A 111,660-nucleotide genomic window follows, 5' to 3' on the forward strand; every position below is an offset into this window, starting at 1 on the left:
TTTTTAATGATCCGGCGACCCCCGAGTTCTACCCACCGCTTGCACCCCTCTTCCCCTCCCCGACGCTCTCCCTATCTCCGCCCGTGAGACACGGCGAAAGGGCCGCGCCCCGATGGGGCGCGGCCCTCCTCTTACGCGGCACAGGAGTTACCGCGGGAAGCGGCCGTAGTAGTCGCCTATCCGCGTCCGGTACTCGGGCTCCTTGAACGTGCCTTCGTCGAACTCAGGCGCGTCCTTGATCTCGGCCTTGGTGCGCGCCACGTACACGTTGCGCTCCTGAGGGTCGATGCTCGTGACGACCTGGGCCGGGAGCATGACCTTCTTACCGAAGATCCAAGGACCGGTGTCGACGATGATGTAGCTCTCGCCAACCTCGTACGTCGCCTCGTCGACGGTCCCGATCTTTCCGTCGGTCGCCTGGACGTGGTAGCCGATGAGGTCCAGGGCCTGGCCGCGGTCGTAGACGTCAGGTCGATAGTTCCAGAGCTCCATGGGGGCTCTCTCCCTCTCTTCTTCCGTCCTTTTCGGGCACGCTCCTGCTACCCGTACGGAGCCGGGTAAACCTCCGGTAAAACACTCGCTCTCCGGACGGCCTCGGCTACGATCCCGGTCACAAGCCGTAAGGAGGCCGGATGGACCCCGGAAACGAGTACGAATGGGCTCCTCCCGGGGTCGATCCGACGCGGCCGAGCGTGGCCCGCGTGCACGACGCCCTGCTCGGCGGCATGGAGAACTTCGCCTCCGACCGCGCGGTGGCGCGCAAGCTCAAGGACGCGGTGCCCGAGGTGGTGGACCTCGTCTGGTGCAACCGCGCCTTCATCGGCAGGGTGGTCGACTTCCTGCTCCGCGAGGCCGGCATCAGGCAGATCATCGATCTGGGCGCCGGGCTGCCCACGGTGGAGAACACCCATGAGGTGGCCCAGTTCGCCGACCCCAGGTCCAGGGTGGTCTACGTCGACGTCGATCCCATGGTCGAGCCCCATGCCCGCGCCCTGCTGAACGGCAACCCGTACACCGACGCCATCACCGCCGATGTCCGCGACGTGGACGCCGTGCTCGGCCACCCGACGCTGCGCCGCCTGATCGACCTGTCGCAGCCCACGGCGATCCTCATCGTCGGCGTGCTCCACCTCCTCCCGGACCAGGACGACCCGCACGGGCTGGTCAGGCGGTACATGTCCGCGCTGCCGAAGGGCAGCTACCTCGCCGCCTCCAACATGCTGGCCTCGGCCAACCCCAAGGCCCAGGCCCTGGAGACCATGCTCCACGCCACCATGGGCACCGGCTATTTCCGCGACCGTGACTCCATCACCTCGCTCTTCGACGGGCTGGTGCTGGTGGAGCCCGGGGTGGTGCACTTTCCCGAATGGCATCCCGACGAGCGCCTCCCCGGCCCGCTCGCGACCTGGGAGGAGCTCCTGCTGGGCGGCGTGGCCCGCAAGCCCTGACCCCGCTATGGTGGTCGGCGTGCCACGACGGTTGATCTGCTCCCCGCCCCCCGCCCTGTAGCGGGCGGCAGGCATTTCCTGAACTTCCGGGTCTGAGCGATCCGGGGGTGGTTGCTGCCCGCAGACCGGGCCCATTCCAACCACTCCATCCGGAGAACTCCTCTCATGACCTATGTCTCCGCCCGGCGGGGCGCCTTTTACGTGTCCGTGGCCGCGACCGCCTGGGGCACGGGCGGCGCCGCCGGTTCGCTGCTCTTCGAGACCGGCGGCCTCGGCCCCGCCGGCGTCTCCCTGTGGCGCTACCTCCTCGGCGCCGTCTTCCTCCTCGTCCTCACCCGCGAACCCGTCGTCGTCAACGGGCGGCTGGTGCTGCTCGGCGGCGGGATGGCCGTCTACCAGGCGGCCTACTTCGCCGCGATCGCCCACGCGGGCGTGGCCGTCGCGACCGTGGTGACGATGGGTGCCACGCCCGTCTTCACCGCGCTGGGCAGCCGCTTCCTCCTCCGCGAGCCGCTCGGCCGCGTCGCCCTCACCGCCCTCGTCGCCGCCGTGGCCGGGCTCGTGCTCCTCACCGGCGAGACCGCGCTGAGCTCCCGTCCCTCATCGCTCGCCGGCATCGGGTTCGCCCTGGCCTCGGCCGCCGGATACGCCGGGGTCACGCTCTACTCCAGGCGGCACAAGGATGAGGACCCGCAGCGCGTGGCGATCGGGGGGTTCGTCGTCGGTGCGGCGTGCCTGGCGCCGTTCGCGCTGGTGGAAGGGGTGGTGCCGCACGTGAGCGCGACGTCGGTGTCGCTGCTGCTCTACCTGGGCGCGGTGCCGACCGCCCTGGCCTACGGCCTGTTCTTCAGCGCGCTCACCGTGCTCCGCGCGACCACGGTGTCGATCATCTCGCTCGGCGAGGCCGTGGGCGCGGCCCTGCTCGGCGTGGTGCTGTTCGGCGAGCGGCTCACGCCTCTGGCCTGGTCGGGATGCGCGCTGCTGCTGGCGGCCGTCGCCGTTCTCGCCGTACGCGCCGAATCCGGGTGACTCGGACATGTGCGATGTGATGGTGCAGCGCGCCGAATGAGTTAAGGTCCGGTACGGCGACGCTAGCCGTATCGTCGCTCCGCCCTCCCGGCGACAGAGGGAACGGTGTCGGCGAAGCGTGCGTTGGAGGAACTGTGGCCTCACTCAAGGGAATACTCAGGAACCTCCTGGACCGTCCGGGCGGGGTTCCCCTGACCCCTTATCTCAAGGTCGTCAAGGCGGCGGACGAGCGTGCCGAGCGGCTGCGCGGGCTCGACGAGCTGCCCGAGCCCGCCATGGACGACCTGGCCGAGTTCTGCGCCATCGCGCGCGAGGCCGCCGACAGGACGCTGGGGCTGCGGCCGTACGACGTGCAGTTGCTCGGCACGCTGGCCCTCCTCGACGGGAAGGTCGCCGAGATGGCCACCGGCGAGGGCAAGACCCTCTCCGGGGCCATGGCGGCGGCCGGCTACGCGTTGCAGGGCAAGCGCGTCCACGTGATCTCGGTGAACGACTATCTGGCCAGGCGTGACGCCGAGTGGATGGGGCCGTTCTACGAGGCGCTCGGCGTCAGCGTGGGCTGGATCGGCCAGAACTCCTCGCCGGACGAGCGGCGCGAGGCGTACGCCAAGGACGTCACGTACGGGCCGGTCAGCGAGATCGGGTTCGACGTGCTGCGCGACCGGCTCCGCACCGACGCGAGCGAGATCATCGTGCCCGCGCCCGAGGTCGCGCTGATCGACGAGGCCGACTCCGTGCTGGTGGACGAGGCCCGCGTGCCGCTCGTGATGGCCGGGTCGACCGATCCGGGCAACGCGGTGCCGGAGATGGCGGCGCTGGTCAGGCAGCTCGTACGCGGCTACCACTACGAGATCGACGAGCAGTCACGCAACGTCTACCTCACCCCTAAGGGCGCCGACAGCGTCGAGAACCTCCTCGGCGTCGAGCTCTACGACGAGCACGAGCCGGGCACGCTCATCGAGCTCAACCTGGCCCTGCACGCCCACGCGCTGCTCGCCCGCGACGTCGACTACATCGTGCGCGACGGCAAGGTCCAGCTGATCAACCCCTCGCGTGGCCGGGTGGCGCTGCTCCAGCGCTGGCCCGACGGCCTGCAGGCGGCCGTGGAGGCCAAGGAGGCGCTGCCGCCGAGCGAGAAGGGCGAGATCCTCGACTCGATCACCGTCCAGGGCCTGATCCGCCGCTATCCGCAGATCTGCGGCATGACCGGCACGGCCGTGGCCGTCAGCGAGCAGCTCGGCGAGTTCTACGGCCTCAAGGTCGCGGTCATCCCGCCCAACCGCCCGTGCGTGCGCGAGGACGAGCCGGACCGCATCTACCCGACCGGCCCCGACAAGGACGCCGCGCTGGTGGAGGAGATCCAGGAGGTCCACGCCACCGGCCGCCCCATTCTCATCGGGACGCTCGACGTCGCCGAGTCCGAGAACCTCGCCAAGCTGCTCCAGCGCCGCGGCATGGAGCCGGTCGTGCTCAACGCCAAGAACGACGCGGAAGAGGCCGCGATCATCGCCAAGGCGGGGGAGCGCGGCGCCATCACGGTCTCCACCCAGATGGCCGGCCGCGGCACCGACATCCGCCTCGGCGAGGGCGTCGCCGAGCTCGGCGGCCTCTACGTCATCGGCTCGGGCCGCCACGCCAGCAGCCGCCTCGACGACCAGCTCCGCGGCCGCGCCGGCCGGCAGGGCGACCCGGGCGGCTCGGTCTTCTTCGTCAGCATGCAGGACGACCTGATCACCCAGTTCGTGCCCGACGAGCGGCCGCCTGCCGCCGACGCGGACGGCATCGTCCGCCACCGGCGCGGCGCGTACCTCGTCGGCCACGCCCAGCGCGTCGCCGAGGGCGTCAACCTGGAGATCCACCGCAACACCTGGCGCTACACCCGCCTCCTGGAGCACCAGCGGGAGCTCATCCTGGAGTGGCGCGACAAGGTCCTGCACGGCGACGCCGCCGCCAAGGCGCTGTCCACGGCCGACCCCGAGCGCTGGGAGTCCCTGCCGGAGGAGACCAGGGACGAGACGGCCCGCCAGATCGTCCTGCACGCCATCGACCGCTGCTGGACCGAGCACCTGGCGTTCCTGACAGACCTCCGCGAGGGCATCCACCTGCGCGCGCTGGGCCGGATGAGCCCGGTCGACGAGTTCCACCGGGAGGCGGTGGCGGAGTACAAGTCGCTGCTGGCCGAGGTGGAGCGGCGCTCGCTGGAGTCCTTCGAGGCGCCCGAGCCTGATCTGAAGCGGCCGACGGCGACGTGGACGTACCTGGTGCAGGACAACCCGTTCGGCACGGAGTGGGACCGGATCCTCAAGCGGGTCAAGACGGCCACCCGGCACGGATAGTCCCCGTCCGTACCTGACAGAAGATGGCAGGTACGGCTGGCAGGCTGTACTCATGACGACGAAGGCGAAACTCCTGGCGTTCACCATTGACTGCGCGGAGCCGAAGAAACTGGCGGAGTTCTACCACGAGATCACCGGGTGGGAGATCCAGTACGCGGAGGACGAGTACGCGGCCATCGGGGACGGGACGAGGAGCATCTATTTCGGGCGGGTCCCCGACCGCAAGCCGGTGCAGTGGCCCAGCCCGGACAAGCAGTTCCACCTGGACTTCAGGGTGCCGGACGTGGAGAAGGCGGTGGAGGAGTACATCGCGCTGGGGGCCGTCAAGCCGGAGTTCCAGCCGGGGGTCACGGAGGAGGGCGTCGGCTGGATCGTCCTGCAGGACCCGGACGGCCACCTGTTCTGCGTGTGTCCCGAGAAGTCCTGACACCTTCCGGCCGGGCGGTGCGGCGTGCGGCGGCCCCGGTGGTCGCCGCCCCGGCAGCCCTGTGGAACAAGTAGCCATATGTACGTCCCGGTCAGGAGTACCTTTCGGGGGGATGATCCACCGAAAGTATGATTCGCCCGCTTCGCTGGGCCCATAAGCTAGAGCAATGCTCTTGGCAGGATCCATGCCCCTGCGTGGGCGACGATGACCTGGGTCGGCCTGATAGTCGCCCTGGTGGGAGCGCTCGGATACGCGCTCGGCGCGGCACTGCAACAGTACGAGGCCGTCGCCGCGGGCGCGTCCTTGAAACTGGTCAGGCGGCCGCGCTGGTGGATCGGCGGCGTGATCGGCTTCGCGGGCGCCTGCCTGCACGCCGTGGCGCTCAGCTTCGCCCCCCTGGTGGCCGTCCAGCCGATCAGCGTCGCCACCCTGGTGTTCGCCGTGCCGCTGGCGGCGTTCCTGTACGGGCGCAGGCCGTACCGAGCGGAGATCATCGGGTCGATCGCGGTGGCCGTGGGCCTGCTCTGGCTCATGCTCCTCGTTCCGCAGCACAACGTGACGCCCAGGCTGAGCGATGGCGCCGCACTCGGGTTCCTGGCCGTGATCGGGCTGATCGTCCTGGTCACCCAGCTGATCGCGACCCGCGTCCACGGCCCGAGCCGGGCGTTGCTGCTGTCGGTCGGCGCGGGCGTGGTGACGGCCAGCGTCTCCACGTTCGTGCGGGTGGTCGGCGGCGGCATGCAGGGGGACTGGGGGCGGCTGCTGCACTGGTTCACGGTCGCCGTGCCCGTGCTGCTGGTCTGCGCGGTGGTGCTGCTGCAGCGCTCGTACGCGGTGGGATACTTCGGCATCGCGTACGCCGGCGTACAGGTCATCGACCCCATCACCTCGGTCCTCGCCGGCGCCATCCTCCTCGGCGAACCCCTGCCGGCCAGCCCCTCCACCGCGATCCCGGCGATCCTGGCCGGCGCGCTCACCATCGGCGGCACGATCACCCTCGGCCGCCTCGCCCCGGACCACTCCCGTCTGGCCACGGTGGCGGCCAAGCCGACGCCGCACCCGGTCTCGGCGTCCTCCGACGCCCGCTGATCCGCTCCCTCCGGACACCTACAAGTGCCTGATCCCGGGCATCCATAAGCGCCCGATCTGGGGCACCTACAAGTGCCTGATCCCGGACACCCACAAGTCCCCGATCCGGACACCTATGGATGCCCGGCAGCTCCTGACCCGGCCGGTGGGCGCCAACCCAGCACATCGTCCATGGACCGCAACATCAGGTCCGGGCCCAGCCTGGCCGCCATCGACAGCGCGGTGTCCCGCAACCACACCGCCATCGGGTTGCGGAGGCGGGTCAGCCTGCACATGGACATCGACCGCCGCACCACCTTCGTGGTGCGTTCCAGCCGGGCGGCGGTGTAGGCGGCGAGGTCGCCGTCGGCGTAGTGGGCGAGCGTGATCGCGTCTTCGATCGCCTGGCAGGCGCCCTGGCCCAGGTTGGGGGTCATCGCGTGGGCGGCGTCGCCGACGAGCGCCACCCTGCCCCTGTGGTACGCGGGTAGCGGGATGCTGAGGTGGTGGATGTCGTTCCGGATGATCTTCGCGGGATCGGCTGCCCGCAGCAGGGTGGGGATAGGCTCGTGCCAGTCCCTGAACCTCCGGACCAGCTCTTCCAGCTCGTCACCCAGCACCGTACCAGCGGGCATGACATCGGTGGCGTACACGTACACCATGTCGTCGGCCAGCAGGCTGATCCCGAACACGAGCCCCTTGCCCCAACTCTCCGAGCTGTGGATCTCCAGATCGCCCCGCGGTATGAGACCGCGCCAGGCCGTCACCCCGGAGTACGCCGGGCCCGGGTGCTCCGGAAAGAGCGCCTGCCGGGTCTTCGAACGGATGCCGTCGGCGGCCACGATCAGATCGGCATCCAGATCGCCGTCGTCGGTACGCACCACGCCGCCCGCGGCGTCCACCCCGGCGACCGTGGTGCCCAGCCGCACCTGGTCCCCTCCCAGCGCGTCCATGAGCACGTCCATCAACGCCGCCCGTAACATGATCACTACCGAGTCCCCGTAGCGCGCTTCGGCGTCCTGCGTCGTGGTGTGCGTGAGCCAGCGCCCGTCGTGCCGTCTCAGCCCCGCCTGCCCGTGCAGCCTCGAAAGCTTCCTTATGGGATCGCCCAGGTCGATCACGTCGAGCGCCTTGAGCGCGTTGGCGGCGATGGCCAGCCCGGAGCCCACCGGGTCGATCCTGGCGGCCCGCTCCAGCACCGTCACGTCCCATCCTCTGCGGCGCAGGGCTATCCCGCTGGTCAGCCCGCCGATGCCGGCGCCGATCACCACAGCTCTGGGCATCTCCGTGGCCCTCCCTCTCTCTCACACTACGTCTGTAGTTTCACCATACTACATCTGTAGTGCGGCGAAACTACTGCTGTAGTATCGGCTCCCGTGAAGCGCTCAGAGACCGTCGCGGACACGGCCATCACCCTGCTCGCCGAGCGGGGCATGCGCGGCCTCACTCACCGAGCCGTCGACGAGGCCGCCGGCCTGCCGCCCGGCTCCACGTCCAACCTGGCCAGGACCCGCGCGGCCCTGCTGGAGCTGACGCTGGCGCGGCTCACGGAGCTGGAGCTGCGGGCTTTGGCCCCGGCGTACGGGGGGGACGGGTTCGAGCTGGCGGACCTGCCCGGCCGTCTGGCGGAGGCGCTGCACATCCAGCTCACGGATCGGCGTCGATCGCTGGCCCGCTACGAACTCGCCTTGGAGGCGACACGCCGTCCCGAGCTCCGAAAGATCTACGACGAGGCCGGCCGCCGCTTCCGCGACCCCGCAGTTCCCCTCCTGGCCGCCCTGGGCTCACGGGACCCGGTACGACATGCGCGCCAGTTGGTGGCCTTCGGGGAAGGGCTCATGTTCGACGCCATCGTGGGCGCCGGCCCCACACCCACCTTGGACGAGCTCGTCGAGGCCATGCGCGACCTGCTGAGCGGAATGCTCCGCTGACTGCCACGCCCCCGAGATCCGTCGCCTCAGCAGAGGCTGCGGACCAAGTCTCCGTCGCGGATGCCACGCCCGCTTCAAACCGTCCATCCGACAGCGGCAGCGGACCGGGTGCCTGGACCGGTCAGCAGGTTTCGCGGTGGGGTAGCTCCGGCAGGTGCCGCGCCCACTCCTGCGGGGAGAGGCCGCCGTATCGGGAGCAGATGTACGCGGCGTGATCCTCCGGCGCGGGCGCGCGTTCCAGCTCGATGGTCAGTACGCTCCCCCGACCGGCCAGGACCCGGACCCGGCGCCCGTCCCCGGTGAAGGTGGCCTGGGCCGTGCGGTCCACGCCGGTTGCCGGCACCGCCCGATCGGCCAGCAGCATGCCGTCATGGAGCCGCCAGACCCGTACCCGGTCACTGTCCGTGCTGAGGAGCAGGCGCCCGTCCGGGCTGAACCGGAGGTGGCCGGGCGAGGGACGCAGCCGGCTGTAACGCGTCGGCGCCCCGTCGAGGCCGTAGATCTGGATCCCGGTCTCCTCGGCGATCGCGACCTGCTCGCCGTCCGGCGCGAAGGCCGTGTACTCCCACGGCATCCTGTCCAGCCAGGGCGCGGGCGAGGCGCGGTCAGCGTGCCTGATCTGCGATCGTCGCCCCGCGAACACCAGCGCCAGCCGGTCCCCAGGTCCCACCACCGCGTACTCGCCCACGAAAGCGGCCCGCCGGGACCCGAGCTCCCACGCCCAGCGCTCGCCCGACTGCCTGGCCGCCGCGAACAGCAGGCCGCCGCCCGGGCTGAACCACGCCGACTGCTCTCCGGGCGCGCCGAGGCCCCGGCCGAAGGGCGGGCCGACGCTCCGACCGGAGGTCGTGTCCCAGAGGTACGACCGGTCGACCCCGACGAGCGCCAGCGTGTGCCCGTCGGGCGACCAGGCCATGGCGCGTACGCTCTGGACCGGCCCCGCCGTCTGGGCGAGCTGCCTGTGAGAGGGGATGTCGTACACCCGCAGTGTCCCCTCGTCGAGCGCCGCCAGGCGGGAGCCGTCGTCGCTGATGGCGTGGAGCGAGCGCGGGCCCGCATGCGGGTCGGCGAACACGTCCACCGCCGCGTCCGCCGCCGCCAGCGCCCGGCGGGCCTCCGGGATCGGGGCCAGGCGCCACGCGGCGAGGCTCAGCTTGCGGGCCGTCACCGGGTCCGCCAGCCGCAGCGCCTCCGCCCGCGACGCCGCCACCCTGGCCATCGTCTGGTCCAGCCGCCCGTCGGCGGCCCCGCGCTGCCACAGGGCGAGCAGCGCGACCACCGACAGCGCCGCCGCCATGGCCGTCCACCGCTGACGTGCCCGCCTGCGTACCCGGGCGAGCCCCGCGTCGAGGAACGTCTGCTCGCCCGCGCTCAGCGTCACCCGCCGCCGCCCGCCGGCCGCCCACGCCAGCGCCCTGTCCAGCGGCTCTCCCTGGAAGAGCGCCGCGTCCCGCCGTCCGCCCGCCTCCCACTGGCGGGCGGCCCTGGCCAGCTCCCTGTGCACGGCCAGGCCGTCCCGCTCGCTGTCCAGCCACTCGTGCAGGCGCGGCCAGGCCCGCAGCAGCGCCGCGTACGTGATCGCCGGCGAACGCCCTCCGCCCTGCTCCCGGCGGTTCTTGATCAGCCCCGCCTCCTCGTACGCCTCCAGCACATGGTCGATCGCGGCCACCTCGTCGGCGGCGCGGCCGGTGACCAGGTCGGCCCTGGAGGTGGTGACGATGGTGTCGGCGCCCTCGGCGTCGAGGCCCACCAGCCGCAGGAAGACGTCCGGCACCAGATCCTGCTCGGCCGGGCTGAGCTGCGCGTAGACGGCCTCGGCGCGGGCGCCCAGCGGTGGGTCCGAGACGGGCTCGGGAGGGAGGAGGCGCCCCTGCTGGGACTGCGGGGCGTCGAGGAGGGAGAGGAGGAGTTGGCGGGCGTTCGGACGGTGTGCGGGATCTCGGTGCAGCGCGGCGGCGACCAGCCCGCGTAACGGGCGGTCCAGCCGTTCGCCGTTGCCTGATCGGCCGTCGGAGCCGTAGGCGGCGAAGAGCAGCAGCCGCCCCCAGGCGTGCACATCAGCGGCCGACCCCCAGCCATCCGCGGCCGACCCCCAGCCGTCCGCGGACGGTGCCCTGTCGTCGGTGGCCGGCCCCCAACCCAGTCCCACCAGGCGAGGGCCCTCGGCCCCCAGGATGACCTTGTCCGGGGTGAGGGCTCCGTGCACCGCGCCCGCTTCGTGCACCGCCGCCAGCGCCGTCGCCGTGGCGGCGGCCAGCCGGTAGAGGTCGTCGCCCGCGTACGGCCCGTGCCGCTCCACGACCTGCCGCAGCGTAGGACCGGGGATGTACTCGCTGACCAGATAAGGGGGCTCCCCGTCCAGGCGGGACTCCGTCAGCCTGGCGACCGACAGCGACCGCACGCGCCCGGCCGTCGCGGCCGAGGCGGCGAGCCGGGCCCGGGCCGCGGCGGTCGGGAGGCAGGGCACTCCCAGCGCATGACGCGTGCCCGACTCGTCGTAGGCCTCGCGGACGATGACGTGTCCGCCGCCGTCGAGCCGGGCGCCGAGCCAGTAACCGCCCAGTCGGTCAGTCATTCCCGCCTAAAACGCCAACGGTCTTAGGAGCCCGCGCGCGTCAATCGGGCTCGGTGCTCTGGCCACTCCTCTTCGAGGATGCCGAAACAGACCGTGTCGCGCCAGGTGCCGTCCGGCCTTCTGCGGTGGCGTCGCAGCGTCCCCTCGTGCAGGCCGCCGATCCGCTTGATGGCGTTCTGCGACCTGAGGTTGAGGTTGTCGGTCTTGAGCAGGACGCGGTTGTAGCCGAGCTCGAAGGCGTGGTCGATGAGCAGGAGCTTGCAGCTGGTGTTCACGGCCGTACGCCACACCGCCCGCCCGTACCACGTCCAGCCGATCTCGATGCTCTCGTCGAAGCCCGGCACGTCGCCGTACGTGGTCCAGCCCACGGCCCGCCCGCTCTCCTTGACCACCACGGCGAAGGGGACGTGCTTGTCGTCCGACAGCAGCCCACGGGCGATCTTCGCCAGCTCCTCCTCGGAGCGCGGCGCGGACACGGACAGCCAACGCCAGACCTCCTCGTCGCCGCCACCGGCGGCGAACAGGTCGGGGAGGTGGTCAAGGGTGAGCGGCTCGAGCCGGACGACGTCGTTCTCGAGCACCACAGGCGCAGGCAGCTTCGCGGTCATGGCGGCAACTCTACGGAGCGCGTGAAGTCGCGATTATGGCCACATGACGGTTTTTGCGGGAGACCACCTGTCGACACTCATACCGGCCGGTCGGTAGGCTCACGGGCATGGACTTCGCCTTTGACAGCGTCACCGAGGACCTGCGCGAACGACTCCTGAGCTTCATGGACGAATGCGTCTACCCCGCCGAGCCCGCTTTCGAGGAGCAGGCGGCGACCAGTGGCTGGGGCATGCCGCCGCTGATGGCCGACCTGAAGGACGAGGCCAGGAAGCGCGGTCTGTGGAACCTGTTCCTCCCAGGCGAGCACGGCGCCGGGCTGACGAACCTCCAGTACGCGCCGCTGGCGGAGATCATGGGCCGGAGCCCCACCATCGCCCCCACGGCCACGAACTGCGCCGCGCCCGACACCGGGAACATGGAGGTCCTGTCCATGTTCGGCAGCGAGTGGCAGCGCAAGGAGTGGCTGCAGCCGCTGCTCGACGGGGAGATCCGCTCCGCGTTCGCGATGACCGAGCCCGACGTGGCCTCCTCCGACGCCACGAACATCGCCACCTCCATCGTCCGGGACGGCGGCGAGTACGTCATCAACGGCCGCAAGTGGTTCATCTCCGGCGCGATGAACCCCGACTGCAAGATCTTCATCGTCATGGGCCAGACGAACCCCGACGCGCCCAAGCACCGCCGGCAGAGCATGGTCCTGGTGCCGCGCGACACGCCCGGTCTGCACATCAAGCGCGGCATGCAGGTCTTCGGCTACACCGACGCCGACCACGGCGGCCACGCGGAGGTCGTGTTCGAGGACGTACGCGTACCCGCCGAGAACCTGATCGGCGAGGAGGGCGGCGGCTTCGCCATCGCGCAGGCCAGGCTCGGCCCCGGCCGCATCCACCACTGCATGCGCCTGATCGGCATGGCCGAGCGGGCGGTCGAGCTCATGTGCAAGCGGGCGCTGGCCAGGACCGCGTTCGGCAAGCCCGTCGCCCAGCAGGGCGTGGTCCAGGACTGGATCGCGGAGTCGCGCGTCAGGATCGAGCAGCTGCGCCTGCTCGTGCTCAAGACCGCCTGGCTCATGGACACGGTGGGCAACCAGGGCGCGCACACCGAGATCCAGGCCATCAAGATCTCCACCCCGAAGACGGTGGAGTGGATCCTCGACAAGGCCATCCAGGTACACGGCGCGGGCGGCGTCTCGCAGGACTTCCCGCTCGCGGGGCTCTGGGCGGGCGCCCGCTCGCTGCGCCTGGCGGACGGCCCCGACGAGGTGCACAAGCGTTCTCTGGCCCACCGGGAGCTCAAGAAGTGGATGTGAACATCAAGGAGCGGGTCGCGGCGTTCCTCGCCGAGCACGACCCGGACGGAGATCGGCTGGAGTTCCTGCGGGCGAGATTCGACGCGGGACTGGCCTGGGTGTGGTTCCCCGAAGGGCTCGGCGGGCTGGGCGCGCCGCGGGACCTGCAGCTGGTCGTGGAGCGCGAGCTGGCCGGCACGCCGCAGATCAACCCCGGCGTGCAGGCCATCGGGCTGGGGATGGCGGCCCCGACGATCCTGGCGTTCGGGACGGAGGAGCAGAAGCGCCGCTTCCTCCGGCCGCTCTGGACGGGGGAGGAGCTCTGGTGCCAGCTCTTCAGCGAGCCCGGCGCCGGATCCGACCTGGCCACGCTCGCCACCCGGGCCGTCAGGGACGGGGACGAGTGGGTCGTCGATGGTCAGAAGGTGTGGACGTCCGGCGCCCATCACGCCAGGTGGGCCATCCTGGTCGCGCGTACGGACCCGGACGTGCCGAAGCACCGCGGCCTGACGTACTTCGTCTGCGACATGCACGCGCCGGGCGTCGAGGTGCGGCCGCTGCGGCAGATCACCGGTGAGGCCGAGTTCAACGAGGTCTTCCTGACCGGCGTGCGGCTCCCCGACGACCTGCGGCTCGGCGAGGTAGGGGAGGGCTGGCGGGTCGCGCAGACCACGCTGATGAACGAGCGCGTCGCCATCGGCGGCGCTCCCGTGGGGCGCGGCGGCGGCATGGTCGGGGTCGTGGTCGACGCCTGGCGCGCGCGGCCGGAGCTGCGCACCCACGACCTGCACCAGCGGCTGCTGTCGCTCTGGGTCGAGTCGGAGGTGACCCGGCTCTCCGGGGTACGGCTGCGCGAGCAGCTCGCCGCGGGCCAGCCGGGCCCCGAGGGGTCCGGGATGAAGCTGTCGTTCGCCAAGCTCAACCAGGCGCTGTCGGGCTTCGAGGTGGAGTTCGCGCGCGACCTGGGCTACGACGACTGGACGTTCCGCCGCTCGGAGGACGTCGACTTCTACGGCCGCGGCTCCGGCTACCGCTACCTGCGGGCCAAGGGCAACTCGATCGAGGGCGGCACCTCCGAGATCCTGCGCAACATCATCTCCGAGCGGGTGCTGGGCCTGCCCTCGGAGCCTCGTGTCGACAAGGACGTGCCCTGGAAGGACCTGCCGCGATGAGCCTGCTGTACTCCGAGGTCGAGGAGGAGCTGAGGGCCGCCGTGCGAGGGCTGCTCGCCGACCGGTGCCCGCCCGCCGCCGTGCTCAAGCGGATCGAGTCCGACCCCTACGACCTGGACCTGTGGAAGACGCTGGCGGGCGAGATCGGGGTGGCCGGGCTGCTCATCCCCGAGCAGTACGGCGGCGCCGGGGCGTCGGCCAGCGAGGCGGCCGTCGTGCTGGAGGAGCTCGGCAGGACAGTGGCGCCGGTGCCGTTCTTCACCAGCTCCGTCCTGGCCACGCGAGCGCTGCTCCCGACCGGCGACGCCCTGCTGGGGGAGCTGGCCGAGGGCAGGAGGACCGCCGCGCTGGCCGTGCCGTTCGCGGCGAGCCCGTACCGGCCGGGCGCGTCGGCGCGGGTCGCGGACGGGCGGCTGACCGGGACCGTCACCGGCGTGGCGGGGGCGGACGTGGCCGACGTGCTGCTGGCGCCCGTCGGCGGCAGGCTCTACGCCGTGGAAGAGGGGGCGGGCGTCGAGGTCGTGCCGTCGCTCGACCTGACCAGGCCGGTCGCCACCGTCACCTTCGACGCGGCACCGGCCAGGGACGTGGGGGAGTGCGACCTGGCCGGGGTGCTGCGGTTCGGGGCCGGGCTGCTGGCGTCGGAGCAGCTGGGGGTGGCCGAGTGGTGCCTCGACACGACGCTCGCGTACGTCAAGGAGCGCCACCAGTTCGCCCGGCCCGTCGGCTCCTTCCAGGCGATCAAGCACCGGCTGGCCGACCTCTGGCTGGACGTGGTCCGGGCCAGGGCCGCCGCCAGGAGCGCCGCGACCGACGGCTCGGCGGTCTCCGTGGCCGTGGCCCAGTCGTGGAACGCGGGCGTGGCCGTGCACGCCGCCGAAGAGGCGATGCAACTGCACGGAGGGATCGGGATGACGTGGGAGCACCCCGTCCATCTCTATCTCAAGCGCGCGAAAGCCTCCGAGATCGCGCTGGGCACGCCCGGCGACCACCGGGAGGCGCTGGCCTCACTTGTCGACGTGCCCGGCCCCGAGTGAGGTGAGCAGCAGGTCGGCGAAGTGCCTGCCCACTTGGGCGCCGGTCAGCGGGCCCGCCGCGTGGAACCACGTGCCCAGGTGGTGCACCGAGCCGAAGAAGTAGTCGACGACCAGCTCGGCCGGGACCCGGTCGCTGAAGACGCCCTCGCGCTGCCCCTCGGCCACGAGCTCGCGGAAGCGCTCGTGGTAGCGGCGGCGCTCGGCGCGTACGGTCTTCTGGGTCTCGGGGGCGAGCAGGTGCATCGACCTGAAGAAGATCTTGGAGTCGTCGAGGTTCGCGGCCGTGGTCTCCACGACGTCGGCCGCGGCCCGGTGCAGGCGCTGCCGCACGTCGCCCGGTCCGTCGGCGATGCGCGTCAGCCGCTCCATCTGCATGCGGAGGAGCCGGGCGTAGATCTCGTGCAGCAGGTCGTCCTTGGAGTTGAAGTAGTGGTACATGGCGCCCTTGGTGACGCCGGCCGCCACGACGATCTCCTGGACGGAGGCGCCCTCGAAGCCGCGCTCGGCGAACAGGCGGGTCGCCTCCGCGAGCAACCGCTGCCTGACCGGTTCCTCTTTCACATTGTCCCCCTTGGTCCCGCCCTAGCATACCGACTGGTCGGTTGAGGTCATTTGCTGGTCTTGCGGGTACCAATTACGTCACCTTAGGCTCGCCTTGGTTAAGAGACGGGTATCTCTTGACCAGCGAGGGATCTTCGGCGTGGCAGATCCTGAAAAACACCTACTCATTCGGGGAGTTTGCCGTGCCCGGTGGCTCTATCTACGTGCAGCCCGACGAGAAGTACACAGGGTCATCCCCGCAGTGGTGGTACGAGAAGTTCTGGCGGGAAGACGCCCCCAACCGGCGCAGGTCCCGGTACGTCAAGGCCGCAGTGGGATTCGTGGCCGGCGTCGCGCTCGCGCTCAGGTTCGACCTTGCCGCAGCGTCCCCGTTCGCCGGTCTGATCATGGCCGGCATCGTGGCGGGGGCTGACTGGTTCCTCGACTGGCGCTCCTTCCACGCGACGGCGGTCTGGCGCGGCGCGCGGCGCGGCGAGGCGATCACCGGGAAGATGCTGCGCAGGTCGCTGAGCCGGCTCGGCTACAGCGTGCTCGACGGCCGTGCCATCCGCGGCCAGGCCTCCATCGACCACCTGGTGATCGGCCCTGGCGGCTTGTGGATCATCGACAACGAGTCCTGGAGCCCCGACACCGAGATCGCCTGTTACGGCGGAAGGCTGTTCTTCGGCGAGAAGTACGGCAGCAAGACCGCCAAGCCGCTGGTGGAGACCGCCGAGGCGTTCGCCGAGCTGCTCACCCGCGAGACGCGCATCCCGGTGACGATCACGCCCATGCTCGCCGTCCACTGCGGGCTGCTGCCCAAGGGCGGCATCGTGGTCGCCGAAGGGCTCACGCTGCTCAAGCCGCGGCTCGCGGCGAAGGTGATCAAGTCGGCCGAGGGCGTCGTGCTCAGCGACGAGCAGATCGAGGTGCTGGCCCGCACCGCCGCCAGGGAGCTCCAGCGCACCTGACGCGCTCCCCGGGCTCAGGCCAGCGTCTCGATGAAGGCGGTGAGCTGGGCGACGTTGCGGCACTCGTGCATCGGGACGACCGTGCCGTACTCGCCCGCGATCGAGTCGCCCGTGTCCCACTGCGCCTTGGGCTCGGGGTTGAGCCAGTACGCGTGACGTGCCCTGGCCACCAGCGAGCCGAGCACGTCCAGCGCGGGCGGCTGGTAGTTGGAGCGGGCGTCGCCCAGGATCAGCAGCGAGGTCCTGGGGCCGACGGCTTCGCCGTACTTGTCGGCGAAGCGTTCCAGCGAGTGCCCGTAGTTGGTGCGGCCGAAGCGCACCATGTCGGCCTCGTTCGCCAGCCTCGTCATGGCCTCGACCACGTCGGCGCCCGGGACGAAGAACCTGGTGATCTCGTCCACCGTGTCCACGAACCCGAACGCGCGCACCTTGCTGAACTGCTCTCTGAGCGCGTACGTGAGCAGCAGCGTGAAGTGCGCGAACGACGAGACCGAGTCGCTGGTGTCGCAGAGGATGACCAGCTCGGGCCTGTGCGGGCGCGGCGGCCGGAAGTGCGTGGTCAGCGGCACGCCGCCGCTCTGCAGCGAGGCCCGCATGGTCCGGCGGAAGTCGAGCCGCCCCCGACGGCCCTTCCGCTGCTTGATCGTCAGGCGCGTGGCCAGGCGCCGGGCCAGCGGGTGCACCTCCCGGCGCAGCCGCGCCAGGTCCGCCTTGGTGATGCGGAGGAAGTCGATCTGGTCGAGCGGGGGGCGTACGGCGGAGCGGGCGATGCGCTCGATGCCGGAGTCCTCGGCGATGCGGCGGCGCACGTCGGTGGCCACGGCGTCCTCGAAGCGCCTGGTGCTGTCGTAGACCCGCCTGCGCACGTTCTTCTCGGCCAGGCCGCCGCGCTCCTGGCCCTGGAGCACGTTCTGGAGGATGCGGGCCATCAGGGTCTCGGGGGAGAGGGCGCGCATGACGCTGTAGGAGAACCAGTTCTGCCGCCCCGGGCTCGTCGTCGGCTGGCGGCCGAAGCGCCCCACCATGGCCTGGGCGAACTCGCGCAGCTCCTGGTCGGTGCCGCCGGCCAACAGCCGGGCGAGGTGGTCGCGGAGCTCCTCGACGGGGGCCGTCTCCAGATTCAGTGGCCGGTCGGCGCGCGGGACGTGCATGCCGGAGGTCGAGGCCGGGAACCACAGGTCGAACAGCACGTCGAACCCCGGCCGGTACGCGGGCTTCTTGACCAGCGTCGCCGCGTACGCGGCGCGCAGCGACTCCCGGTCGCTCAGCCGGATCACCCGCAGGGCCTGCGCGGCGTCCAGGCCCTCGGCCACCGACACCGGTATCCCGGCCTCGCGCAGCGCCTGCACGAACCCGACATGCCTATCGAGCAGCGACATCCGGCAGCCCCAGCTCCTTGACCGCCCGCGTCTGGTCGGAGGCGTGCTTGAGCACCACGCCCAGCGTGCCCGCGACGGTCGCCTCGTCCAGCTCCTCCCGCCCGAGCGCCAGCAGCGTGTTGGCCCAGTCCACGGTCTCGGCCACCGACGGCGCCTTCTTCAGCTCGAGCGCCCGGAGCGTCGCGACCGTCCTGGCCAGCCGCTCCGCCAGGTCGGCCCGGATGCCGGGCACCTGGCTGAGCACGATGTCGCGCTCGCGTTCGGGGGTGGGATATTCGAGGTGCAGGTAGAGGCAGCGCCGCTTGAGCGCCTCCGACAGCTCGCGGGTGGCGTTGGAGGTGAGCACCACGTACGGCCGCCGCGTCGCGACGATGGTCCCCAGCTCCGGGATCGTCACCTGGAAGTCGGAGAGCAGCTCGAGCAGCAGCCCCTCGACCTCGACGTCGGCCTTGTCGGTCTCGTCGATGAGCAGCACGGTGGGCCCGTCGGCCCTGATCGCCTTCAGCAGCGGCCGCTCCAGCAGGAACTCCTCGGAGAAGATGTCGTCGTCGGCACTCGTGGCCTGGATCCTGAGCAGCTGCTTCTTGTAGTTCCACTCGTACAGCGCCCTGGCCTCGTCGAGGCCCTCGTAGCACTGCAGCCTGATCAGCTCGGCCCCGGTCGCCAGGGCCACCGCCTTGGCCAGCTGCGTCTTGCCCACGCCCGCCGGGCCCTCGACCAGCAGCGGCTTGCCCAGTGCCGCGGCCAGGAACACCGAGGTGGAGATGGCGTCGTCGGAGAGGTAGTCCACGGCGGCGAGCCGCTCCGTCACATCGGCGGGCGAGTCGAACATCGATGCTCCTGTCTGATGGCCGAACTTTATTCTAGCCGGACGGGTCGGCCCGATGCCGATTCGACCAGGATGGGGATCACCGGTATATTCCTCTCTGCAAGCGCCGCTAGCTCAGTTGGTTAGAGCAGCTGACTCTTAATCAGCGGGTCCGGGGTTCGAGTCCCTGGCGGCGCACCGCAAGAAACCCCAGCTCGCTTCAGCGAGCTGGGGTTTCTTTATCTGTGGCCCCTCGCCTGACGGCGCAGCGGGCCGGTCATTCCTTCAGGCCCGCGCTGAGGTCGGCGTTCATCACGTACTTCTGGAAGATCAGGTAGATCACGACAAGCGGGATCATGGACAGGACCGACGCCCCGAGCAGGACCGACCAGTTGACGTTCTCCGCACCCACGATGCTCGCGACGCCGATCTGCAGGGTGAACTCCTTCGGGTCGTTGAGGATCACGAGGGGCCAGATGTAGTCGTTCCACCGCCACTGGAACGACATGATGGCGAGGGTCATGATGATCGGCCGGGAGAGCGGGAGCATGATCCGGATGAAGGACGACAGTTCCCCGCTGCCGTCGATGCGGGCCGCCTCCAGCAGGTCGCGCGGCACGCTCAGGAAGAACTGGCGGAACATGAACGTGCCCGTCGCCGTGATCACCGAGGGGGCCACGACCCCGGCGAGACTGTTGTACAGGCCCAGGTCGCGGACGATGAGGAACAGGGGGGAGAGAATGACCTCGCCCGGGAGCATCGTGGTGGCCAGGATGCAGATGGTGAACGCCCGCAGCCACCAGTTGGTGTACTTCGCCAGGGCGTACCCGCAGGTCGCGCTGGTCACGATGGTGATGAGGGTCGCGGACACGGCCACGATGAGGGTGTTGCCGAAGTAGCGGCTGAAGTCGAAGCTCGTCCAGGCCTCGGTGAAGCCGGAGATGGTCGGGTGCTTCGGGAAGATGGTCAGCGGATAGGAGAACAGCTCTCCCGCCGGCTTGAAGGAGCTGAGCAGGAACCACAGGACGGGGATGCCGTACAGGGCGACCATGAACCACAGGGCCGCCGTCGCCCAGACCTTCTTCGGCAGCAGGTTGTCCATCTCAGGAGTCCTTTCGGCGGTTGATGACCAACTGCACGACAGCGATGACCATCAGAAGCAGCATGAGCACGAAGGACGCCGCGCTCGCGTAACCGACCTGGGCGCGGCGGAAGCCGGTCGTGAAGATGTACTGGATGAGCAGGTTGTTCTCGGTGCCAGGACCTCCGCCGTTGACCGCCTGGAAGAGCGCGTACTCCTTCATCGCGCCGAGGGTGCTGAGCAGGATCACGATGAAGGACGTGGGCGCGATCGAGGGCAGGGTGATGTGGCGGAACTTGGCCCACGAGCCCGCGCCGTCCAGGGAAGCGGCCTCGTAGTACGCGGCCGGCACGTTCTTGATGGCCGGGACGAACATCAGCATGTTGATCGCGGTGTTACCCCAGGCTGAGGCGATGATCACGATGGCCAGGGACAGATTCCCGTTGGACTGCCACGGCACCGCCTCGCCGCCGAGCGCCATGATGACGTAGTTGACGAGTCCGAAGTTCTCACCGAAGATCCAGCGCCAGATGACACCGGCGATGATCGGGGAGATGAGCCAGGGCACGAAGAAGACCACCCGCGCGATCGGCTTGCCACGGCTGTGCGGGCTGACGAGCAGCACGGCCGCGCTCAGCGCGGCGACGAACGTCAGCGGAACGACGGCGGCCGTGAAGATCAGGCTACGGATCAGCGCCGCGTAGAAGGCGTCGTCGTTCAGCAGCCGCTGGTAGTTGTCCAGGCCCACGAACGGCGCCGAGCCGACGCCCGTGTAGCTGGTGAAGGAGTAGCCCACGCCGATGACGGCCGGCCAGACGAAGAAGAGCAGGAACAGGGCGAGGTTGGACGAGATGAGCAGCAGGGGCACCAGGGTGTAGCGGTGGCCCCGCCGGCTCCGTCGGCGGGGCCACCGCCGCGGCCCGCTCCGGTCCGGCGTGTCCTCGGCGCGCCCCGCCGCTCGTGGGATGCTGTCCACCACTGCGCTCTCTCCTCCTCTTCCTTCCGCGTTCATCGACGCTCGGCCCGCCGGCGCAGGGGAAGCGCGGGCGGGCCGTACGATCAGCCGAGCTGCTGGTTGAGTCCCGACACGATGTTGTCGACGGTCTTCTTGATGTCCTGCTGACCGTTGATCAGCTTGGCCATCTCGTCCTTGGTCGGGTCCTCCTGGATCGACTTACCGGCGAGCAGGAGCTTCGTCCCGTTCTGGTGTCCCGACGAGGAGATCGGGTCCGCCAGTTCCATCTCCTTGATGTAGAGCTGGAACGCGTCGAGGGCGGCCTTCTTCTTGAACGGGTAGTTCAGTGTGAGGTCGGACTCCACCGGCAGGTAGCCGTTGACCTGCGCGAGCTTCGTGTAGTTCGCCGGCTGGAAGATGAAGTCCACCCACTTCTTGGCGGCCTCGGCCTTGTCGCCGTTGTTGAAGGCGACCACCTTGCCGCCGAGGTTGATGTCGGTGGCGTGGATGGGTCCTGGCGTCGGCGCGCTGGCCCAGTCGAAGCTCGTGATGCTCTCCGCGAAGTCGGCCACCTGCCAGACGCCGGAGAAGTACGCGACGACCTGGCCGCTCTTGAACAGGGCGTTCGGGTCGGCGCCCGAGGTCCAGACCGACTTCGGCATGACCTTGTCGTCGTTCAGCGAGGCGAACTTCGACAGCGCCTGCACCGTGGCGTCGTCGGGAGTGGCGAACTTGTTGTCCGGGCCGAGCTGGAAGCCCTTGCCGCCGTGGGCGTAGATGAAGGGCCTGATGCGCGCGGGGGACTGGTCGTAGACCAGGTCGTACTTGGCGCCCGTGGCGGTGCGGACCTTCGTCGCGGCGGCGAGGAACTCGTCCCAGGTCCAGGTCTGGTTCGGGTCCGCGGGAATCTTGACCTTGGCCTTGTCGAACAAGGTCTTGTTGACGAACAGTCCGGCAGCCGTCAGGTCGGAGGGGATGCAGAGGACCTTGCCGTCCTTGACGGTGAGCAAGTCTTTGTTGATCTTGTTGGCCGGGGCGTTCGCCGTCGCACCGAGGTCCTGGAGCTGGTTGAGCCAGATGGTGTCGAGCGAGGGCACGCTGGCCGTGTCGGGCAGGGAGTTTGCCTGCGCGGCCTGGCGCAGCTTGTCCTGGTAGCCGTCATAGGGGACGTTGACGATCTCGACCGTGACGCCCTCCTTGGCCTGGAACTCCTTGGCCAGGTCGTGGTAGCCCTGCGCCTGGGCCGCGCTCGCCGAGAGCCAGAAGGTGATGTTCTTGGCGCCGGAGTCCCCGCCCGAGCCCCCGTCGGAGCTCGATCCGCACCCGGTGAGGGCGATCGCCACGGCGACGGCCACTGGCAGCCAGCGCCAGCGAGTGAGTCGTGTCCGGGCTGTCGCAGAAGTCGTCATGGCGTCTCCTCGAACGTCGTCTGCCTGTGGCGTCGGACGGTAACGGGAAAGCGTTTGCCGGGTCAATAGTCAGGACAAACTCTCTTAAGATCTCCTGACATACGAACATCAGGATAAAGTACCTGATGCGCCGTGAGCTGCAGTTTTATCCTGAGTGGTGGGTGGCGGCGAGACGCAACCGCAACCTTCCTGGAACCCGTCCGGCGACGTACAGCCGCTCTCCCGACACGGCGTCGGTGCCCCCGAGGAACCGGTACTCCTCGCCGGGCTCGTAGCCGGGAACGGAATGGGAAGCGGCCATCGACATGGCGGGCACCGTGACGGTGATCGAGTCGTCGCCGACGCGGTAGACCGCGGGCTCGCCCGGGTCGAGCTGCCAGGCGTGCTCGTCCAGGGGCATGGCGCCCGTCATCCGCCCGCCGGGCCGGAAGGCCAGCTCCAGCGCCCAGTCCACGGCCGCGCCCGCCAGGTCGACCGTCAGCTCGGTCCCGGTGTCCGTGATGGCCACGTGGACGGCGGTGGTCAGCGTGACCTCGTCCCGTGCGCGCCGGGCGAAGTCCATCGCCGCGCTGAACCGGCCATCGTCGACCAGCCGGTAGTGGCCGCGCGCGTCGCGGTTCTGATCCGTCATCGGCTGGTAGTAGGAGGCCGACACGGATTCCGCGAGCGTCGCGGTCGTGCTCCCCTGCTCGCGTTCGACCAGCAATCGGTCGGCGCGAAACGGCCCCAGGCCGAAGAAGACCCGCGAAAGACGCACGTCCCCCAGGACGGCCGCCCCGGCGAACAGGCGCAGAAACGTCGGGGAGTTGGCCAGCCCGGAACGGATGCGTCTGTGGCGCGGATAGTCGGAACCGCCGAAGACCACGGTCGTCGTCGCGGGCCGATGGTCGACGAGCAGTCCCGCGGCGCCGAAGACGCGCTGCCGCGGTCTCCTGGGCGGGACGGGTTCCGGCAGCTCCCGCGCGATGCCGGGGTCGAGGAGCAGCTCCGTGGCCGCGCGCGCCGGTGAGACAACCCCTTGGGACAGCGCGAGCCCGGCCGCCCAGGCGAGGTCGCCCCGGCCGCGCAGCAGCGCGATCCGGCGCAGCGGGAGCAGGTAGGGCGCCAGGGGCAGCGGCTGCCGCTGGTCCTGGCGGCGCGACAGCACTGTCTCGACCGACCCGTCCGGCAGCAGCAGATCGAGCGTGGCGTCCAGGTTCCGTTCGACGGCGTCAACGAGGTCGGGGCGGTCGAACACGTCGGCGATGGCGAGCAGCGACGGGTTCGACACGTACGCGGCGTAGTTGGCGCTACGTTCGGAGTAGAGCCCGTCGTCGTCGATGTCGACTCCCTCGGCCAGCCACTGGCCGACCCGTTCCGCCAGGGCCGGGTGGGGCGCGAGCCGGTGCAGCCTGGCCAGGGCGGCCGAGATCTCCCAGCGGTGGTTGGGCGTGTGCACCCCGCCCCGGGACAAGGCCGGGGCGGCCGTCGCCAGCAGGTCGTCGAGCAGGTCCGCCAGCCCGTGCTCGGCAGCGCCGTGAGGGCCGCGCCGCAGCAGCCACAGGGCGTCGGCGAGATCGTTGACGCTGAACGCGGAGTCCGGCGGGGAGTCGACGTTGTCCCCGCCGGTGAACAGCCCGCCGGGGCCCTGTAGCTCGCGCAGCCGGGCGGCGAGCCGGGCCGCGTGATCGAGCAGCCGGCCGTCCCGCCCGTACGCGACGAGGGCCAGGATTCGCTCGGCCAGCTCGCGGTGCTGCAGGTGACCCCAGCTGTCGCCCTCGTTGAGGATCGCCTTGACCTGCCCGGTCAGGGCAGCCTGGACCGCCGCGGTGAACGCGGCGTCAACATGGTTGTCGTGCATCTCTTCACCGATCGCCCATGAGCAGGTTCATCTGGAAGCTGTAGCGGGCCGCGGCGTAGATGTGCGTGCCGTACTCCACCGCCGTGCCGCTGTCGTCGTAGGCGATGCGCTCCATGGTCAGGACGGCGGCGCCCCGGCTCTCCCCGAGCAGCCGCGCCTCCGCCGCCGTGGCGTTGCGGGCGCCGACTGTCTGGGTCGCCGCGTGCAGCCGGATGCCGGCCGTCCGGATCAGCTCGTAGAGACCGTGCCTCTCCAGCGCGTCGGTTCTGACCTCAAGCAGCAACGCGGGCAGGTAGTTGCGCATCCTGGCCAGCGGCTGGTCGCGGGCCATCCGAACCCGCTCTATCGCGATCACCGGCGCCCCCTCGGCCAGCCCGAGGGCTTCCGCGACGGCTGCGGAGGCCGGCTCGACGGTGTTGGACAGCACCGTCGTGGTCGGCTCCTGGCCGCTGCTCTTGAGGTCGTCGTACAGGCTGCTGAGCTCCAGCGGTCGCCGGACCTGGGACTGGACGACCCGGGTGCCCACGCCCCGCCGCCGCACGATCAGGCCCTTGTCGACGAGTAACTCCATGGCCTTGCGCATGGTGGGGCGCGACACCGCGAGCTGGTCGGCCAGCTCGATCTCGTTGTCGAGCTGGGTGCCCGGTGGCAGCATGCCGCCCGCGATGGCCGCCTCGAACTGCTGCGCCACCTGGAAGTAGAGCGGGACAGGGCTGGTCTTGTCGAGATTGACAAGGGCGGCGAGCGACTCCAGCCGGGGGACCTGGGAGATCATGATTGCCATTATGACAGGACTTGTCCTGACTTTCTTACAAATATTGTCCTGACAAAGGTAGCACCTCGACGGGGAGCGTCCGGGTGTAGTGGACCCGGCCGAAGGCGCAGACCTTCACGGCCGCCCACCAGTGCGCTCCGGGCCGGGCGTCGCCCGGCGCCCGTACGGTGAAGCGCAGTGGGACGCGGCCTCGGGCGGGAACGGCGAAGCCCTGCGTCCACGGGCCGGAGATCACCTCCCCGGCCCCGGCGCCCCATGTGCCGAACGGGCTGAGCAGTTGCGCCTCTCCGCGTATCTCGGTGCGCGCGTCATTGACAAGTTCGACGGTGAGCGTCGCCCACCCACCGGGCATGATCTCCAGCCCGGCCTGGTCCAACGTCACGGTGAGCGGCTCGCGGTGTTCCCGGTCGCCGACGTCCACGGTGACCACGTCCTCCAGGGTCTGGCCCAGTTCGTCGCGGATACGGGCGGCGACGAAGTAGGTCCCGGCCTCGGCGGCGGCGGGTGGCCGCAGGACCGTCTCGAACTCGGCGTGCTCCCCGGCCTCCAGGTCGTACTTCAGGGCACCGGCAGGAGCCGCCGCCCAGCCATCCGGCACGTCGAGCTCCACCAGGCCGACGGCGGACCGGGCCGAGCAGGCGACGGTGACCCGCACGGTCTCCTCGTCGCCCGGAACCACCCGCAGCGCCACCGGATGCACGTGGACCGCGACAGGCAGGTACCCGGCCGGGGCCGGACCCTTGTTGTGCAGCCAGTACCGGGTGAAGACCGGCTGGGCGGGCTCGACATGGGCGGCCGCGTGACCCGTTCCCAGGGCCGCCCGCGCGCCCAGCGTGACGATCTCGGCCGGCCGCAGCGGGATCACCGCGTCGCCCAGCCGCTCACCCGCCCCCGCAGGCGTCGCCCCGGCAAGCTCCGCTCCGGCAAGCTCCGCTCCGGCAAGCTCCGCTCCGGCAAGCTCCGCTCCGGCAAGCTCCGCTCCGGCAAGCTCCGCTCCGGCAAGCTCCGCCACCTCAGGCGTCGCCGCCTCGAGCAGCGTGGCGACTTCGACGTCGGTCAGGCCGCCATGCAGGCGCACGCGCGCCACCGTGGGCGACCCGGCCGACTCGTAGAGCCGCACGGTGACACCGGCGGCAAGGTCGATGTCGCCGGACAGCCCCGACGCCATCGGGTTTCCGCGCGGCTTCAACGCGGTCAACACGACGCTGGACGGCTCGACCCCGCCGAGGCTCGTCCGGGCGGGCAGCGGGCCCGGCGACGCGGACACCTGGCGCGCGAGCACCGCGTGGTTGACCTCCTGCCCGGCCTGGACGAATCCGGCGGCGCGCCAGTCACCGGCCCCGGCCACCAGGCTGTACTCAAAAGTGTGCGTCCAGTGCTGAAGGGAGAAGCTGCTGCCGTCGGGGACCGTCCTGGCCGGGCCGTCGATCCAGACGCCGCTCGGCCACGCACCGCAGGAGCGCATCAGCGAGACGTAGCAGGTGCCGTCGGACTCGGCCACGAAACCGGGCGTGCCGCGGTTGACCACGGCGACCGAGTAGTCGTCGACCGGCTCCGTGGTGCCGGGCAGCCCGGCGGGGACGGGCACGTCGATCACCGAGTCGGCGAGGTCGTCGATGACATCGTCGATGGCGGACCCGGCCACGATGAGCACGGGCAGATCGCGTACGCCGCGCAGATCGGCGCTCGGAACCCAGGCCTCGCGCCGGGTGCGGCGGGCGGGCACGAACACGCGTCCGTGCCGCGCCAGTGCCTCCCGGCAGCCCTCCGGCGCCGCGCTGAGGACCTGCTCGGCGAAGGCGTTCGCGTTCGCGTCGCCGATCACGATACGTACGTCGGGCAGGTTGGAGTCGCCGTCGAGCGCGCCGTAGCGCGGGCCGTCCGGCCGGGTGAGCGTGGCGGTGACGCCGCAGGCGACCAACCGGTCGAGCAGGCCGCGTACGCGGTCCCCGTCCCCGTCCCCGGATGCCACCACCTCGGCGACCCCGATCGCGTGGTGCTCGCGGCGGCCGTCCGCGAGCGACAGGGCGATCCGCGCCGTGGCCGACAGGCCCGCCCAGGTGTGCGCGGGGTTGTCCAGCGTATACAGGTGCTCTCCCGCGTCGGAGTTCGGGAAGCCGAACGACCGGCCGATCGCGGCGAACCCGACCTCGCTGACCGGCAGCGCGCCGGGCAGGTCGAGGTCGAACCGCGCCCTCAGCAGGTGGTCGCGGCCGATCGAGCCGTCCACGTGGGTGCGGAAGTCGATCCGGCCGATCCCGTCCCACAGGGTCGTCTCCTGGGTGACCCGCAGGTCGGCGAGGCGGGTGACGGCCACGATGCGGCGACCGACCGGAGACCTCCGTACGTGTACGGTCGTAGCCTGTTCCCGGGTGCCGACGCCAGGTCCCTTAGGCAGCAGGTGCCACGGGCCCTCGTGCCAGACCGGATGCGTCTCGTACTCGTCCTGCAGGTAGAGCTCGCCACCGAGGCCGCCGGGCCGCAGCAGTTCCCGGCCGGTACGCCGGTCGAGGATGCGGCTGAGCGCGCCGCCTCGGGCGGCGTCGGCTTCGATCGTGAACGTCTCGTTCTCGATCGTGGCGCCTTCGGGCTCCTCCGCCCACCCGGCGGGCAGCTCGGGGGCGGGGCCCAGGTGGTAGACGCGGAAGCCCAGCGACGGCACGTCACGGGCGACGAACGTCAGGTTCAGCTCCGCCACGCTGCCGTCCGGATGGCGCAGCACCCCCTCGGCCACCGCCGGGACGGGCTCGCCCCGGTCGTCGCGCAGCTCCGCGCCGGTCGTTCCCGGTTCGGGGAACGCGATCCGCACGGTCGTGACGCCGTCGCGGTCCCAGGACAGCGTGTTGACGGCGAGGATCGCCCGGCCCGCGCCCCCGGTGTCGGCATGGGCGGCGAGGCACTCGATGGCGCCGTCCCGGGCCGCCGCGCCCAGTTCGTACGCCTCGCGCCAGCCCGCGAGAAGGTCCAGGTACACCTGGTCGGACTCAGTGCCGGTGATCGCGTCGTGGTGGGCGCCGTACGCCAGCAGCCGCCATGCCTTGTCCAGCGCCTCGCTGGGGTAGCGCTCGCCGAGCAGCGCGGCCAGGGTGGCGAGTCGCTCGGCGTCGAGCACGGCGACTTCGGCGGCCCGTTGCGCCTGCTTGGTGTCGATGTACGAGACGTCCTTGCCGGTGTAGACGGGGTTCATGTCCCGTGTCTGCGGGGTGATCCCGCGCCGCGGGGCCGCGGCGCGGACCGCGGCGAAGAACTCGCGGGGCAGGCCGACCCTGAACCGGGGCCAGACATAGCGGGCGGCCCATGCGCGGTGCACCTCGGTGCACCAGCGCGACGGCAGGTTGTGGTCGTGCCCGACGGGCAGCAGGACATGGGGTGTGGCCGCGACCTTCTTCAGCTCACCGAACTGGTTGTACGCCTCAGCCATCGCCTCTTCGAGCGTCGCCTTGCGCTCCACGTCCCAGCCGGCGACGTAGTGATTGGACATGTAGCTGGTGAGCAGTCCGCGCCCGGACGGCGAGACCCACTCGAACTCGCTGGGGAACTGCATGCGGGTGATGTCGCCGGTGTGCCGCTTGGCGCCGACCATGTGGAACGGTCCGCGCGCCCACGAGGCGGAGTCCAGCCCCGCGTCGGCCATCAGCCCGGGGAATGCCGGGTCGTGGCCGAAGACGTCGAGCATCCAGGCGGTACGCGGGTCGCCGCCGAGCACGTCCCGTTGATAGCCGATGCCGTAGACCGCGTTGCGGATGGTCGACTCGGGGTGCGTCAGGTTGGTGTTGGGCTCGTTGTAGGTTCCGCCGACGAGTTCGACCCGCCCCTCGGCCAGGAAGCGCCGCAGCTGCTCCCGGTCCTCTGGAAAGACGTCCCAGAACGGTTTGAGGTAGTCGATCTCGGCCAGGACGAACTTGTAGTCGTCGTCGTGCCTGGCCGCGTCCAGGTGGGCGCGTACCAGGTCGAAGGCGGTACGGACGAACGGCGGCCGCAGCTTGCCGACCCACGGCAGGTCGGGTAGTTGGTGCCATACCTCGGTGAAGCCGGCCTGGGTGTTCCACCAGACGGGGTCGTAGTGGAAGTGCGAGACCATCCACATCGTCCAGCCGGTGGCCGCCGCCTCGACGCTCCCGTCAAGGGTACGACGCTCACCCGCGCCCTCCGCGACGGCGGTGACGCGGTGGACGGAGCCCTCCGGCGCCGGCGCGGCGATGACCACCCCCACCTCGGCCTCCCCGTCACGGGTGACCGTCACGGGCTCGGGCGTGGTGACAGCAGGACCCTCCACCCGCACCAGTACCGGTCCCGGCACCCCGGTCAGGGTCACCCGGACGACCTGGCGTGGCGCGGACACGGAACCTACGAACAGATCAGTGCCCCGCAACGACGCGATTCGCATGTTCACTCCAGACCTCTGACCCGGGCGGCGTCAACTGGCGTCCGTGTCAGTGGATCCCGGGCATGGGAAAGCGCTTTCGCGGATCCTATAGAGACCTGGTTGTGCTCTGCCACCCGATATGCCCAGATTCCTGCTGGGATCAAGAACGGCCGCTCGGCCGGAAAATCGTTCGCTCCTCCTGTGCGCGCTGCGGCAGCATGGTCACGGCCGGTGTCTGCGTTCGGGGAGGGGCGGATGGCTGTGCTCGGATCAGGTGAAGGCTCCGCAGACCGTCCGTCCGCACGAAAGTCGGCCGTCCTGCTGGCGCTGCGCTACTACTGCGGCGAGCTGAAGCGCCAGTGGCGGGTCGCGGTGCCCGCGGTGACGCTTCCGGCGGCGGGCAACATCTGCCTGTTCTACCTGGCGCCCCTGGCGGTGGCCGGGCTGGTGGGGCATCTGTCCGGCGGCGGTGACGGCACCGTGGCCGCGCTCCTGCCGTACGTGCTCGGCTTCGGCTCGATGCTGCTGGCGGGCGAGACACTGTGGCGGGTGGGGCTGCACTTCCTGAACCGTACGGACGCCCGGGGCATCGAGCGGCTCGGCGTGGTCGGCATGGACGAGCTGCTGATCAGGGACGCCGCGTTCTTCCACGACAACTTCGCCGGCTCGCTGACCAAACGGGTGCTGAGCTTCTCCTCGAGGTTCGAGGACTTCGTCGACACGCTCACCTTCTCGATCATGGCCAAGCTGGTGCCGCTGGTCTTCGCCTCGGTGGTGCTGTGGCGCTATCACCCGCTGCTGGTCCTCGTTCTCGTGGGGCTCATCATCGTCACCGGCGTTCTCGTCGCCCCGCTCATCCGCCGTCGCCAGGTGCTGGTCGACCAGCGTGAGGCCGCCAGGGTGCTGGTGTCGGGCCACGTCGCCGACGTGCTGGCCAACATGGACACGGTGCGAGCGTTCGCCGCCGAGGCCCGCGAGGCCACCGAATACCGGGCCAGGGTCGCCGAGCAGCGCAGGCTCACGCTCCGCTCCTGGGACTACGGCAACCTCCGGGTGGACACGGTCGTCGCCCCGATCGCGGTGCTCACCAGTGCCGGGGGCCTGCTCCTCGCCGTGGCGCTCCGGGGCGGGCTGGGTGTGGAGGCCATCGTGGTGACCTTCTCGTACTACTCCAACGCGATCAGCATCATGTTCGAGTTCAACCAGATCTACCGGCGCGTGGAGAGCGTGCTCACCGAGGCCGCCCAGTTCACCGAACTGCTCCTCGTGCCGCCGACCGTGGTGGACCCGCCCGATCCGCAGCCGCTGCGCCCGGCCGACGCGAGTGTCCGCTTCGAGTGGCTGAGGTTCGCGCATACCGAGGGCCCGCCCCTGTTCGACGGGCTGGACCTGGACATCCCCAGCGGCACCAAGATCGGGCTGGTGGGCCGGTCGGGCGGCGGTAAGACCACCCTCACCCGGCTGCTGCTGCGTCTCATGGACATCGACGGCGGCCGCATCCTGATAGGCGGGCAGGACATCGCCCGGCTGCGCCAGTCCGACCTGCGCAGCCTGATCGCGTACGTCCCCCAGGAACCGGCCATGTTCCACCGGTCGGTGCGCGACAACATCGCCTTCGCCCGGCCGGGCGCCACCGAGGCCGAGATCATGGAGGCCGCGCGGGCCGCGCATGTCATGGAGTTCGCCGAGTCCCTGCCGGACGGATTCGACACCCTGGTCGGCGAGCGCGGCGTCAAGCTCTCCGGCGGCCAGCGGCAGCGCGTCGCCCTCGCGCGCGCCATCCTGCGTGACGCCCCGATCCTGCTGCTGGACGAGGCGACCAGCGCGCTCGACTCCGAGAGCGAGATCCTCGTCCAGGAAGCCCTGTGGCACCTGATGCGGGACCGTACGGCGCTCGTGGTCGCGCACCGCCTGAGCACGGTCGTGCGGATGGACCGGCTGGTCGTGCTCGACCAGGGCCGCATCGTCGAACAGGGCACCCACGGCGAGCTGCTGGAGGCCCAGGGGCCCTACGCCCGGCTCTGGCACCACCAGTCCGGCGGCTTCCTGATCGAGGATGACGCGCCGGACGCGCTGCACCGCTGACGGGGACGGGCGGGGACGCGACGGCATCCCCGCCCGATCGGTCTCAGGCGTCGGCGCTCTGGGCGTCCAGCTCCGCCTGCCGCTGCACCTGCTGGATCTGCTCGTCGGTGACGACGAGGCTGCCGAACTCCTTGACCGCCTGGTAGTACGTCCAGGCGAGGCCGTTGCAGGTGGACTTGGAGACTCCCGAATACTTGGAGCACACCTGCTTCATGTCGTAGTAGAAGGCGTCATCGATGCGTGACTTGTTGGCCGGGAACTGGCTCACGTCCTTGTAGTTGCGGTAGCCGAAGTCGTGCCTCCTGCAGGGCATCCGGAAGTCGAATCCGAGCGGCTGGTCGGGGCTGCTCGAGCAGAGGTCGGTCGACCAGTCGAAGGCGTAGTCCGCCCATGCCGCCTGGTTCTGCCAGGCGGCCCGCCAGTCGGCGGCGCTGGCGCTGGTGGGCTGGGTGAATCGGGAGAGGGCGGCGAGCTTCTGCTCCAGGGTCACCGCGTGCGCCGGTAACGCGAAGCCGAGCACGGTGATCAGGGAGAGGACGACAGCGGTGAGGGACCGTCTGGCCATGGGGACCTGCTTCTGATGCCGGGGGGGAGGGACGTCATCACGATGACGCGAAACGGCCGGAAACGCAGAAGCAGATCTTGCTCAATTCCGGACGAAGGTTAACCCAGAATTGATCTTTACAGCGAGCCGATTTTCTGTCAGTGACTCAAGTCAGTGAGTGGCTCTCCGGGACAGCAGGAGACGGGCCGACCAGCCGAGCGCCCACAGCAGGAGCAGGGCCACGAGAGGGCCGCCCAGGATGACCGTCAGCCCGGCGCCGATGTTGGCGCCGAGCGTCCCCGCGGTCACCACCCGCCAGCCCGCTCCCGTGACGGCGCCCGCGACCAGGGCCGGCAGGAGCGCCGCCCACCAGCGGCGGTCGAACCGGCGCTGCCGCGACGCCCTCAGGAGCAGGGCCAGCGTGCCGACCGCCACCACCGCCGCCGCGAGACCGGCGGCGCGCTCGGCCCACGGATCGACGGCCGGCGGGCGGATCGCCCGGTCGAGCTCGGTGCCCGGCGGGGCGGCCACGCTCAGATTGCCGACCAGCCACCAGACGGCCACGGGGACGGCCAGGACGCAGCCCGCAGCCGCCACCAGGAGTGTCTTCTTCGTCACGCCGGTCCGATGCCCTCCGAGGTAAAGTGCGTGTCCCGGTCCTTTACCCAATCACCAGGCGTTTGACCGGGCCGGTCCTCAGCGGTCGTGCAGACGGCGGAAGTCGTCCAGGCTCTGGCGGTAGAAGGCGAGATCGCTCTCCAGCTTGCGCCTGGTGATCCGGTCGGGCTGGGACTCCCGGAGTGACCTGCCCATCTCCGTCCAGAACGCGTCGAGGGGCAGCTCGGCGGCGCCCTCGGGGAAGAATTTCAGCGCCTCCGCCACGGCGTCGGCGGCGAAGCGCCAGTCGGCCGCGACCCTGTCGAACCCCGCGGCGTCCGAGGGATCCGCGGCGAAGAACAGGCCGCCCTCCAGTGCCCTGCTCGCGTAGGTGGCGGCGACGAGCACCCACTGGCCGGGGTCGATCAGCTCGGAGAGGCCGGTGCCGAAGATCAGCTTCTCGTATCTCGCCGCGGCCTCGGCCTCCTGGGGGACGAGCACCTCCGCGTCGCCGAGACGCACCACCCAGCCGTCCTCGTCCTGCTCGACCGCCGCCCGGCGGGACGCGCCCGGCTCGCCGCCGTGCACCAGGTCGAAGTGGACGTACGCCTCCACGAGTGAACGGGCGAGTCCGCGCTCAGGCATGCTGGGCCGCCAGCTCCTGGTAGGTGTCCCTGACGACGAGCAGCCGGTCGAGCTGGAACCTGCCGGGCTCGGCCGCCCGCATCCGCTGCCCGCGCTCGGACCAGAACCCGTCGTCGGGCACCGCGTCCGCGCCGGGCGGCACGAACTTGACGACCTCCTCGACCGCCGCGGTCGCGATCCGCAGCGTGCGCCGCGCCTCGGCCTGGTCGTCCACCGGTACGTTGCCCGCCGTCAGGTCGGCCACCCACAGCCACTCGCCCGCGTCGAGCAGCTCCGAGGGCTCCGCCCCGCCGAACGTCGGATAGCCGGTGGGCGCCACCGGGCGCTCGGGCAGGCCGAACAGGTATTCCCGCCGGGTCCCGCACTCCCCGCACGCGCCGGAGTAGCGGTTGACCAGCTCCTCCTCGACGCTGACCAGCCCGCTCTGCCAGGTCGTGTCCACCGACCCGCAGGCGCACGGGTGCAGATCGAGGTAGAGATGCGCCTCGTCCCTCGTCCGTGCCACCGCGAATGCCATAGCCGTCCTCTCCTCGGGAGTCCCATCATGCCGGAACGAGCGATCCCGCTCACACCGCCGCCGTGGCCGGCACCTGGAGCGGGGGCCGCCCGCCGCGCCGGCCGCACACGCACGGTCCGTCGGCGGGGCAGGTGCACGCCTTCTCCTCCGGCGGCTGCCAGCCGGTCGTGTCGGCGAGCGCGCGCAGGTGGTCCAGGTACGCGGGCCAGTCCTGGGGCCGCCGGCCGTTCGCGAGCGTGGCGAGCTCGGCGGCCAGCGGTTCCGGGAGGAGCCGCCACACCTCGGGCCGGGCGCCGGCCAGCAGGTCGAAGAGCACGCCCAGCCGCGCCGGCCGCTGGCGCGCGGTGGCCGCCCGAGCCTGGCGCACGCTCTCGTACAGCTCGGCCAGGGCCGCGTGGTCACCGGACGTCGCGCCCAGCATTCGGGCGACCGCTCCCGCGGCCGTCGCGGCGGCGGCCCGCTCGTTCGCGCCGATCGTACGCCGGCCGTCCACCTGGAAGGTCAGCATGCCGGGCTCGGGGGCGGCATCCTGCTCCCGCCGCACCTCGACGGGGATGGGTGCGCGTCCGGGCAGCACGATGTCCATCAGGCCCGGCCCGTACGTGTAGACCCGGGCGCCCATGAGCGCCGCGCCGCGTTCGACGGCCTTGGCCGCGGCCGTCTCCGGCAGCGTCGCGGGGCCCCGGATCGCCGCCACGTCAGCGGGAGAGAGCTCGCCTGCCCGCCCCAGCGCCAGCAGGCTGGACGCCGCCCCCGGCCGGCCGGGAGCCAGCCCCGCCCGTTCGGCCTCGGCCCGCAGCGCGGCCCGCTCGGCGATCGCGCCGGCCGGTCCCGCTTCGGCGACGATCCGGGCCAGCCCGCGCAGCCTGGCGAGCGTCACGGCGTCGGGCACCCCGAGCACCTGTCCCGGCACCCTGGGGGCTGGTCCGAGCGTCCGGCCCTGTGGGCGGCCCGCCAGCGCGGCCGCGTGCGCAGCGATCTGCTCCGCCACGGCGACCTCGGCGTGCCGCCCGGCTTCCTGCGGCACCCGGAGCACCAGCCGGTCCTGCGTGCGCGAGTCCACGGTCACCGCCGTGGCGTCCGGCGCCGCGTCGGCCAGCGCCACGGTGAACGTCCGGCCTCTCGCGGTCACGGTGAACTCGCGCGCGCCGCTCGCCTGAGCCACCTCGGCGACGCCGGCAATCTCCGCCATCCGGTCGAGCCCGGCCGGCGAGGTGTCCAGCCCCACGGGAGGTCCGCCGTTGAGCAGGCTCGCGATCCTGCCCTGCGGCCGGGCGGGAGCCGGCGCGCGCGGACCGGTGCCCCACGGCGGCGGGGGCGGGGTGTGGCCGCGGCGTTCGAGGTCGGCGCCGATGACGTCGATGGCGTCGGCCAGCACCTGGCGCGTGGCCTGGTCGGTGGCCGCGCGCCACTTGCCTGACAGGTGGGCGTGCTCGTCCAGGCGGGGGAGCAGGCAGTAGTCGGTGCCTTCGGCCTGGTGCTCCGACAGAGACGTCCTGATCACGCCATGCGGCGCGCCCGCCGCCGCGGCGACGGTCGCCTGCGTGATGTGCGAGAGTTCGTGCACCAGGGCCGACGACACGACGGCCGGATGCACGCGCGGCCAGACGCGCAGGAGATGCGGGTCGTCCGGCGTGCCCGCGCGCAGCTCGGTGGAGGCTGAGAGCCCTTCGCCCGGCTCCTCGATCAGCACGCGGACGTGCTGGTCGGGCGCGGTGGCGACCTGGACGGTCAGCCCGTCGCCCTGGCCCCAGGTGACGCGCGAGGCGGTTGCGCCCAGGTCGCCGGCCGTGACGTTCTGGCGGCGTACCTCGTCCAGGGTCAGGTCGGGGAGCCCGTCGGGCCGGGCCGACCGTGCGAAAGGCGTGCCCTCGATCGCGGGCGACGGCATGGTAGCGGGCGTGGTGCCCTGGGCGACGCTGCCGCCCACCGGCTGGACCGGAGTCACCTTCTCGGCGGGCCAGGCCGACTTGCGGATGTCGACCGGGTAGATGCCGCGTCCCATCAGCTCGGCCTTGACCTGATGGGAGAACGTGCCGGGCTGCTCGGAGTTCATGAAGACGTCACGCAGGTCGAGACGGGCCAGGTCGGCGGCCTCCAGCAGGATGGGGGAGAGGGTCGAGAACGCCTCGGCGAACCCGCCGTCGGGGACTTCGCTGCGCACCGAGCCGTCGGGGGCGGCCAGGTAGACGTGGAGGCCGTCAGCCTCCTGCACGGCCACCCGCGCCACCGCGCGGCGTTCGCGGGCGGCCACGCGGGCGTCCTGCAAGATCTGGATCAGCCCTGTGCGGCCCTGGCTCGGAACGAACCTGAACGTCGGCCAGCCGTGGTCAACGGGCGGCGCCAGCCGCTCGTTCGCCTCCACCCGGGCGAGCAGCTCCTCGATCTCCTCCCCGAAGAGCATCACATCCACCTTGCCGCTGGTGGCGCCCGGCAGGTGGACCGGCTTGCCGACGACGTGCTCGTCGCCGTTCCGCAGCCGGGCCACGTGCTCGAAGGTGAGATCGTAGTCAACTCTGAGCCGGACGACGTAGGCCTTGCCCTTCTCGAACTTGCTGCGCTCGCGGCGCGCTCCGTGGTGGTCGCTCACGCTCTCGGACGCCTGCGCGCCGACGCTCCCGCCGCTGCTGAGGCCGGATTCGCCGTCGCTCACGCTGCCGCTCTCGCTGATGGGCAGCACGTGGCTGCGGGACATCGACGCGTTCTGGGCGTCGGCCGCCCGGTCGACCTCTCCCTTCTCAGCGTCGAACGGCCCGGCGACGACGGTGAAGTCCGACAGGCGGGCCTGAATCCTGACCTGGGCGCCCTGGTCCTTGAACTTCTGCCTGGCCAGCCGCACGACGACATCGCCGCCGGGCCCCGTCATCCGTTCGAACGCGGTCAGCAGCGCCCCCGGGGACAGCCGCTTGGCCAGCTCGGACAGGCGTTCCTCGACCGTCTTGGGGCCCAGCATCTTCGCCAGCTGCGCGGTGACGTTCTCGAACAGGCTGGGTTTGCGCGAGTCCTCCCACAGCGCCAGCGTGAAGAAGCCGGGGTGCAACTCGAACTGCCGGGGGTCGGTGACGTTGACGAGCGGCCCCGGGTCCTCGGCGACGGGCCGGGTCATGCCGCTCGGGATGCGCCGAACGAGCCTGGCCCGGTAATGGACCGGGGGGGCGCTGCGGGGCCTGTGCCGGAGCACGTCGACCGCCTCGCGGGCCGTGACCGGCGCCTTCCCGCCGCGCACCGGCTTGCGCTTGACCTCGATGACCAGCTTCATGTTCTGCTCGACCATGTCGAGGCCGTTGAACATGGCCGCCCGCTGCAGCCGCGTGCGCTGCCGGTTGACGGAGCCGGAGTATGAGCGGCCCCGGTGTGTGGACACACCTGCCCCGTGGCCGTCGCCCTGGTCTGAGGCGCCATAGTCCAGGCCCGCCGAGTACGAGCCGTTGTACGACTCGGAGTGCGTCAGATCGGTGTAGCGGTAATGCTGGTTGATGACCCCGGCCTGCGCCATGCGCCAGAGGAGCTCGCCCTTGAGGGAGTCCGCGGGGTCCTCGTACACCAGCCGCGCCGTGACCGTGATCTCTTCGGCCTGTGCGACCTGGGGGCCCGCCTGCAGGTGATAGCTCTTCTCGTAGCCGCGCTCCGACCACATCTCGGTGATGTGGATCAGCGCGGCTTCGCTGGAGAAGTCGACGTCCAGCTCGTCGGTCAGGGTCGGGCTGCCGTCCACGGCCTCGGGGGCGGCGGCGCGCACGGCGGTCAGCACCGCGTCCAGCATGTCGACCGGGTTGCCCTGGTCGTCGGTTATATCGAGGGACTTCGCGGAGCCCAGGCCCATCGCCTTGTCGTACGACGGCGCCAGCACGACTTCCCTGGCATCCTTGATCATCTCCGACGCCCTGCCCAGGGCCTCGTCGAGCTGCTGCTCCTCGCTGCCCTGCCGGGCCATGGTCGCCGCCGGGCCGAGGCCGGCCACCTCCTGGATCTTGGCGAGCAGAGCCTGCGGGGTGTGGCGGTCGGCGTAACTCACGTCGGCGCCGGCCGCCCGCGCCTTGGCCACGTCCTTGATGTACTGCTGGACCACGGGCACGGCGAGGGTCCGGTCGAGAGGCAGGCTGCCGTTGAGCAACCGCTCGATGGCATCGCCCACCAGGGCGGTCGGCAGCGGGAGCTCGCCTTGGGAGTAGAGCAGCAGCGCCTCCTCCTCGGGGAGCACGAACAGCCCGGTGCCCCGTGCCGTGGCCTCGCCGTCCTTGCCGGCGGGAACCCGAGTTCCCACCGCGTGTCCCGCGTCCTCCGAGCCGCGGAGGGTGAGGTCTACGGAGGCCCGCAGGATGTACTGGCGGCCGAAGTTGATCGTGAGCTCTTCCGTGCCCCAGATGTCGAGGATCGACGTGGACTCGGAGGTGCCTCCCGAGCGGGACGGCAGTGAGACCTTGCCGCTGTCGCTCGACGTGCCGCCGTCGTCGAGGTCGGAGACGTTCGTCGATGCTCCGACGGACAGGCCGGACGACCCGCCCCAGGACACGCCGGCGCTGCCGAGCCCGAACAGGATCTCGCCGCTCACCTGGTCTACGGCGCCGACCACCTCCACGTCGCCGACCTCGCCCTGCACGGTCATCGACGACCGGGAGGGCGTTCCACGGGCGCGGATCCCGAGGCCGGTGGTGAGCAACCTCCTCAGCATCCTGGGGTGCGAGACGAGGTTGCGCAGCCCCAGAGCCGCCATGATCGTCTGGTACGCCACGGAATCCTGGCGCATGCCCCTCGGGAGCACATTCTTCGCCGCGGGCTCCAGGGTGCCGTGCGTGTCGAAGTGCAGGAGCTTCACCCTGGACAGCACCTTCTGCGACATCTTGCCGACAGGTGTGGGCGGCGAGTCGTTCACCGAAGGAAGCATGTCCGCCGCGAACAGCAGCCTGGCCCGGCCCGGCTCGGTCGCCAGGGTGGTCGTCTCGCCGTCGTGCACCAGCTCGGCGGTCAGATCGTGGCCCAAGGAGAAGATCGCGACCGGGCCGGTGCTCTCCTGCAGGGTCACCACGTTGACCGTGCCGCCGACGCTCGAGCCCGCCGTACGGGTGCGACTGCCGCCGGCGTTGACGCCCACCTCGTGCGAGAGGCCGTCGTGCCCCTGGTCGGGGCCGTCGCTCTCGCTGACGGAGGCGCCCGCCCCGTACGTCCTGGAGCGGCTGACGGCGCGGGCCGAGGTGTCGGAGCCGATGTCGAGGTTGACCACCGTCTCCGAGTCCGAGTACCCGATGTAGCGCGCGTCGCCGAAGTCCTGCTTCAGCGACAGGCGCAGCATGTGGTGCTCGGGCTTGCCGTTCAGGCCGTGCATCACCAGGTCGACGAGGATGCCGTCCTGTGCCAGCACGTCGTACGCGGACCTGATCCGGTGCTCGGAGAGCTGCTCGGCGACCTCCTGCATGTTGAGGATCTGGGCGGCGCGCTCCATCCGGTTGGACGAGTACTGCGGCACGCCTTCCACGATCTTCGGGACGATGCCGCGCTCGGCGAGCTCGTCCAGGACCTTCTTCCTGAACGCGTCCAGCCCGTCGATGTCCTGGACGAGGGCGGGGCCGGCGCCGCGCAGCTGTCCCGGCCCGTCGCCGAGCCACACGGGCAGCTCGGCCTTGCGCCCTGGGGGCGGCTCGGGACGGGGATCGCCGCGCAGAACCTGGTTGCCCTCCGCGTCGGTGACCGGCCGGCCGTCCTTGTACACCAGCGCCGCGCGGTCGACGGGCAGGCCGAAGCGGTACGCGGCCGACTCCCGCATGCTGACCACCGCCGTGCTGCGCACCGGCGGCCGGAGCTTGACGGGCGGCTTGCCGATGATCTCCACGGTGAACGTGGTCTCCAGCACGAGCCGGTAGCTCTGCTTGGGACTCGTCTTCCTGTGCACGCTCGGGTGGATGGCCTGCTTGTTGGCCGTGGCCGAGTACGACCGCGACGCCGACCTGGAGCCGCTGGCCCGCGGTCCGATGGTGGGATGGTAGTCGCCGAGCCCGCCGATCCCCTGCAGCGCGGGATCGTTGAAGCCGGCCGAGGCGTTGCCCTCCAGCGATCCGCCCGACGACGCCCCGCCCGGCGTCGCGGCGAAGTCGACGAGCACCTCCTCCTCGAACTCCTCCGCGGTGGACCCGCCCAGCGGCTCGCTCTCCACCAGCACGACCCTGGTCTTGGCGTGCACCTTCGCGTGCGGCTGGCCGTTTCTGGTGAAGACGCGCTCCAACCCGTTGGTCGCGTCGCGCAGCCGGTGGGGCAGCTCGTCGGTCACGAACGTGCGCAGCTGGTCGTGGGGGACGGTGCCGACCTGGGCGTAGTCCCCGCCGAGCGCCGCCGCGACCGTGTCGAGAGCGCCCTCCAGGCCGGTCATGCTGGTGAGGACGTGGTTGGGGAGCTTCGGGTCCCGCTTGTCGTCGTCGATCCAGGTCAGCTTCCGCGGCGGCTGGTCGGTGAAGGAGTGCGAGACCCACAGCTGCTGGGCGGAGGCGTCGCCGGGTTCGCCGGAGTCCACCACGGTGGTGTCCCGCCAGCCCTCCGACTGCCGCGTGCGGACCTCGACGGTCCAGGTCGCGGCGGCGTCGAACAGCAGCGACTCGCTCCTGTTGTCGGAGACCGAGCCCCCTTGCGCGTACATCCCCGCGCCGCCCGTCGCCGACCAGTTGCGCCCGGCCGTGGCCCCGAGGCCGACCTTGAGCAGCTCGGTCATGTTCCTGGGCCACTCACCTTCCGGCATCAGCTGCGCCAGGACGGATGTGTCGAAGCCGAGGGGGATGCCGACGCTGCCCGACTCGGTGGCGGAGACGGTCCGGCCGGCCTGGAAGAACAGGCCCACCATCATCTCCGACGCCTTGATGCCCGGGTCGAGCACCTCGACCAGGTCGGTGAGGGTGAGCCTGATCCGCACCTCCGCCGCCCTGCTGCCGCGGCCCACGCTCAGCACGACGCCGTCCTCGGAGACGAGCTTGTGCCAGTCGGCCCGCAGGGCGCGTTCCAGCTCGTTCGGGGTGAACCGGTGGCCGATCTTGTTCCGTTCCAGGATGCGGTTGACGGCGGTGGTGAGGGCGTTCAGATGGGCGAGCCGGCCCGTCGGCATGGCCGCGGACAGGCTGTCCCCCGGCGGCAGCGTGGCTTCCAGCGCGTCCAGGTAGCTTTGGTGGTGCCGCCTGGCATCGATCTCCTGCGACCGGGCGATCGAGGCCATGCCGACCTCTCCCGGCCGGGCGGGCCTGGCCGCCAGGCTCATCGCCGCCAGCATGCGCTCGTAGGCCTGCCTCGCCTCCCGTGCCTCCACCAGCACGGCGCCGTACGACTGGGCGATCCTGGTGTGCCGGGCCGCGGTGGCGCGGTGCGCGCGGTTCTCCTGCCGCGCCTTGCGTGCCCGCTCGAAACGGCCCTGATCGTGCTGGTTCTTCGCCTTGCGCGCCTCCTTCGTGGCCTTGCGTGCCTGCTTGCGTGCCTCCTGGGCGCTGTTCTTCTTCGCCTGGATCTGCTTCTCGAGCGCCGCCTCCTCCTGGATCAGCGCGTCGATGACGGCCCGGACGTCCTCGGCGGTCGGACGGGCGCCAGGTAAGGGCGGAGCGTGACGTGGCCGGGTGGCCTGCGTGGGGGCCCAGGGCGGCAGCGGCGGGGTGTGGCCGCGCTTGCTCAGCTCGCGCATCACACCGTCGATGTCGATGGCGAAGCGCCGCTTCTCGTGGAGGGTCTGGGCCTCATGCCACTGCTCGGTCAGGAGCGACAGCTCGTTGCGCTGGGCGTCCACGCACGCGTCGCGCGTTGCCTCGCGGCCGGCCTTGCGCCGCAGGAATCCCTGGCGCCTGCCCTCGCCGGCCGCCTGCAGCTCCTGGAGGGTGTCGGTGATCTCGTGCAGCCAGACCCTGGGCAGCTGGTCGGGGTGCACGTGCGGGCCGAAGTGGACCAGGTGCGGGTGGTCCTCGTCCGTGCCCCTCTTGATGTCGGTCTTGCCCATCAGGTCCGGGTGCAGGCCGCCGATGACGGGACGGAAGTAGTGGGTGCCGGTCTCCGTACGGACGATCAGCGTCCGGTTGTCCTGCGACCAGGTGACGCTCCGCACGCCCTGGTCGAGGAAGTGGCGGGTGAGCCAGTCGCCGGCCGCGTCATGGACCTCGTCCTCGGACAGGACGGTGTCCGGGCGGCCGTCGGTCACGTACCTGGTGCCGGGGACCGGCCTCGACGTGACCGTCCCTGGCTTGCTGGTGTGCGCCCGCGCGCGGGCCGGAGCAGGCGCGGGGGTGGCGTCGGGTGCCGTGCCGGCGTCCGGGGCGGCGTCCCGGGCTGCTGTCTCCGCGCCCTGGGCGACCGTCAGCATGGCGGCCGCCTCGGCCTGCAGGTCCGCGAGGTCCGAGACCTCCCCGGCCCGGGTGTCCAGCGCGGTGCGGATGCGGGTCATGGTGGCGGCGGGGATCACGCGCACGCCGTTGGCGGAGTTGACGAGGAGGTCGCCCGTCGGGCCGATCACCGCGTCGGGGAAGTCCGTGGTGAGCGCGCCGATCAGCGCCGTACGGGCTCGCTCGGCGGCGGTCATGGGGCCGGCGGCCGGGGTCGCGGAGGGAGTCGAGCCGGTGAGGGAGGAGACCGGATGGCCGGAGCCGTCGTCGGCGGTCGCCGCCTGGTGGGTGGTGGTCTGGGCGGCGGACGGCGCTTGGTCGGCGGATGGCGCCTGGTGGCCGTCGGGCTGTGTGGGGTTGCTGTCCGGTGTCCCAGGGTTGCTGCCCTGCTGTGTGGCGCTGTTGTCGTGCTGGGCGGTGCGGTTGCCCTGCTGTGCGGTGCTGTTGTCCGGCTGGGCGGGGTTGTCGTCGTTCTGCGCGTGGGCGTCGCGGTGCTGCGCCGTCTCGTCGTCGCTCTGCGGAGCGGGCGCTCCCGCCGTGGCGCTGCGGCCGGACTGCGAGTCCGCGTCGCCGGTGGGACGGGACGCGGAGCCGGCCTGCCTGGCAGCCTCCGAACGCGGGTCCGGCCGGCCCTGGTCGCTGGTGGGCGAGGTGGAGCCGCGCCTGTGCGTGTTCGGGTCCACGTCCGGCATGGTCGTCGTGCCGCCTGACCTGGTGGGCGCGGGTGTCCCGGGGCCGGGCTGCTGGACGGACCCCGGCATGGGAGGCTGGCCGCCGCTCGGGGTGGGGCCGCCGTTCGACGGGTTCCCGCTTGGCGGTCCCGCGGGCGGATCGCCCGCCGCGTTGGCGGCGTCGGTGCGCGCGGCGGAGTCGTACGCGGAGGCCAGAGTGGTGATCGGGTGGGCCAGCGCGGTGTAGACCTCGGGATTGAACGGGCTGATCGACCCGGTACGCCCGGCGCCGCCCATGAAGCCGCCCAGTAGGGAGTCGGTCGTGAACGGGTTCTGCCACTGGCCGTAGACCACGCCGTTGGCGATGAAGCTGCCCGCCGGGGAGGCGATCGTGTTGGTCAGGCCGGTGGTCAGCGCGCGGCCCCCGAATCCCGGCACATGCCTGGTGACGCGGGACACGGGCCCGGCCACCGCGGTCCCGAAGACCGCACCGGTGCCCGCGCCGATGATCGCCGCCCCGGACTTCTGCCAGTCCCACTCCTGCCGGGTGCCCATCTTGATCTGCTGGTACTGGGCGACCGCGTCGATGAAGAACTCCTCGCCGATCTCCTCGATGAGCTCCTTGCCGATCGACGAGCCGAGCAGCCTGGCGATGACGCCGCGTCCGGTGGCGCCGCTGAGCGCGGTCACCCTGGCCAGCCGCGTCGCGCCGAGCTCTCTGCCCCCTATCGTCGCCAGCCTGACGAGGATCCTGGTGATGGCCGCGCGGGCGCCCGCGGCGTACGGCCCGACGAGCGCGGTGGAGGTGCCGGCGGAGAAGAAGGAGACCATCATGGCGATCGCGATGGCGACGACCGTCACCCAGAAGGCCACGTTGATGGAGAGCTTGGAGTACTGGGTCTCGACGGCGAAGTTGTTGGCCTGCTGGGAGAAGGCCAGCGAGTTCCGGGACACCCCGGCCAGCCCGCCCTCCTGGCCGTGCAGGAACTGGGCCCTGGTGAGGAAGTTCGCGGTCGCGGGCGCATTCCAGCCGGTCACGACGGTGCGCGCGGCCGCGCCCGCGAGCGGCGTGGACCCGACGGATTTCATGGCCGCCTGGTAGTACTTCGCGGCCAGTTTCGCCAGCCCGGACTCGGTGGCCTCCGGCCATTTCTGCCCGGCCGACAGCATGGGGATCAGCCAGTTGACGACCCAGTCGGGCAGCGCCTCGGTCTCCCAGACCGGGCGGACGTCGCTGTCGATCTGGACCGGGGGCTGCGCGGTCGGCAGGCCGCCAGGGGTGTTGACGCCGGTGTCGGTGTGGACCGTCACGTCGTGGGCCTCAGATCTCCTTCGTTCTGGCGGCGAGATCGTGCTCGATGGCGGCGTCCGTGTGCAGGGTGTGGTCGACGGCCGCGCGCACCCTGCTCCCGGCGTCGATGATCTGCTTGGTGAGCTGGGCGTACTGGGTGAGCATCCGCTCCGGGCCGTCGTTGCTGAAGTGGGCGGCCTTGAACGCCTGCCCCTCGGCGCCGCCGCCCCACGGAGCGGCGGCGAGCGCCTCCCTGACCTCGCTGATCACCTTCGCCGACTCTCGGTCGAGGTCCTCGGCCATCGCCGACCACTCGGAGATCCCGCGGTGCACGACGGACTTCACGATCTCCGTACCGTCCCAGAGCCTCATCGCCGGCCCCCCATCCGCTCCGCGAGCTGCGCCATGGCGGTCTCGAGATCGCCGTCGAGGTGGGCCTCGAGCTCCGCACGGGGGATCACCGGCTCGAGGATCTCTTCGATGCGCTCCCGTGCCTTGGCCGCCGCCCGCTCGGCCGTCTCGACGATCGTGTCCGCCAGCTGCCGTGCGTCCGGCCGTCGATAGATGCGCGGGTCGAGGTCGAGCCTGACGAGTTCGCCGCGCGGGCCGACGGTCACCGACACCAGGCCGTCGCGCGATTTCTCGGTGACCTGGACGGCTCTGGCCTGGGCGTGCAGCTCCACGCCCGCGTCCTGGATCTGCCGGAACATGTCACGCAGCTCATCGGCGTACGCCCGCATCGCCGCCGCGTCGGGCCGGTCGAGCGACTCCATAAATCCCCCTGAAGCCCACGTGAAAAGTCTCTTACGACACTCCTACGTTTCTAGTCAGTTTCCGTCACATGAACATCAGGAGACAAGAGTCTCCGTCAAAAGTGTTAATTTCCGACATTCAGCTGAACGGCGTGCTCCCGCGGATCGGTGACCTCCTCGCGGGGCACCCAGAGGCGGTACACGCCCCGCTCGATGCGCTCCATCCCCAGCTCGGCCGCCGTGAGCGCCGATCCGCCCAGGTACTCCAGCAGCAGCTGACCCGCACGCTCGTCGTGCACGTGGAACAGCTCCCCCCGCCAGCCGCACACCGTCGTCACGAAGTGCACGGCCGCGCACTCGGACGCGGGCACTGTGCGTACGTGGCAGCCGGGCTCGACCTCCTCGAAGCCGTCCGCCGGCTCGGCGCTGCGCAGCCGGATCCACAGCTCCAGCGAGTGGGGCTCAGGGCTGGCCACGTACTCCGCGTCCCGCCAGCGGGCACGGTAGAAGGCGCGGCTCATCCGGACCGCCTGCCGATCAGCAGCCAGCGCCGCAGGTCGCCGTGGTACATCGCGCGCCGGTGCTCGGTCCCCCCGGACGTGAGCTCCCAGATCTCCGCGCCGTGCGGCAGGACCACGCCGTACACCTTGTACTCCCGGATGACGTGATCGACGTTCGGCACCAGGCCCATCCCCACGAACGGCGGCTCCTCGATCACCCAGCCCGCCACCGCCGCCCTGGTCTCCTCGTCGGTGCCGCCATAGGGGGTCCGGTAGAGCTCCAGGCCCGCGGGGCGCCAGCGCAGGATGTTCAGGGAGCCGCTCTCGGTCAGCATGCCGGGCTGCCCGAGCGCCTCGGCGAGCACGGCGGGCGTCGCGATGTGCGAGACGTCCAGCGCGTGGTGGCAGTAGCCGGAGACCCGCGGCTCGTCCCCGGTCAGAAGGTCATGGACATCGGTGGGGGAGAGCAGCTTCTGGACCGCCGGCACCCCCGAGCCGGGATCGAGGAGCAGGTCCTGAGCCAGCGTGGGCACCGCGAGCCTGGCCACCGTTCCCGGCTCCAGCATGAAGGCGGCCGTCAGCCCCGGATTGACCGCCAGCCCCCACCGCAGGTCCGGCCAGCCGGCCGCCAGCTCGACCAGCGAGAGGACGCGGCAGTAGGCGGCGGCGCCTCCGGTGGCCAGCCGCATCGCCTCCACGGAGGTGTAGGCGAGGAGCCACGTCCGATCGGGGCCGGTGGCGGTCGCCCAGCTGGGGGCCTCGGTTCCGGCCGCCGCGGCGGCGGTGATCGGCAGCGCCAGGTCGGCGTCGCGGAGCAGGCTCAGGCACAGCGCGGCCTGCCCGTCCCGGTGCGCCGCCCACAGCCGCTCCTCGAACGGCGTGGCCGGTTGATGATCACACGACGTCATCCGCCCAGTCTGCCGTCAGCCCATGGCATGGTCGAGATTGAAGGCGGCACTGATCAGCGCCAGATGGGTGAACGCCTGGGGGAAGTTGCCCAGCTGCTCGCCCGAGCGCCCGATCTCCTCCGCGTACAGGCCCAGGTGGTTGGCGTAGCTGAGGATGTTGTCGAAGACCCGGCGGGCCTCCTCCAGGCGGCCCGCCCTGGTCAGCGCCTCGACGTACCAGAAAGTGCAGATCGAGAACGTGCCCTCCTCGCCCTGCATCCCGTCGGGGCTGATCAGCGGGTCGTAGCGGTACACCAGCGTGTCCGACACCAGCCCTTCGGCCAGCGCGTCGAGCGTGGACAGCCACTTGGGATCGGTGGGCGAGACGAACTTGGCCAGCGGCATCATCAGCACCGAGGCGTCCAGCACGTCCTCGTCGAAGTGCTGGATGAAGGCGTTCAGCGTGGGCGACCAGCCCTGCCGCATGATCTGGCGGTACATCGCGTCGCGGGCCTCGCGCCAGGTCGGCAGATCGGCCGGCAGCCCGCGCTGGAGCGCCACCCGCGCGGCGCGTTCCACGGCCACCCAGCACATGAGCCGGGAGTAGACGAAGTTCTTGCGGCCGCCGCGGGTCTCCCAGATGCCCTCGTCGGGCTGGTCCCAGTTCTTGCAGACCCAGTCGACCAGCGCGCACACCTCGTCCCAGCGATCGCTGGAGATGGGCTGCCCCCACTTGTTGTACAGGTACACGGAGTCGATGAGCGCGCCGTAGATGTCCATCTGGAGCTGGCCGGCGGCGGCGTTGCCCACGCGTACCGGGGCCGATCCGCGGTAGCCCTTCAGGTGGGTGAGCTCGCGCTCGGGGAACTCGGTGCGGCCGTCGATGCCGTACATGATCTGGAGTGGGCCGGACTGCCGGCCGCGGCCGGCCTTGACGTGCTTCGACAGGAAGCTCATGAACGCCTCGGCCTCTTCGGTGAAGCCCAGCCTGAGCAGCGCGTACACGCAGAAGGCCGCGTCGCGCACCCACACGTAGCGGTAGTCCCAGTTGCGCCCGCCGCCGATCTGCTCCGGCAGGCTGGTGGTGGCGGCCGCGACGATGCCGCCGGTCGGCGCGTACGTGAGCAGCTTCAGCGTCAGCGCGGAGCGGTGCACCATCTCCCGCCAGCGGCCGCGGTAGCGGGAGGCGGACAGCCAGTGTCGCCAGTACCGCACCGTGTCGTTGTACGCCTTCTCGGCCTCGATGAGCGCGCACGATCTCGGCGCGACCCCCTCAGTCAGCCGGTCGAGGGCGAAGACGGCCTGCTGGCCCTCGGTGAGCTTGAACCGTGCCTGGACATCGCACCCGTCGCTCTCCAGAGGCACGGTGGCGGTCAGCCTCAGCGAGAACCCGGGCGACACGAACGTGGCCTGCCCGTCGGTCATGTGCACGGTGTGCGTCTGGGAGCTGTAGTCGAAGCGGGGCGCCACCCGTACGCGGAACGGCAGCGCGCCGCGTACGCACAGCACGCGCCTGATGAGCCGGTGCCGGTCGGCCTCGTGCGACTCCTCCTCGGCGATCGGCATGAAGTCCTGGACCTCCGCCACGCCCTCATCGGTGAAGAACCGCGTGACCAGCACGTTCGTGTCGGGTACGTAGAACTGGTTGGTCCGCACGGGCAGGTCGGCGGCGAGCTCGAACGCCCCGCCGCGCTCGTCGTCCAGGATCGCGGCGAACACGCTGGGCGCGTCGAAGCGCGGACAGCAGTACCAGTCGATCGTGCCGTCCGTGCCCACCAGGGCGACCGTCCGAAGGTCGCCGATCAGCCCGTGCTCGCCGATCGGCAGATATCCCATGTCATCAACGTAATCCGGACAAGGTCGGCGGTTGCCAAAACGTGCGGCAAGGGATGTACTGCCTCGTGCTTCCGGACGGGCCGGGCATCGGAGAACCGGCCGTGTGGCGGTTCTGTAGCGGCTCTGTGGGGGCGGTGAGGTACCGTCCGACTGTCGTGATCAACTTCCGTTGATCCCAACCGGAACAGGACATCACGGGCCGCGAAGGTCGCAATCGCCATGGCGGCAGGTCGATGTCCGGCCGTACGGAAGGAGCATCCAATGCCGGAACGTGAGGGAAATCTCGTACGGAAGGTGGCCCTGACAGCTGCTGCGTTCGCCGCCGCGTCCGCGGTCGGGGTCGGAGCAGCCGGTGCCGCTTCGGCTGCCGAGTCCTCTCAGGCGAACCTCTCAGAGGTCGCGGCGACCGCCGACCAGAACAGCGCGCTCGGTGCGGTGCTGAACCGGGTGACCGCCGACGACGACGTCTTCCGTCCTGCCGGCACTTTCAACAGGTGACGGAGCGCTGATCGGGCCGGGTGGCGGCCTGCTGTGACACGAAGGGCAGAGAGGCGAAGGACATCGTGATCGAGCTACCGATCGTGCGGGTGACAGAGCGGGCTGCCGAATGGCCGACTCAGGACGTGACCGATCAGGCGCTTGCGGATCCGTCCTGGCGCCCTCTGCCCTTCGTGGAATTCGCCCTCAAATTCCACGGCCGGTGCAACCTGGCCTGTGACTACTGCTACATGTACGAGATGGCCGACCAGAGCTGGAAGAGCAAACCGGTGGCCATGTCGCGGGAGACGATCGACCAGGTCGCCTTCCGGCTCGGAGAGCACCTGCGGGCGCACGCCGGCGAGATTCAGGGAGCGTCGGTGCGGCTGCACGGCGGCGAAGCGCTGCTCGCCGGCGCGGACCAGTTCGCGTACGCGGCGCGAGCGTTCCGGAGCGCCGCGCCGTCCGAGGTCCCGCTGCGGCTCGTCACCACCACGAACGGCGTGCTCCTCTCTGACGAGAAACTCCTGAACGTCCTGCGCGAACACCGCATCGGTGTCACGGTCAGCCTCGACGGCGACGAGGAGGGCCAGAACCGTCACCGCAAGTACGCCAACGGCCGCGGCAGCCATGACCGGGTGATGCGCGGCATCGAGGCGCTGAACCGCCCCGCCTACCGTGACCTCTTCGACCTCGTGCTCTGCACCGTCAACCTGGAGAACGACCCTCTGACCACCTACGAGGCGCTGCTCGCCACCGGGGCGCCGGCCGTGGACTTCCTGCTGCCGCTCGGCAACTGGTCGTCTCCTCCGCCGGGATGGACCTCCGCGGACGGGGGCACCGCGTACGCGGACTGGCTGATCCCGATCTTCGAGCGCTGGTACGCCACGGTGCCGCTTCCGGCCGGTGTCAGGCTCTTCGAGAACATCATGACGTCGTGCCTCGGCGGTCAGGCCTACACCGAGGGGCTGGGGCTCGGCCCGTTCCAGCTCATCGTCGTCGAGAGCGACGGAACCATCGAACTCGGCGACGCTCTGAAGTCCGCCTACGAGGGCGCCCCGTACACCGGCTTGGACGTTTTCCGGAACACGTTCGACGACGCGCGGCTCCTCCCGGGAGTCGTGGCCCGGCAGCGAGGGGTGGCCGGCCTGTCGCCGATCTGCGTCTCCTGCTCGATCCGGGATGTGTGCGGGGCGGGTGAGTACAGCACTCGATACCGCGCCGGCTCGGGATTTCTCAATCCCTCCGTCTACTGCGCCGATCTGGCCAAACTGATCTGCCACATCCGCGACCGGGTGGTCGCCGACGTGGAACGGCTGAGTGCCGGGCGCGCGGCGGCGGGCTGAGAAGCGCCTTTGGCAGGCGGACAAAGCTCATGTGTCCTACCAGCCGTCGCCCCAGCTCTCGCTGTTGCTGCAGATCTTCACCGCGACGCTCTTCCGGAAGCTCTTCGGGGTGACCACCTCGAAGACGATGTTGTACGTGCCCTCGCCCTTCCACGTGATGGACGGAAGCAGGGGCTTCGACGACGCCGTGCCCTCCTGCCTGCCCTGGTTCTGGCCGTTGACGAGCCACCGGTAGCTGTAGGTGCCCGTGGCCGCGACCTTGGCCCAGATGTTCATGTCGTTGCGCCAGCAGTCGCCCATCCTGATGCCTTCGTACGTGAAGGCCACCGACCTCACGCCGCCCGCGCTGGCGCTGCTGGTGGTGGTCGGTTTTGTGGTGGTTGGTTCTGCGGTGGTGGGCTTGGTGGTGGTGGGCGTGGTCGTGGGCCGCGACGTGGGTTCGGTGGTGGGGTTCGTGGTCTTGCGGGTCTTGGTGGCCTTCGGCGTCTTCGCGGTTCTGGTGGGGTGTGGCTCGGAGGTCGGGTGCGAGGTTTTGGGGGACTTCGTCGCTCCGGGGACGGTGGGGCTCTGGGCCGTGACGATGGTGGCGGTGGTGGTCCGGGCGGGCCACCTGGGCAACCAGAACCAGGCCGCCGCCACGGCACCGGCCACGACGACCGCGACCCCGCTGGACACGAAGATCAGCGTGCGCTGGTTGCCAGGGGCCGTCCGTTTGGGGCCGGTCTGGAGGTGGTGGACCGGGGGCCGCTGCGGACGCCCTGGTCCGGCACCCGGACCGGAGAAGGCCGGGAGCGGCGGACCGCCGGGCTCTGGTCCGGTCCCAGGACCGGAGAAGGCCGGGTGCGGCGGACCGCCGGGCCCTGGTCCCGTCCCAGGACCGGGGAAAGCCGGGTGCGGCGGACGGTCGGGGCCTGGTCCGGTGGCAGGGCCGGGGAAAGCTGGTTGCGGTGACCCGCCTGGGAAGCCCGCGTGTCCGGCACCGCCGCCTCGGGATGGCGCGTGGCCAAGGGAGGGCGCATGCGCCGGCCCGTGGCCCGCTGGGGAGGCCGCGTGCGGGGGACCGCCTGGCGGTGGGTGGTGACCGCCTGGGGGTGGTGGTGCCTGGCCGCCGATGAGCTGGAAGAGGACGTCCTGCATGGCCGGGCGGGCCGCGGGGTCCTTGGCGAGGCACGCGTACACGATCGAGCGCAGCGGCTCGGGCACCCCGTCGAGGCGCGGCTCCTCGTACTGGATCCGCCTGAGTACGGCCGGCACGGAGTCGTTGCCGAACGGCGGGGCGCCGGTGGCCGCGTACACCATCACGGCCCCCCACGCGAACACGTCCACGGCGGGCCCGGCGGCGGCGCCCATGAACTGCTCGGGCGCCATGTACGCGGGCGTCCCCACGATGCTGCTGGTACGGGTCAGCGCGGCATCCATCGCCCGCGCGATGCCGAAGTCGATGACGCGCGGCCCGTCCCGTCCGAGCAGGACGTTGGCGGGCTTGAAGTCCCGGTGGACGACGCCGGCCCGGTGGATGGCGGCCAGCGCGGTGGCCGTCGCGACCGAAAGCCGTTGCAGGTCGGCCCCGGAATGGCGGCCCGCCTGCTGCAGTGAGGGACCGTCGACGTACTCGGTCACGATGTACGGCCGTGCGCCCAGCGAGGCGTCCAGCACCTGCGCGATGCAGAACGGCTCCACCCGCCGCGCGGCCGCTATCTCCTTGGCGAACCGGCCGTCACCCGGCACCCCTTCACGCAGCACCTTGATCGCGACCTGGGCGCCGTCGGGGGCGGTGGCCAGGTAGACCACGCCCTGGCCGCCCTCGCCCAGCTCCCTGACGACCCGGTACGGGCCGATGGCCTCCGGCGTCACGAGTAGTCTTTCAGATCGCACATGTTGATCGACATGCTTTTCTGCGCCGTGGAAGGCGCGGTGACCTTGAGGGTGAGGGTGTGGCGCCCTGCCTTGAGCATGTACTGCTGGGAACTCACGAACGCGGTATACGTGCCCTTCGACACCCACGACCTCCCTCGCGAGATCGCCTTGCCGTCGACCAGCCAGACGCTGGAGATCCACACCTCTTGCCGGGTCGACTCCACGCTCGTCTGGAAGTGGATCGGCGGCATGTAGCAGCCCTTGGAGTCGTCCTGGCCGGGGCCGCCGAACAGCTCTATCTCCAGGATGCTGACCCGCGCGGTCGTAGCCGGTTTCTTGGTGGTGCGGGTGGGAGTCGGTGTCGCGGTCTTGGTCGGCGTCTTGGTCGGCGTCTTGGTCGGCGTCTTGGTCGGTGGCGCCGTGGTGGATTTGGTGGCCTTGGGGGTCGGCGTGGGCGTGCTCTTGGGGGTCGTCTTTCGCACGGTGGGCGTACGAGTGGGCGTACGGGTGGGCTTCGGGGTCTTTCGCGGCGGCGTCGTGGTCGCCGCGTGTTTGCTGGTCCGGGAGGTGGAGGGGCTCGGGGAGCCGGCGGCGAGGGACGCCGAGGTGGTCGGCTTCGACCAAGGGGCGAGCCAGACGACGCCAGCGACGAGCGCCACCACCATGACGGTCGACACCCCCACGGCCACGGGAACGCCGATCCGGCGACCGCCCGCAGCCCGAGCCCTCCGCCCCGGCCCCGGCCCCGTCCCCGCGCCCGGGAACGGCCCTTGGCCCGGCATCGGCCCTTGGCCGGGGAACGGCCCTTGGCCCGGCATCCCGCCTTGGGCGGGGAACGGCCCGTGACCTGACATCGCTCCTTGGCCGGGAAATGGCCCTTGGCCAGGGAAGGGCAGCCCTTGACCCGGCATCGACCCTTGACCGGGTGCCGACCCCTGGCCGGGCGCGTACCCAGACCCCCACCCGGGCACTCCCGGCGCTTGCCCGTACGCCTGAGGCCGGGCCTGGAAATCCTGCTGCGGATGAGAAGGGCTCGGGACCGCGGCGTTCTGCCCGCTCAGCAGCCGCAGGATCACGTCCCGCATGGTCGGCCGGGCACGTGGATCCTTGGCCAGGCAGTCGTACACGACGGACCGCAACGGTTGCGGCAGGTCGCCGAGCTGCGGCTCGTTGTGCAGGATGCGGTTGATGACGGCCGGCAGCGTGTCCTGCCCGAACGGCGGCGTCTCGTTGGCCGCCCACACCATGACCGACGCCCAGGCGAACACGTCGGCGGCCGGCCCCACCGGCTGCCCCGCCAGCTGCTCGGGAGCCATGTACGCGGGCGTGCCGACGATGCTGCTGGTATGCGTGACGGCGTCATCCATGGCCCGCGCGATGCCGAAGTCGATGACCCGCGGCCCGCCGGGACCGAGCAGCACGTTCGCGGGCTTGAAGTCCCGATGCACGATGCCCGCCTCATGGATGGCGGCCAGCGCGGTGGCCGTCGCGACCGCCAGCCGTTGCAGGTCGGCCCCGGTGTGGCGGCCCGCCTGCTGCAGGGAAGGCCCGTCGACGTACTCGGTCACGATGTACGGCCGTGCGCCCAGCGAGACGTCCAGCACCTGCGCGATGCAGAACGGCTCCACCCGCCGCGCGGCCGCGATCTCCTTCGCCAGCCGGTCGTCGAAGCCGGCGCCCTCGCGGAGCAGCTTGACGGCCACCTGCCGGCCGTCGGGCATCTGCCCGAGGTAGACGGTGCCCTGGCCGCCCGCTCCGAGCCGGCCGAGCAAGCGGTACGCGCCTAATGCCGTCGGGTCGTCCTCCCGCAGCGGTTCGACATGCGCCATGAGAGAAGTGACTCCTGAGACGGGTGCGGGTGATCGTTACGTACGATAGCGACTGCAATACGGGTTTGTTGTGATGTTTCGGAGTCGCCGGAAAAGCTGCCTTTTATCGACAAGTCCGGCTCGGGGGTGCCAAAAGGAACGGACGGCGAGCCCGGCGTCGGCACCTGTCCCCGGAATTGTCGGTGAGGACTGGCAGGGTGTCCCCGGATCTTCGGATCGCACCGGCCGCGACGGTCGCGTGCCGACGTCACAGGACCGTTGGAGGCCGACCGCCATGAAGGTGCGTCCCGGCGACAGAGTCGGCGATCCCGCCGCCGGCAGGCCGGCCGCGACCCGCTCGATGTTCGCGCCGCTGGGGGACAGGGGCTTCAGGCGCTACTACCTGGGCCAGACCGCATCGGCGTTCGGCGACTCGCTGACCCCGCTGGCGATCGCGTTCGCCGTGCTGCACCTCACGGCATCACCGGTGGACCTGGGGATCGTCGTGCTGAGCACCCGGCTGCCCGTCATCCTCCTGACCCTGCTGGGTGGCGCGGTCGGCGACCGTTTCTCCCGCAGGACGGTCATGTTGCTCGCCGACCTCACCCGTTTCGTGGCGCACGGCACGACGGCGGTCCTGCTGCTCACCGGCACCGCGCACCTCTGGATGCTGGTGGCCCTGCAACTCGTCGCCGGCGCCGGATCGGCCTTCTTCAGCCCGGCCGCCATAGGGCTCGTCGCCTCGCTGGCCGGCAAGGAGCACCTGCAGGCGGCCAACTCCCTGATCTCGCTCTCCAGAAGCGCCGCGTCGATGGTGGCGCTGGGCACGGCGGGAGCCCTGGTGGCGCTGGTCGGGCCGGGCTGGGCCATCCTGATCGACGCGCTGACGTTCCTGGTGAGCATGGCCTTCCTCTACCGGCTGCCCACGGAGAACCGGTTCTCCGCCGAAGATGCGGTGCCACGGAAGGGCGGTCTGCTGGCCGGCATCGGCGGGGGCATCACGGAGGTGTCGCGGCATCCCTGGTTGTGGATCTGGATCGTCCACGTCGCATTCACCAACGCGATCGTGGTCTCCCCGATCATGGTGCTGGGTCCGTACGTCGCCGACCGGCAGCTCGGCGGCGCCCCGGCCTGGTCGGCGATCGGCATCGCGTACGCCGTCGGCGGCCTGGCGGGAGGCTTCGTCGGCGCCCGCTGGAGACCCGCGCGCCCCATGGTGGCGGCGCTCCTCTTCTTCCTCCTCATGGCCCCGCTCCCGGCCCTGCTGGCGATCCCGGCCGAGGTGTGGCTGCTGGCACTCGCGGGAGTGGGCGCGGGCATGCAGGTGGTGGTCTACAACGTGCTCCAGACCACCGCGATCCAGCGCAACCTCCCCGAGCGATTCGTCGCCCGCGCCACCTCCGTCACCATGCTCGGCGCGCTCGTGGCGGCCCCGCTCGGCACGGGACTGGCCGGCCCCGCGGCGGCCTGGGCAGGCACCCGCCCCGTCCTCGTGGCCGGCGCCGCGGTGGCCGTGCTGATCACGGCCGTCACCCTGCTTGCCCCATCGGTGTGGCGCGTCCGAGCCGGAGACGCCTGACCTTTCCGCCGCGTCCGCCACTCGAAGCATGCCTGTGACCAGACCCAACGCGACGGTTCGACGGTCACCACTGGGTGGCGTGCGGCAGGGAGGCGGTCACGACCAGGCCGCCGTCCTCTCGCGGCCGCGCCCTGACGTCCCCGCCGTGCGCGACCGCCACCGACCGCACGATCGACAGCCCCAGCCCCGCGCTCCGCGCCGTGACCACGCGTTCGGCCCCGTGCCGGTGGAACGGCTTGAACAGCAGCGGGATGTCGTACGGCGGCACGCTCGGCCCGGTGTTGCTGACCTCGACCTCCACGGTGCCGTCGGAGACGGTACGGCTCACCACCCGCACCCACCCGGTCCCGTCGTCCACGTTGTGCCGGATGCCGTTCTCGACGAGGTTGTGCACCAGCCGTTCGAGCAGCAACGCGTCCCCGGTGGTAGGCGCCGGAGCGGTCACCTCGTACACGGTGACCTTCGCCTCGTGAGCGTCCCCGGCGGTCTGCGCGACCACGTGCGTCACCACGTCCGCCAGGTCCACCGGCGACCGGTCGGCGATCTCCTGTTCGGAGCGGGCCAGCAGGAGCAGGCCGGAGATGAGCCGTTCGTGGCGGGCGTTGATCTCGAGCAGGCTCTCGCCCAGCTCCTTGATCTCGGGAGGGGCGGCACGGCGGTGCATGGCCAGCTCGACCAGGGCCCGGTTCAGGGTGAGCGGCGTACGCAGCTCGTGCGAGGCGTTCGCCACGAACCGGCGCTGCCCGTCGAAGGACTGGTCCAGCCGCTCCACCATGGTGTCGAACGTGTCGGCGAGCTGCTTGACCTCGTCGTCAGGGCCTTCCAGCGCGATCCGCTCGTGCAGCCCGCGCTCGGCCATGGGAGCGGCCGCGATCCTGCGCGCGGTGTCGGTCACCCGGTGCAGCGGGGCCAGCGCCCGGCCCGCGACCACCCAGCCGAGGCCAAGCGCCGCGCCGCCGACCACGGCCAGCGCGATCGCGCCCTGCGTGAGCAGTGAGGTGGCGGCCGCGCCGCTCAGCTTCTCCTCCTGCCGTCGCAGCCACTCCACCGCCGCGTCGCCGGTGAGCACGACGCCGTCCTGGGCGAAGATCAGGTTCTTCTGCTTGCCGGGCTCGGGCCTGACCCGGCTCTCGAACGACTGGGTCAGCTGCTGGTTGAACAGGAGATAGGTGACGCCGAGCAGGGTCAGCCCGGCGACCAGGAAGACGGCCCCGTACATCAGCGTGAGCCGCAGCCGGAGGGTCATGCGATCCGGTACCCCACCCCCGGCACGGTCTCCACGACCGGCGGGTCGGCGAGCTTGCGGCGCAGCTTGAGAATGGTGAGCCGGACGGCCCCGGTGAACGGGTCCGCGTTCTCGTCCCACGCCTTCTCCAGCAGCTGCTCGGCCGAGACGACGCTGCCGTTCGCCCGCAGCAGCTCGGCCAGCACCGCGAACTCCTTCTTCGACAGCGGTACGAACCGCCCGTTCCTGAAGACCTCCCTGCGCGCCGGGTCGAGCGTGATCCCCGCCCGCCGCAGCACGGGCGGGACGGCCGGGCGTGAGCGCCGCCCCAGGGCCAGCACGCGGGCGGCCAGCTCGGGGAACGCGAACGGCTTCGCCAGGTAGTCGTCGGCGCCCAGGGACAGGCCGGTCACCCGGTCGTCCAGCTGGGCGGCGGCCGTCAGCATCAGCACCCGCGCGTCCCGCTCCGACTCGACCAGCTCCCTGCACACCTCGTCGCCGTGCACGCGCGGCAGGTCGCGGTCCAGCACGACCACGTCGTAGTCGTTGACGGCGATCCGTTCCAGCGCGGCCTCGCCGTCGTGCGCCAGATCGACCGCGTGGGTCTCCTCACGCAGCCACTCGGCAATCGCGTCGGCGAGCAGCCGCTCGTCCTCAACCACCAGCACCCGCATGGCGCACCTTTCCCTCGCTTACGGAGCCGAGTGTGGCGGACGCGGCATTTGCTCGAAGTAAACGCGGAACGGAATCGCGGCGCGGAAACGCTGAGGAAACAGCGGTCCCTATTGCATCTCCCCTCGAGACGGCCTTCATCCGACAGAGGAGAGATTCCATGCGAGTACGAGTTCTCGGCGCGCTGGCGGCGGCCACGCTGTTCCTGGCCGGTTGTGGCGCGGACGACGGCGGCGGGCCCGATGTGGCCTCGGTCAGCGGCACGGGCACCCAGTCCGGCACCCAGGGCGGGGCCAGCGCGAAGCCGAGCGAGGACAGGTACCAGAAGATGCTCAAGTTCGCCCAGTGCATGCGCGAGAACGGCGTGCAGGTGGACGACCCGCAGCCGGGCAAGGGCATCATGATGAAGTTCGACAAGAGCATCCCGCAGGAGAAGGTCGAGAAGGCCCAGGAGGCGTGCAAGCAGTACGCCCCGAGCGGCGAGAAGGCCGGCGGGCCCGACCCGAAGCGCCTAGAGGCGCTGCGCAGGCTCGCGCAGTGCATGCGGGACAACGGCGTGGAGAGCTTCCCCGACCCCGACGGCGGCGCCATGCGCATCACCGGCGAGGTCGGCGACGACCCCGACTTCAAGTCCGCCCAGCAGAAGTGCCAGAAGGAGTCCGCCGAGGCCGGTATGGGAGGTCTTTGATGGGCCCGGTGACAGGCAGGGCCACCCTTGACGGAAGGGCGGAGCCGGACTCGACGCCCTCCCGGCCGCGCCGGGGCCGCGGCCGGGGCAAGCTGGTCGCCGGGCTCCTGACCGTGGTGGCCGTGGCCGGAGGCGGGTTCGTGGCCGTCAACAGCGCGGGCCTGCTCCACGGCGGCGCCGGCCCCACGCGGTCGGCCGATGCCCTGCCCCCGGCCACCACCACGGTGACCAGGCAGACCCTGAACGACACCAGGGACGCCGACGGCGAGCTCGGCTACGGCCCGGTGACCACGGCGATGAGCAGGAAGCCCGGCACGATCACCTGGCTGCCCGACAGCGGCGCGCAGATCACCCGCGGCAGGTCGCTGTACCGGGTGGACAACAAGCCGGTCATGCTCATGTACGGCTCGACGCCCGCGTACCGCGACCTCAAGGTCGGCGTGGAGGGCAAGGACGTCGAGAACCTGGAACGGAACCTCAGCAAGCTCGGCTACGACGGCTTCACGGTCGACGACGAGTACACCTATGACACCGCCGAGGCGGTCAGGGAATGGCAGGAGGACCGCGGCCTGGACGAGACGGGCGTGGTCGAGCTGGGCCGGGTGGTGTTCGCCCCCGGCAAGGTGCGGGTGGAGAGCCTGGAGTCCGAGGAGGGCCAGCCGACCGCTCCGGGGCAGAAGATCCTGACGTATACGGGCACGTCCAAGGTGGTCACGGTCAAGCTGGAGTCGGAGGACCAGCGGATGGCCAGGAAGGGCGCCAAGGTCGACGTCACGCTGCCGGACGGCAAGAACGTGAAGGGCAAGGTCACCGAGGTGGCCACGGTCATCGAGCCGGGCGAGGGCCAGAACGCGGACCCGGAGACCCGGGTGGAGGCGCTCGTCTCGATCGGGGCAGCCAAGGCCGCCAAGGGGCTGGACAAGGCGGCGGTGGACGTGACGTTCACGGCCTCCACGCGCAAGAACGTGCTGGCCGTGCCGGTGGCGGCGCTGGTCGCGCTGCAGGAGGGCGGGTACGGCCTGGAGGTCATCGAAGGGGGCAGGTCCCGATATATCAAGGTTGAGACGGGTCTGTTCTCCGGGGGGCGAGTCGAGGTCAGCGGCGACGGGCTGGCCGAGGGCATGACCGTGGGGATGCCGAAATGACGTACCCCATGATCGACCTGACGGACGTGTCCAAGACGTACCCGGGCGGCGTGGCGGCGCTGGCGTCGGTGTCGCTGCGGATCCAGCACGGCGAGCTGGTCGCCATCGTCGGCCCGTCGGGGTCGGGCAAGTCGACGATGCTCAACGTCGTCGGCACCCTCGACCGGCCCACGTCCGGGACCATCCACATCGACGGGTACGACGTGTCGAAGCTCTCCGACAACCAGCTGTCGGCGCTGCGGGCCACCACGATCGGGTTCGTGTTCCAGTCGTTCCACCTCGCCGCGAAGGTCCCGGCGCTCGACAACGTGGCAGACGGCCTCGTCTACACCGGCCTGGGCAGGTCGGAACGCCGCCGCCGCGCGGCCCAGGCACTGGAACGGGTGGGGCTCGGGCACCGGATGGAGCACGAGCCGCACGAGCTGTCCGGTGGCGAGCGGCAGCGCGTGGCCATCGCCAGGGCCGTGGCGGGCGACCCGCCGCTGCTCCTGGCCGACGAGCCGACCGGTGCCCTGGACTCGGTGTCGGGCACCGGGGTGATGGAGCTGCTGCACGAGCTGAACGCGGGCGGCACCACCATCGTGATCATCACGCACGACCGGGAGATCGCCGCGAGCCTGCCCAGACAGGTACGGATGCGCGACGGCCAGATCATCTCCGACACCGCGCGGGTCCCCCTGGAGGCGGTGTGATGTCCACAGTCGAGGTGGCGCGCCCGAAACCGCGCCCGGCCAGGATGCGCCCCCGCGACGTGATGCGGGTCGGGGCGGTGGGCCTGCGCACCCGGCCGCTGCGGGCGTTCCTGTCCGCGCTGGGCATCGCCATCGGCATCGCGGCCATGGTGAGCGTGGTCGGGCTCTCGTCCTCGTCGGGCGCCGAGCTCGACCGTACGCTCTCCGCGCTCGGCACCAACCTGCTCACGGTCTCGTCCGGCACCACCATCACGGGCGACGCCGCGCAGATGCCGGAGGAGGCGGAGTCGATGATCGAGCGCATCGGCCCCGTCCAGGCCGTCTCGTCGATCGGGCGCATGGGTGACGTCAAGGTCTACCGGTCGGAGCAGATCCCCAAGGCCCAGACCAGCGGCATCAGCACGTACGCGGCCCGCCTCGACCTGCCCGCCACCGTGGGCGCGACGCTGCGGAACGGCACCTGGCTCAACCCGGCCACCGAACGCTACCCGGCCGCCGTGCTCGGCTCCGCCGCGGCCCAGCGCCTCGGCGTGGGCTCCGCCTCGCCCGACACGCAGGTCGTGGTCGGAGGGATCCGCTTCACGGTCGTCGGCGTCCTCAACCCGGTGGCGCTCGCCACCGACCTGGACAGCGGCGTCCTCGTCGGCTGGCCGGTGGCGGAGTCCCGGCTGGGCTTCGACGGGCACCCGACCACGCTCTACACGCGCTCGGACGAGGCCAAGCTGGAGGCCGTACGCCAGGTGCTGGCCGGCACCGCCAACCCGGAGGCGCCCAACGAGGTGGACGTCTCCCGGCCGTCCGACGCCCTGGCCGCCAAGCAGGCGACCAGCCAGGCGTTCGCCAACCTCCTGCTGGGAGTGGGCGCGGTGGCGCTGCTCGTGGGCGGGGTCGGCGTGGCCAACACCATGGTCATCTCGGTGCTGGAACGCCGCGCGGAGATCGGCCTGCGCCGCTCCCTCGGGGCCACGCGCGGCCAGATCCGCACCCAGTTCCTGGCGGAGTCGCTCCTGCTGTCGGCCCTGGGCGGGGGCGGGGGGATCCTGCTGGGGACGGGCGTCACGATGGGGTACGCGCTGTACAGCGGCTGGCCCTCGGTGGTGCCCGCCTGGGCCACCCTCGGCGGCCTCGCCGCGACCCTGGTCATCGGCGCCGCCGCCGGCCTCTACCCGGCGATCCGCGCCTCCCGCCTGTCCCCGACGGAGGCGCTCTCCGCCCCCTGACGCGCTTCGGCCTCGGGAGCGTCGCCCGGGTGGTGACGCCTGGGTGCGGGGGTGTCAGCCGGTCGCGTAGCAGGTGGTCCTGCCGACGAGGAGGACGCCGGGCTGCTCTCCCGAGAGAACGGTCAGTTCGAACGTCAGGCGGGTCCGCGGATTGCGCAGAACGGCGACATCCTGCTCCTCGTCCCGTAGATCCAGGTCGTCGACCACCTGGTCGTACCCCATAGCACGGAGCCGTTCGAGAAGCCCGGCGGAGGCGTCGGCGACGTCGCTCTCGGCGCGGAAGTACCGCCGCGCCTGGCCGGGCACGCACGAGCCGTCCGGTTCCTGCGAGGCGGGCGACAGATGGAGCTCGGAGGCGGTGAGCAGGGTGCCGGCGTCGGTGTCGAGCTGCCGGGCGGCCTCTTCGAGGGTGGCCGGTGCGGGCGCCGTCGCGCAGGCCGTCATCGCCGCGACACAGAGGAGCACCGCGGGAAAACCGTGACGGCGGGCGCGCACGATCGGACCATATCGGAGATCGTCCACGGCCACCCGGTAAACGGCACAGGACACCGCGAGGGCAGTGATCCGTATAAATCGCCTTTTCGCGGGCAGAAACAGTATTTATCGCGATTAAGGAGGCGCTACGGGAGCGGGATGATCTTCGAGACAGGTGACCAGGCTCACGTGACGCCCACTGCGCACCCGTACGGCCTCCGCGTAACCGGCGAGGTCGACCACGGCAATCAGCAGCGCCTCGCCGGCGCCCTACACGGCATGATTCTCGAAGGCGGCGACGACATCCGCCTGGACCTCGGGGAGCTGGCCTTCATCGACGTGTCCGGGCTGCGCGTCATCGTGGCCGCCGCCGCCCGATTATCCCCGCCGCGCAGGCTGATCCTCGACCCAATCTCTCCCGCGGTGCGCCGCCTCCTTGCGTTGACGGGCTGGGATCGCGCCCCGGGGTTGCTGATCGGCTGAGCGGTCACCTGTCCGGCCCGGCCCAGGCGAGCCCGCTGCGGAGCCGGGCGATCAGGCCCATGTCGTCCACGAACCGCCCCAGCCCGAACGCCACACACTCCAGCGGCCGCTCCGCCCTCCGTACCGGCATCTCCAGCGACGCCCGCAGCCGCCGCGCGAGCCCCCGCAGCAGCGCGCCGCCTCCCAGCAGCACCGCGCCGCGTCCCCCGAGGTCCGCGGCCAGTTCGGCCGGGCACCGCTCGACCGTCTCCATCGCCGCCCGCACGATCGCCTCGACCGGCTGCCTGGTCGCCTCGTAGACCTGCTGGACCGGCAGCCGTACCTCGCGCTCACGGCCGGTGTCCGGGTCGCGGGCGCGCACGGTCACGTGCCGGTCCAGCGGCTTCCACTCGGTGCCGATGTCGCGCTTGGCCGACTCGGCCTCGCGCTCGTCGAGGAGGAGGCCGTGCTCCTGCTCGACCAGGCGGACGATGGCCCTGTTGACCGCCTCGCCGCCGCCCGGGACGGAAGCCGTGGCCACGGCGGCGCCGGACGAGAGCACGGCGATCCTGGCCGAGTCGCGTCCGATGTCGATCACCATGTGACCGGCGAAACTGTCGACCGGCAGCCCGGCGCCGAGGGCCGCCGCGAGCGAGTGCGGGATCAGCACGATGCGCCTGGCGTCCGCCTCGAACGCCAGGTCGCTCAGCGCCGCCCGTTCGATCGGGGTGCAATTGTCGGGCAGCGCCATGACCAGGCGCGGCCTGGCGAACGGACGCCGGTGCACCTTGCTCAGGAAGTGCCGGACCATGCGCCGCGTGAGCTCCCCGTCGACCGGCAGGCCGCCGCTGACCGGCCGGCACGCCTCCTCGCCGGTCGCGTCCGCACCGTACGCGATGACCTTGCCGGTGCGGTCGTCGAGGATGACGGCCGAGGGCTCGTCGAGCACGATGCCCTTGCCGTGGGCATAGATCCGCGTGCTCGCGCCCCCCAGATCCACCGCCAGGTCACGGCCGAGGAGGCTCATGGCAGGACCGGGGGCTTGAGCGTCATGCCGGGTTCTATTTCCTGAGCCGCTCCAACGCAACACCAGGAACCGAACGGTTCCCCTTTACCCAGGACGCGTATCTTGATCGGCAGCACCTCGACCCCCGGGAGGACCCGCCGTGCTCGACTACGACCTCGAGGCCGGACGCTACGACGAGACGAGGGGCGGGCTGCCGCGGGCCGTGGCCGCGGCCGACGCCGTCCGGCGCCTCGTGCCCGGCGGCACGCTGCTCGACGTCGCCTGCGGCACCGGGCTGGTCACGAGGGAGCTGGCCGGGCGGGGGCTGCGGGTGCTCGGGGTGGACGCCTCCGCGGGGATGGCGCGGATCGCCGCCGGGCGCGCGGACGTGGTGCTGGGCGACGCCCGTACGCTGCCCGTACGTGACGGCTCGGTCGACGCGGTCACCACGATCTGGCTGCTGCACCTGCTGGACGACGCCCGCCCGGTGATCGCCGAGGCCGCCCGCGTGCTGCGGCCCGGGGGAGTGTTCGTCACGACGGTCGACAAGCGGGCCGCCCACGGCCCGGGAGGGCGCCGGGAGCCGTCGGACCGGGCCGAGCTGGTGGTCGAGGAGGCGGCCAGGCACGGGCTCCGGCCGAGCGGCGAGACCAGGTTCGTGGGGCACGGCCAGGGGCGGCCGAGCCCGGACCCGGTCTTCCGCCTGCTGGCGTTCACCCGGTCCTGAACCGTACGGAGTCAGCGCCGGAGCTCGGCCAGCGTCTCCTCGGCCCACGCCAATCCGGCGCTGACCTGGCTCAGGCCGAGCTTCGCCGCGTATGAGCCGACCCCGCCCTCGGTGTAGCACTGCAGCGCCACGCTGCGTGCCGCGAACCCGTCCCTGATCCGCTCCACCACCGCGATCGCCTCGTCCCTGGCGAGCAGCGGCAGCAGGAACGCCTGGAGCGCGACCTCGTTGCGCACCGTCACGGTGGGCGGGTGCTCGACCAGCCACGTGTGCAGCTCACGCGTGCCCTCAGGCGTGATCGCGTAGATCTTGCGCCCTCTCGCGCCCTCCGACTCGATCGCCACGAGCCCGTCGGCGGCCATCTTCAGCAGCTCGGGATAGATCTGCGTGTGCCCGGCCTGCCAGACGTGGTTGAGCGAGTGCTCGAACTTCTTGGCCAGGTCGTAACCGCTCGCCGGCCCCACGGCCTCGAGCAGCCCGAGCAGCGCGATCCGCAGGGACATGGCCGCCAGCATATCGAAGAGTTGACATGTAAGAAGTTACACGTCACTCTTCACATGTGAATACTGACATGAAGCCGCGTGGCAACGGGCTCGTCCTGCTCGCCGTGCTCGGCGGGATGTTCCTGGCGATGCTCGACCAGACGATCGTCGGCACGGCCCTGCCGCGCATCACCAGCGAGCTGGGCGGCAGCACGCTCTACGTGTGGGTGGTGACGGCGTACCTGCTGACTTCGACGGTGACGGTGCCGCTCTACGGCCGGCTCTCCGACCAGCACGGGAGGAAGCCGCTGCTGCTGGTCGGGATGGTGGTGTTCGTGGCGGGCTCGGCATTGTGCGGGGCGGCCCAGGACATGGCGCAGCTGATCGGCTTCCGCGCGCTCCAGGGCCTCGGCGCGGGCGCGCTGCTGCCGCTGTCGATGGCGTTGGTGATGGACATGTTCCCCCCGGGGCCGGGAAAGAGCGGCGCCCGCGTGCAGGGCGCGCTCGGCGGCGTGATGGGGCTGACGTACCTGGCGGGGCCGTTCCTCGGCGGGCTCTTCACCGACCACGCGAGCTGGCGGTGGTCCTTCTACGTGAACGTGCCGCTCGGCCTCGCGCTGATCGCCATCGTCGTGCTCCGCCTGCCGCACCGGCCGGGCACCGGAGGTGGGCGCCCCGACTACGCGGGCATCGCGGTCTTCACCGTGGCCATCAGCTCGCTGCTGCTGGGGCTGACGGAGAAGGGCCTGGACGGGCAGACCTGGACCGACGCCGCCGTGGCTGGGCCGATCGCGCTCGCGCTCGCGCTGCTCGTGGTGTTCGTGCTGGTCGAGAGGCGGGCGGCCAGTCCGATCATGCCGATGCACCTGTTCGGCAACCGCACGTACACGCTGGTGAACGTCACGTCGTTCTGCACGGCTTTCTGCATGTACGCGGGAGTCGTATTCCTGCCGCGCTACTTCCAGGAGTCCCTGGGCGTCAGCGCCACCGAGTCGGGGCTGAGGATCTACCCGATGACGCTGGCGATGGTCGTGGGCAGCGCCCTCATGGGGGCGCTCATGTCCAGGACCAGGGTCTACAAGCCGTGGCTGGTCGTGTCGCCGTTCCTGCTGGTCGCGGGCACCCTGCTCTGCGTGAACCTGACCGCGCACACCGCCGGGGCGCTCCTTGCGGGCTGGATGCTGCTGATCGGGCTGGGCATGGGCCCGATGCTCTCCGGGCTGACCGTGGCCGCGCAGCAGTCGGTCGAGCCGCAGTACATCGGCACCGCCTCGGCGAACCTGACCTTCTTCCGCCAGATCGGCGGCTCCGTCGCGCTGGCCGTCGGCGGCACCCTCTACGGCTCCACCGTCGCCGCGGAGGCGCCCGCGCACGGCCTGGCCGCCGCGCACGCCTCCGCCGCGTCCCTGGTCATCCCGTCGCTCGGCGTGGCGGGGGCGGTGATCGCCCTGGTGGCGCTGGTGGCGATGCCGGGCAGGCGGCTGGAGGTGCCCGCCGTCCCGCAGGGCAGGGTGGAAGCCGGTTTCGCGTCATAAGCGGGCCCATGCGAAGCTGTGAGTGTCCCCAACACCATGGAGGTCCTCATGGCGGATACACCGGAGCAGGAAGTCAGCGAGACTCCCGAGGACGAGTTGAAGCGCAAGTTCCGCGAGGCGCTGGAGCGCAAGCGTAATCAGCACGCGGGCTCGGGCGCGGGTGGCAGGGGCGGTGACTCGTCGAAGATTCACGGGTCGCACGGTCCGGCTGCGAGTAAAAGATCATTCAGGCGCAAGAGCGGCGGCTGAGGCTGGCATTTTCAGGGGGTACGGCGGTGCCGTGCCCCCTTTTTTCTTTGTCGGGGTAGGTAGATCTTCTGCCGGATTCATGACGAAGTGTTTGCGTATGTCCGGAATGCGTGGTTAGAGTGTTGGCCAATTCACAGCCGGTGGCGTGGACCTCACCCAGGAGGAACAGCCGGCTGGCGCCGAATCCCGAACGCTCGGGAACCGGGGACCCACCGCAATTGGGGTGAATCCGACCGCGTGTCGGTAGGGCATCTCCACGCCCGAACCCGCCAGCTAACCCGGTAGGCGAGATGGAGAGGACATGTGAACAACTTGGACGACCGCGTCGAACCCTCGGACAGCGTGATAGTCGCCGCCTGCTGAGCGGCCCCTTCCTCAGGATCCTTCCGCGCTCTGCGTAGCTTTCCCCCCTTGTCAGGTGCTTTGACCTGCTACGCCCTTTTTCGAGTGAGCGCAACCTCCCTGCCCCCGTCGCGAAGGACTTTACTTTTCATGTCTGCACGTTTTGGCCTGCGTTCACTCGCTCTGATCACCGCCTCCACGGTAGGCGCGCTGACCATCGCCGGCACCGCGGCTCACGCCGATCCGAACACCGAAGAGAAGGTCCTGCTCAAGGGCTCGACCACGGCTTCGTACTTCTGGGACGACTCCTCCGGCAGAGCCGGTGACACCGGGCTGCCCGCCAGCGGCAAGCCCATGCAGAAGGGTCTGGCCGCCAGCCCGAGCTGGCCGCTCATGACCGAGGGTTACGTGGTCTACAAGGGCAAGAAGGTGCCCTTCTTCGTCGGCGACCGTGGCCCGGGCGAGCCCTCCAACCGCGGGGTCATGCTGGACCTGGATGCCAAGACGTTCGCGGAGCTCACCGGCGGCAGCTTCAACTCCGACACGCTGGGCGTCGACGGCATCGGCGGCGAGGGCCACATCAAGGTCGACTACGTCATCACCAAGTGGGGCAACGGGCCCGGCAAGAAGAACTTCCCGGTCGCGTTCTCGACCGGCGCCTGGGCCGAGCAGGACGACAACCCGGCCGAGCCGCCCGCGCCCGAGCCCGCGGCCGCTCAGGACGTGCCCGCACCGGTCTCGAAGACCGCGGCCGCCGTCGTGGCCGGCGCCGTGGCCGTGGCAGGCGGCAGCATGGCGCTCGCCAGCGACCGCGTCCGGAGCCTCATCAAGCTCTGACCTTTACGGGCTGCGACCAGAATGTCATTCTGGTCGTCGTGACCACCCGTGCAGCCGCGAACGGCATCGACATCGCCTACGAGAGCTTCGGCCCGCCCGAGGGCCGTCCCCTGCTGCTCATCATGGGGCTCGGCGCGCAGCTCATCCACTGGGACGAAGGGCTCTGCGCATTACTGGCGGAGCAGGGACATCACGTCGTACGGTTCGACAACCGCGACGCGGGCCTGTCCACCCACTTCCATGACCAGGGCGCTCCTGTGCTGGGAGCGCCCTCGTCGTACCTGCTGGACGACCTGGCCGACGACGCGGCGGGGCTCATGGACGCCCTCGGCTGGCCCGCCGCGCACGTGGTCGGCGCCTCGATGGGCGGCATGATCGCCCAGGCTCTGGCCATCCGCCACCCCGAGCGGGTGCTCACCCTGACCTCGATCATGTCCACGCCCGGCCCCTCGGTGGCCCCGCCGACGGAGGCCGCGCTCGCCGCTCTCATGGCCAGGCCGCCCGCCGACCGCGAAGCCGTGCTGGCCCAGGCGGTGCGGACCTGGTCGGTTCTCGGCTCGCCCGGGTTCGAGCTGGACCACGAGAGGATCCGCGAGCTGGCCGGGCTGGCGTACGACCGCTGCTTCGACCCCGACGGCACGGCCAGGCAGCTCGCCGCGATCATGGCCTCGCCCGACCGCACGGAGCTGCTCGCCGGCGTACGGGTGCCCACGCTGGTGCTGCACGGGGAGGCCGACCAGCTCATCCCGGTCGCCGCCGGCCACGCCACGGCCGCGGCCGTCCCGGGCGCCCGCCTGGTGACCTACCCGGGCATGGGCCACGACCTGCCGCGCCCGCTCTGGCCGTCCATCGTGGCCGAGATCACCAAGCTCACCGCCACCTGACCGCCTAGCCGAAGTGGGCGCGGGTCTCGGCGAACGCCTGGTCCGTGCCCTCCAGCGCCTTCGCCACGTCCGCCTCCGTGTGCGCGGCCGACATGAACCAGTTGTGCCACGGGTGCAGGTAGACCCCGTGCCGCAGGCAGGCGTCGCTCCAGTACATCGCGACGGAGAGGTCGGCGTCCCCGTCGAAGCTGAGCCACGGGATCGTCACCGGTCCCGTCTGGTTCACCACGAACCCGTGGGACTTGGCCTGCGCGTACAGCCCTTCGCGGAGCTGCGTGCCGGCCCGCTCCATGGCACCGATGCCGTCCTCGTCGCGCAGGGTCTCGATGGTGGCCTTGGCCGCCGCCATCGCGACCGCCGAGAACCAGAACGAGCCGGTGGAGTAGAGCGTCTGCGCGGGCCCGCGCAGCGCGTCCGTGCCGGTGACGGCCGCGATCGGGTAGCCGTTGGCCATGGCCTTCGACCAGGCCGTCAGGTCAGGGCGTACGCCATAGGGCTCCCAGGAGCCGCGCAGGTCCACCCTGAACCCCGCCCGCACGTCGTCGATCACCAGCGCCGCCCCGAGCCGGTCGGCCAGGGCCCGGGCGCCGCGCGCGAAGGCCGGCTCCACCAGCTCCTGGTCCTCGAACGAGTCGTGCTTGAACGGCGTCACGATGATCGCCGCCACGTCCCCCTCGACGGTCGCCGCCGCGGCCTCCAGCGACTCGAGGGAGTTGTACGTGAACTCCACCAGATCCGCCCGCTCGTTGGGCGTCGTGCCCGACACGGACGGCGTGCACCAGGGGTCCGCCCCGTGGTAGGCCCCGTGCGCCATCAGCACCTTCGTCCGGCCGGTAGCGGCCCTCGCGACCATGAGGGCCTGGGTGGTGGCGTCGGTGCCGTTCTTGGAGAACATCGCCCAGTCGGCGCTGGGGACGGTGTCCACGAGCAGCTCGGCCAGCTCCACCATGACCGGGCCCGGGCCGTTGAGGCAGTCGCCGAGCGCGGCCTGCCTGGCGGCGGCCTCCTCCACGCGCGGGTGCCGGTGCCCGAGCACGATCGGGCCCCAGCTGCACATGAAGTCGATGTACTCGCGCCCGTCCACGTCCCACTGGCGGCAGCCCTCGCCGCGTTCGAAGAACTGCGGGAAGCCGGGGGCGAAGAGGGCGGCGTTGAGGTGCCCGTACATGCCGCCAGGGACGACCTTCAAGGCCCGCCGGCGGAGTTCTGCGTCGGTCATCCGAGGATCCTTAGAGTCGATTCGAGGTCGGTGAGGCCGGCGTCCGAGCCGAGCCCCGTGGCGACGCGGGCGGCGGCGGCCGTGCCCCAGCGGGCGGCGGTCAGCACGTCCTGGCCGTGGAGGAGCCCGGTCAGGAACCCGGCGCAGTACGCGTCGCCGCAGCCGGTCGTGTCCGAGACGTCCGTCTTGAGGGCGGGCACTGGCTCCGTCCCGTCCGGGGTGACCACGAGGCTGCCCGACGCGCCCAGCGTGACGAGCACGCCGCGCGGCCCCTCCGCCAGCAGGGCCTGGGCGGCCTCCTGGACATCGGAGCAGCCGGTCATGAGGAGCGCCTGCGACTCGTTCGGCAGCACGTAGTCCACGTGCGGCAGAAAAGCCCGGGCCATCCCCAACAGGTCAGGCATCTCCGAAAGGAGGTCCATCGTGATGATCGTGCCCGCGGCACGCACCGAGTCCAGGAGGGCGAAGAACGCCGGGTCGCCCAGGCCGAACGTGACGTCCATCCCGCCCAGGTGGATCGCCCGCACGCCGCGCAGCACGTCGGCGTCCAGGTCCGCGTACGTCACCGTGAGGTTCGCCCCCGGCACGTGGAAGCTGGGCCGCCCGCCGTCCGGCCTGATGGGCAGGATCGAGGCGGCCGTCTGCTCGCCCGCCCTGCGCACGAGACGTGAGACGTCCACGCCGCGCTTGGCGAGCACCGCCAGGAGGAAGTCGCCCACCTCGTCGTCGCCGATCGCGCCCATCGTGACCACGGGGTTGCCCAGCTTGACCAGGTCGACGGCGGTGCCGGCGGCGGCGCCCGCGGCGGTGAGGCGGATCTGGTCCACGAGTACGGTGTCCTGGCCCTCGGGAATGTGATCGACGGGCCTGGCGAGAATGTCGACGATGTGGACGCCGACGGTGGCGACGGTCATAGTCTAAATAGACAGACGTCCGAATAAAAAGTCAATGGAGGAGCCGATGCCCAAGATCGTCGATCACGACGAGCGCCGGCGCGAGGTCCTGTCAGCCGCCCGCCGGGTGATCGTCAGGGACGGCATCGACGCCGCCACCACGCGGGCCATCGCCAAGGAGGCCGGATACTCCAACGGCGTGCTCGCCCACTATTTCGCCGACAAGGACGAGATCCTGCTGTCGGCGCTGCGCCAGTCGCACCAGCGCATCCGGGACCGGCTCACCGGCAAGATCGAGGGCGCGACCGGGCTGGCCGCGCTGCGGGAGCTGCTGCTGGACAACCTGCCGCTGGACGCCGAGCGCACCCAGGAGAGCCGGCTGGAGGTCAGCTTCTGGAGCCGCAGCCTGGCCTCGGAGCGCCTGGCCGAGGTGCAGCGCACGGAGGCGGCCGAGCTGCGCGGCGCCGTACGCGATCTGCTGGGGCAGGCCCGCGCGGCCGGGGAGCTGCGCACCGACGACAACCTGGACGACCTGGCCGAGCACCTGCTCGCCCTGATGGACGGACTCAGCTTGCACCTGCTCCTCTACCCGGGCCGGCTCAAGCGCGTCGACGTCGAGCGCCTCATGCTCCAGGCCCTGGACAGACTCTGATTGCGGCAATTCGGACGACCGACTACATTCCAAGCGCATGAGCCTGCGCGAGCAGTTATGCGAGTACGGCCGCCGCGCCGTCGAGCTGGGCCTGGTCATCGGCACGTCGGGCAACCTGAGCGTGCGCGAGGGTGAGCTGGTCGCGGTCACGCCCTCAGGGGTGGCGCTCGACCGGCTGACCCCCGAGATGTGCCCCGTCGTGGACGTCGAAGGCCACCTCGTGGAAGGCGAGCTCCAGCCGTCCAGCGAGACCCCCATGCACCTGGCCGTCTACGAGAGCACGGACGCCCGGGCCATCGTGCACACGCACTCGGTCTTCGGGACGGTCGTGGCCACCACCATGACCGAGCTGCCGCCCGTGCACTACAACGCGCTGCTGCTCGGCGGCACGGTCAGGGTGGCCGAGTACGCCACCTACGGCACCCCCGAGCTGGCCGCCAACGTGCGGGCGGCGCTGGAGGGCAAGCGGGCCGCCCTGATGGCCAACCACGGCGGGGTGACCATCGGGGCGACGCTGGAGGAGGCGTTCGAGTCCACCCGGCTGCTGGAGTGGCTCTGCGAGGTGTACGTGCGAGGGCTCGGCGTCGGCAAGCCGACCATCCTCACGGACGATCAGCTCGGCGCCGTGGTCGAACGCGCACTGAACCCTCCCACGTTCCCCCGCCGGGAGCTATGAGAGCGCCACCTGCTCCGCCAGCCCCAGGGGCAGGCCGCCCGACCCGGCGATCTTGTCGTGGAACTCCTTCAGCGACCCCTTGAACGACTGCCGGATGCGGTCGATCTCGATCGCGCCCGTGAGGTAGGACGGCGCCTGCGTGGGCCAGGCGCAGTAGCGGTTCACCTCGCCCTGGGCCGTGCCGGGAGACAGCGACGCCTTGGTCGCCATGAACGTCTCCGCCTCCTCGATCGACATGTCCTCGCAGTGCAGGGCCGTGTCCACGACGATCCTGGCGGCGCGGAAGATCCGGCAGTCCAGGTGGGCCAGCTCGGTCGCCGGGGTGTCGAAGTAGCCCTGCTCGTGCAGGAGCTTCTCCACGTACAGGGCCCAGCCCTCCGTGAAGTACGAGGTCCGGAAGACCTTCCTGACGGTACGGGGATTGCCCGCCATGTACGACAGGTGCCAGTGATGCCCCGGGTAGGCCTCGTGCACGGAGATCGAGGGCATCTGGGCCCGCGAGTTCGTCCGCAGGCGCTGGCGTACCTGCTCGGGGGTGAAGTCGTCGGGCGTGTAGGGGACGAAGAAGACGCCCTTGCGTGAGGCGCTCAGCGGGGGCGGCGCGAGGTAGTGGGCGACGGACAGGACCGGGCGGGTGTACTCGGCCGACGGCAGCACCTCGCACTCCTCGCCCTCGGCGAACGTGACGAGGTCCCGTTCCTTGACGAAGTCCCTGGCGCGCTGCGTCTCGGCCGCGTACTCGGCGCGCATGTCGGCCAGCGTCGGCGGATGGTCGTCCATGAGGAACTCCATCGCCGCCCGCCAGTCCTCGCCGCCGTTGACGTGGACCGACACCTCGCGCATCCGCGCGTCCAGCTCGGCCCAGGCGGCCTTGCCCTTCTCGTGCAGCTCGGCGGCGCCGTAGCCGAGCAGTTCCTTCTCGCGCAGCAACGTGGAGTAGAGCTTCTCGCCCATCCGCCAGGTGCCGCCGCACTGGAAGCCCTCGAGGAACGTGACGAGCTCGTCGAACGCCCGCGCGGCCGGCTCGGCGGCCTCGGCCAGCTTGGCGGCGAGCTCCGGGTCCTCGACCATCGACGGGATCGTGCGCGTGAGGAAGTTGCGGCCGGTGCGCGCCTGGCCGAGCCCGCGCTTGATCAGCAGTGGCGCGGCGAGGCCGGGGTCCAGGTTGGCCTGGCAGGCGGCCAGCACGCCGGGCACCTCGGCCAGGCGCAGGAGGGCCGAGGAGACCAGTTCGGGCTCCGGCTTGAGCCGCCGCTGGAACGGCGCGTACATCGAGGCGAAGATCGCCGAGAGGTAGACGGCGGGGTCGCGCCGCCACTCGGGCCAGGACGCGAGCGCGATCGAGCCCCTCAGCTGGGAGAGGACCAGTTCCCTGTCGATCGTGTCGTCCAGGGTCGTCGTCTGGATGCCCGAGAGGTGTTCGAGCCAGCGGACCTCGTCCCGCTCGCGGGCGGCCCAGGCGGTGGCGGTGAAGTCGCCGAGCGTGTGATCGTAACCGTCGGCCCCTAACGAGCTGGCCACGACGGGACGGTCGGAAAAGTACCACTTGAGAAACTCGTCCACCGATGCACCATATCCTGAGCAAATGCCCCTGCAGATCACCGGCGCGCTAGGCGACCCTGACCTCATTCGCCTCCCCTGGGAGGTCCCCCTCCAAGACTGGCCGCAGCACCACCTCGTCGATCTGCCACGCGGCATCTCGCGCCACGTGGTGCGGTTCGCGCGGCTGTCCGGCAAGGTGTACGCGATCAAGGAGATCAGCGAGCGGTACGCCAAGCGGGAGTATCAGCTGCTCTGGGATCTCGCCCGGCTCGACGCCCCCGCCGTGGAGCCGGTCGCGTACGTCACCGGCCGCGAGGACGGGCTGGACGCGGCGCTGATCACCAGGCACCTGCAGTTCTCGCTGCCCTACCGGGCGGTCATGTCGGGCACGCTGCGCCCCGACACGCTCACCCGGCTGCTGGACGCGCTCGCCGTGCTGCTGGTGCGGCTGCACCTGAACGGCTTCTACTGGGGTGACTGCTCGCTGTCCAACACGCTCTTCCGCAGGGACGCGGGGGCGTTCGCGGCGTATCTGGTGGACGCCGAGACCGGCGAGATGCACCCGATGATCAGCGAGGGCCAGCGGCTGGCCGACATGGACGCCGCGCACACGAACATCTTCGGCGAGATGCTCGACCTGGAGGCCGGCGGGCTGCTGCACCCGTCCATCGACCCCATGGACACGGCCGAGGACGTCGTCGCCCGCTACCACCGCCTGTGGGACGAGATCACGCAGAGCGAGATCATCGATGAGGTGGACTGGCACCGGGTGGAGCAGCGGATCCGGCGGCTGAACCTGCTCGGCTTCGACGTGGCCGAGATGATGGTGCGGCGCAAGGTCGGCACCGGACGGCTCATCGTCCGGCCCAAGGTCGTGGACGCCGGGCACCACCAGCGGCGGCTGCTCCGGCTGACCGGCCTCGACGTGGAGGAGAACCAGGCGCGGCGGCTGCTCAACGACCTCGACGGGTTCAGGGTGGCCAAGGGGCTGCGGCACGAGGACGAGGCCATCGTGGCGCACCGGTGGCTGGCGGAGGTGTTCCAGCCGACGGTCGATGCCATTCCCGCGGAGCTGCGCGGGAAGCTGGAGCCCGCGCAGCTCTTCCACGAGATACTCGATCACCGCTGGTACCTGTCGGAGGAGCAGGGCGCCGACGTGGGGCTGGCCGCGGCCGTGAAGTCGTACGTGGACAACGTGCTCGTGCACAAGCCCGACGAGAAGGCGCTCCTCCCGGACGAGCCGTCTCAGTAGGCCACCGTGATCCGCTTGCGCGGGTGGGCCCCGTTCTCCAGCTCGTCCGCGACGGCGACCGCGTAGTCCTCGGCCGAGATGAAGCTGCGGCCCGTGGCGTCGGCCAGCAGCGTGTCGCCGCCGATGCGGTAGACGCCGGTACGCTCGCCCGGCGCGATCTCGGCGGCCGGCGAGATGTAGGTCCAGTCGAGGTCCTCGGCCTCCCGGTAGAGGCCGAGGGCCGACCTCTGCGCCAGTGCCTCTTTTTTGTAGATCTCCGGGAAGTCGGGCGTGTCGACCAGGTCCTGGCCGGGCGCGATCTGGAGGCCGCCCGCGCCGCCCACCACGATCAGCCGGCGCACCCCGGCCGCCCGCACGCCCGCGATGAGGGCGCGGGTGGCGTCGAGGAACGGCGGCTCGGGCTCGGTGCCGTCACGCGGCGGGGCGATGGCGGAGACGACGGCGTCGTAGCCCTTGGCCAACGTGGCGGCGTCGTGGACGTCGCCCTTGACCGGGCCCTTGCGGCTGACGGCGGTCACCTGGTGGCCGCGGGTGGTCAGCTCGGCGGCGATGCGCTGACCGATCATGCCGGTCGCGCCAAAGAGCAGGATCTTCATAGGGGCCAGAGTATCCATCGGATACTGGTTACTTCATCGTGCTATAAGTACCTTATGGATACCGGTGATGTCTTCGACCCTAACTGTCCGACCCGAGTGGTTCTGGATCGGATTGGCGACAAGTGGTCGGTGCTGGTGCTCCTCAGCCTGGCCGACGGGCCGGAGCGCTTCACCCGGCTCAGGACGCGCATCGGCGGGGTCACGCCGAAGGTCCTGACGCAGACGTTGCGGGCCATGGAGCAGGACGGGCTGGTGACGCGGGAGGTGTTCGCGGAGGTGCCGCCGCGGGTGGAGTACACGCTGACCCCGCTCGGGCATTCGCTGCGCGACGCGGTCTCGGTGGTGGCCACGTGGGCCGAGCAGCACGTGAACGAGATCCTCGCCTGCCGCGCCGAGTCCGCCTGAGCCCTGCCGGTAATGCTCCCTGGATTCCGGACATGGGGTGAGTGGTGATACCACCACGACAAGGGAGAACGGATGGGAGTCGATCCCGAAAGCCGGTTCGAGGAGATCTACGGATCTTCGTACGGCCCGCTGCTCGGGTACGCGTTGCGTCGCTGCTCAGACCCTGACGACGCCGCCGATGTGGTGGCCGAGACGTTCATGGTCGCCTGGCGGCGCATCGAGGAGGTCCCCAAGGGCGACGAGGCGAGGTTATGGCTCTTCGGGGTGGCCAGGAACGTGCTGGCCAATCAGCGGCGCGGCGAGCGGCGGCACGAGCAGCGGACCGCCGCCCTGCGCGCGCAACTGGCGGCCACGCCGCTGGTGGCGGAGCCGCCCGGGGAGGACCTCTCGCAGCTGGGCCGGGTGTTCCGGGCCCTGTCCGAGGACGACAAGGAGCTGCTGGCGCTGGTCGCCTGGGAGCGGCTGGATCCCGGCCAGATCGCCAGGGTGCTCGGCATCTCACGTAACGCCACACGAGTCAGGCTCTACCGCGCCCGCAAGCGCTTCGCCCGTGGCCTGGCCGAGGCCGGAATCGACTGTTCGCGCGCCGTCGCGATGGAAGGGAGCAACCTGTGAACATCGCCGATCTCGCCCGAGTGCGGGACGAGCAGCTGGCCGGGGAGCCGGTGGGGCAGGCGTCCGGCGCGGGGGCGCGGGCGCTGATGGAGTCGATCATGGCCGAGGAGCGGGTGCCGGTACGAAGGCGTGCCCCGCGCAGAGGGCGGTGGCTCGCGCTGGGCGTGGTGACGGCCGCGGCGGCCACCGTGCTCGCCGTCGGCGTGCCTCCCTTCGGCGGCCCGGTCACCCAGTACGCCAACGCCGCCGTGTCGGTCAAGGCCGGCGACGACTATCTGGAAGTGGCGATCAACGACCCCGAGGCCGAGGCGGAGAAGTTCACGGAGGCGTTCCGGGCGGTCGGGCTGGACGCCGTGGTGAAGAAGGCCCCGGTGGCGCCGGAGGACGTGGGCAAGCTGCTCGGCCCGATCATGGACGGGGAGTTCCCGCCCGGCACGGGCGTGAAGGGATCGTGGACGACGGAGAACTGCGCTTCCGCCTGGTGCGGCAAGGTCGCCATTCCCATCCACTTCAAGGGGAAGGTCATCTTCGGGATCGGCCGGCCGGCCGCGCCAGGGGAGCCCTACGCGACCCGTGGCCTGGTCTCCCCGGCCGCCGACGGCGGACCCATTGACGGCTACAAAGCCCGCGGCAAGCAGGTTTCCGAGGTCAGAGCCGATATGGAGCGGCTCGGACTGAAGATCACCTACGTGGTGATGTGGAGCAACCCCGACGGCAGCGGTGAGGGTTACCGCGTGGAAGACGCGTACATCAAGGACGACTGGATCGTCCACCATGTCCGCAAGACCGCGTCCGACGCCGCCGAAGTGACGGTCGAGGCCGGTCCCGACGTGCCCAAGGACTCGCTGCCCAAGGTCCCCTTGCGCGAGGGCCTCGACTGGTGGAAGGACTGACCCTGGTCTTGCCGTTCACGTTCTCGTCCACGATGCTGGCATCTGTTCGGGCGAGGGGATCACGGCAAGGTCACGTCTCGATTGCACCCCCTTGACGCGTGTCGGCGGCCGTCCGTACGTTCGGGCAAACGTTTAGGAAACTTTCCTAATTCCAAACGGGAGCCCTGATGACCCACCCGGGCGAGATCACTCGGCGGCAGCTGCTGCGCCGCCTCGGCATGACCGCGTTCGTCGCCGGCCCCGGCGCGGGCCTGCTCAGTGCCTGCGCCACCGGCGGCACGGGAGGGGAGCCGTCGGCCGCCCCGAGCATCACCGCCTCCGCGAGCTCCAAGAACCCGTTCGGCGTCGATCCGAAGAAGCCGCTCGAGGTGGTGATCTTCGGCGGCGGGTACGGCGACGCGTACGCCAAGGACGTGCACGAGGCGCTCTACAAGAAAGAATTCCCGGGCGTGACGGTCAAGCACGACGCCACCCAGCAGATCGGCACCCAGCTGCGCCCGCGCTTCGTCAGCGGCGACGTGCCCGACGTGCTCAACAACTCCGGTCCCGAGTCGATGGACCTGGCCGCGCTGGCCGCCGAGGGGCACCTGGCCGACCTGAGCGTGCTCTTCGACGCCCCGTCCATCGACGACCCGGCCAAGAAGGTACGCGACACCGTCACGCCCGCCGTCATCGACAACGCCAAGATCGACGGCAAGGACCTCGTGCTGAACTACACGGTGTCGCACCGGGCGCTCTGGTACAACGCCAAGCTGTTCGCCGCCAAGGGATGGACGCTGCCGAAGACGTGGGCCGAGTTCACGGCGCTGGGGGACAAGGCGAAGCAGGAGGGCATCCTGCTCTTCGCGTACCCGGGGCTGAAGGGCCCGTACTACCAGCTCTGGAACGTCCTCTACACGGCCGCCAAGATCGGCGGGAACCAGGTCATCATCGACATCGACAACCTCGTCGACAACGCCTGGAACGTCGAGCCGATGAAGCAGGCGGTCGCCGCCTGGGTGGACATCCAGGCGAAATATGGCGATAAAGCGTACTTTGGGCTCGATCACACCCAGACCCAGATCAAGCAGCTCCAGAACAAGCTGCTCTTCTACCCGGTGGGCTCCTGGATCGAGAACGAGATGGCCAAGGACAAGCCCGCCGACTTCGAGTACGCCATCGCCCCCCTTCCCGACGTCACCTCCGCGGACAAGATGCCGTACGGCGCCATCCAGGTCGGCGTCGGCGAGAACTTCGTCGTCGCGGCCAAGGGCAAGAACCCGCAGGGCGGCCTCGAATACCTGCGCATCATGCTCTCCAAGGAAGGCGCGCGCGGATTCACGGAGAAGACCGAGAACCTCACCGTGGTGAACGGCGCCGCCGACGGCCTCGACCTGCCCGCCGGGCTGCGGAGCGCCGCCAAGGCCCAGGACGCCGCCGGCCAGAACATCATCACCGACGCGCGTTTCGAGGGCTGGTACAAGGAGCTGTTCGACTACGGCACCCAGCAGATCAACGTGGTCATGGCCGGGCGCGTCACCCCGGAGAAGTTCTGCGCCGACATGCAGAAGAAGGCCGACCAGATCAAGAAGGACGACGCGGTCGTCAAGCAGACGCGGAGCCAGTGAGCAGATGGAGCGGCTGCGCAAGTACGGGTTCGTCGCCGGGTTTCTCGTCGTCCCGATCACGCTCTATTCGGTCTTCGTCATCAGCCCGTACGTCCAGGCGTTCCAGCTCTCCCTGACCAGCTGGAACGGGTACAGCTCGGCCGTGCGGTACGTGGGGCTGGAGAACTTCGGCCGGCTCTTCGATGACGAGGTGTTCTGGCAGGCCCTGCGCAACCACGGGATCATGCTGCTCGTCCTGCCGATCGCGACGATCGTGATCGCGCTGTTCCTGTCGTTCCTGCTGAACCTGGGCGGCGGCCCGCGCGGCGCGGGGATGAGAGGGGTGTGGGGGTCGACGTTCTACCGGGTGGTCTTCTTCTTCCCCCAGGTCCTGGCCGTGGCCGTGGTCGGCGTGCTCTTCCAGGCCGTCTACCGGCCGGACGCGGACGGCGTGCTCAACGGCGTGCTCGCCGTCTTCGGCGCCGCGCCCGTCGGCTGGCTCACCGAGCCGGGCCTGGCCCTCTGGTCGATCATCGCGGTGATGGTCTGGCAGGGCGTCGGGTTCTACGTGGTGCTGTTCTCGGCGGGCATGGCGGCCATTCCCAAGGACTATTTCGAGGCCGCGGCACTGGACGGCGCCGGGCGCGTGCGGTTGTTCTTCTCGATAACGCTGCCGCTGCTGCGCGACACCGTCCAGGTCGGCTGGATCTATCTGGGGATCGCGGCCTTCGACGGGTTCGCGCTGGTGCAGGTGCTGGCGGGCGACAAGGGCGAGCCGGACGGCGCGACGACCATTCTCCCTGTGACCATCTACAAGACGGCCTTCGCCTACAACAAGGTCGGTTACGCGTCCGCGATGGGTGTGGCGCTGTTCTTCCTCACTGTGACGTTCGCCGTGCTGACCTTGCGTACGACCAGGCGCGAGAGGGTTGAGCTCTAGACATGGCAAGAAACCGCCCCCCGCGCCCCAGTGTGCTGGCCGGGCTCTCGCACATCGCGCTGGCCGTCTGGGCGCTGCTGATCATCCTGCCGCTGCTCTGGACGTTCCTGGCGTCGTTCAAGAGCAACACCGAGATCTTCGGGGATCCGCTGCAGCTCCCGGGGGCGCTGCGGCTGGACTCGTGGGGGAGGGCCTGGGACAAGGCGCACGTCGGGCAGTACATGCTCAACACCGTCATCGTCGTCTTCTTCGGCACCGCGGGCACGATGCTGTTCGGGTCGATGGCGGCGTACGTGCTGGCGCGCTATCAGTTCATCGGCAACAAGCTGATCTACTACTACTTCGTGGCCGGGCTGGCGTTCCCGGTCTTCCTGGCGCTCGGGCCGCTCTTCTTCGTCGTCAAGCAGCTCGGCCTGCTGGACTCCCATGTCGGGCTCATCCTCGTCTACATCGCGTACTCCCTCCCTTTCACCGTGTTCTTTTTGGCAGCATTTTTCAGGACACTGCCGGAAACCGTCGCCGAAGCCGCAATGATCGACGGCGCCTCGCACACCCGCACGTTCTTCCAGATCATGGTCCCCATGGCCAGGCCCGGCCTGATCAGCATCACGATCTTCAACGTCCTGGGCCAGTGGAACCAGTACCTCCTGCCCCTGGTCCTCCTGGCCGGGGACCCGAACAAATGGGTGCTCACCCAGGGCATCGCCAAGATCTCGACCCTGGCGGGGTACGAGGCGGACTGGCCGGGCCTGTTCGCCGCCCTGAGCATGACGATCCTGCCGGTCATGGTCGTCTACATCATCTTCCAGCGCCAGATCCAGTCGGGGCTCAGCTCGGGGGCGCTGAAGTAACGTGGCGCCCATGGACAAGAACCTGCCCGAATGGCGGCGCGAGGGCGACGAGATCCGGCGCACGGTCACCGCGCCCGACTTCCCCACCGCCATCCGCATCGTCGACGAGATCGCGGTGAAGGCCGAGGAGCTCAATCACCATCCCGACATCGACATCCGCTGGCGCACTCTCCATCTGACCCTCACCACCCATGACCAGGGCGGCCTCACCGATCTCGACTTCACGCTGGCCGCGATCATCGACGACATCGCGGCGAAACACGGCGCCTGATCCCGAATACGAACCGTAGCAGGACGATTACTCGTTAGAGTGGGTGCTCTCCCGGAGCCCGCAGTGCCGTCAGGGCTCGAACCATGGAGGGTCTCATGCGCGTGCCCGCACTCCTGCTCGTCCTGCTCACCGCAGCCTGCGCGGGGCCGCCCGCCCCGGTCCAGAATTTCGCGAGCTCCAGCGAGGTCTCGCCGACCGGCGGGATCAAGCTGTCCGGCGGGGGAGAGTTCGGCCCCACCGACACCTCCGCCATCGTGTACGACAGCAAGCTGGTCCCGAAGGGAGCCCAGGCCAGCGCGACCGTCGAGTCGTCCGGCAGCGCGACCCGCACCTCTCTCGTGGTCGAGGGCATGCTGCCCCACCACCGCTACGGCGCTCACCTCCACACCAAGCCCTGCGGCGCCAAGCCCGACGATTCGGGGCCCCACTACCAGCACCGCCGCGGTGAGGTCAGCCCGAGCAGCGAGGTCTGGCTCGACGTGACCACCGACGGCGAGGGCGCGGGCCGCTCGACCGCGCGCAACGACTGGGCCCTCGACCCGCGCGAGCTGCCCGGCTCGCTCGTCCTCCACTCCGAGGCCACCAAGACCTCGGGCCCGGGGGTGGGCACGGCGGGGGTTCGCGTGGCCTGCCTGACCCTGAAAAAGGGATCCTAAGCGCCCCATAAACCGGGCATAATTACACAATTACATAGCGAAGTTGGGAGTAGTCGTGACCCAGTGGCAGCCACCCAGATTACGGCTGTTTGAAGATGCGCACCGCCGGGCGACCTGGCTCGAGCTACTCTACGACCTCGTCTTCGTCGTGGCCGTCGCCGAGCTGGCCGACGTGCTCACCGGGAGCCTGCTGACGTTCGTGGGCCTGTTCGTGCCGATCTGGTGGGCCTGGGCGGGATACGTCTTCTACGCCAACAGGTTCGACACCGACGACGTCAGCCACCGGCTGCTCGCGTTGCCGCAGATCCTGGCCGTGGCGACGATGGCGGCGAGCGTGAGTGACATCGGCCAGCGTTCGGCGCTCTTCGCCGTCTCCTACGCCGTGGCCAGGGTGCTGCTCATCGTGGCCTACCTCCGCGCCGGGCGCCACGTCCCCGAGGCCAGGCCGCTGACCGTCCACTACGCCGTCGGCTTCTCGGTGGCCGTGCTCATCTGGCTGGCCTCGCTCGCCGTCGACCCGCCCCTGCGCTACGCGTTCTGGGGTGTCGCGCTCCTGATCGACCTCGCCACGCCCCTCCTCGGCAGGCGCCACCAGGGCAAGCTGCCGCCGCAGACCGAGCACCTGCCGGAGCGCTTCGGCCTGTTCGTGGTGATCGTGCTCGGCGAGGTGGTGGCCGCGGTGGTCGTCGGGCTGAAGGGCCACGACGTCACGCCGGGCACGCTGCTGATCGCCCTGGCGGGGGTGGCGATCGCGATGGGCTTCTGGTGGCTCTACTTCGGCCACATCGACGAGTCCGTTGTCCTCCGTACCCAGCTGGCCGGCCAGGTGTGGGTCTATGCGCACCTGCCGCTCTCGCTGGGCCTGGTGGCGTTCGGGATCGGGATCGAGCACGCGATCGAGCACCCGCCGTCGACCAGCTGGTCCGTCGGGGTGCCCGGCGCCCTGGTGCTCGCCGTACTCGGCCTGCAGCACCTATGCTCGTCCGACAGGCGCGCCGGCATGATCCGCCTCGCCGCGGCGGCCCTCACGCTCGCCACCTCGGCGCTTCCCGTCGTGGCCGCGCTCCCGCTCATCCTCCTGTACGCGGCGGCGCAGGTGGCGTACGACCTGATGAACCGACCACAGCCGGAAGGTGCCGCATGACCCCCGAGGACCTGTTCGACCGCCAGCTTGCCGCCATCGCCGACCGCGACCTGGAGGCCCTGCTGAGCCAGTATCACGACGACGCCACGGTCGTTCGCTTCGACCGCGTCGCCCGGGGACTCGCCGAGATCAAGGACCTGTTCGCGGCGTACTTCTCGGTGGAGCCCCGGGTCGACGAGGTCGTCTCGGCGCGGACGACCGACGACGTGATCTTCTACAACGCCCTGATGACGATCAACGGCAACCGCGTCACCACGTACGGCACCTTGGTGATCAAGGACGGCAAGATCTGGCGCCAGACGGCGGCCGCCATGCCGCTCACCTGATCGCCGCCGCCATCGGCTGCCACGGCGCCGCGTCGAAGATCAGCATGATCGAGCTGATCCTGCCGTCGCGCAGCCTGAAGTGCTCGGCCGTCCGCTGGATCCCGGCGGGCGTCGCCGTGTGCACGTCGTAGACGAGCGTCGCCTCCGACTCGCCGTACAGCTCGCTGATCATCTCTACCTCCGTCACCACCCGCAGGAACCCCTCCAGCCCCGCCAGGTGCCCGGCGGGGTCCGCGGACTCGATGAACGGGCTCCGGAACGAGAACGGCTCGCCGGCCAGCGCCGCGGCGGCGGCCACGTCGCCCCGGAAGCGGGCGTCGTGATAGGCCCTGACGACCTCGCGCGCGCTCATCGGGCCTCCTGGGCGCTCAGGTGCTCGGCCAGCCGCTGCTGGTTGTCGGCCAGCCGCAGGCACAGGTGGCGCAGCGAGGCCAGCTCCTCAGGCGAGAACCCCCGGAACATCGCCGCCATGGCGAGCTGCGACGGCTTCCTGAACGCCTCGATCCAGGCCCGCCCGTCAGGGGTGATCCGGGCCAGCACCGACCGGCGGTCGCGCGGGTCCTGCACCCGCCGGACGAGCCCGTCCTTCTCCAGAGTGTCGACGAGCCCGGTCACGTTCCTCGAGCTCACGCCCGCCGACTGGGCCAGCTCCCCGATGCTGCGGCCCTCGTCGCCGGCGGCGCTCAGCCGCAGCAGCACGTCCATCGCCCCCGAGCTGAGCCCGCGGCCCTCGCTGCCGTGGGAGCGCATGCGTTCGATGGCCTGAAAGGCCGTGCGCACGGCGGCTGCGGCCTCGAACGGCAGGATGTCGTCTTCCGCGAACTCGCTCATGGCGGCTCTGGCCAGGGGGTCGTAGAGCAATCCGGTTGAATCATGTTCCATCTTCATAATGAAGGAACACTTTATTACGTACTTCCATAAATTGCCAGCTCGGGTTCCACGAAGCTGCCGGAGACTGATCTTCGGCTAGCCCCCGGTCGAGCAGAGGCGAGTGTCATATCGTCCCTAGCGGGCGGACCAGGCGCGGGTGAGCAGGGACACCGCCTGGTCGAGGAGGGTGGGCGGCAGGGCGAAGCTGATCCTGATCCGGTCGCGGTGACGTCCGTCGGGCGAGAACATCGGGCCAGGTGCCACGGCCACCCCGTGCTCGCGGGCGATGTCGGCGAAGTGTGTGGCGTCGGTGCCGGGCAGGCGCACCCACAGGGAGAGCCCGCCCGCCGGCGGTGTCCAGTCCCACTCCGGCAGCGCGGTGGCCAGCGCGGCGGACAGATGATCACGGCGGCGCGCCAGCTCGGCCAGCCACGGCTCGACCGGATTGCGTTCGAGCAACTCGGCCGCCAGCCGCTGGGAGACCGCGCTGCTCGCCAGGTCGGCGTCCAGTTTCTGCTCGGCCAGCCGGGCCAGCAGCGGCGGCGCGGCGCGCAGCCAGCCCACCCGCAGCCCGCCCCACAGCACCTTGGACAGCGAGCCGACGGTGACCGTGCCGTACGGGTGGATCTCGGCCAGTGGCGTGGGCGGGCCGTCCTCGAAGACCAGTGACGCGAGCGTGCGATCCTCGAGCAGCGTCACCTCGCCGGCGGCGGCGAGCGCGGCGAGCGGTCGCAGGTCGGGCAGCGCGCCGGTGGGGTTGTCGACGCTGACCGCGAACGCCAGGGCCGGCCGGTGGCGTCGGATGGCCTCCGCGACGGCTCGCTCGTCGCTCAGGTCGACCGGCACCGCCACCGCTCCGGCCCGCAGGAAGACGCCCAGCGCGCCGCCGTACGTCGGATCGCCGACCAGCACGCGGTCACCGGGGCGCAGCAGCGCTCGCGCGGCCAGGTCGATCCCCTGCTGGGCCCCGGTGGTGATGAGCACGTCGCCGCCGAGCAGCGCACGCAACCGCGGGTCGCCCTGGGGGTCGTAGCCGTGTCCCGAGGGTGTGCGCAGCAGGTCGGCGGTGTCCAGGGGAGGCAGCAGCAGATGCGAAGGGTCGGGGACGACCGAGGCGGACAGGTCGGCGAGCACCGGTCCGCTCGTCAGCAGGCCGGTGAAGGATGCGGTCGCCGTCAGGTAGGTGCCGCTGCCCTGACGGCGTTCGCACAGGCCGCGCTCGCACAGCGCGTTGAGTGCGACGGCGACCGTGCCCCGGCTCATCCCCACCGCTGCGGCCAGGTCGCGTTCCGACGGCAGCCGGGTGCCGGGGAGCAGGGTGCCGGTCTCGGCGAGGTCGGCGATCGCCCCGGCCAGCCTGCGGCTGGGCGGGCCCTCATGTAGCCGGAGCCGGTCGCGTAGGAGGGCGGCGAGCTGGTTCGGGTCGTCCACCGTTCCATTGTCCCCCACTTGTTGGATCAAACTATCGATTGATACGTTGCCATTCTCTGTTCAATTGGCACAAAGCGGTGAGCCACATGCGTGAGAGTGACTGGATCTGGATGGACGGCGCCCTGGTGCCGTGGGCGGAGGCGCGTGTTCACGTGCTCACGCACGCCCTGCACTACGGCACCGGCGTGCTGGAGGGCACGCGGGTCTACGAGACCGCGGCGGGGCCGGCGGTGTTCCGGCTCCACGAGCATCTGATGCGGCTCCGCCGCAGCGCCAGGATGATCGGCCTGCGGCTGCCGTACACCTATGACGAGATGCGCGCGGCCACTCTGGAGACCGTCGCGGCCAACGGGCACCGGGCCTGCTACATCCGTCACCTGGCGCACCGTGGCTACGGCGAGATGGGACCGGCGGGCACCGCGAACCCCGTCGTGACCTCGATCGCCACCTGGGACTGGAGCCCCCTGCTCCGCTCGGGGCTGAGGCTGATGACCAGTTCCTGGCGGCGCGTGGACCCCACCACCGTGCCCTCGGCGGCCAAGGCCACCGGGCCCTACCTCAATTCGGCCCTGGCCAAGAACGAGGCCGTCGAAGCCGGATACGACGACGCCGTACTTCTCAACACCGCCGGCCACATCAGCGAGTGCACGGCGGCCAATCTGTTCGTGGTCTGCGATGGGGTGATCGCCACGCCACCCGCGAGCGCGGGCGCCCTCGACGGGATCACCCAGGACACAGTGGTACGGCTGGCCACCGACCTCGGAATCGCCGTCGAGCGGCGTGACCTGCCGCGCTCCGCGCTGTACGCGGCCGACGAGGTGTTCGTGTGCGGGACCGCCGCGGAGATCGTGCCTGTCGCTCTCGTCGACGGCCGCGAACTGGACGGGCCGGGCCCGGTGACCTCGAAGCTCAGCGCCGCCTACCAGGCCGCGGTGCGGGGCGAGGATCCCCGATATCAGTCATGGTTGACCCCGGTGCCGAGCCGGGGCCGCTGATCCCCGTACCCCGACGATGACTACGAGGAGGTTGCCGAGAGGCCCACGAGCATGCGGGCTCAGCCGAAGACGGCGGGTGGGGGGACCGGGGCCAGGACCGGGTCGCCGTCCTTGATGGGGGCGGCGCCCGCGACGAACTTCGTCAGCGCCTCCCCGTGCACGCATCTCGCCTGCGTGAGACCGCCCGCCGCGCGGCGGGTCAGCAGGTCGACGGGCAGGGCCGTACGCGAGGCCGCCACGATCAGGTTGCCGAAGCGGCGGCCGCGCATGATGCCCGGCTCCGCCAGCAGGGCCACGTGGCCGAACGTGCCCGTCACCGTGGCGAGCAGGCGCCTGGAGAAGGCCAGGCCCTTTCCGTCGGCCATGTTGATCAGCAGGGTGCCGGACGGCCGGAGGACCCTGGCGAGGTCGCCCATGTACTCCGTCGTGGCCAGCTCCACCGGCATCGTCGCCCCCGTGAAGGCGTCCAGCACCACCAGGTCCGCCGACGCGTCCCAGATCTTGGCGGTGCCCTCCCGGCCGCCCTCGACGATGACCTTCAGCTTGGGCACCGACCGCAGGTCCAGCTGCTCGCGTACGAGATTGACCAGCAGGCCGTCGGGCTCGATGACGATGTGGCGGGAGTCGCGGCGGGTGGCGGAGATGTAGCGGGGGATGGTGCAGGCGCCCCCGCCCACGTGTACGCAGCTCAGCGGTCCGTCGGGGAGAAGGTCGATCACATCCGCCATGAGCCGGACATACTCGAATTCCAGAAATGTCGGGTCTTGTAGATCAACGTACGACTGAGGTACGCCATCCTTGGACAGCACCCAGCCGTCCTGCCTGTCCAGGTCCCGGAGCAGCTCGATCTCGCCGAACGTCACCGGATACCGGCCAGGCATCGGTTCCCGCTGTCCACGTGCCAAGCTGATCCCCTCCTGGGAGAAACCGTATGCGACGACGAAGGCTGATTGTGCTCGTTATCGCGCTGTTGGCGGTAGTTGGGGCGGGTGCATTCGCTGTCATGGCATCGAACGGGGTCAAGGGCAGCGCCGCCCAGACGGCCGCGGCCTACTTCGACGCGTGGCGCAGGGGTGACGTCTCCCGCATGGAGCGCCTGGTGTACCAGCCGCCCCGGGACTTCGCCGCCCAGCACTACCGGCTGTCGGAGAACTTGCACGTCAGCTCCATCCAGCTGACACCCGGGCGGTTGAGGAGCATGGGGGAGGAGGCCGCCGAGGTGCCGTTCGCGGGGGTGCGGCAGCTCGAGGAGTTCGGGGCGTGGCCGTTCGACAGCACGTTGCGGCTCGCCGTACGGGACCGGGCGTGGAAGGTGTTATGGGCCCCCGAGACGCTGCACCCCCTCCTCAAGGACGGCGGCACGCTGAAGCTGGAGAAGATCGACTCCTCGGCGGCCGAGCTGGTCACCAGCGAGGGCGACAGGATCCCGAACGACAGCTACGCGGACTCGTACCTCAACCAGCTCAAACCCGAGCTCGCCAAGGCCGGGCACGGCTGGGAGCTGGTCTCGAAGGTGCCGGGGCAGCCCGTCAGGCAGCTCATGACCCACCAGCCCAAGGCGAACGTCGAGCGCACCACCCTGTCACGCAACGTCCAGGCCGCCGCCGCCAGGGCGCTGGACGCGGCCGAGGACTCCACGATCATCGCCATCCGGCCGAGCACCGGCGAGATCGTCGCGCTCGCCGACCGGCTCAAGGAGAACTACAGCGCAGTACGCGACGTCTTCCCGCCCGGCTCCGTCTTCAAGACGATCACCGCGGCGGCGCTGCTGGAGAACGGGCTCGACCCGGCGGCGCAGGTCCCGTGCCCGGGGACGTACACGATCCCCTTCAACCGGCCCTTCGACAACGACGGCAAGGTGGACCGCGGGCTCGTCACCTTCACCGACGCGTACGCCTACTCCTGCAACACGACGTTCGTCGAGCAGGCCACCACCAGGCTGACCGCGGATCAGCTGCGCCGGACGGCCGACGAGTGGGGGTTCGGGCGGCCGATCGCGACCGGCATCGGCGGCACCTGCGGCACCATGCCGGACACCGACGACCCGAACATGTTCGGCGCGGACGCCATCGGCCAGGGCCAGGTGGTCGCCACGCCGCTGTGCATGGCCGCGCTCGCCGCCGCGGTGCAGAGCGGCACCTGGCGCTCGCCCAGGCTGCTGTCGGAGGCGCAAGTGCGCCGCATCGACGGGACCCCGTACAAGGACGTGCCGATGGACGGGCAGGTCGTGGCCGCGCTCAGGGACATGATGGCCGCCGTGGTCGATCATGGCACGGCCAGGGACATGGGGCTGCCGGAGGGCGTGGCGGGCAAGACGGGGACGGCGGAGGTGGATGACGGCGAGGGGTCGCACGCGTGGTTCATCGGCTACCGGGACGACCTGGCCTTCTGCGTGTTCGTACGGCACGGCGGCTCGGGGCGCCAGGCCGCCGTGCCCATCGCCGCCCGCTTCCTCAACGGCCTTTAGCGGTCAAAAGATAACCTATGGTGGGCCGCGTCCAGCGGTCCGCCACCGGTAGCGGTTTTCGCACCTACGGTACCGTAGGTTTCATGACGACCATCACCGTCAAGCCGAGGCTGCGAGGCTGGTTGCACGCCGGAGCGCTGCCCGTGGCGCTGGTCGCGGGGTTCGTGCTCGTGGCACTCGGCCCGACCCTGCAGGCGCGGCTGGCCGCCGCCGTTTACGCGATAACGTCCGGTTCGTTGTTCGGGATCTCGGCCACCTATCACCGCGGGACGCTGGGTCCGCGGCTGGCGGAGTTCCTGCGCCGGTTCGACCATGCGAACATCTATCTGATCATCGCCGGCACCTACACCCCGTTCGCCCTGCTGGCGCTCGACGGGGCGGCGCGGGTCGCGGTGCTCTCCGTCATCTGGGGCGGGGCCATGGCCGGGGTGCTGTTCAGGGTGCTGTGGATGGGCGCGCCGCGCTGGCTCTACACCGTTCTCTACCTGGCGCTGGGCTGGACGGCGATCTTCGTGATGCCACAGTTGCTGCACGGCGCGGGCGTGGCGGCCGTCGTGCTGGTGGCCGTCGGCGGCGTCTTCTACTCGGCGGGAGCCATCGTGTACGGCCTGCGCCGCCCGGACCCGTCGCCCCGCTGGTTCGGCTTCCACGAGGTCTTCCACGCCCTCACCGTCGCCGCGTACCTGGTGCAGTACATCGCGGTGTCGATTGTGGTCTATTCACACGTTTAGCGCTGCTAATCACCGACATTTGACCCTGTGCTGGTCTCTTTCCGTCCATAGCCCGGAAAACAGGTCAGCATGGGAGATATCACTCGGTCATGGTGGCTGCTGCTCCTGCGCGGCCTCGCGTCCATCCTCTTCGGTTTCCTGGCGCTGGTCTGGCCGGCGATCACGCTGTTCGTGCTGGTGGCCGTCTTCGGCGCGTACGCGCTGGTGAGCGGGGCGTTCGAGCTGTTCGCCGGCTTCCGGCACGGGGCCACGTCGAGGGCCTGGCTCATCATTTCCGGAATTGTCGGGATATTGGTCGGTATAGCGACTTTCATCTGGCCCGGCATCACCTCGCTCGCCCTGCTCTTCATCGTGGCCTTCTGGGCCATCGTCACCGGCGTCCTGGAGATCGTGGCCGGAATCCGGCTCCGCAAGACCATCGACAACGAGTGGATGCTCATCATCGGGGGCGTCCTGTCGGTGATCTTCGGCGTCCTGCTGCTCGTCTGGCCGGTACCGGGCCTGCTCAGCCTCGTCTGGCTGGTCGGCGTCTTCGCGATCCTGCACGGCGTCGCGGAGATCGCCCTGGCGTTCCGCGTGAAGAACTTCACTCAGAGGGTAGGTATGCCATAAATTTTATGCGTATGGCCCCTCTCGGCAAGAGGAACACACGCCGCTTCGACGCACGTGGAGTCTTCATGGACGTACACGCCCGCCTCGCCCGCCACCTGCTCGTCGACGGCTACCGTCTCGTGCTCGACCTGGAGCAGAGCCACGGCTCCTGGCTCGTCGACGCCCGGAGCGGACGCCGTTACCTGGACTTCTACACGTTCTTCGCCTCCGCGCCGCTCGGCGTGAACCCACCCTTCGACGCCGATTTCATCCGGCTGCTCGGGCAGGTCGCCCGGAACAAACCGGCGAACCCCGACATCTACACCGAGCATCTGGCGGACTTCGTCGACACCTTCTCCCGTGTGCTGGGCGATCCGGAGCTGCCGCACCTGTTCTTCGTGGAAGGTGGCGCCCTGGCCGTCGAGAACGCGCTCAAGACGGCCTTCGACTGGAAGAGCCGCCACAACGAGGCCGCCGGCCGCTCACGCGACCTGGGCACCAAGGTCCTGCACCTGACCAAGGCCTTCCACGGCCGCAGCGGCTACACCCTGAGCCTGACCAACACCGAGCCGGGCAAGACCGACCGCTTCCCCAAGTTCGACTGGCCGCGGATCGACGTGCCCGCCATCCACTTCGGCGACGTCGAGGCGGCCGAGGAGCGTGCGCTGGCGCAGGCGCGGGAGGCGTTCGAGCGGAATCCGTACGACATCGCCTGTTTCATCGCCGAGCCCATCCAGGGCGAGGGCGGCGACAACCACATGCGGCCCGAGTTCCTGCGGGCCATGCAGGACATGTGTCACGAGTACGACGCCCTGTTCATTCTCGACGAGGTCCAGACGGGCGGCGGCACGACCGGCACGCCCTGGGCATACCAGCAGCTGGGGCTCGCCCCGGACGTGGTGGCGTTCGCGAAGAAGGTCCAGGTGGGCGGGATCATGGCGGGTCGCCGGGTCGACCTGGTGCCGGAGAACGTGTTCGAGCAGAGTGGGCGCATCAACTCCACATGGGGCGGCGGCCTGGTGGACATGGTCCGCAGCCGGGGCATCCTGGAGATCGTCGAGCGCGACGGCCTGATCGCGCGCGCCGGCACGCTCGGCACCGCGCTGCTCGACGGCCTCACCAAGCTCGAGGCCGAGCGCCCCGAGCTGGTCTCCAGCGTCCGCGGCAGGGGCCTGATGTGCGCGTTCGACCTGCCGGACCATGCCACGCGCGACGCGCTGGTGACCCGGCTCAGGGAGGATCACGGGGTGCTGGCGCTGCCCTGCGGGCACCGTTCCGTACGTCTGCGCCCGGCGCTGAACATCCCGGAGGCCGATGTCGACCACGGCCTGCGGGCGCTGGCGGAGGCGCTCACTGCGTGACGCTGGCGGCCGAGCGGCGGGGGCCGAAGTAGCGCCAGAAGAAGTTGAGCAGCACGGTCACGCGGTTGCGCCCGCCCAGCAGGTACGCCACGTGGATGAAGATCCACACCAGCCAGGCGGGCACCCCGCGCATGGTGAGCCCGTTGGACAGCTGCAACACGGCCTCCGCCTTGCCCACGGTGGCCATGATGCCCGGATCCTGATAGGAGAACGCCTTCAGCGGCCGCCCCTGGGCGGCCGCGACGATCTGCGTGGCCACGTGCTCGCCCATCTGCATCGCCGGCTGGGCGAGCTGGGGCGGCGGGTTGGGCGGCCCCGCCAGGTCACCGGCCACGAAGATCTCGGGATGCTCCGGTACGTTCAGCGCCTCCGTCACCTTGATCCTGCCGCCCTTGCCCTGCGGCAGGCCCCAGTCACCGACCTGCTGGGGCGCCGTGACGCCGAGCGCCCACACGGTCACGTCGCTCGGCAGCCGCGTGCCGTCGGACAGCACCACCGCGTCCGGCTCGACGGAGGCCACCGTCGAACCCAGCCGCATCCGCACCCCTCTCCGGCGCAGCGCCCGCGCCGCCGCGTCCCGCAGCCTCGCCTTGTACGGCGCCAGCACGTAGTCGAACCGCTCCACCAGCGTCACGCTGGACTGGTCCGGCTTGATCTCGGGGTGCGTCAGCGGTAGCGTGCGCCGCCGCAGCTCGGCCAGCGTGCCGGCCATCTCGACCCCGGTCGCGCCCGCGCCGACCACCACGACGTGCACGCTCTCGCGCCGGCCCGCCGCGGTGTCCTCCAGGTAGTGCTGGAACCGGCGGCGCAACGTCGCCGCGTCGCTGAGCGAGTAGATCGGCAGCGCGTTCTCCTGCGCGCCCTCGATGCCGAGCCAGTTGGTGGTGACGCCGGTGCCCAGGACGAGGTAGTCGTACTCGACCGCGCTGCCGTCGTCGAGCTCCACGCGCCGCTCGGCCGGAAGGATCTTGGTCACCGCGGCCCGGCGCGTCCGTACGTTCGGCCACTTCGCGGCGAACGTACGGATGGGGTACGAGACGTCCGCGCTGCTCATCGCGGCGGTCGCCACCTGGTAGAGGAGCGGCTGGAAGGTCGCGTACGGGTTGCGGTCGACGAGCGTCACCAGCGCTCCCGCCTTGGCCAACTCCTTGGTGGCGGCCAGCCCGGCGAACCCGGCCCCCACCACCACGACTCGCGGTCTCTGCACCATGCCATGGTCCATGGCCTCACCGGACCCCCTTAAACCCGGGTGCAGTGTTCTTGCCGAAAAGGCATCTTTGCCTTTTAGGCAAGATCTGTTACGATGATCACCATGCCGACCGGTAATGGGTTGCGTGAACGCAAGAAACGGGAGACCCGAGTCGCGTTGAGCCTCGCGACGATCCGCCTGTGCGTCGAGCGCGGCTGGGAGAACGTCACCATCGAGGACATCGCCGCCGCGGCCAACGTGTCCGTACGCACCTTCCGTAACTACTTCTCGAACAAGGCGGAGGCCATCGCCGCCGCCCACGTCGAGCGCACGCTGCGGATCGCGGACGAGATACGCGCCAGTCCGCCCGGCGAACCCCTGTGGGAGTCGATCGTGGCCGCGGTACGGGCTAACTTCGCGCCGGGCGACAGCGTCGACGACAGCGCGGGTGCCAGTGCGGGCGACGCCGCCGGGGAGAGCGCCGGGGAGAGCGCGGGCGCCGAGTTCGGGCGCTGGCGCGACGGGGTCGCTCTCATGCTGGCCGAGCCCGCCCTGCAGGGCGAGGTGCTCAAGGCGAACGCGGTCGCGCAGGACGAACTCGCCAGGGCGATCGCCGAGCGCACCGGCGTCGATCCCACGCGCGACGTCTACCCGAAACTGGTCGCCGCGGTGATCGGCGCCGGCAGCGCCGTGGCCATCGAGCACTGCCTGCGCGCCGAGCACCCGACCCCGCTCGACCAGGTGCTGCGCGAGGTGTTCGACCGGCTTACCGCTGGCCTTCCCGTTCCGTCTGACAGAGGAGAGCACCATGATCAATGACGTCGTCATCGCCGGCGGCGGCCCGAACGGGCTGATGCTGGCCTGCGAGCTGGCTCTGGCCGGCGTCCGCCCCATCGTGCTGGAGCGCCTGGCCGCGCCCAGCACCGAGCCCAAGGCGAACGGCCTGCTCGGCCAGGTCGTGAAGATGGTCGACCGCCGTGGCCTCTATGAGCGCCTCAGCGGCAGCCAGGGGCCGCCCCAGTCGAACACCGCGTACTTCATGTTCGCCGCGATGGGCCTGGACCTGAGCCTGCTGGCGGACAGCCCGGTTTACGGCCTGGCGGTGCCGCAGCTCCACATCGTGCGGGTGCTGGAGGAGCGCGCCCGCGAGCTCGGCGTGGAGATCCGCCGCGAACACGAGGTCACCGGCCTGACGCAGGACGACGACTCGGTGACGGTGGACGTCTCGGGTCCGGACGGGACGTACCAGCTCAGCTCCCGCTACCTGGTCGGGGCGGACGGGGCGCACAGCGTCACGCGCAAGCTGGCCGGCATCGGCTTCCCCGGCGTCACCTACGACCGGACGACCGTCCGTTCGGCGCACGCGACCGTTCCCGCGGAGTGGGTGGACCCGGCCACCGGCGCGCTGAACGTGCCCGGCTACGGGGCCGTGCCGCCGTTCCTGCCGCACCGCACCGAGCGCGGCGGGTTCTCGTACGCGCCCCTGCCCGGCCACTCGCCGCTGATCAACACCTCCGAGTGGGACCAGCCGGAGCCCGACGGCCCGATGACCCTGGACGAGCTGCGGGAGAGCGTCCGGCGGGTGCTCGGCGCCGACGTGCCGCTCGGCCCGCCCGCCGGCGAGGGGCCGCACGTGCTGCGCCGCCTGACCAGCGGCAACACCCGGATGGCCGAACGGTTCTCCGACCGGCGCGTGTTCCTGGTCGGGGACGCCGCCCACGTGTACGCCGCCGCCGGCGGCGGCCCGGGGCTCAACCTCGGGCTGCAGGACGCGATCAATCTCGGCTGGAAACTGGCCGCCGAGCTCCGCGGCAGCGCGCCGGTCGGTCTGCTGGACAGCTACGAGACCGAACGCCGGCAGGCGGCCCGCCGCATGATCATGAACGCCCAGGCGCAGTCCGCGCTGATCGGCCCGGGCAGCGACATCACCGAGCTGCGCGAGCTGTTCACCGAGCTGCTCGGCTACCGGGACAACGTCCAGCACCTCGCCGAGCTCATCGCGGGCGCCGACGTCCGCTACGACATGGGGGAGTCCGGCGGACACTCGCTGGCCGGCCGGTTCGCGCCGGACATGTCGCTGCTGACCGCGGACGGTCCCGTCCGGCTCGCGGAGCTGACCCGGAGCGCGCGGCCCCTGCTCGTGGACCTGACCGAGTCCGAGAGCCTGTCGGGAGTGCTGTCCGGGCGGCACGCGACGGCGGTGGACCTCGTGACGGCCCGCCCGGAGCCCCCTGCCCCGGCGGCCACCGCCCTCCTGCTCCGGCCGGACTCCTACGTGGCCTGGGCGACGTCCTCGCCCCACCCCGGACCCGAGGAGCTGAAGACCCTCCAGGCGGCGCTGGAACGCTGGTTCGGCTGACCCCTTTCTCGGGGGGCTGAGCGTCCGAACACCACCCTCGGCCACCCGTCCGCTATCACGGTGCGGCTTGGTGCATGAGCGCCGTCCCCGGGTCGCGCCCGCCCCCGCGCCGCCCCCGCGCCCGCCGTCACGGTGCGGCTTGGCGCATGGCCACCGTCCCACTGTCGTGTCGCGCCGTCCCCGTGTTGCGTCGTCGCGGTGTTGCGCCGTCCCCTGTCCCGCCGTCCCCCTGTCCGCCGTGGCGGCTTCTCAGGGAGCGCGGGCGTGCGGTGGCGTGGGGATGGTGCGGTAGCAGGGTGTCCGTCGGGGTGGCAGGCAAAAGGAGCGGCTCGCGCCTCGAGCGCGGGTCGCTTCGCCGTTCGGTGCGTCCCCGTGTTACTCCTGCCGCGACAGCCACAGCCCGATGGCCGTGACCCGGGAGTCCACCCCTAGCTTGGCGTAGATGCGATTGACGTGGTTCTTGACCGTCTTCTCGCTGAGAAAGAGCCGTTGCGCGATCTGGCCGTTGGACTGGCCGGTCGCGATCAGGTCCATGACCTCGGCTTCGCGTTTGCTCAAGGACGTAAATACGCTATCGAACGCTGCGTCGTCGACTCTCATCCGGCCTCCGGGGGCGCGCAGACGGTCAAGATCGCCGATGGCCCCCGTGCTCTCCGGCGTTAGCGGTAGACAGCGAGCATAACTCGCATTGTCATGGTTTGGGGCCATTGTCGGGAGAAAACGCCAACGGCCGGTCCCGAAGGACCGGCCGTTGGGCGATGGGGTGAGCGAAGGGACTTGAACCCTCGACATCCAGGACCACAACCTGGCGCTCTGCCAACTGAGCTACGCCCACCATGGGCCGCCCTCATGTGGCGGCACAGGAAAAGTGTAGCGGGGTTCAGGAGTCTTTACGCCACTCCTTTAGCCGCTGACACGCTCTGCCAGCGATCTCGCGGTCGCGGAGTCGGGCCCCGGCTGCGCCACGAAGATCGCCGCGCGGTAGTAACGCAGCTCCCTGATGCTCTCCGTGATGTCGGCCAGAGCCCGGTGCCCGCCCTGCTTCTCCGGCGCGGCGAAGTAGACCCGCGGGTACCAGCGGCGGACCAGCTCCTTGATCGACGAGACGTCGATCATCCGGTAGTGCAGATAGCCGTCGACCTCGGGCATGTCGCGCGAGATGAACGTGCGGTCGGTGCCGATGGAGTTGCCGCACAGCGGCGCCTTCTTCGGCTCGGGGATGTGGCGGCGGATGTAGTCGAGCACGAGCGACTCGGCCTCCGCCAGCGTCACCCCGCCGCCCAGCTCGGGCAGCAGCCCCGAGGACGTGTGCATCTCGCGCACGACGTCGGACATCTGCTCCAGCGACTCCGGCGGCGGCTTGATGACCACGTCGACGCCCTCGTCCAGCTGATTGAGCTCGCTGTCGGTGATGACGCACGCCACCTCGACAAGCGCGTCGCGGCTCAGGTCGAGCCCTGTCATCTCACAGTCGATCCAGACCAGCAAGTCACTCATTCGATCTCCTCGCCCAGCGGCTCGGAGCAATCCGCCCGCTTGTTACCCCACCAGCCTAGTGCCACCGGTCAGGCGGGCTTGAGCGAGCTGAGAACCTTGCCGAGCACGTCGGTGCCGAGATTGTCGGGTACGGACGCGTACACGATGGCAGGTCGCTCACCCTGGCCGCGATCCATGAGCACGATCGCGCCGTTCTCCTTCTTCCACTTGTAGCCCTTCTCGTCCGAGATCTTCGTGAAGTCGAGCTCGAACTGCAGCACCCACGCGTCCTTGTCGCCGATCTTGATCGCCTTGTCCTGCACGACCTTGGTCTCGTGGGCGAGCTGGTAGTACCTGGTGGAGAAGTCGACGAAGACCGCCTTGGCCGTCTCGCCCAGGCCCGATGCGCCGGTGTAGGGGTAGAGCTCGTTGAGCAGCCCCGTGTAGACGTTGCCGACCCAGTCGCCCTGGCCGTCGTACTTCTCCTGCGCGGTGGCCTGCACCGCGCCCGACCACGTCTGCTGGGTCGGGTCCGTGCCGGTGACCTCGTTGGCCGGGGGCACCGTCCAGTCCTTGGGCACCTCGAAGGAGAGGCCGGCCTGCTTGTCGGTGATGCGGCCGCCGACCGGCTGCGGCAGCTCGATGGCGCCCTGGGAGGGCGGCGGGCTGGACGGCAGCTCGTTGCTGGGCGGCGGCTGCTGCTCGAACGTGTCCTCCGGGGTCGGCGAGGCGGTGTTCGTGCTGCTCCGGTTGACGAAGAAGATGCCCGCCACCACCACCAGCGCGACCACCACCAGCGCGGCCAGCCCCCCGAACACCCACGGCAGCGGATTGCTCTGCTTGGGCGGCGGGCCGTAACCGGGACCCGGCAGCGGGCCGCCGGGCCACTGGGCCGTCGGCGCGGGCTGGCCGTAGGCCGACTGGCCGAAGGTCGGCTGGCCGTACTGGAGCGTGGGGTTCGCGGGCGACGCCGACCAGTCGGGACCCGACTGCGGCTGCGGCCCTGAGCCCGGCTGCTGGGGCTGGGCCTGGAATTGCGGCCCTGAGCCCGGCTGCTGGGGCTGGGCCTGGAATTGCGGCCCCGTGCCCGGCTGCTGGAACTGCGGGGCTGAGCCCGGTTGCTGGGGCTGCGGCTGTGGCCCCGAGCCGGGCTGCGGCCCTGGGCCCGGCTGCTGCGCGTGTACGGCATCGGTCCACTGGTTGCCGTCCCACCAGCGGAGCTGGGGCTCTCCGTAGGGGTCTGGGTACCAGCCTGCGGGGGTCTGCGTCATGCGGCCAGATTATTGACTTCTTCCCCCGGCGTGAACGCTGGGGACTCCCCCACGTCGCCGCAGGGTTCTTACTGCTTCTGCTACGCCGCCTGAACAGCGTAGGTTGCGGGCGGTGCCAGGGTCGGAGTTGCCTCGCCTGGTCTTACCTGCCCTCCACAGTCGTTTATGCCGTGTCCAGCCAGCCCGGCGGCCACGGTGGAACCAGTCGCGGCGATGCTGCGCACGCCTTCGGTCAAGATGTTGATCGCCGCGGCGATGTCACGGTCGTGATGCTCCCCGCAGGAAGGGCAGTCCCATCCGCGCACCTCCAACGGGAGTTTCCCGGTCTTCCAGCCGCAGCAGGGGCAGAACTGCGATGACGGGAAATATCGCCCGGTCTTCACGAGTGTCCGGCCGTAGCGGCCGGCCTTGCCCGCCAGCAGCCGGGCGAAGGTGCCCCAGCTCACCTCGTGCACCGCCTTGGCCAGCCGGCTGCGCGCCAAGCCTCGCACCGACAGCGTCTCGATGCATACCGTTTGGTTCTCACGGATGATCGACGTGCTCGTCTGGTGCAGGAAGTCACGGCGGGCGTCGGCCACCTTGGCGTGCTGGCGGGCCACCTTCAGCCGGGCCTTGTCCCGGTTCTTCGATCCCTTCTGCTTGCGTGACAACTCCCGCTGCAGGCGGGCGAGCTTCTTCTCCCGCCGCCGTAGCCACTTCGGGTTGGCGATCTTCTCGCCAGTGGACAGCACGGCATAATGAATCAGCCCGAGATCGATGCCCACCTCAGTGCCGACCTCAGGCAGAAGCTGATCGGCGTCAAGGACGTCGATCACGAACGAGGCGAAGTAACGGCCCGCCGCATCCTTGATCACCGTCACGCTGGACGGTGCCACGGGCAACCCCCGCGACCAGCGCACCTCCACCTGGCCGATCTTCGCCAGATACAGCCGCCCCTCCCCGGTGAGCGTGAAGGCGTTGGCGTTGAACCGCGCCGACTGGCGACGATCATGCCGCGACTTCAACACCGGCAACCCCATCTTCGGGCCCTTGCGTCGGCCCGAGACCGAGTCGAAGAAATTCCTCTAGGCGGTGTTGAGGTCGCGGACCGACTGCTGCAACACCACCGCCGACACCTCGGCCAGCCAGGCCCGCTCAGGCGTCTTCTTCGCCTGCGTCAACACCACACGCTGGATCTCGGCATCCCGATGAACGGCCGACCGGCCTTACGGGCGGCCTTGCGCGCCGCGAGCGCGTCATTCCACACCACCCGCGCGCAGCCGAACGTCTTGGCCAGCATCTGACGCTGGCCGGCGTCGGGATAGAGCCGGTAGTTGTAGCGTAACTTCACCCTCGGCCACCCTGTGCGGTTGATTCACTACGGTTAGCGACTCGAACACATTATCAACCCGTCCATGGCCACGGAAGCCACCACGTTCATCAAGCACCCGACCCCATCGCCGGCTGGCTTGCGCTCCTGGCGCCCGCGCTATGCCCTCAGGGTTGTTCCCGCCTACGCGGGCCGTCCCTCCAAGGGCGCCGCGTTCATCCTCGCCTGAAGCTGAAAGATGGGGTCTTCTGCGGCTTCTCAGGTAAGAACCGCATTGATATGCATTGCTGGGACGGCATCAACACTTGTACGTGAAGCTCGCCTTGTCGGTCCGCACCGGACCGGGCGTCAGGATCCGCAGCGTGGCGATGGCTTTGACGTTGCTCCTGCCCTGCAACGTCCACCGGAACGGCACCTGGTACGTCGTCTGGTCCGACTTCGTACGCAGAGTTCCCTTGACGACCTCCTTGTCCAGGTTCTTGCGCCATTCGTAGGTGATCTCGCCGGGTGCCCCGTTGGTGACCACGGTGCCGGTGATCAGGACGGCCTTGCCGCAGCCCTGGGTCTTCTTCGGCGCGGTCACGTCGATCGACATGACCGCCAGGTCCGGCGAGTCGCCCGCGTAGAACCAGGCCAGGATCGCCCCCGCCATGATGACGGCGAAGAGGGCCGAGGAGAGGATCGTGCGTCGCCGCCGCGCCCGCACGGCTCGGGCCGGCCTGCTGCCGCCGGGGCGGTGCTCGGTGGCCACCTGGTCGCGCCCGGACCGCCAGATCCGCTCGGCGGTGGTCTCGGGCTGCTGCACCTGCGTGCCGATCCCCGGCCCGAACTGCACCGACCCCGAGCTCCGGCCGGGGACGTGCAGCAGCGTGACGATGTCGCCCTCGTCCCTGGGCGGCAGTGCGGGCGGCTGCGCGTACGCCCGAGCCTGCGCGAACGCCGACCTCCCCCGAGCGGCCTGAGCCAGGCCGTCCCGGCCGGCCGCCTCACCGGTCAGCAGGTCGCGGGCGGCGGCCAGGCCCAGGGTGCCGGCCGTGGCCGCGGCTCGTTCCAGCAGTTCGGTGAGGCGCGAGCGGCCCTGTCCGAGAGAGGCGGCCAGGCCGCGCGCCAGGGACGCCCAGCCGGCCGCGTCCCGCTCGTGCGGGGAGGCCTGGCCGCGGATGGCGTCGGACAGGCCGCGCTCGGACAGCAGCGCGGCGCCCTCCGCTGTGATCACGACGGTGCCCGGGTGGACCGAGCCGTGGGTGACCCCGGCCGCGTGCAGCGCGAGCAGGGTCTGTCCCGTCTCCAGCAGCACGGACACCGCCCCCGGCGGGTCGATCGGCCCGGCGGCGAGCAGGTCGGAGAGCGTGGGGCTGACCGCCTGCCCCGTGAGCAGCCACACCTGGTCGCCCGCCGCCACCACGTCGGCCACCGGGATCAGCCCGGTCAGGCCGCCCAGGACGAGCCGCTGGTCGGTCATGACCGCGTGGACCACGCGCTCGCGCACGCCGGGCAGGCCGATGACCCTCGGATCGAACAGCAGCGCCCCCGCCCTGCGGCCATCGGGTGAGATGGCGTCGATCCAGTTGCCGACCTCGGTCATCCAGGTGTGCTCGGTGAGCCGGAATCCGGCGATATCGTGTGCAGGGTTGTTCATCGCCGTCCCCCTGGCGCGTCCTAGCGCTTCCTTCGGTGCCGTCCCGCCATACGGCGTTTCACCGCAAGTGTGACCGGAACCGCGCCGGACGTCATCAGGCCGATGGCGACGAACGCGGCCTGAGCCCTGCCCGCGCGGTCGAGCCGCGGCTGCTCCGGCGTCGGCTCGCTTCCGCCACCCCCTGTCGGCTCGCCCTTCGTCGGCGCCTCGCCTCCGGTGTTCCCGCCCTCCTGGGGTCCCTGGCTGGGGTCTCCCGGGGTCTGGCTCGGCTGGCTCGTCGCCGTGGTGGGGGTGGGGTCCGGAGCGGGAGCGGACGAGGACGGCGGCCGCTGGCCCTCAGGGTCCTGCGCCGTGCCGGTGACCTGAGGCTGGTCCGGCGTGGGCGTCGAGGTGGGCTTCTTGGTCCTGGTCGGCGGAGTCCTGACCGGGGTGGGCGTGGGCCGCGGCGTGGGGGTCCGGGTGGGACGCGTGCTCGCGGTCGGCCGGACGGGAGGCGGCGCGGCGCTCTGCGTGGACGTCGTGGTCGGCGTCGGCGTGCTCTCCTCCGGAGTGGTCTCCTCAGCCGTGGGCGCCGGTTCCTCCTCCTCCGTCTCGGTCGGCTCGATCGTGGCGGGGGCGGCCGTGGTGGGCGTGACCGTGCTGGTCTGCGCCCGCAGCGCCGGCTCGTCCATCGAGACGTTGACGAGGACCACGGCCGCGACGATCAGCACGCCGGCCGCGCTCGCGGCGATGGCCACCTTCGCGGAGAGCTTGCCGAGGATCCGGGAGGGGCCGCTGAAGCGGGTCTCGGCCAGCGAGGTCTGCGCCTGGGCGGGTTCGGCCGGCTCGCTCGGGAAGAGCAGGACCAGCAGGCCGGCGAGGGTGGCGAGACGGCGTCGCCCGCGCTCCTCCCAGTCGCGTCCGTACCCCTCGGCCGCGACAGCCTCGAGCTCGGCCAGGAACGCCTCCGCGGAGCGCGGCCGCTCGGCCGGGTCCTTGGCCAGGCCGCGCTCGATCAGGCCCCGGAGCGGCACGGGCACATCCTCCACCGGCGGCGCCGCGCTCTGGTGCTGGCGGGCCAGGGCCGCGAGGGTGGACGCGCGGAAGGGCCGGGTACCGGTGAGGCATTCGAAGAACACGACGGTGGCCGCGTACACGTCGGTCGCGGGCGCCGGGCGGCCGCCCGACCACTGCTCGGGCGCCATGTACGGCGGCGTGCCCGCCACGCTGACGCCGTCGCCCGCCCTGACCGCGATGCCGAAGTCCACGAGCTTGCTGGTGCCGTCGTCCTGCACCATCACGTTCTCGGGCTTGAAGTCGCGGTGCACGACGCCGATCGCGTGCGCCGAGGCCAGACCTTGGAGCGACCCCTTGAGCACGGTCAGCGCCGCCTCGGGCCCGGTGGGGCCCTCGGACCTGAGGATCTCGCGCAGCGAGACCCCGTTGATCAGCTCCATGACGATCGCCGCGCCCTGGCCGGTCTCGACGTAGTCGATCAGCCGGGCGTGGTGCTTGCTCTGGACCGTGCCGAGCAGCCTGGCCTCGTGCCGGAACCGGGCGACGAACGCCACGTCGGACTTCAGCTCGTCACTGAGGTACTTGATGGCCACCTCGGCGCCGTCGCGGTCGCGCCTGGCCAGCACCACGCGACCGGTCGCCCCCGAGCCGAGCTGGCGGACCTCGGTATAGCCCGGGACCCCCCACCGCCCATCACCGTACATAACGGGTCTCCTCTGGAGTATTCCGGGCCCCCACCCTCATCAACCGGCGTAGCTTAACCAGAGGAACCCGCTTTCCCGCTACCGGAATGCATATAAGTCAGAAATCTCACCGGATGGTGTCGTCCGAGCGGGGACTCGGGGTCCTGCTCGGCTCCTCCTGCTTGGGACACTCCTCCGTCGCGCCGCCCGCGCTGTCGCTCCCGCTGCCCGCCGCCGGATCGGTGGAGGCCGTCACGGACCACTTGGTGCCGCACGGGAGCTTGACGGAGTGGCTCAACGTCCTGGTGTACGAGGTCGCGCCGGACAACGTGACCGACTCCGACCCCCCGCCCTCGCCCGCCGCGAACGACACGACGAGCCGTACCGGCTGGGTGTTCGACGTGGCCACCGAGACGGTCGCGACCAGCCCGCCCTCACCCGGACCGGCCCGGGCGATCGACACCCGCTCGACCTGCGGCGGGCAGGGCGCCGAGGCCCGCGCGGCGGCGGTCCTGCCGCCCGCGGACACCCGCACCGACACCGTCGCGCCGCAGGGCCGGGACTTGAAGGTGTGCGTGAACGAGCGCGAGTAGGAGGTCCGGCCCGACAGGCTCGCGGTACGGGTGCCGACCGGGTCGCCGTTCACCGCGAACTCGGCCTCGACGGGGATCTCCCCGGTGCCGGTCGCGGCCACCGTGACCACGGCGTCCGCGGTACGGCCAGGGGCGGCGGGAAGGTTCAGCGAGACGCGCAGGCCGCTCACCCTCGTCGGGCAGGGCGGCACCGAGAGCGAGGCCGACCTGGCGCCGCCCTGGGCCGCGGGGGAGGTGGCGACGGTCACCGTGACCGTGCTGCCGCACGGGCGCTCGCCCATGTCCCAGGAGAGCGCGCGGGTGTAGGACCTGGCGCCGGACAGGCGCAGGCGCTGGACGCGGCCGTCCGTGCCGGGAGCCGTCCAGGTCGCGGTGGCGGCCACGGCGGCGGTGCCGCTGGCGCGCACGGTCACTGTGGCGGCGGCGACCCCGTCCTCGTCCACCGTGAGACCGCCCACGCTCACCCCGAGCACCTCGGTCGCCGGAGCGGGGGTGGGGGTCGGGGTCGGCGTGGGAGTCGGTGTCGGTGTCGGCGTCGGCTTGGGGGTTGGCGTCGGAGTGGGCTTCTTGGTGGGTTTGGGGGTCTTCACCGGCTTGGTGGCCGTCGGGGGGCCGGTCGGGGTCTTCGCGGGGCTTTCGACGGGTACGACGGCCTTACGCGTGCTCGGGGGCGTCCCGGGCGAGGGAGGCGTTTCCGGCGAAGGAGTCGTCTCCGGCGTCTTCTCCGGCGCGGACGACGGCTCGGACGACGGATCGGACGATGGATCTAATGACGGATCCGATGACGGATCTGAAGATGGATCGGACGGCGGACCGGTCGCCGGCTCCGTCGTGACCTGCGACGGTGGCACGGCCGCCGCAGCGCCGATGGGCTCGGTGGGCATCGGCGTCTGGCGGTTGGCCAGCACGACCACCACCACCGCCACGGCGGCCGCCACGGCCAGCGCCCCGCCCATGGCCACGCGGGTCGTGTTCGAGCGCAGGCTCCGGAACACCGTCCTGGCCAGCGAGGTCGTCGCCTCGGGAGGGGAGGTCCGCGGCGCGGGCAGCAGGAGCGCGAGCAGGGCCACGAGCGCCGCCAGCCGCCGCTTGCCGCGCTCCTCCCAGTCCTCGCCGTACGCCGCCCTGGCCGTGGCCTCCAGCTCCGCCACGAACGCGTGCGCGCTGACCGGCCGCCGCGCGGGGTCCTTGGCCAGCCCGCGCCTGACCAGCTCGCGCACCGGGTCAGGCGCGTCGTGGAAGGGCACGGGCGCGTGAATGTGCTGGTAGCCGAGGACGCTCGGCTCGGTCGACCGGTACGGCCGGTGCCCGGTCAGGCACTCGAAGAAGACGGCCGTGGCCGCGTACACGTCGGTCGCCGGCGTGGCGGGCAGTCCCTCCCACAGCTCGGGCGCCATGTACGGCGGCGTGCCCTCCGGATGTGCGGCCGTGCCCTGCCGCACCGCGATCCCGAAGTCGACCAGCTTGCTGACGCCGTCGTCCCTGACGATCACGTTCTCCGGCTTGTAGTCCTTGTGCACCAGCCCGAGGTCGTGCGCCCTGGCCAGGCCGAGCAGCGAGCCCTTCAGCACGGCCAGCGCCGCCTCCGGCTCGGTCGTGCCGTTCTCGCGCAGCAGGGCCCGCAGCGAGACGCCGTTGACCAGCTCCATCACGATGCAGGCCCCACCGGAGTCCTGGAGGTACTCCCACATCGTGGCGATGTTCGGGTCGCGCAGCGTGGTCAGCAGCCGCGCCTCCGACTGGAACCTGGCCAGCGCGTCGGGGTCGCGCCGCAGCTCCTCGGAGAGGTACTTGATCGCGACCTTGACCCCGGTCTCGTCGTGCCGGGCCAGCGCCACCCGACCGCTGGCGCCGGCACCGAGCTGCTTGACTTCGGTATATCCGGGAGCGCTCCACTCCATCGCCGTCTCCCATCAGGAGCAGGTGGTGCCCTGCTTAATGGAACTACTCCCGACGGAGGATGTGAACGGGCGCATTGATACCTTCTGGGAGCACCGGATCCGGCTCCGGTTCGCCCCATGAGGTGACCAGGGGCAGCACCCCGGCCCATACGGGCAGGTCGTAGTCCTCTTCCTCGTCCTTGGGGGCGCCGCGCCTGATCTTGACCGACGCCTCCTCCAGCGAGAGCGCCAGCACCGACGTGGCGGCGAGCTCCTTGCGCGACGGCCGCCTGACGTAGTCCCACTGGCCGGGCGCGAGCTGTTCGGACAGGGCCCGCAGCCCCTCCATCCGCTCGTCGGGCTCCGTCACCAGCCGGGCCGGCCCGTAGATGATCGCCGAACGGTAGTTGACCGAGTGGTTGAAGATCGAGCGGGCCAGCACGATGCCGTCCAGGTGCGTGACCGTGACGCACACGTCGCTCCCGTCGCCCGCGCGCAGCGACGTGGCCCCGGTGGAGCCGTGCAGGTAGAGGGTCTCGCCGATCCGGCCGTAGCCCGTGGGGACGACCATGGGATGACCGTTCACGACGACGCCCAGGTGGCAGATCAGTCCGGTGTCGAGCACCTCGTAGAGATCGTTCCTGTCGGTGCTGCCGCGCTGCTTCTCGCGGCCGAGCGTGGTGCGGGGAGTGGTGGAGAGCATGATTCGACCGTAACCACGAAGTGGACCTATCCTGTATGGCCACTATCGAGCCCTTCGCGGAGACCACTTCCGTGCGTACCCACGCTGACCTGCCCATATCTCTCTCGCGCGACTCGGACGAGCCCCTGACGGCCCAGCTCGCCGACTGGCTGCGGCGCGCCATGCTGGACGGCACGCTCGCGCCCGGCGAGCGGCTGCCGTCCACGCGCTCCCTGGCGGCCCAGCTCGCGGTGAGCAGGACCGTGATCACGGAGGCGTACCAGCAGCTGTACGCGGAGGGCTGGCTGGACGGGCGGCACGGCTCCGGCACGTTCGTGGCCGACATGGAGGTCACCAGGCCGCAGCCCAGGGAGAGCACCTACGTGCCCGCGCCGCCGCCGGCCCCGGCCGACGCGATCGACCTGACGCCGGGCGAGCCCTGGGTGCGCGACTACGACCGGGCGGCGTGGCGGCGGGCCTGGCGCAAGGCCGCCGACCTGCCGCCCGGCGCCGCGCCCAACCCGTACGGCCTGCCCCGGCTCAGGGAGCTGCTGGCCGACCACCTGAGACGGGCCAGAGGCATGGCTGTCGGCCCGGAGAACATCCTGGTCACCAGGGGCACCGGCAACGGGCTCGACCTGTGCGCGCTGGCCCTGCTCGGCGGCGGCGCGCGGGCCGGCGTCGAGGACCCGGGCTACCACGTGGCGCGGACGGTCTTCGCGGCCAGGGGCGCCGAGGTGGTGCCGTGCCCCGTGGACGAGGACGGCGTGATCGTGGACGGGCTGCCCGGCGATCTGCGCGTGCTCTACACCACTCCCGCGCACCAGTACCCCCTGGGCGGGCGGCTGCCGATCCCGCGCAGGGAGCGGCTGCTGGCCTGGGCCAGGAGCACCGGCGCGACCATCGTCGAGGACGACTACGACGCCGAGTTCCGCTACGACGTGGCCCCGCTGCCCGCCCTCTACGGCTTGGACCCCTCCCGGGTGGTGCTGCTCGGCACGCTGTCCAAGACCCTCGCGCCCGACGTGGGCGTCGGCTGGCTCGTCGGCGACCCCGAGCTCGTCGCCACGATCGCCCGGCTGCGCCGCAGCGTCGCCGACCGGACCAGCGGCCCCGTACAGCAGGCCGTGATCACCCTGCTGGAGCACGGCGACCTCGACAGGCACCTGCGCAGGATGCGCCTCGAGTACGCGCGCCGCCGCGCCGCGGTCGTCGAACTCCTGGGGCCCGTCTGCCGCCTGCGCGGCGACACGGCCGGGCTGCACGTCCTGGCCGAGCTGCCCGCCTCCGTCGCGCCGGAGGTGATCGCGCGGGCCGGCGAGCGCGGCGTCCTGCTCGACTCCACCACGCGCCACCACCACGGCCGGGCCCACCTGCACGGCCTGGTGATCGGCTACGGCTCCGCCTCGCTCGCCGAGGTCCGGCGCGGCTGCCGCATCCTGGCCGACCTGATCCGCACCACCCGGCCACGCTGACAACCCCGTCCAAAGGGCGGCTCAGGGCGGACCCTGCGTAGGGGACTCCAGGCGGCGCAGGACGGGGAGGGCACGGCCGGCGTACATCGGGTCGACCGGGAGCGCGTGCCGCGCCCACCAGCGCGCCGGGCCGGGCTCGGGGGACGGCTCGGTGAAGGCGGGGGCGTAGTCGTCGTACGGCGGGTCGTACAGGTAGCCGGTGGCCACCCCACGCCGCTCCAGCTCGGCGATGGCCGCGTCGCGGTCGCGCACCAGGAGCGGCACCCGGAACAGCGGCCGGCGCACGTCGTCGCGCACGGCCGGGGCGACCGTGGGCAGCTCGGCCAGGCGCGTGACGCCCGCCAGCCGCCGCCGGCGGTCCGCGGGCACCTTGGCCAGGCGTCTGGACTGGTACCAGCGGGCCACCGGGCCGCGGCGCGCGCGGTAGTCGGGCAGGTCGGCGCGGACCCACGGGTCGAAGGGCGGCAGCTCCGGGGCCTGTTCGAGCGCCCGCTTCAACAGCTCCGGATCCAGGGGGATGCGGTAGCCCTCGCGCTCCTCCTGCATGCCGAGGGCGCGCATGAGCCGGAGCGCCGGGCGTACGCGGTCGAGCCTGAGCGCCGCCTGGCGGGCCATCGAGGTGGCCACGCCGATCAGGTCGGCCCGCAGCGAGCCGGGCGCCAGCAGGGCGTCGCGGGCGCGTCGGAGCGCACGCAGGTCGGACTCGTGCTCGACGGCCAGGACGCCGCCCGAGCCCGCGCCCGGATGCTTGGCCAGGCTGAACACTCCCGCCTGGCCGAACGTGCCCAGCGGCCGGCCGGCGATGCTCGTCTCCATCGCGTGCGCCACATCCTCGATCAGCACCTTTCCGGCCAGGGCGGGGGCGTCGTCGGGGAGGCCGTACAGATTGGTCGTCAGTACGGCGTCCACCGCGGCGAGGTCGGCCCGGGAGACGTCGATGTTGCCGTCCCGGGGAGAGAGCGGCGCCATCACCGGGCGCAGCCCGGCCGCGAGCACCAGGAACAGGATCTCGTCGGCCGAGACCGGCGACATGAGCAACCGCTGCCCCGGCTCGCACCAGTGGCGCAACGCCAGGTAGAGGCCGAGGCGGTTGGAGGGGAGCGCCAGGCAGCGGCGGCCCGTGCGCTCCCGGATGAGCCTCACCCTTGCAGGACGGTACGGAGCCGCCCGTACGTCTTGAGCGCCTTGTCGGCGGTCCTGAGCAGCAACGGGTTGCCCAGCACCGTGGCGCGCGTCTTGCGCACCGGCACCCGCAGCATCCAGTGGACGCCCGCCGCCGCGCCGATCCTGGCCACGCGCCCCTCGGCCACCTCGAGCTGGCCCGTCTTCAGCTTGTCCTTGTACTCCTTCTCGCCCCGGCCCATGTCGATCAGCTGGATGCCGTGCTTGGCGGCCTGCTCGGCCATCGCCAGGTGGTGGATGAGACCGGGGGAGTATTTAGCGAAATGGGGGTCGTAGGCGGGGAACCACCCGGCGAGCGTCGTACGCGTACGCAGCCCGAAATGCCCGGCCATCGGCCGGTCGTCCACGTACACCATGTCCAGCACCCCGGCGAAGCTCTCGGAGCGGATCGCCAGCAGCCGCTCGACCAGCTCCACGATCCAGCGGTGGGCGAACCGGTCGGTGCGCCCCGTGCGGCGGTACTGGTCGGTCTTCCAGCCGAGCAGCGTGTGGAGGGGCGCCAGGTCGGTGGTGGCGTAGTCGTGGCGGACCGTCCCGGCCTCGCGCTCGAGCTTGCGGGACTTGGCCAGGGTGGATTTGTACGTCTTGCCGGAGTGCTTCCTGAGCTCCTCCGTGTAGTGGTGGTAGCCGCCGCGCAGGTCGATGACCGGCGACGGGTGCCGCGAGTGCCGAGCGCTCAGCAGCGGCTGGCCGGCCACCAGGTGGTCGAACTCGTACACCGCGAGCCCGCAGGCCCTGATCAGGCTGCGCGGCTCGATCTCGAGGTCCTTGGCGCGGATCAGCCCCTGCGCGTCGGTCAGTCCCGCGGCGACCGGTCTGCCGATGCCCATGGGATGTCGCTCAAAAGGAAAGAAGCCCACGATATCGGGACCATCGTAAAGAATGGCGACTTGCACCATATTTCGGAGTTCGCCGACCGTAATGGTGAATTCTGGCGACAAGAAGGGGCTGTCGACCGAAGGGTCCGCCTCCTGTAGATCCCGCCACCGGGCCAGTTCGGAATGTCCCAGCTCTCGGGGCAGGGCAAGGGTGACGCGCATGGGCTCCTACCGTTGGCATGCCACTGTTTTTCGATATTGAGGGGGGACCTGTACGGTCAGAGTAAAGACTATTACTAGAAGTGTCATTGCCGCAGGTCCGGAACGTTACAGAACTCCCGGCCGGCGTTCGGCACCGAGTGACGTTCTACTGTTGGTCCATGACCGTTCCTGGCATTGACCGCCCCGCACTGGTCGCGTGGATGGGCCGGCACGTGCCCGACGCGGGCGAGCCGCTGTCCGTCTCGCTGATCTCGGGCGGCAGGTCCAACCTGACGTACCTGGTCGAGGCCCGCGAGCGCCGCCTGGTGCTGCGCCGGCCGCCGCTCGGTCACGTGCTGCCCACCGCCCACGACATGCGGCGCGAGTGGCGGGTCATCTCGGCGCTCGCGCCCACGCCCGTCCCGGTGCCCTCGCCGGTCGCCTTCTGCGCGGACGAGTCCGTCATCGGGGCGCCGTTCTATCTCATGGGGTACGTGGAGGGGGTCGCCGTACGGACCCGGGAGGAGCTGGGCTCTCCTTCGCCCTCGCCGGAGCGGACGCGGCGATTGTCGGAGCGGCTGGCCGAGGTGCTGGCGGCCATCCACGCGGTGGACTACCGCGAGGTGGGGCTGGGCGACTTCGGGCGGCCCGAGGGGTACCTGGCCAGGCAGCTCGACCGGTGGGGGCAGCAGTGGGAGCGGTCGAAGACAGCGGACCTGCCCGAGTACGACCGGCTCGTGGAGCGGCTGCGGGAGCGGCTGCCCGCCTCGTCCGACAGCACGCTGGTGCACGGGGACTACCGGCTGGACAACACGCTGATCAAGCTCGGCGATTCTCCCGAGATCGCGGCCGTGGTGGACTGGGAGATGTCCACGCTGGGCGATCCGCTGGCGGATCTGGGGCTCACGTTGACGTACTGGCACGACCGGGGGGATTCCGAACGGGCCGAAATTCCGGTGGCGGGGGATGTGACGGTGACGCCGGGATTCTTGAACTCAACGGAGTTCGCCGCCCACTACGCAAAGGTGTCGGGCCGGGATATTTCAGATCTTGGGTTTTATGTGGCTTTTGGAAACTTCAAGCTCGCGGTCATCGTGGAGGGTATCCACGCCCGGTTCCGGCAAGGTAAGACCGTTGGGGAGGGATTCGACCGCATCGGCTCCGCGGTGCCGACGCTGATCTCCCGCGCACATCGCATGCTCGACCAGCCCTGACCCTCAAGGAGCGCCATGAGCACTGTTGCACTCATCACCGGAGCGGCCAGCGGCATCGGCGCCGCAGTGGCGCGGCGGCTGGCGGCGGGCGGTGCCAGATGCGTCCTCGTCGACCTTGACGGCGAAGGCGTCGAGCGGCTGGCCAAGGAGTTGGGCGGCGCGTGGCTGGCCGCCGACGTCAGCAAGGAGGAGGCCTCCCTGGAGGCGGTGGCGCTGGCTGAGCGGCGCTTCGGCCGGCTCGACCTGGTTCACCTCAACGCGGGCGTCACCAGCCAGGTGGACCTCGCGGACTTCGACGTGGCGCGTTACCGCCAGGTGGTCGGGGTGAACGTGGACGGCGTCGTGTTCGGGGTGCGGGCCGCCGTTCCGCTGCTCATCCGGTCCGGAGGGGGCGCCATCGTGGTCACCTCGTCGCTGGCCGGCCTCGTGGGATTCTCCGGCGACCCGATCTACACCATGACCAAGCACGCCGTCGTCGGCCTGGTCAGGGCGCTCGCCGAGCCGCTGGCCGTGCAGAACATCCGGATCAACGCCGTATGCCCGGGATTCACCGACACGCCGCTGGTGGCCGAGTTGCGGGAGATGTTCATCGACGCCGGGTTCCCGCTGCTCACGGCGGAGGACGTGGCCGCCGCCGTCGAATCCGCCTTCTACGCCGACACCCCCGGCACGCTCCTGGTCGTGCAGCACGGCAGGCAGCCGGTGCCGTACCGCTATGCGGGGGTGCCGGGCCCCGCGGGCAGCCAGCGCCCACCCGCGCTCTGATAAACGGCAAGTCGCTTGCAAGCGGGATTATTACCGTAATAAGGGCCGGGGGCTATCCCGGCCCTTGTGCGTTTCCTTAAGTTCGCGAGCCCTGAAAAACCTTCGCCGGCTCGTGAGCCCCTTGTACATTTGCGCCACGATGAGGAGCGCTCAGTGATTCCGACTGACGGCCGGCACGCGCGGCGACGATCTCCGTGGCCGCTCGCTCTGGGAGCGGGCATTCTCGCGGTGGTGCTCGTGGCGGGCATCATGGTCTACGCCTCGGCGCGCACCAAGGACCGCACCGTGTTCAAGGGCGACGAGGTGGCCACGACGGTGCCCAACGAGCCCGCGCCGTGGCTGGAGCCGCCGCCGGCACTCGCCAACTGGCCGCGCTGGGGCGTCACCCACACCCAGTACAGCGCCGACAACGAGCCGCGGCGGGTCGCCGAGCAGGCCAGAGGCATGCTCGGCCGGGTCCCGATGCTGCAGAACCAGCACATCATGGGCTGGGGCGTCGGCAACCCCGAGCCGAGTCCGGGGCAGTTCAACTTCCGCGATCTGAACCGGCGGCTGAGGTTCATGGCGTCGTCGCGGGCCGTGCCGGTGATCACGCTCTGCTGCGCGCCCGACTGGATGAAGGGCGGGCAGGCCGGGCGTACGGACTGGAGCAAGAACCACACGGTCGCGCCGAAGCCCGAACACTTCGACGACTACGCCAGGCTGGCCGCCAGGGTCGCTCGGCAGTATCCGACGGTCAAGCACTATCTGGTGTGGAACGAGTTCAAGGGCTTCTGGGACCCGTCCAGGAACCGCTGGGACGCCGAGTCCTACACCGAGCTGTACAACAAGGTCTACACGGCCTTGAAGAAGGTGGACGGGAAGATCCAGGTCGGCGGCCCCTACATGCCGATCGAGAGCAATGCCAGAGGCGGCCGCTCCGAGCTGAGCGGGCCGTGGGGCACGGTCGACCAGAGGGCGCTGGACGCGATCGAGTACTGGCTGCAGCACAAGAGGGGCGCCGATTTCGTCGTCGTCGACGGCGCCTCCATGACGAACGACCGGGGCAATGTCCCCGATGACTTCGCGGCCCAGGGCAAGTTCGGCGCGATCACGACCTGGCTGCGGCAGAAGAGCCATGACCTGCCTGTCTGGTGGGCCGAATGGTACGTCGAGCCGGAGAACTCGGGCTGGTCGGAGCGGAAGCGGACGGCGGTGCAGGCGGCGGCGCTGATGGAGTTCGCCAGGAGCGGCGTGACGACCGCTCTTTACTGGAACCCGCAGCAGCAGGGCGAGGGTGAGTGCGCGGGCTGCCTGTGGGCCCCGAAGGTCGGCGGCGAGATGCCGATGGCCGGCCTGCTCAGCGGCTTCACGAAGTGGTTCCCGGTGGGGGTGCGCGTGGAGCAGGTGGCCACCTCGAACCCCCGGATCAAGGCTCTGGGCCAGGAGCGCCAGATGGTCATGGTGAACACCTCGGACAGGCCCGTTTCCGCGAAGGTGGACGGCCGGCCGGTGACGCTGAGACCGTACGAGATCAAGTGGGCAGGCCGCGGCGGCGCCTGAGGTCCCGGCAC

Annotated in this window: 97 protein-coding genes, 2 tRNA genes, 1 pseudogene and 1 riboswitch; of the genes and pseudogenes, 49 read left to right on the top strand and 51 right to left on the bottom strand. The window is 70.7% G+C overall.

The genetic code is table 11. The annotated features are described in order from the left end of the window. Positions 1-147: 147 nt before the first annotated feature. A complete protein-coding gene (locus tag AB0H84_RS23630; protein ID WP_357607847.1) occupies positions 148-492 on the bottom strand; it encodes a PRC-barrel domain-containing protein in 345 nt (114 codons plus the stop codon). A 140-nt stretch (positions 493-632) separates the two neighbouring features. Between AB0H84_RS23630 and AB0H84_RS23635 the strand changes: the two genes are divergently transcribed. The 5 genes from AB0H84_RS23635 (at position 633) to AB0H84_RS23655 (ending at position 6,329) form a co-directional block, all read left to right on the top strand. Beyond that, positions 633-1,448, top strand: a complete 816-nt coding sequence (locus tag AB0H84_RS23635) for an SAM-dependent methyltransferase (RefSeq protein WP_357607850.1) — start codon at positions 633-635, stop codon at positions 1,446-1,448. A 165-nt stretch (positions 1,449-1,613) separates the two neighbouring features. Beyond that, a complete protein-coding gene (locus AB0H84_RS23640) occupies positions 1,614-2,477 on the top strand; it encodes an EamA family transporter (protein ID WP_357607853.1) in 864 nt (287 codons plus the stop codon). Positions 2,478-2,611: 134 nt separating this feature from the next. Further along, positions 2,612-4,813: an accessory Sec system translocase SecA2 gene (gene secA2 / locus AB0H84_RS23645; RefSeq protein ID WP_357607856.1), complete on the top strand. Its 2,202-nt coding sequence runs from the start codon at positions 2,612-2,614 to the stop codon at positions 4,811-4,813. Positions 4,814-4,865: 52 nt separating this feature from the next. Then, complete coding sequence (locus AB0H84_RS23650; RefSeq protein WP_357607859.1) at positions 4,866-5,240, top strand: VOC family protein; 375 nt, start codon at positions 4,866-4,868, stop codon at positions 5,238-5,240. Positions 5,241-5,444: 204 nt separating this feature from the next. Continuing rightward, positions 5,445-6,329, top strand: a complete 885-nt coding sequence (locus tag AB0H84_RS23655; protein WP_357607862.1) for a hypothetical protein — start codon at positions 5,445-5,447, stop codon at positions 6,327-6,329. 113 nt (positions 6,330-6,442) lie between these two features. On the opposite strand, the gene AB0H84_RS23660 is transcribed toward AB0H84_RS23655, so the two are convergent. Further along, complete coding sequence (locus AB0H84_RS23660; RefSeq protein WP_357607865.1) at positions 6,443-7,591, bottom strand: FAD-dependent monooxygenase; 1,149 nt, start codon at positions 7,589-7,591, stop codon at positions 6,443-6,445. Between the two features lie 93 nt (positions 7,592-7,684). Here AB0H84_RS23660 and AB0H84_RS23665 point away from each other — a divergent pair, with 93 nt between their 5' ends. Next, positions 7,685-8,239, top strand: coding sequence for a TetR family transcriptional regulator C-terminal domain-containing protein (locus AB0H84_RS23665; protein ID WP_357607868.1), 555 nt, complete (start codon positions 7,685-7,687; stop codon positions 8,237-8,239). Positions 8,240-8,360: 121 nt separating this feature from the next. Here the strand turns inward: AB0H84_RS23665 and AB0H84_RS23670 are convergent, their stop codons facing one another. Then, positions 8,361-10,814 (bottom strand): hypothetical protein, encoded by a 2,454-nt coding sequence (locus AB0H84_RS23670; RefSeq protein WP_357607871.1) that lies wholly within the window; start codon positions 10,812-10,814, stop codon positions 8,361-8,363. A gap of 23 nt (positions 10,815-10,837) precedes the next feature. Continuing rightward, entirely contained in the window at positions 10,838-11,422 is a 585-nt protein-coding gene (locus tag AB0H84_RS23675; protein WP_357607873.1) for a GNAT family protein, read from the bottom strand. A gap of 107 nt (positions 11,423-11,529) precedes the next feature. Here AB0H84_RS23675 and AB0H84_RS23680 point away from each other — a divergent pair, with 107 nt between their 5' ends. Genes AB0H84_RS23680 through AB0H84_RS23690 form a run of 3 tightly spaced genes read left to right on the top strand, consistent with a single transcriptional unit; the run spans position 11,530 to position 14,920 of the window. Then, positions 11,530-12,732, top strand: coding sequence for an acyl-CoA dehydrogenase family protein (locus AB0H84_RS23680; RefSeq protein WP_357607875.1), 1,203 nt, complete (start codon positions 11,530-11,532; stop codon positions 12,730-12,732). Further along, a complete protein-coding gene (locus tag AB0H84_RS23685) occupies positions 12,723-13,883 on the top strand; it encodes an acyl-CoA dehydrogenase family protein (RefSeq protein ID WP_357607878.1) in 1,161 nt (386 codons plus the stop codon). Before AB0H84_RS23680 ends, AB0H84_RS23685 begins: the two co-directional genes overlap by 10 nt. Beyond that, entirely contained in the window at positions 13,880-14,920 is a 1,041-nt protein-coding gene (locus tag AB0H84_RS23690) for an acyl-CoA dehydrogenase family protein (RefSeq protein ID WP_357607880.1), read from the top strand. The genes AB0H84_RS23685 and AB0H84_RS23690 overlap by 4 nt, the downstream gene beginning before the upstream one ends. On the opposite strand, the gene AB0H84_RS23695 is transcribed toward AB0H84_RS23690, so the two are convergent. Next, a complete protein-coding gene (locus AB0H84_RS23695; protein ID WP_357607883.1) occupies positions 14,891-15,481 on the bottom strand; it encodes a TetR/AcrR family transcriptional regulator in 591 nt (196 codons plus the stop codon). The genes AB0H84_RS23690 and AB0H84_RS23695 overlap by 30 nt on opposite strands. 182 nt (positions 15,482-15,663) lie before the next feature. Between AB0H84_RS23695 and AB0H84_RS23700 the strand changes: the two genes are divergently transcribed. Next, on the top strand, positions 15,664-16,431 hold the full coding sequence (locus AB0H84_RS23700; RefSeq protein ID WP_357607886.1) for a nuclease-related domain-containing protein: 768 nt from the start codon (positions 15,664-15,666) through the stop codon (positions 16,429-16,431). A 14-nt stretch (positions 16,432-16,445) separates the two neighbouring features. On the opposite strand, the gene AB0H84_RS23705 is transcribed toward AB0H84_RS23700, so the two are convergent. Together AB0H84_RS23705 and AB0H84_RS23710 are read right to left on the bottom strand one after the other, a co-directional pair. After that, a complete protein-coding gene (locus tag AB0H84_RS23705; RefSeq protein ID WP_357607889.1) occupies positions 16,446-17,810 on the bottom strand; it encodes a VWA domain-containing protein in 1,365 nt (454 codons plus the stop codon). Continuing rightward, positions 17,794-18,642 (bottom strand): MoxR family ATPase, encoded by an 849-nt coding sequence (locus AB0H84_RS23710; protein ID WP_357607892.1) that lies wholly within the window; start codon positions 18,640-18,642, stop codon positions 17,794-17,796. The genes AB0H84_RS23705 and AB0H84_RS23710 overlap by 17 nt, the downstream gene beginning before the upstream one ends. Positions 18,643-18,742: 100 nt before the next feature. On the opposite strand from AB0H84_RS23710, the gene AB0H84_RS23715 reads away from it, so the two are divergent. Continuing rightward, positions 18,743-18,816 (top strand) — tRNA-Lys (locus tag AB0H84_RS23715). 79 nt (positions 18,817-18,895) lie between these two features. On the opposite strand, the gene AB0H84_RS23720 is transcribed toward AB0H84_RS23715, so the two are convergent. The 6 genes from AB0H84_RS23720 to AB0H84_RS23745 form a co-directional block, all read right to left on the bottom strand. After that, the gene (locus AB0H84_RS23720; RefSeq protein ID WP_357607895.1) at positions 18,896-19,720 is read right to left on the bottom strand and encodes a carbohydrate ABC transporter permease; all 825 of its coding nucleotides are present in this window, start codon (positions 19,718-19,720) and stop codon (positions 18,896-18,898) included. Between the two features lies 1 nt (position 19,721). Then, positions 19,722-20,678 carry a sugar ABC transporter permease gene (locus tag AB0H84_RS23725; RefSeq protein WP_357607898.1) on the bottom strand — a complete coding sequence of 319 codons (957 nt, stop codon included), beginning with the start codon at positions 20,676-20,678 and terminating at the stop codon, positions 19,722-19,724. Positions 20,679-20,758: 80 nt separating this feature from the next. Continuing rightward, positions 20,759-22,063, bottom strand: coding sequence for an extracellular solute-binding protein (locus AB0H84_RS23730; protein ID WP_357607901.1), 1,305 nt, complete (start codon positions 22,061-22,063; stop codon positions 20,759-20,761). 145 nt (positions 22,064-22,208) lie between these two features. Next, positions 22,209-23,903 (bottom strand): hypothetical protein, encoded by a 1,695-nt coding sequence (locus tag AB0H84_RS23735; protein WP_357607904.1) that lies wholly within the window; start codon positions 23,901-23,903, stop codon positions 22,209-22,211. A gap of 4 nt (positions 23,904-23,907) precedes the next feature. Further along, the gene (locus AB0H84_RS23740) at positions 23,908-24,678 is read right to left on the bottom strand and encodes a GntR family transcriptional regulator (protein ID WP_357607907.1); all 771 of its coding nucleotides are present in this window, start codon (positions 24,676-24,678) and stop codon (positions 23,908-23,910) included. Positions 24,679-24,712: 34 nt separating this feature from the next. Further along, positions 24,713-29,020, bottom strand: coding sequence for an NEW3 domain-containing protein (locus tag AB0H84_RS23745; protein ID WP_357607910.1), 4,308 nt, complete (start codon positions 29,018-29,020; stop codon positions 24,713-24,715). Positions 29,021-29,299: 279 nt separating this feature from the next. Here AB0H84_RS23745 and AB0H84_RS23750 point away from each other — a divergent pair, with 279 nt between their 5' ends. Next, positions 29,300-31,129 (top strand): ABC transporter ATP-binding protein, encoded by a 1,830-nt coding sequence (locus AB0H84_RS23750; RefSeq protein WP_357607913.1) that lies wholly within the window; start codon positions 29,300-29,302, stop codon positions 31,127-31,129. Positions 31,130-31,172: 43 nt separating this feature from the next. On the opposite strand, the gene AB0H84_RS23755 is transcribed toward AB0H84_RS23750, so the two are convergent. The 10 genes from AB0H84_RS23755 to AB0H84_RS23800 all read right to left on the bottom strand — a co-directional run bounded on the left by AB0H84_RS23755 (position 31,173) and on the right by AB0H84_RS23800 (position 47,705). After that, positions 31,173-31,694 (bottom strand): phospholipase, encoded by a 522-nt coding sequence (locus AB0H84_RS23755; protein ID WP_357607916.1) that lies wholly within the window; start codon positions 31,692-31,694, stop codon positions 31,173-31,175. Positions 31,695-31,844: 150 nt separating this feature from the next. Then, positions 31,845-32,291, bottom strand: coding sequence for a hypothetical protein (locus AB0H84_RS23760; protein ID WP_357607919.1), 447 nt, complete (start codon positions 32,289-32,291; stop codon positions 31,845-31,847). Between the two features lie 78 nt (positions 32,292-32,369). Continuing rightward, entirely contained in the window at positions 32,370-32,915 is a 546-nt protein-coding gene (locus tag AB0H84_RS23765) for a hypothetical protein (RefSeq protein ID WP_357607922.1), read from the bottom strand. Then, positions 32,908-33,432, bottom strand: coding sequence for a hypothetical protein (locus AB0H84_RS23770; RefSeq protein WP_357607925.1), 525 nt, complete (start codon positions 33,430-33,432; stop codon positions 32,908-32,910). The genes AB0H84_RS23765 and AB0H84_RS23770 overlap by 8 nt, the downstream gene beginning before the upstream one ends. A gap of 49 nt (positions 33,433-33,481) precedes the next feature. After that, positions 33,482-43,750, bottom strand: a complete 10,269-nt coding sequence (locus AB0H84_RS23775) for a hypothetical protein (protein WP_357607928.1) — start codon at positions 43,748-43,750, stop codon at positions 33,482-33,484. Between the two features lie 10 nt (positions 43,751-43,760). Beyond that, complete coding sequence (locus AB0H84_RS23780) at positions 43,761-44,102, bottom strand: hypothetical protein (protein WP_357607931.1); 342 nt, start codon at positions 44,100-44,102, stop codon at positions 43,761-43,763. Further along, on the bottom strand, positions 44,099-44,503 hold the full coding sequence (locus AB0H84_RS23785; RefSeq protein ID WP_357607934.1) for a YbaB/EbfC family nucleoid-associated protein: 405 nt from the start codon (positions 44,501-44,503) through the stop codon (positions 44,099-44,101). Before AB0H84_RS23785 ends, AB0H84_RS23780 begins: the two co-directional genes overlap by 4 nt. Positions 44,504-44,607: 104 nt before the next feature. Further along, positions 44,608-45,003, bottom strand: a complete 396-nt coding sequence (locus tag AB0H84_RS23790) for a hypothetical protein (protein ID WP_357607937.1) — start codon at positions 45,001-45,003, stop codon at positions 44,608-44,610. After that, on the bottom strand, positions 45,000-45,890 hold the full coding sequence (locus tag AB0H84_RS23795) for an SseB family protein (RefSeq protein ID WP_357607940.1): 891 nt from the start codon (positions 45,888-45,890) through the stop codon (positions 45,000-45,002). The genes AB0H84_RS23790 and AB0H84_RS23795 overlap by 4 nt, the downstream gene beginning before the upstream one ends. 15 nt (positions 45,891-45,905) lie before the next feature. Continuing rightward, positions 45,906-47,705, bottom strand: coding sequence for a glycoside hydrolase family 15 protein (locus tag AB0H84_RS23800; protein WP_357607943.1), 1,800 nt, complete (start codon positions 47,703-47,705; stop codon positions 45,906-45,908). Between the two features lie 261 nt (positions 47,706-47,966). Here AB0H84_RS23800 and AB0H84_RS23805 point away from each other — a divergent pair, with 261 nt between their 5' ends. Further along, complete coding sequence (locus tag AB0H84_RS23805; protein ID WP_357607946.1) at positions 47,967-48,203, top strand: hypothetical protein; 237 nt, start codon at positions 47,967-47,969, stop codon at positions 48,201-48,203. A 173-nt stretch (positions 48,204-48,376) separates the two neighbouring features. After that, entirely contained in the window at positions 48,377-49,528 is a 1,152-nt protein-coding gene (locus AB0H84_RS23810) for an FxsB family cyclophane-forming radical SAM/SPASM peptide maturase (RefSeq protein WP_357607948.1), read from the top strand. A 36-nt stretch (positions 49,529-49,564) separates the two neighbouring features. Here the strand turns inward: AB0H84_RS23810 and AB0H84_RS23815 are convergent, their stop codons facing one another. Then, positions 49,565-51,382: a serine/threonine-protein kinase gene (locus AB0H84_RS23815; RefSeq protein ID WP_357607950.1), complete on the bottom strand. Its 1,818-nt coding sequence runs from the start codon at positions 51,380-51,382 to the stop codon at positions 49,565-49,567. Then, complete coding sequence (locus AB0H84_RS23820) at positions 51,379-53,214, bottom strand: protein kinase (protein ID WP_357607953.1); 1,836 nt, start codon at positions 53,212-53,214, stop codon at positions 51,379-51,381. The genes AB0H84_RS23815 and AB0H84_RS23820 overlap by 4 nt, the downstream gene beginning before the upstream one ends. A gap of 274 nt (positions 53,215-53,488) precedes the next feature. Here AB0H84_RS23820 and AB0H84_RS23825 point away from each other — a divergent pair, with 274 nt between their 5' ends. After that, positions 53,489-54,772 carry an MFS transporter gene (locus AB0H84_RS23825; RefSeq protein ID WP_357607956.1) on the top strand — a complete coding sequence of 428 codons (1,284 nt, stop codon included), beginning with the start codon at positions 53,489-53,491 and terminating at the stop codon, positions 54,770-54,772. Between the two features lie 64 nt (positions 54,773-54,836). Here AB0H84_RS23825 and AB0H84_RS23830 read toward each other — a convergent pair whose 3' ends face one another. Continuing rightward, positions 54,837-56,018, bottom strand: coding sequence for an ATP-binding protein (locus AB0H84_RS23830; protein ID WP_357607959.1), 1,182 nt, complete (start codon positions 56,016-56,018; stop codon positions 54,837-54,839). Then, positions 56,015-56,671, bottom strand: a complete 657-nt coding sequence (locus tag AB0H84_RS23835; RefSeq protein ID WP_349449369.1) for a response regulator transcription factor — start codon at positions 56,669-56,671, stop codon at positions 56,015-56,017. Before AB0H84_RS23835 ends, AB0H84_RS23830 begins: the two co-directional genes overlap by 4 nt. 158 nt (positions 56,672-56,829) lie before the next feature. Here AB0H84_RS23835 and AB0H84_RS23840 point away from each other — a divergent pair, with 158 nt between their 5' ends. The 4 genes from AB0H84_RS23840 to AB0H84_RS23855 are packed head-to-tail and all read left to right on the top strand — an operon-like array spanning position 56,830 to position 60,414. Beyond that, complete coding sequence (locus AB0H84_RS23840; protein ID WP_357607961.1) at positions 56,830-57,357, top strand: hypothetical protein; 528 nt, start codon at positions 56,830-56,832, stop codon at positions 57,355-57,357. After that, on the top strand, positions 57,357-58,502 hold the full coding sequence (locus tag AB0H84_RS23845; protein WP_357607964.1) for a peptidoglycan-binding protein: 1,146 nt from the start codon (positions 57,357-57,359) through the stop codon (positions 58,500-58,502). Before AB0H84_RS23840 ends, AB0H84_RS23845 begins: the two co-directional genes overlap by 1 nt. Further along, positions 58,499-59,194, top strand: a complete 696-nt coding sequence (locus tag AB0H84_RS23850) for an ABC transporter ATP-binding protein (protein ID WP_357607967.1) — start codon at positions 58,499-58,501, stop codon at positions 59,192-59,194. The genes AB0H84_RS23845 and AB0H84_RS23850 overlap by 4 nt, the downstream gene beginning before the upstream one ends. Continuing rightward, a complete protein-coding gene (locus AB0H84_RS23855) occupies positions 59,194-60,414 on the top strand; it encodes an ABC transporter permease (RefSeq protein WP_357607970.1) in 1,221 nt (406 codons plus the stop codon). The genes AB0H84_RS23850 and AB0H84_RS23855 overlap by 1 nt, the downstream gene beginning before the upstream one ends. A 54-nt stretch (positions 60,415-60,468) precedes the next feature. Here AB0H84_RS23855 and AB0H84_RS23860 read toward each other — a convergent pair whose 3' ends face one another. Continuing rightward, positions 60,469-60,909: a hypothetical protein gene (locus AB0H84_RS23860; RefSeq protein WP_357607972.1), complete on the bottom strand. Its 441-nt coding sequence runs from the start codon at positions 60,907-60,909 to the stop codon at positions 60,469-60,471. Positions 60,910-61,047: 138 nt separating this feature from the next. Here AB0H84_RS23860 and AB0H84_RS23865 point away from each other — a divergent pair, with 138 nt between their 5' ends. Further along, positions 61,048-61,371, top strand: coding sequence for an STAS domain-containing protein (locus AB0H84_RS23865; RefSeq protein ID WP_357607975.1), 324 nt, complete (start codon positions 61,048-61,050; stop codon positions 61,369-61,371). A gap of 4 nt (positions 61,372-61,375) precedes the next feature. Here AB0H84_RS23865 and AB0H84_RS23870 read toward each other — a convergent pair whose 3' ends face one another. Further along, complete coding sequence (locus AB0H84_RS23870; RefSeq protein WP_357607978.1) at positions 61,376-62,377, bottom strand: rod shape-determining protein; 1,002 nt, start codon at positions 62,375-62,377, stop codon at positions 61,376-61,378. A gap of 139 nt (positions 62,378-62,516) precedes the next feature. Here AB0H84_RS23870 and AB0H84_RS23875 point away from each other — a divergent pair, with 139 nt between their 5' ends. Continuing rightward, positions 62,517-63,083 carry a class I SAM-dependent methyltransferase gene (locus tag AB0H84_RS23875; RefSeq protein ID WP_357607981.1) on the top strand — a complete coding sequence of 189 codons (567 nt, stop codon included), beginning with the start codon at positions 62,517-62,519 and terminating at the stop codon, positions 63,081-63,083. Positions 63,084-63,094: 11 nt separating this feature from the next. Here the strand turns inward: AB0H84_RS23875 and AB0H84_RS23880 are convergent, their stop codons facing one another. Further along, the gene (locus AB0H84_RS23880) at positions 63,095-63,586 is read right to left on the bottom strand and encodes a PadR family transcriptional regulator (protein ID WP_357607984.1); all 492 of its coding nucleotides are present in this window, start codon (positions 63,584-63,586) and stop codon (positions 63,095-63,097) included. Positions 63,587-63,642: 56 nt separating this feature from the next. Between AB0H84_RS23880 and AB0H84_RS23885 the strand changes: the two genes are divergently transcribed. The 4 genes and pseudogenes from AB0H84_RS23885 to AB0H84_RS23900 all read left to right on the top strand — a co-directional run bounded on the left by AB0H84_RS23885 (position 63,643) and on the right by AB0H84_RS23900 (position 67,412). Then, the gene (locus tag AB0H84_RS23885) at positions 63,643-65,100 is read left to right on the top strand and encodes an MDR family MFS transporter (RefSeq protein WP_357607987.1); all 1,458 of its coding nucleotides are present in this window, start codon (positions 63,643-63,645) and stop codon (positions 65,098-65,100) included. Between the two features lie 48 nt (positions 65,101-65,148). Further along, positions 65,149-65,349, top strand: a complete 201-nt coding sequence (locus AB0H84_RS23890) for a DUF5302 domain-containing protein (RefSeq protein ID WP_357607989.1) — start codon at positions 65,149-65,151, stop codon at positions 65,347-65,349. Positions 65,350-65,516: 167 nt separating this feature from the next. Continuing rightward, a riboswitch (cyclic di-AMP (ydaO/yuaA leader) is annotated at positions 65,517-65,652 on the top strand. Positions 65,653-65,955: 303 nt separating this feature from the next. Continuing rightward, a pseudogene (locus AB0H84_RS23895) lies at positions 65,956-66,321 on the top strand (hypothetical protein); the annotation flags it as partial. 245 nt (positions 66,322-66,566) lie between these two features. Further along, positions 66,567-67,412 carry an alpha/beta hydrolase gene (locus AB0H84_RS23900; RefSeq protein ID WP_357607992.1) on the top strand — a complete coding sequence of 282 codons (846 nt, stop codon included), beginning with the start codon at positions 66,567-66,569 and terminating at the stop codon, positions 67,410-67,412. A gap of 4 nt (positions 67,413-67,416) precedes the next feature. On the opposite strand, the gene AB0H84_RS23905 is transcribed toward AB0H84_RS23900, so the two are convergent. Next, complete coding sequence (locus tag AB0H84_RS23905) at positions 67,417-68,631, bottom strand: aminotransferase class III-fold pyridoxal phosphate-dependent enzyme (protein ID WP_357607995.1); 1,215 nt, start codon at positions 68,629-68,631, stop codon at positions 67,417-67,419. Next, positions 68,628-69,545, bottom strand: a complete 918-nt coding sequence (locus tag AB0H84_RS23910) for a carbohydrate kinase family protein (RefSeq protein ID WP_357607998.1) — start codon at positions 69,543-69,545, stop codon at positions 68,628-68,630. The genes AB0H84_RS23905 and AB0H84_RS23910 overlap by 4 nt, the downstream gene beginning before the upstream one ends. A gap of 46 nt (positions 69,546-69,591) precedes the next feature. Between AB0H84_RS23910 and AB0H84_RS23915 the strand changes: the two genes are divergently transcribed. Both AB0H84_RS23915 and AB0H84_RS23920 read left to right on the top strand, forming a co-directional pair. Next, positions 69,592-70,176, top strand: coding sequence for a TetR/AcrR family transcriptional regulator (locus AB0H84_RS23915; RefSeq protein WP_357608000.1), 585 nt, complete (start codon positions 69,592-69,594; stop codon positions 70,174-70,176). Positions 70,177-70,213: 37 nt separating this feature from the next. Next, complete coding sequence (locus tag AB0H84_RS23920) at positions 70,214-70,852, top strand: class II aldolase/adducin family protein (protein ID WP_357608003.1); 639 nt, start codon at positions 70,214-70,216, stop codon at positions 70,850-70,852. Here AB0H84_RS23920 and AB0H84_RS23925 read toward each other — a convergent pair. Continuing rightward, a complete protein-coding gene (locus tag AB0H84_RS23925) occupies positions 70,847-72,415 on the bottom strand; it encodes a DUF885 domain-containing protein (protein WP_357608006.1) in 1,569 nt (522 codons plus the stop codon). The two genes, AB0H84_RS23920 and AB0H84_RS23925, sit on opposite strands and share 6 nt — an antisense overlap. Before the next feature lie 22 nt (positions 72,416-72,437). Between AB0H84_RS23925 and AB0H84_RS23930 the strand changes: the two genes are divergently transcribed. Further along, entirely contained in the window at positions 72,438-73,646 is a 1,209-nt protein-coding gene (locus AB0H84_RS23930) for a DUF4032 domain-containing protein (RefSeq protein ID WP_357608009.1), read from the top strand. Here the strand turns inward: AB0H84_RS23930 and AB0H84_RS23935 are convergent. Then, positions 73,640-74,242 (bottom strand): NAD(P)-dependent oxidoreductase, encoded by a 603-nt coding sequence (locus AB0H84_RS23935; RefSeq protein WP_357608012.1) that lies wholly within the window; start codon positions 74,240-74,242, stop codon positions 73,640-73,642. The genes AB0H84_RS23930 and AB0H84_RS23935 overlap by 7 nt on opposite strands. 54 nt (positions 74,243-74,296) lie before the next feature. Here AB0H84_RS23935 and AB0H84_RS23940 point away from each other — a divergent pair, with 54 nt between their 5' ends. The 10 genes from AB0H84_RS23940 (at position 74,297) to AB0H84_RS23985 (ending at position 81,929) form a co-directional block, all read left to right on the top strand. Further along, positions 74,297-74,647, top strand: coding sequence for a helix-turn-helix domain-containing protein (locus AB0H84_RS23940; RefSeq protein ID WP_357608015.1), 351 nt, complete (start codon positions 74,297-74,299; stop codon positions 74,645-74,647). Positions 74,648-74,719: 72 nt separating this feature from the next. Continuing rightward, entirely contained in the window at positions 74,720-75,262 is a 543-nt protein-coding gene (locus AB0H84_RS23945; RefSeq protein ID WP_357608018.1) for a sigma-70 family RNA polymerase sigma factor, read from the top strand. Then, on the top strand, positions 75,259-76,155 hold the full coding sequence (locus AB0H84_RS23950) for a hypothetical protein (RefSeq protein ID WP_357608021.1): 897 nt from the start codon (positions 75,259-75,261) through the stop codon (positions 76,153-76,155). The genes AB0H84_RS23945 and AB0H84_RS23950 overlap by 4 nt, the downstream gene beginning before the upstream one ends. 167 nt (positions 76,156-76,322) lie before the next feature. Next, positions 76,323-77,762 carry an N-acetylglucosamine/diacetylchitobiose ABC transporter substrate-binding protein gene (ngcE, locus tag AB0H84_RS23955; protein ID WP_357608023.1) on the top strand — a complete coding sequence of 480 codons (1,440 nt, stop codon included), beginning with the start codon at positions 76,323-76,325 and terminating at the stop codon, positions 77,760-77,762. A 4-nt stretch (positions 77,763-77,766) separates the two neighbouring features. After that, positions 77,767-78,681, top strand: coding sequence for a sugar ABC transporter permease (locus tag AB0H84_RS23960; protein WP_357608026.1), 915 nt, complete (start codon positions 77,767-77,769; stop codon positions 78,679-78,681). 2 nt (positions 78,682-78,683) lie between these two features. Next, positions 78,684-79,532, top strand: a complete 849-nt coding sequence (locus AB0H84_RS23965) for a carbohydrate ABC transporter permease (RefSeq protein WP_357608029.1) — start codon at positions 78,684-78,686, stop codon at positions 79,530-79,532. Positions 79,533-79,542: 10 nt separating this feature from the next. After that, positions 79,543-79,803, top strand: coding sequence for a 4a-hydroxytetrahydrobiopterin dehydratase (locus AB0H84_RS23970; RefSeq protein WP_357608032.1), 261 nt, complete (start codon positions 79,543-79,545; stop codon positions 79,801-79,803). A gap of 95 nt (positions 79,804-79,898) precedes the next feature. Then, positions 79,899-80,459, top strand: a complete 561-nt coding sequence (locus AB0H84_RS23975; protein ID WP_357608034.1) for a superoxide dismutase family protein — start codon at positions 79,899-79,901, stop codon at positions 80,457-80,459. Between the two features lie 55 nt (positions 80,460-80,514). Then, entirely contained in the window at positions 80,515-81,603 is a 1,089-nt protein-coding gene (locus AB0H84_RS23980; RefSeq protein WP_357608037.1) for a low temperature requirement protein A, read from the top strand. Next, positions 81,600-81,929 (top strand): nuclear transport factor 2 family protein, encoded by a 330-nt coding sequence (locus AB0H84_RS23985; protein WP_357608041.1) that lies wholly within the window; start codon positions 81,600-81,602, stop codon positions 81,927-81,929. The genes AB0H84_RS23980 and AB0H84_RS23985 overlap by 4 nt, the downstream gene beginning before the upstream one ends. Here AB0H84_RS23985 and AB0H84_RS23990 read toward each other — a convergent pair. The 3 genes from AB0H84_RS23990 to AB0H84_RS24000 all read right to left on the bottom strand — a co-directional run bounded on the left by AB0H84_RS23990 (position 81,922) and on the right by AB0H84_RS24000 (position 84,230). Continuing rightward, complete coding sequence (locus tag AB0H84_RS23990; protein ID WP_357608044.1) at positions 81,922-82,281, bottom strand: hypothetical protein; 360 nt, start codon at positions 82,279-82,281, stop codon at positions 81,922-81,924. The two genes, AB0H84_RS23985 and AB0H84_RS23990, sit on opposite strands and share 8 nt — an antisense overlap. Continuing rightward, a complete protein-coding gene (locus AB0H84_RS23995; protein WP_357608047.1) occupies positions 82,278-82,811 on the bottom strand; it encodes a MarR family transcriptional regulator in 534 nt (177 codons plus the stop codon). Before AB0H84_RS23995 ends, AB0H84_RS23990 begins: the two co-directional genes overlap by 4 nt. Before the next feature lie 123 nt (positions 82,812-82,934). Beyond that, positions 82,935-84,230 (bottom strand): PLP-dependent aminotransferase family protein, encoded by a 1,296-nt coding sequence (locus tag AB0H84_RS24000; protein WP_357608050.1) that lies wholly within the window; start codon positions 84,228-84,230, stop codon positions 82,935-82,937. Between the two features lie 86 nt (positions 84,231-84,316). Here AB0H84_RS24000 and AB0H84_RS24005 point away from each other — a divergent pair, with 86 nt between their 5' ends. Then, complete coding sequence (locus AB0H84_RS24005; protein ID WP_357608053.1) at positions 84,317-85,225, top strand: branched-chain amino acid transaminase; 909 nt, start codon at positions 84,317-84,319, stop codon at positions 85,223-85,225. A gap of 59 nt (positions 85,226-85,284) precedes the next feature. On the opposite strand, the gene AB0H84_RS24010 is transcribed toward AB0H84_RS24005, so the two are convergent. Beyond that, positions 85,285-86,106, bottom strand: a complete 822-nt coding sequence (locus AB0H84_RS24010; protein ID WP_357608056.1) for a fused MFS/spermidine synthase — start codon at positions 86,104-86,106, stop codon at positions 85,285-85,287. Between the two features lie 122 nt (positions 86,107-86,228). Here AB0H84_RS24010 and AB0H84_RS24015 point away from each other — a divergent pair, with 122 nt between their 5' ends. The 4 genes from AB0H84_RS24015 (at position 86,229) to lat (ending at position 90,375) form a co-directional block, all read left to right on the top strand. Next, positions 86,229-87,692, top strand: a complete 1,464-nt coding sequence (locus AB0H84_RS24015; RefSeq protein ID WP_357608058.1) for a penicillin-binding transpeptidase domain-containing protein — start codon at positions 86,229-86,231, stop codon at positions 87,690-87,692. A gap of 83 nt (positions 87,693-87,775) precedes the next feature. Further along, on the top strand, positions 87,776-88,423 hold the full coding sequence (locus AB0H84_RS24020) for a hemolysin III family protein (protein WP_357608061.1): 648 nt from the start codon (positions 87,776-87,778) through the stop codon (positions 88,421-88,423). Between the two features lie 69 nt (positions 88,424-88,492). After that, on the top strand, positions 88,493-89,035 hold the full coding sequence (locus AB0H84_RS24025) for an HdeD family acid-resistance protein (RefSeq protein ID WP_357608064.1): 543 nt from the start codon (positions 88,493-88,495) through the stop codon (positions 89,033-89,035). Positions 89,036-89,100: 65 nt separating this feature from the next. After that, complete coding sequence (lat, locus tag AB0H84_RS24030; RefSeq protein ID WP_357608067.1) at positions 89,101-90,375, top strand: L-lysine 6-transaminase; 1,275 nt, start codon at positions 89,101-89,103, stop codon at positions 90,373-90,375. Here lat and AB0H84_RS24035 read toward each other — a convergent pair. Beyond that, on the bottom strand, positions 90,365-91,585 hold the full coding sequence (locus AB0H84_RS24035; protein ID WP_357608070.1) for an NAD(P)/FAD-dependent oxidoreductase: 1,221 nt from the start codon (positions 91,583-91,585) through the stop codon (positions 90,365-90,367). The two genes, lat and AB0H84_RS24035, sit on opposite strands and share 11 nt — an antisense overlap. A 102-nt stretch (positions 91,586-91,687) precedes the next feature. On the opposite strand from AB0H84_RS24035, the gene AB0H84_RS24040 reads away from it, so the two are divergent. Beyond that, positions 91,688-92,383: a TetR family transcriptional regulator gene (locus tag AB0H84_RS24040; RefSeq protein WP_357608071.1), complete on the top strand. Its 696-nt coding sequence runs from the start codon at positions 91,688-91,690 to the stop codon at positions 92,381-92,383. Next, positions 92,373-93,923 (top strand): FAD-dependent monooxygenase, encoded by a 1,551-nt coding sequence (locus AB0H84_RS24045; protein ID WP_357608074.1) that lies wholly within the window; start codon positions 92,373-92,375, stop codon positions 93,921-93,923. The genes AB0H84_RS24040 and AB0H84_RS24045 overlap by 11 nt, the downstream gene beginning before the upstream one ends. 375 nt (positions 93,924-94,298) lie before the next feature. Here the strand turns inward: AB0H84_RS24045 and AB0H84_RS24050 are convergent, their stop codons facing one another. The 10 genes from AB0H84_RS24050 to AB0H84_RS24095 form a co-directional block, all read right to left on the bottom strand. Then, complete coding sequence (locus tag AB0H84_RS24050) at positions 94,299-94,481, bottom strand: LuxR C-terminal-related transcriptional regulator (RefSeq protein WP_357608077.1); 183 nt, start codon at positions 94,479-94,481, stop codon at positions 94,299-94,301. A gap of 201 nt (positions 94,482-94,682) precedes the next feature. Next, positions 94,683-94,758, bottom strand: a tRNA-His gene (locus tag AB0H84_RS24055). 68 nt (positions 94,759-94,826) lie between these two features. Next, complete coding sequence (gene orn / locus AB0H84_RS24060; protein ID WP_357608080.1) at positions 94,827-95,420, bottom strand: oligoribonuclease; 594 nt, start codon at positions 95,418-95,420, stop codon at positions 94,827-94,829. A gap of 68 nt (positions 95,421-95,488) precedes the next feature. Beyond that, positions 95,489-96,670 (bottom strand): DUF2510 domain-containing protein, encoded by a 1,182-nt coding sequence (locus AB0H84_RS24065; RefSeq protein ID WP_357608082.1) that lies wholly within the window; start codon positions 96,668-96,670, stop codon positions 95,489-95,491. Between the two features lie 80 nt (positions 96,671-96,750). Next, on the bottom strand, positions 96,751-97,689 hold the full coding sequence (locus AB0H84_RS24070) for an RNA-guided endonuclease TnpB family protein (RefSeq protein ID WP_357608085.1): 939 nt from the start codon (positions 97,687-97,689) through the stop codon (positions 96,751-96,753). 137 nt (positions 97,690-97,826) lie between these two features. Beyond that, positions 97,827-98,000 (bottom strand): helix-turn-helix domain-containing protein, encoded by a 174-nt coding sequence (locus tag AB0H84_RS24075; RefSeq protein WP_357608087.1) that lies wholly within the window; start codon positions 97,998-98,000, stop codon positions 97,827-97,829. 277 nt (positions 98,001-98,277) lie between these two features. Beyond that, positions 98,278-99,618, bottom strand: coding sequence for a hypothetical protein (locus AB0H84_RS24080; protein ID WP_357608090.1), 1,341 nt, complete (start codon positions 99,616-99,618; stop codon positions 98,278-98,280). Between the two features lie 20 nt (positions 99,619-99,638). After that, positions 99,639-101,318, bottom strand: a complete 1,680-nt coding sequence (locus AB0H84_RS24085) for a protein kinase (RefSeq protein WP_357608093.1) — start codon at positions 101,316-101,318, stop codon at positions 99,639-99,641. A 106-nt stretch (positions 101,319-101,424) separates the two neighbouring features. Continuing rightward, a complete protein-coding gene (locus tag AB0H84_RS24090) occupies positions 101,425-103,791 on the bottom strand; it encodes a serine/threonine-protein kinase (protein ID WP_357608096.1) in 2,367 nt (788 codons plus the stop codon). 43 nt (positions 103,792-103,834) lie between these two features. Next, the gene (locus AB0H84_RS24095) at positions 103,835-104,473 is read right to left on the bottom strand and encodes a pyridoxamine 5'-phosphate oxidase family protein (protein ID WP_357608098.1); all 639 of its coding nucleotides are present in this window, start codon (positions 104,471-104,473) and stop codon (positions 103,835-103,837) included. Between the two features lie 35 nt (positions 104,474-104,508). On the opposite strand from AB0H84_RS24095, the gene AB0H84_RS24100 reads away from it, so the two are divergent. Beyond that, positions 104,509-105,927 (top strand): PLP-dependent aminotransferase family protein, encoded by a 1,419-nt coding sequence (locus tag AB0H84_RS24100; RefSeq protein WP_357608101.1) that lies wholly within the window; start codon positions 104,509-104,511, stop codon positions 105,925-105,927. A 21-nt stretch (positions 105,928-105,948) separates the two neighbouring features. Here AB0H84_RS24100 and AB0H84_RS24105 read toward each other — a convergent pair whose 3' ends face one another. Beyond that, positions 105,949-107,070 (bottom strand): DegT/DnrJ/EryC1/StrS family aminotransferase, encoded by a 1,122-nt coding sequence (locus AB0H84_RS24105; RefSeq protein ID WP_357608104.1) that lies wholly within the window; start codon positions 107,068-107,070, stop codon positions 105,949-105,951. Then, positions 107,067-107,939 carry a GNAT family N-acetyltransferase gene (locus tag AB0H84_RS24110; RefSeq protein ID WP_357608106.1) on the bottom strand — a complete coding sequence of 291 codons (873 nt, stop codon included), beginning with the start codon at positions 107,937-107,939 and terminating at the stop codon, positions 107,067-107,069. The genes AB0H84_RS24105 and AB0H84_RS24110 overlap by 4 nt, the downstream gene beginning before the upstream one ends. 368 nt (positions 107,940-108,307) lie before the next feature. On the opposite strand from AB0H84_RS24110, the gene AB0H84_RS24115 reads away from it, so the two are divergent. The 3 genes from AB0H84_RS24115 to AB0H84_RS24125 all read left to right on the top strand — a co-directional run bounded on the left by AB0H84_RS24115 (position 108,308) and on the right by AB0H84_RS24125 (position 111,649). After that, positions 108,308-109,342: a phosphotransferase family protein gene (locus tag AB0H84_RS24115; RefSeq protein ID WP_357608108.1), complete on the top strand. Its 1,035-nt coding sequence runs from the start codon at positions 108,308-108,310 to the stop codon at positions 109,340-109,342. A gap of 15 nt (positions 109,343-109,357) precedes the next feature. After that, the gene (locus AB0H84_RS24120; RefSeq protein WP_357608111.1) at positions 109,358-110,107 is read left to right on the top strand and encodes an SDR family oxidoreductase; all 750 of its coding nucleotides are present in this window, start codon (positions 109,358-109,360) and stop codon (positions 110,105-110,107) included. A gap of 153 nt (positions 110,108-110,260) precedes the next feature. Continuing rightward, positions 110,261-111,649 (top strand): xylan 1,4-beta-xylosidase, encoded by a 1,389-nt coding sequence (locus AB0H84_RS24125; RefSeq protein WP_357608114.1) that lies wholly within the window; start codon positions 110,261-110,263, stop codon positions 111,647-111,649. Positions 111,650-111,660 lie beyond the last annotated feature (11 nt).

Origin of the sequence: Nonomuraea sp. NPDC050786, assembly GCF_040654115.1 — a bacterium.
GTDB lineage: Bacteria > Actinomycetota > Actinomycetes > Streptosporangiales > Streptosporangiaceae > Nonomuraea.

What these genes read in the sequence shown, in the direction of transcription:
- AB0H84_RS23630 (WP_357607847.1), bottom strand. Translation starts at nt 492, where the DNA reads ATGGAGCTCTGGAACTATCGACCTGACGTCTACGACCGCGGCCAGGCC.
- AB0H84_RS23635 (WP_357607850.1), top strand. Translation starts at nt 633, where the DNA reads ATGGACCCCGGAAACGAGTACGAATGGGCTCCTCCCGGGGTCGATCCG.
- AB0H84_RS23640 (WP_357607853.1), top strand. Translation starts at nt 1,614, where the DNA reads ATGACCTATGTCTCCGCCCGGCGGGGCGCCTTTTACGTGTCCGTGGCC.
- AB0H84_RS23650 (WP_357607859.1), top strand. Translation starts at nt 4,866, where the DNA reads ATGACGACGAAGGCGAAACTCCTGGCGTTCACCATTGACTGCGCGGAG.
- AB0H84_RS23655 (WP_357607862.1), top strand. Translation starts at nt 5,445, where the DNA reads ATGACCTGGGTCGGCCTGATAGTCGCCCTGGTGGGAGCGCTCGGATAC.
- AB0H84_RS23660 (WP_357607865.1), bottom strand. Translation starts at nt 7,591, where the DNA reads ATGCCCAGAGCTGTGGTGATCGGCGCCGGCATCGGCGGGCTGACCAGC.
- AB0H84_RS23670 (WP_357607871.1), bottom strand. Translation starts at nt 10,814, where the DNA reads ATGACTGACCGACTGGGCGGTTACTGGCTCGGCGCCCGGCTCGACGGC.
- AB0H84_RS23675 (WP_357607873.1), bottom strand. Translation starts at nt 11,422, where the DNA reads ATGACCGCGAAGCTGCCTGCGCCTGTGGTGCTCGAGAACGACGTCGTC.
- AB0H84_RS23680 (WP_357607875.1), top strand. Translation starts at nt 11,530, where the DNA reads ATGGACTTCGCCTTTGACAGCGTCACCGAGGACCTGCGCGAACGACTC.
- AB0H84_RS23690 (WP_357607880.1), top strand. Translation starts at nt 13,880, where the DNA reads ATGAGCCTGCTGTACTCCGAGGTCGAGGAGGAGCTGAGGGCCGCCGTG.
- AB0H84_RS23705 (WP_357607889.1), bottom strand. Translation starts at nt 17,810, where the DNA reads ATGTCGCTGCTCGATAGGCATGTCGGGTTCGTGCAGGCGCTGCGCGAG.
- AB0H84_RS23710 (WP_357607892.1), bottom strand. Translation starts at nt 18,642, where the DNA reads ATGTTCGACTCGCCCGCCGATGTGACGGAGCGGCTCGCCGCCGTGGAC.
- AB0H84_RS23720 (WP_357607895.1), bottom strand. Translation starts at nt 19,720, where the DNA reads ATGGACAACCTGCTGCCGAAGAAGGTCTGGGCGACGGCGGCCCTGTGG.
- AB0H84_RS23730 (WP_357607901.1), bottom strand. Translation starts at nt 22,063, where the DNA reads ATGACGACTTCTGCGACAGCCCGGACACGACTCACTCGCTGGCGCTGG.
- AB0H84_RS23735 (WP_357607904.1), bottom strand. Translation starts at nt 23,903, where the DNA reads ATGCACGACAACCATGTTGACGCCGCGTTCACCGCGGCGGTCCAGGCT.
- AB0H84_RS23740 (WP_357607907.1), bottom strand. Translation starts at nt 24,678, where the DNA reads ATGATCTCCCAGGTCCCCCGGCTGGAGTCGCTCGCCGCCCTTGTCAAT.
- AB0H84_RS23750 (WP_357607913.1), top strand. Translation starts at nt 29,300, where the DNA reads ATGGCTGTGCTCGGATCAGGTGAAGGCTCCGCAGACCGTCCGTCCGCA.
- AB0H84_RS23755 (WP_357607916.1), bottom strand. Translation starts at nt 31,694, where the DNA reads ATGGCCAGACGGTCCCTCACCGCTGTCGTCCTCTCCCTGATCACCGTG.
- AB0H84_RS23765 (WP_357607922.1), bottom strand. Translation starts at nt 32,915, where the DNA reads ATGCCTGAGCGCGGACTCGCCCGTTCACTCGTGGAGGCGTACGTCCAC.
- AB0H84_RS23770 (WP_357607925.1), bottom strand. Translation starts at nt 33,432, where the DNA reads ATGGCATTCGCGGTGGCACGGACGAGGGACGAGGCGCATCTCTACCTC.
- AB0H84_RS23780 (WP_357607931.1), bottom strand. Translation starts at nt 44,102, where the DNA reads ATGAGGCTCTGGGACGGTACGGAGATCGTGAAGTCCGTCGTGCACCGC.
- AB0H84_RS23785 (WP_357607934.1), bottom strand. Translation starts at nt 44,503, where the DNA reads ATGGAGTCGCTCGACCGGCCCGACGCGGCGGCGATGCGGGCGTACGCC.
- AB0H84_RS23790 (WP_357607937.1), bottom strand. Translation starts at nt 45,003, where the DNA reads ATGAGCCGCGCCTTCTACCGTGCCCGCTGGCGGGACGCGGAGTACGTG.
- AB0H84_RS23795 (WP_357607940.1), bottom strand. Translation starts at nt 45,890, where the DNA reads ATGACGTCGTGTGATCATCAACCGGCCACGCCGTTCGAGGAGCGGCTG.
- AB0H84_RS23800 (WP_357607943.1), bottom strand. Translation starts at nt 47,705, where the DNA reads ATGGGATATCTGCCGATCGGCGAGCACGGGCTGATCGGCGACCTTCGG.
- AB0H84_RS23805 (WP_357607946.1), top strand. Translation starts at nt 47,967, where the DNA reads ATGCCGGAACGTGAGGGAAATCTCGTACGGAAGGTGGCCCTGACAGCT.
- AB0H84_RS23820 (WP_357607953.1), bottom strand. Translation starts at nt 53,214, where the DNA reads ATGGCGCATGTCGAACCGCTGCGGGAGGACGACCCGACGGCATTAGGC.
- AB0H84_RS23825 (WP_357607956.1), top strand. Translation starts at nt 53,489, where the DNA reads ATGAAGGTGCGTCCCGGCGACAGAGTCGGCGATCCCGCCGCCGGCAGG.
- AB0H84_RS23830 (WP_357607959.1), bottom strand. Translation starts at nt 56,018, where the DNA reads ATGACCCTCCGGCTGCGGCTCACGCTGATGTACGGGGCCGTCTTCCTG.
- AB0H84_RS23835 (WP_349449369.1), bottom strand. Translation starts at nt 56,671, where the DNA reads ATGCGGGTGCTGGTGGTTGAGGACGAGCGGCTGCTCGCCGACGCGATT.
- AB0H84_RS23840 (WP_357607961.1), top strand. Translation starts at nt 56,830, where the DNA reads ATGCGAGTACGAGTTCTCGGCGCGCTGGCGGCGGCCACGCTGTTCCTG.
- AB0H84_RS23845 (WP_357607964.1), top strand. Translation starts at nt 57,357, where the DNA reads ATGGGCCCGGTGACAGGCAGGGCCACCCTTGACGGAAGGGCGGAGCCG.
- AB0H84_RS23850 (WP_357607967.1), top strand. Translation starts at nt 58,499, where the DNA reads ATGACGTACCCCATGATCGACCTGACGGACGTGTCCAAGACGTACCCG.
- AB0H84_RS23855 (WP_357607970.1), top strand. Translation starts at nt 59,194, where the DNA reads ATGTCCACAGTCGAGGTGGCGCGCCCGAAACCGCGCCCGGCCAGGATG.
- AB0H84_RS23865 (WP_357607975.1), top strand. Translation starts at nt 61,048, where the DNA reads ATGATCTTCGAGACAGGTGACCAGGCTCACGTGACGCCCACTGCGCAC.
- AB0H84_RS23870 (WP_357607978.1), bottom strand. Translation starts at nt 62,377, where the DNA reads ATGAGCCTCCTCGGCCGTGACCTGGCGGTGGATCTGGGGGGCGCGAGC.
- AB0H84_RS23880 (WP_357607984.1), bottom strand. Translation starts at nt 63,586, where the DNA reads ATGTCCCTGCGGATCGCGCTGCTCGGGCTGCTCGAGGCCGTGGGGCCG.
- AB0H84_RS23890 (WP_357607989.1), top strand. Translation starts at nt 65,149, where the DNA reads ATGGCGGATACACCGGAGCAGGAAGTCAGCGAGACTCCCGAGGACGAG.
- AB0H84_RS23905 (WP_357607995.1), bottom strand. Translation starts at nt 68,631, where the DNA reads ATGACCGACGCAGAACTCCGCCGGCGGGCCTTGAAGGTCGTCCCTGGC.
- AB0H84_RS23910 (WP_357607998.1), bottom strand. Translation starts at nt 69,545, where the DNA reads ATGACCGTCGCCACCGTCGGCGTCCACATCGTCGACATTCTCGCCAGG.
- AB0H84_RS23915 (WP_357608000.1), top strand. Translation starts at nt 69,592, where the DNA reads ATGCCCAAGATCGTCGATCACGACGAGCGCCGGCGCGAGGTCCTGTCA.
- AB0H84_RS23920 (WP_357608003.1), top strand. Translation starts at nt 70,214, where the DNA reads ATGAGCCTGCGCGAGCAGTTATGCGAGTACGGCCGCCGCGCCGTCGAG.
- AB0H84_RS23930 (WP_357608009.1), top strand. Translation starts at nt 72,438, where the DNA reads ATGCCCCTGCAGATCACCGGCGCGCTAGGCGACCCTGACCTCATTCGC.
- AB0H84_RS23935 (WP_357608012.1), bottom strand. Translation starts at nt 74,242, where the DNA reads ATGAAGATCCTGCTCTTTGGCGCGACCGGCATGATCGGTCAGCGCATC.
- AB0H84_RS23940 (WP_357608015.1), top strand. Translation starts at nt 74,297, where the DNA reads ATGGATACCGGTGATGTCTTCGACCCTAACTGTCCGACCCGAGTGGTT.
- AB0H84_RS23945 (WP_357608018.1), top strand. Translation starts at nt 74,720, where the DNA reads ATGGGAGTCGATCCCGAAAGCCGGTTCGAGGAGATCTACGGATCTTCG.
- ngcE (WP_357608023.1), top strand. Translation starts at nt 76,323, where the DNA reads ATGACCCACCCGGGCGAGATCACTCGGCGGCAGCTGCTGCGCCGCCTC.
- AB0H84_RS23960 (WP_357608026.1), top strand. Translation starts at nt 77,767, where the DNA reads ATGGAGCGGCTGCGCAAGTACGGGTTCGTCGCCGGGTTTCTCGTCGTC.
- AB0H84_RS23965 (WP_357608029.1), top strand. Translation starts at nt 78,684, where the DNA reads ATGGCAAGAAACCGCCCCCCGCGCCCCAGTGTGCTGGCCGGGCTCTCG.
- AB0H84_RS23970 (WP_357608032.1), top strand. Translation starts at nt 79,543, where the DNA reads ATGGACAAGAACCTGCCCGAATGGCGGCGCGAGGGCGACGAGATCCGG.
- AB0H84_RS23975 (WP_357608034.1), top strand. Translation starts at nt 79,899, where the DNA reads ATGCGCGTGCCCGCACTCCTGCTCGTCCTGCTCACCGCAGCCTGCGCG.
- AB0H84_RS23985 (WP_357608041.1), top strand. Translation starts at nt 81,600, where the DNA reads ATGACCCCCGAGGACCTGTTCGACCGCCAGCTTGCCGCCATCGCCGAC.
- AB0H84_RS23990 (WP_357608044.1), bottom strand. Translation starts at nt 82,281, where the DNA reads ATGAGCGCGCGCGAGGTCGTCAGGGCCTATCACGACGCCCGCTTCCGG.
- AB0H84_RS23995 (WP_357608047.1), bottom strand. Translation starts at nt 82,811, where the DNA reads ATGGAACATGATTCAACCGGATTGCTCTACGACCCCCTGGCCAGAGCC.
- AB0H84_RS24005 (WP_357608053.1), top strand. Translation starts at nt 84,317, where the DNA reads ATGCGTGAGAGTGACTGGATCTGGATGGACGGCGCCCTGGTGCCGTGG.
- AB0H84_RS24010 (WP_357608056.1), bottom strand. Translation starts at nt 86,106, where the DNA reads ATGCCTGGCCGGTATCCGGTGACGTTCGGCGAGATCGAGCTGCTCCGG.
- AB0H84_RS24015 (WP_357608058.1), top strand. Translation starts at nt 86,229, where the DNA reads ATGGCATCGAACGGGGTCAAGGGCAGCGCCGCCCAGACGGCCGCGGCC.
- AB0H84_RS24020 (WP_357608061.1), top strand. Translation starts at nt 87,776, where the DNA reads ATGACGACCATCACCGTCAAGCCGAGGCTGCGAGGCTGGTTGCACGCC.
- AB0H84_RS24025 (WP_357608064.1), top strand. Translation starts at nt 88,493, where the DNA reads ATGGGAGATATCACTCGGTCATGGTGGCTGCTGCTCCTGCGCGGCCTC.
- lat (WP_357608067.1), top strand. Translation starts at nt 89,101, where the DNA reads ATGGACGTACACGCCCGCCTCGCCCGCCACCTGCTCGTCGACGGCTAC.
- AB0H84_RS24035 (WP_357608070.1), bottom strand. Translation starts at nt 91,585, where the DNA reads ATGGTGCAGAGACCGCGAGTCGTGGTGGTGGGGGCCGGGTTCGCCGGG.
- AB0H84_RS24040 (WP_357608071.1), top strand. Translation starts at nt 91,688, where the DNA reads ATGCCGACCGGTAATGGGTTGCGTGAACGCAAGAAACGGGAGACCCGA.
- AB0H84_RS24045 (WP_357608074.1), top strand. Translation starts at nt 92,373, where the DNA reads ATGATCAATGACGTCGTCATCGCCGGCGGCGGCCCGAACGGGCTGATG.
- orn (WP_357608080.1), bottom strand. Translation starts at nt 95,420, where the DNA reads ATGAGTGACTTGCTGGTCTGGATCGACTGTGAGATGACAGGGCTCGAC.
- AB0H84_RS24065 (WP_357608082.1), bottom strand. Translation starts at nt 96,670, where the DNA reads ATGACGCAGACCCCCGCAGGCTGGTACCCAGACCCCTACGGAGAGCCC.
- AB0H84_RS24070 (WP_357608085.1), bottom strand. Translation starts at nt 97,689, where the DNA reads ATGGGGTTGCCGGTGTTGAAGTCGCGGCATGATCGTCGCCAGTCGGCG.
- AB0H84_RS24080 (WP_357608090.1), bottom strand. Translation starts at nt 99,618, where the DNA reads ATGAACAACCCTGCACACGATATCGCCGGATTCCGGCTCACCGAGCAC.
- AB0H84_RS24085 (WP_357608093.1), bottom strand. Translation starts at nt 101,318, where the DNA reads ATGTACGGTGATGGGCGGTGGGGGGTCCCGGGCTATACCGAGGTCCGC.
- AB0H84_RS24090 (WP_357608096.1), bottom strand. Translation starts at nt 103,791, where the DNA reads ATGGAGTGGAGCGCTCCCGGATATACCGAAGTCAAGCAGCTCGGTGCC.
- AB0H84_RS24095 (WP_357608098.1), bottom strand. Translation starts at nt 104,473, where the DNA reads ATGCTCTCCACCACTCCCCGCACCACGCTCGGCCGCGAGAAGCAGCGC.
- AB0H84_RS24100 (WP_357608101.1), top strand. Translation starts at nt 104,509, where the DNA reads ATGGCCACTATCGAGCCCTTCGCGGAGACCACTTCCGTGCGTACCCAC.
- AB0H84_RS24110 (WP_357608106.1), bottom strand. Translation starts at nt 107,939, where the DNA reads ATGGGCATCGGCAGACCGGTCGCCGCGGGACTGACCGACGCGCAGGGG.
- AB0H84_RS24115 (WP_357608108.1), top strand. Translation starts at nt 108,308, where the DNA reads ATGACCGTTCCTGGCATTGACCGCCCCGCACTGGTCGCGTGGATGGGC.
- AB0H84_RS24120 (WP_357608111.1), top strand. Translation starts at nt 109,358, where the DNA reads ATGAGCACTGTTGCACTCATCACCGGAGCGGCCAGCGGCATCGGCGCC.